At 45.4% G+C, this 115,343-nt stretch carries 103 protein-coding genes and 3 pseudogenes (1 of these 106 cut by a window edge); 48 read left to right on the forward strand and 58 right to left on the reverse strand.

Going from position 1 to position 115,343, the window contains the following annotated elements; translation table 11 throughout:
* Positions 1-716 precede the first annotated feature (716 nt).
* Entirely contained in the window at positions 717-983 is a 267-nt protein-coding gene (locus MADE_RS14510) for a hypothetical protein (protein ID WP_012519378.1), read from the forward strand.
* A gap of 60 nt (positions 984-1,043) precedes the next feature.
* Here the strand turns inward: MADE_RS14510 and MADE_RS20945 are convergent, their stop codons facing one another.
* A complete protein-coding gene (locus tag MADE_RS20945) occupies positions 1,044-1,253 on the reverse strand; it encodes a hypothetical protein (protein WP_012519379.1) in 210 nt (69 codons plus the stop codon).
* A gap of 1,323 nt (positions 1,254-2,576) precedes the next feature.
* Here MADE_RS20945 and MADE_RS20610 point away from each other — a divergent pair.
* From MADE_RS20610 to serA, 29 genes are all read left to right on the forward strand, one after another.
* Positions 2,577-2,744, forward strand: a complete 168-nt coding sequence (locus MADE_RS20610; RefSeq protein ID WP_012519384.1) for a hypothetical protein — start codon at positions 2,577-2,579, stop codon at positions 2,742-2,744.
* A 1,160-nt stretch (positions 2,745-3,904) separates the two neighbouring features.
* Complete coding sequence (locus MADE_RS14540; protein ID WP_012519389.1) at positions 3,905-4,135, forward strand: hypothetical protein; 231 nt, start codon at positions 3,905-3,907, stop codon at positions 4,133-4,135.
* Positions 4,136-4,286: 151 nt separating this feature from the next.
* Positions 4,287-4,469, forward strand: coding sequence for a hypothetical protein (locus MADE_RS14545; protein WP_012519390.1), 183 nt, complete (start codon positions 4,287-4,289; stop codon positions 4,467-4,469).
* Positions 4,451-4,645 carry a hypothetical protein gene (locus tag MADE_RS14550; protein WP_012519391.1) on the forward strand — a complete coding sequence of 65 codons (195 nt, stop codon included), beginning with the start codon at positions 4,451-4,453 and terminating at the stop codon, positions 4,643-4,645. The genes MADE_RS14545 and MADE_RS14550 overlap by 19 nt, the downstream gene beginning before the upstream one ends.
* A complete protein-coding gene (locus tag MADE_RS14555) occupies positions 4,645-4,866 on the forward strand; it encodes a hypothetical protein (RefSeq protein ID WP_012519392.1) in 222 nt (73 codons plus the stop codon). Before MADE_RS14550 ends, MADE_RS14555 begins: the two co-directional genes overlap by 1 nt.
* 13 nt (positions 4,867-4,879) lie before the next feature.
* On the forward strand, positions 4,880-5,092 hold the full coding sequence (locus tag MADE_RS14560; RefSeq protein WP_012519393.1) for a hypothetical protein: 213 nt from the start codon (positions 4,880-4,882) through the stop codon (positions 5,090-5,092).
* A gap of 153 nt (positions 5,093-5,245) precedes the next feature.
* A complete protein-coding gene (locus MADE_RS14565; protein WP_012519395.1) occupies positions 5,246-6,250 on the forward strand; it encodes a P-loop NTPase family protein in 1,005 nt (334 codons plus the stop codon).
* A gap of 72 nt (positions 6,251-6,322) precedes the next feature.
* Complete coding sequence (locus MADE_RS14570; RefSeq protein WP_012519396.1) at positions 6,323-7,489, forward strand: vWA domain-containing protein; 1,167 nt, start codon at positions 6,323-6,325, stop codon at positions 7,487-7,489.
* Positions 7,486-8,199 (forward strand): hypothetical protein, encoded by a 714-nt coding sequence (locus tag MADE_RS14575; RefSeq protein ID WP_023559842.1) that lies wholly within the window; start codon positions 7,486-7,488, stop codon positions 8,197-8,199. The genes MADE_RS14570 and MADE_RS14575 overlap by 4 nt, the downstream gene beginning before the upstream one ends.
* The gene (locus MADE_RS14580; protein ID WP_012519398.1) at positions 8,196-8,894 is read left to right on the forward strand and encodes an Nmad5 family putative nucleotide modification protein; all 699 of its coding nucleotides are present in this window, start codon (positions 8,196-8,198) and stop codon (positions 8,892-8,894) included. The genes MADE_RS14575 and MADE_RS14580 overlap by 4 nt, the downstream gene beginning before the upstream one ends.
* Positions 8,887-9,186 carry a hypothetical protein gene (locus MADE_RS14585; RefSeq protein WP_012519399.1) on the forward strand — a complete coding sequence of 100 codons (300 nt, stop codon included), beginning with the start codon at positions 8,887-8,889 and terminating at the stop codon, positions 9,184-9,186. Before MADE_RS14580 ends, MADE_RS14585 begins: the two co-directional genes overlap by 8 nt.
* A gap of 110 nt (positions 9,187-9,296) precedes the next feature.
* Positions 9,297-11,135, forward strand: coding sequence for a DNA polymerase (locus tag MADE_RS14590; RefSeq protein ID WP_470207100.1), 1,839 nt, complete (start codon positions 9,297-9,299; stop codon positions 11,133-11,135).
* A 59-nt stretch (positions 11,136-11,194) separates the two neighbouring features.
* On the forward strand, positions 11,195-11,389 hold the full coding sequence (locus tag MADE_RS14595) for a carbon storage regulator (protein ID WP_023559844.1): 195 nt from the start codon (positions 11,195-11,197) through the stop codon (positions 11,387-11,389).
* A 2-nt stretch (positions 11,390-11,391) separates the two neighbouring features.
* Positions 11,392-13,956, forward strand: a complete 2,565-nt coding sequence (locus MADE_RS14600) for a primase-helicase family protein (RefSeq protein ID WP_023559845.1) — start codon at positions 11,392-11,394, stop codon at positions 13,954-13,956.
* Complete coding sequence (locus MADE_RS14605; protein ID WP_023559846.1) at positions 13,949-14,695, forward strand: PD-(D/E)XK nuclease family protein; 747 nt, start codon at positions 13,949-13,951, stop codon at positions 14,693-14,695. The genes MADE_RS14600 and MADE_RS14605 overlap by 8 nt, the downstream gene beginning before the upstream one ends.
* Before the next feature lie 471 nt (positions 14,696-15,166).
* Positions 15,167-15,313: a hypothetical protein gene (locus MADE_RS20615; RefSeq protein ID WP_023559848.1), complete on the forward strand. Its 147-nt coding sequence runs from the start codon at positions 15,167-15,169 to the stop codon at positions 15,311-15,313.
* A 17-nt stretch (positions 15,314-15,330) separates the two neighbouring features.
* Positions 15,331-16,719, forward strand: a complete 1,389-nt coding sequence (locus tag MADE_RS14615) for a DEAD/DEAH box helicase (protein ID WP_023559849.1) — start codon at positions 15,331-15,333, stop codon at positions 16,717-16,719.
* A complete protein-coding gene (locus MADE_RS14620; RefSeq protein WP_023559850.1) occupies positions 16,716-16,982 on the forward strand; it encodes a hypothetical protein in 267 nt (88 codons plus the stop codon). The genes MADE_RS14615 and MADE_RS14620 overlap by 4 nt, the downstream gene beginning before the upstream one ends.
* A gap of 9 nt (positions 16,983-16,991) precedes the next feature.
* Positions 16,992-17,471, forward strand: a complete 480-nt coding sequence (locus MADE_RS14625; protein WP_023559851.1) for a hypothetical protein — start codon at positions 16,992-16,994, stop codon at positions 17,469-17,471.
* Between the two features lie 12 nt (positions 17,472-17,483).
* Positions 17,484-17,858, forward strand: coding sequence for a gp33 family protein (locus tag MADE_RS14630; protein ID WP_023559852.1), 375 nt, complete (start codon positions 17,484-17,486; stop codon positions 17,856-17,858).
* An 80-nt stretch (positions 17,859-17,938) separates the two neighbouring features.
* Positions 17,939-18,640 (forward strand): hypothetical protein, encoded by a 702-nt coding sequence (locus tag MADE_RS14635; RefSeq protein WP_023559853.1) that lies wholly within the window; start codon positions 17,939-17,941, stop codon positions 18,638-18,640.
* 87 nt (positions 18,641-18,727) lie between these two features.
* Positions 18,728-19,126 (forward strand): hypothetical protein, encoded by a 399-nt coding sequence (locus tag MADE_RS14640; RefSeq protein WP_023559854.1) that lies wholly within the window; start codon positions 18,728-18,730, stop codon positions 19,124-19,126.
* 220 nt (positions 19,127-19,346) lie between these two features.
* Positions 19,347-20,540, forward strand: coding sequence for a tyrosine-type recombinase/integrase (locus MADE_RS14650; protein ID WP_023559856.1), 1,194 nt, complete (start codon positions 19,347-19,349; stop codon positions 20,538-20,540).
* A 104-nt stretch (positions 20,541-20,644) separates the two neighbouring features.
* A complete protein-coding gene (locus MADE_RS14655) occupies positions 20,645-21,541 on the forward strand; it encodes a ribokinase (protein ID WP_012519404.1) in 897 nt (298 codons plus the stop codon).
* Positions 21,542-21,564: 23 nt separating this feature from the next.
* The gene (locus MADE_RS14660; RefSeq protein ID WP_012519405.1) at positions 21,565-22,506 is read left to right on the forward strand and encodes a nucleoside hydrolase; all 942 of its coding nucleotides are present in this window, start codon (positions 21,565-21,567) and stop codon (positions 22,504-22,506) included.
* A 61-nt stretch (positions 22,507-22,567) separates the two neighbouring features.
* Positions 22,568-24,196: a GAF domain-containing hybrid sensor histidine kinase/response regulator gene (locus MADE_RS14665; RefSeq protein WP_012519406.1), complete on the forward strand. Its 1,629-nt coding sequence runs from the start codon at positions 22,568-22,570 to the stop codon at positions 24,194-24,196.
* A gap of 33 nt (positions 24,197-24,229) precedes the next feature.
* Positions 24,230-24,919 carry a 5-formyltetrahydrofolate cyclo-ligase gene (locus MADE_RS14670; RefSeq protein ID WP_012519407.1) on the forward strand — a complete coding sequence of 230 codons (690 nt, stop codon included), beginning with the start codon at positions 24,230-24,232 and terminating at the stop codon, positions 24,917-24,919.
* An 86-nt stretch (positions 24,920-25,005) separates the two neighbouring features.
* Entirely contained in the window at positions 25,006-25,662 is a 657-nt protein-coding gene (gene rpiA, locus MADE_RS14675) for a ribose-5-phosphate isomerase RpiA (protein ID WP_012519408.1), read from the forward strand.
* Positions 25,663-25,907: 245 nt separating this feature from the next.
* Entirely contained in the window at positions 25,908-27,137 is a 1,230-nt protein-coding gene (gene serA, locus MADE_RS14680; RefSeq protein WP_012519409.1) for a phosphoglycerate dehydrogenase, read from the forward strand.
* 145 nt (positions 27,138-27,282) lie between these two features.
* Here the strand turns inward: serA and MADE_RS14685 are convergent, their stop codons facing one another.
* The 7 genes from MADE_RS14685 to MADE_RS14715 all read right to left on the reverse strand — a co-directional run bounded on the left by MADE_RS14685 (position 27,283) and on the right by MADE_RS14715 (position 35,824).
* Positions 27,283-28,029, reverse strand: coding sequence for a DUF481 domain-containing protein (locus MADE_RS14685; RefSeq protein ID WP_012519410.1), 747 nt, complete (start codon positions 28,027-28,029; stop codon positions 27,283-27,285).
* 214 nt (positions 28,030-28,243) lie between these two features.
* A complete protein-coding gene (locus MADE_RS14690; protein WP_023559858.1) occupies positions 28,244-29,047 on the reverse strand; it encodes a DUF481 domain-containing protein in 804 nt (267 codons plus the stop codon).
* 135 nt (positions 29,048-29,182) lie between these two features.
* The gene (locus tag MADE_RS14695) at positions 29,183-30,007 is read right to left on the reverse strand and encodes an HDOD domain-containing protein (protein WP_023559859.1); all 825 of its coding nucleotides are present in this window, start codon (positions 30,005-30,007) and stop codon (positions 29,183-29,185) included.
* Positions 30,008-30,027: 20 nt separating this feature from the next.
* Positions 30,028-30,324 (reverse strand): DUF1289 domain-containing protein, encoded by a 297-nt coding sequence (locus MADE_RS14700; protein WP_012519413.1) that lies wholly within the window; start codon positions 30,322-30,324, stop codon positions 30,028-30,030.
* A gap of 203 nt (positions 30,325-30,527) precedes the next feature.
* Positions 30,528-31,238, reverse strand: a complete 711-nt coding sequence (locus MADE_RS14705; protein ID WP_012519414.1) for an SIMPL domain-containing protein — start codon at positions 31,236-31,238, stop codon at positions 30,528-30,530.
* Between the two features lie 177 nt (positions 31,239-31,415).
* Positions 31,416-34,538 (reverse strand): efflux RND transporter permease subunit, encoded by a 3,123-nt coding sequence (locus MADE_RS14710; RefSeq protein ID WP_012519415.1) that lies wholly within the window; start codon positions 34,536-34,538, stop codon positions 31,416-31,418.
* Positions 34,538-35,824 carry an efflux RND transporter periplasmic adaptor subunit gene (locus MADE_RS14715; protein WP_012519416.1) on the reverse strand — a complete coding sequence of 429 codons (1,287 nt, stop codon included), beginning with the start codon at positions 35,822-35,824 and terminating at the stop codon, positions 34,538-34,540. The genes MADE_RS14710 and MADE_RS14715 overlap by 1 nt, the downstream gene beginning before the upstream one ends.
* A gap of 436 nt (positions 35,825-36,260) precedes the next feature.
* On the opposite strand from MADE_RS14715, the gene MADE_RS14720 reads away from it, so the two are divergent.
* Positions 36,261-37,331 (forward strand): LysR family transcriptional regulator, encoded by a 1,071-nt coding sequence (locus MADE_RS14720; protein ID WP_012519417.1) that lies wholly within the window; start codon positions 36,261-36,263, stop codon positions 37,329-37,331.
* A 237-nt stretch (positions 37,332-37,568) separates the two neighbouring features.
* Here the strand turns inward: MADE_RS14720 and MADE_RS14730 are convergent, their stop codons facing one another.
* The 7 genes from MADE_RS14730 to ampD all read right to left on the reverse strand — a co-directional run bounded on the left by MADE_RS14730 (position 37,569) and on the right by ampD (position 46,914).
* Positions 37,569-37,766 (reverse strand): hypothetical protein, encoded by a 198-nt coding sequence (locus tag MADE_RS14730; protein WP_012519419.1) that lies wholly within the window; start codon positions 37,764-37,766, stop codon positions 37,569-37,571.
* Positions 37,767-37,891: 125 nt separating this feature from the next.
* On the reverse strand, positions 37,892-39,313 hold the full coding sequence (lpdA, locus tag MADE_RS14735) for a dihydrolipoyl dehydrogenase (protein WP_012519420.1): 1,422 nt from the start codon (positions 39,311-39,313) through the stop codon (positions 37,892-37,894).
* A 132-nt stretch (positions 39,314-39,445) separates the two neighbouring features.
* On the reverse strand, positions 39,446-41,485 hold the full coding sequence (gene aceF / locus MADE_RS14740; RefSeq protein WP_012519421.1) for a pyruvate dehydrogenase complex dihydrolipoyllysine-residue acetyltransferase: 2,040 nt from the start codon (positions 41,483-41,485) through the stop codon (positions 39,446-39,448).
* A gap of 21 nt (positions 41,486-41,506) precedes the next feature.
* The gene (gene aceE / locus MADE_RS14745; RefSeq protein ID WP_012519422.1) at positions 41,507-44,182 is read right to left on the reverse strand and encodes a pyruvate dehydrogenase (acetyl-transferring), homodimeric type; all 2,676 of its coding nucleotides are present in this window, start codon (positions 44,180-44,182) and stop codon (positions 41,507-41,509) included.
* Positions 44,183-44,391: 209 nt separating this feature from the next.
* The gene (gene pdhR / locus MADE_RS14750; protein WP_012519423.1) at positions 44,392-45,138 is read right to left on the reverse strand and encodes a pyruvate dehydrogenase complex transcriptional repressor PdhR; all 747 of its coding nucleotides are present in this window, start codon (positions 45,136-45,138) and stop codon (positions 44,392-44,394) included.
* A gap of 339 nt (positions 45,139-45,477) precedes the next feature.
* Entirely contained in the window at positions 45,478-46,347 is an 870-nt protein-coding gene (gene ampE, locus MADE_RS14755; RefSeq protein WP_012519424.1) for a beta-lactamase regulator AmpE, read from the reverse strand.
* Positions 46,348-46,377: 30 nt separating this feature from the next.
* Entirely contained in the window at positions 46,378-46,914 is a 537-nt protein-coding gene (ampD, locus tag MADE_RS14760; protein ID WP_012519425.1) for a 1,6-anhydro-N-acetylmuramyl-L-alanine amidase AmpD, read from the reverse strand.
* Between the two features lie 175 nt (positions 46,915-47,089).
* Between ampD and MADE_RS14765 the strand changes: the two genes are divergently transcribed.
* The 9 genes from MADE_RS14765 (at position 47,090) to MADE_RS14805 (ending at position 54,736) form a co-directional block, all read left to right on the forward strand.
* A complete protein-coding gene (locus MADE_RS14765; RefSeq protein WP_012519426.1) occupies positions 47,090-47,608 on the forward strand; it encodes a retropepsin-like aspartic protease family protein in 519 nt (172 codons plus the stop codon).
* Between the two features lie 19 nt (positions 47,609-47,627).
* Entirely contained in the window at positions 47,628-48,482 is an 855-nt protein-coding gene (gene nadC / locus MADE_RS14770) for a carboxylating nicotinate-nucleotide diphosphorylase (RefSeq protein WP_012519427.1), read from the forward strand.
* 535 nt (positions 48,483-49,017) lie between these two features.
* A complete protein-coding gene (locus MADE_RS14775) occupies positions 49,018-49,443 on the forward strand; it encodes a pilin (protein WP_012519428.1) in 426 nt (141 codons plus the stop codon).
* 87 nt (positions 49,444-49,530) lie between these two features.
* Positions 49,531-50,739, forward strand: a complete 1,209-nt coding sequence (locus MADE_RS14780) for a type II secretion system F family protein (RefSeq protein ID WP_012519429.1) — start codon at positions 49,531-49,533, stop codon at positions 50,737-50,739.
* Positions 50,740-50,856: 117 nt separating this feature from the next.
* A complete protein-coding gene (locus MADE_RS14785; RefSeq protein WP_012519430.1) occupies positions 50,857-51,750 on the forward strand; it encodes a prepilin peptidase in 894 nt (297 codons plus the stop codon).
* 21 nt (positions 51,751-51,771) lie between these two features.
* Positions 51,772-52,386, forward strand: a complete 615-nt coding sequence (coaE, locus tag MADE_RS14790) for a dephospho-CoA kinase (RefSeq protein WP_041912943.1) — start codon at positions 51,772-51,774, stop codon at positions 52,384-52,386.
* A 213-nt stretch (positions 52,387-52,599) separates the two neighbouring features.
* Positions 52,600-53,352 carry a cell division protein ZapD gene (zapD, locus tag MADE_RS14795; protein WP_012519433.1) on the forward strand — a complete coding sequence of 251 codons (753 nt, stop codon included), beginning with the start codon at positions 52,600-52,602 and terminating at the stop codon, positions 53,350-53,352.
* Between the two features lie 90 nt (positions 53,353-53,442).
* Positions 53,443-53,670, forward strand: a complete 228-nt coding sequence (yacG, locus tag MADE_RS14800) for a DNA gyrase inhibitor YacG (RefSeq protein WP_012519434.1) — start codon at positions 53,443-53,445, stop codon at positions 53,668-53,670.
* A gap of 193 nt (positions 53,671-53,863) precedes the next feature.
* Positions 53,864-54,736, forward strand: a complete 873-nt coding sequence (locus MADE_RS14805) for an aspartoacylase (protein WP_012519435.1) — start codon at positions 53,864-53,866, stop codon at positions 54,734-54,736.
* A gap of 230 nt (positions 54,737-54,966) precedes the next feature.
* Here MADE_RS14805 and MADE_RS14810 read toward each other — a convergent pair whose 3' ends face one another.
* From MADE_RS14810 to MADE_RS14965, 32 genes are all read right to left on the reverse strand, one after another.
* A complete protein-coding gene (locus MADE_RS14810; protein ID WP_012519436.1) occupies positions 54,967-56,256 on the reverse strand; it encodes a methyl-accepting chemotaxis protein in 1,290 nt (429 codons plus the stop codon).
* Between the two features lie 9 nt (positions 56,257-56,265).
* A complete protein-coding gene (locus MADE_RS14815) occupies positions 56,266-56,634 on the reverse strand; it encodes a response regulator (RefSeq protein WP_012519437.1) in 369 nt (122 codons plus the stop codon).
* Positions 56,635-56,651: 17 nt separating this feature from the next.
* A complete protein-coding gene (locus tag MADE_RS14820; protein ID WP_232363064.1) occupies positions 56,652-57,431 on the reverse strand; it encodes a ParA family protein in 780 nt (259 codons plus the stop codon).
* Complete coding sequence (locus tag MADE_RS14825; protein ID WP_012519439.1) at positions 57,383-57,637, reverse strand: hypothetical protein; 255 nt, start codon at positions 57,635-57,637, stop codon at positions 57,383-57,385. The genes MADE_RS14820 and MADE_RS14825 overlap by 49 nt, the downstream gene beginning before the upstream one ends.
* Positions 57,628-60,369, reverse strand: a complete 2,742-nt coding sequence (locus tag MADE_RS14830; protein WP_012519440.1) for a chemotaxis protein CheA — start codon at positions 60,367-60,369, stop codon at positions 57,628-57,630. Before MADE_RS14830 ends, MADE_RS14825 begins: the two co-directional genes overlap by 10 nt.
* Positions 60,362-60,739, reverse strand: coding sequence for a response regulator (locus MADE_RS14835; RefSeq protein ID WP_012519441.1), 378 nt, complete (start codon positions 60,737-60,739; stop codon positions 60,362-60,364). The genes MADE_RS14830 and MADE_RS14835 overlap by 8 nt, the downstream gene beginning before the upstream one ends.
* 1 nt (position 60,740) lies before the next feature.
* Positions 60,741-61,595, reverse strand: a complete 855-nt coding sequence (locus tag MADE_RS14840; protein ID WP_012519442.1) for a CheR family methyltransferase — start codon at positions 61,593-61,595, stop codon at positions 60,741-60,743.
* A complete protein-coding gene (locus tag MADE_RS14845) occupies positions 61,588-62,229 on the reverse strand; it encodes a HEAT repeat domain-containing protein (RefSeq protein ID WP_012519443.1) in 642 nt (213 codons plus the stop codon). Before MADE_RS14845 ends, MADE_RS14840 begins: the two co-directional genes overlap by 8 nt.
* A gap of 14 nt (positions 62,230-62,243) precedes the next feature.
* Positions 62,244-63,281 (reverse strand): chemotaxis-specific protein-glutamate methyltransferase CheB, encoded by a 1,038-nt coding sequence (cheB, locus tag MADE_RS14850; protein ID WP_012519444.1) that lies wholly within the window; start codon positions 63,279-63,281, stop codon positions 62,244-62,246.
* Positions 63,282-63,300: 19 nt separating this feature from the next.
* A complete protein-coding gene (locus MADE_RS14855) occupies positions 63,301-64,848 on the reverse strand; it encodes a chemotaxis protein CheW (protein ID WP_012519445.1) in 1,548 nt (515 codons plus the stop codon).
* 36 nt (positions 64,849-64,884) lie between these two features.
* A complete protein-coding gene (locus MADE_RS14860) occupies positions 64,885-66,792 on the reverse strand; it encodes a methyl-accepting chemotaxis protein (protein ID WP_012519446.1) in 1,908 nt (635 codons plus the stop codon).
* Between the two features lie 431 nt (positions 66,793-67,223).
* Positions 67,224-67,607, reverse strand: a complete 384-nt coding sequence (mutT, locus tag MADE_RS14865; protein ID WP_012519447.1) for an 8-oxo-dGTP diphosphatase MutT — start codon at positions 67,605-67,607, stop codon at positions 67,224-67,226.
* Positions 67,607-70,315 carry a preprotein translocase subunit SecA gene (gene secA, locus MADE_RS14870; protein WP_012519448.1) on the reverse strand — a complete coding sequence of 903 codons (2,709 nt, stop codon included), beginning with the start codon at positions 70,313-70,315 and terminating at the stop codon, positions 67,607-67,609. The genes mutT and secA overlap by 1 nt, the downstream gene beginning before the upstream one ends.
* A gap of 181 nt (positions 70,316-70,496) precedes the next feature.
* On the reverse strand, positions 70,497-71,375 hold the full coding sequence (locus MADE_RS14875) for a M23 family metallopeptidase (protein WP_012519449.1): 879 nt from the start codon (positions 71,373-71,375) through the stop codon (positions 70,497-70,499).
* A gap of 178 nt (positions 71,376-71,553) precedes the next feature.
* Entirely contained in the window at positions 71,554-72,465 is a 912-nt protein-coding gene (gene lpxC / locus MADE_RS14880) for a UDP-3-O-acyl-N-acetylglucosamine deacetylase (RefSeq protein WP_015067820.1), read from the reverse strand.
* A gap of 212 nt (positions 72,466-72,677) precedes the next feature.
* Entirely contained in the window at positions 72,678-73,844 is a 1,167-nt protein-coding gene (gene ftsZ / locus MADE_RS14885; RefSeq protein WP_015067821.1) for a cell division protein FtsZ, read from the reverse strand.
* A 108-nt stretch (positions 73,845-73,952) separates the two neighbouring features.
* Entirely contained in the window at positions 73,953-75,182 is a 1,230-nt protein-coding gene (ftsA, locus tag MADE_RS14890; RefSeq protein WP_023559863.1) for a cell division protein FtsA, read from the reverse strand.
* 7 nt (positions 75,183-75,189) lie between these two features.
* Positions 75,190-75,960 (reverse strand): cell division protein FtsQ/DivIB, encoded by a 771-nt coding sequence (locus tag MADE_RS14895; protein WP_023559864.1) that lies wholly within the window; start codon positions 75,958-75,960, stop codon positions 75,190-75,192.
* Between the two features lie 2 nt (positions 75,961-75,962).
* Complete coding sequence (locus tag MADE_RS14900; protein ID WP_012519454.1) at positions 75,963-76,931, reverse strand: D-alanine--D-alanine ligase; 969 nt, start codon at positions 76,929-76,931, stop codon at positions 75,963-75,965.
* Between the two features lies 1 nt (position 76,932).
* On the reverse strand, positions 76,933-78,378 hold the full coding sequence (gene murC, locus MADE_RS14905; protein ID WP_012519455.1) for a UDP-N-acetylmuramate--L-alanine ligase: 1,446 nt from the start codon (positions 78,376-78,378) through the stop codon (positions 76,933-76,935).
* Positions 78,378-79,472, reverse strand: coding sequence for an undecaprenyldiphospho-muramoylpentapeptide beta-N-acetylglucosaminyltransferase (gene murG / locus MADE_RS14910; protein ID WP_012519456.1), 1,095 nt, complete (start codon positions 79,470-79,472; stop codon positions 78,378-78,380). The genes murC and murG overlap by 1 nt, the downstream gene beginning before the upstream one ends.
* Positions 79,465-80,877, reverse strand: coding sequence for a cell division protein FtsW (ftsW, locus tag MADE_RS14915; protein WP_012519457.1), 1,413 nt, complete (start codon positions 80,875-80,877; stop codon positions 79,465-79,467). The genes murG and ftsW overlap by 8 nt, the downstream gene beginning before the upstream one ends.
* Complete coding sequence (gene murD, locus MADE_RS14920) at positions 80,874-82,313, reverse strand: UDP-N-acetylmuramoyl-L-alanine--D-glutamate ligase (RefSeq protein ID WP_012519458.1); 1,440 nt, start codon at positions 82,311-82,313, stop codon at positions 80,874-80,876. Before murD ends, ftsW begins: the two co-directional genes overlap by 4 nt.
* Positions 82,314-82,334: 21 nt before the next feature.
* The gene (gene mraY / locus MADE_RS14925) at positions 82,335-83,417 is read right to left on the reverse strand and encodes a phospho-N-acetylmuramoyl-pentapeptide-transferase (protein ID WP_012519459.1); all 1,083 of its coding nucleotides are present in this window, start codon (positions 83,415-83,417) and stop codon (positions 82,335-82,337) included.
* Positions 83,411-84,820 carry a UDP-N-acetylmuramoyl-tripeptide--D-alanyl-D-alanine ligase gene (locus tag MADE_RS14930; protein ID WP_012519460.1) on the reverse strand — a complete coding sequence of 470 codons (1,410 nt, stop codon included), beginning with the start codon at positions 84,818-84,820 and terminating at the stop codon, positions 83,411-83,413. Before MADE_RS14930 ends, mraY begins: the two co-directional genes overlap by 7 nt.
* Positions 84,817-86,367, reverse strand: coding sequence for a UDP-N-acetylmuramoyl-L-alanyl-D-glutamate--2,6-diaminopimelate ligase (locus tag MADE_RS14935; RefSeq protein WP_023559865.1), 1,551 nt, complete (start codon positions 86,365-86,367; stop codon positions 84,817-84,819). Before MADE_RS14935 ends, MADE_RS14930 begins: the two co-directional genes overlap by 4 nt.
* Entirely contained in the window at positions 86,357-88,129 is a 1,773-nt protein-coding gene (locus tag MADE_RS14940) for a penicillin-binding transpeptidase domain-containing protein (protein ID WP_023559866.1), read from the reverse strand. Before MADE_RS14940 ends, MADE_RS14935 begins: the two co-directional genes overlap by 11 nt.
* Positions 88,126-88,461 (reverse strand): cell division protein FtsL, encoded by a 336-nt coding sequence (gene ftsL, locus MADE_RS14945; RefSeq protein WP_012519463.1) that lies wholly within the window; start codon positions 88,459-88,461, stop codon positions 88,126-88,128. Before ftsL ends, MADE_RS14940 begins: the two co-directional genes overlap by 4 nt.
* On the reverse strand, positions 88,458-89,399 hold the full coding sequence (gene rsmH, locus MADE_RS14950; protein ID WP_012519464.1) for a 16S rRNA (cytosine(1402)-N(4))-methyltransferase RsmH: 942 nt from the start codon (positions 89,397-89,399) through the stop codon (positions 88,458-88,460). The genes ftsL and rsmH overlap by 4 nt, the downstream gene beginning before the upstream one ends.
* Positions 89,396-89,854, reverse strand: coding sequence for a division/cell wall cluster transcriptional repressor MraZ (gene mraZ / locus MADE_RS14955; RefSeq protein ID WP_012519465.1), 459 nt, complete (start codon positions 89,852-89,854; stop codon positions 89,396-89,398). Before mraZ ends, rsmH begins: the two co-directional genes overlap by 4 nt.
* A 425-nt stretch (positions 89,855-90,279) precedes the next feature.
* Positions 90,280-91,104 (reverse strand): putative porin, encoded by an 825-nt coding sequence (locus MADE_RS14960; protein WP_012519466.1) that lies wholly within the window; start codon positions 91,102-91,104, stop codon positions 90,280-90,282.
* A 170-nt stretch (positions 91,105-91,274) separates the two neighbouring features.
* A complete protein-coding gene (locus tag MADE_RS14965) occupies positions 91,275-92,045 on the reverse strand; it encodes a SapC family protein (RefSeq protein ID WP_012519467.1) in 771 nt (256 codons plus the stop codon).
* Between the two features lie 382 nt (positions 92,046-92,427).
* Here MADE_RS14965 and MADE_RS14970 point away from each other — a divergent pair.
* Positions 92,428-93,642: pseudogene (locus tag MADE_RS14970) on the forward strand (dipeptidase).
* Positions 93,643-93,715: 73 nt separating this feature from the next.
* On the opposite strand, the pseudogene MADE_RS14975 reads toward MADE_RS14970, so the two are convergent.
* The 6 genes and pseudogenes from MADE_RS14975 to MADE_RS14995 all read right to left on the reverse strand — a co-directional run bounded on the left by MADE_RS14975 (position 93,716) and on the right by MADE_RS14995 (position 100,240).
* Positions 93,716-96,974, reverse strand: a pseudogene (locus MADE_RS14975) (efflux RND transporter permease subunit).
* Positions 96,967-97,110 carry a hypothetical protein gene (locus MADE_RS20715; protein ID WP_015067835.1) on the reverse strand — a complete coding sequence of 48 codons (144 nt, stop codon included), beginning with the start codon at positions 97,108-97,110 and terminating at the stop codon, positions 96,967-96,969. Before MADE_RS20715 ends, MADE_RS14975 begins: the two are co-directional and overlap by 8 nt.
* The gene (locus MADE_RS14980; protein WP_012519471.1) at positions 97,100-97,543 is read right to left on the reverse strand and encodes a TolC family protein; all 444 of its coding nucleotides are present in this window, start codon (positions 97,541-97,543) and stop codon (positions 97,100-97,102) included. The genes MADE_RS20715 and MADE_RS14980 overlap by 11 nt, the downstream gene beginning before the upstream one ends.
* Before the next feature lie 191 nt (positions 97,544-97,734).
* The gene (locus tag MADE_RS14985) at positions 97,735-98,193 is read right to left on the reverse strand and encodes a hypothetical protein (protein ID WP_012519472.1); all 459 of its coding nucleotides are present in this window, start codon (positions 98,191-98,193) and stop codon (positions 97,735-97,737) included.
* Between the two features lie 182 nt (positions 98,194-98,375).
* Positions 98,376-99,416: an alpha/beta hydrolase gene (locus MADE_RS14990; RefSeq protein ID WP_012519473.1), complete on the reverse strand. Its 1,041-nt coding sequence runs from the start codon at positions 99,414-99,416 to the stop codon at positions 98,376-98,378.
* A gap of 83 nt (positions 99,417-99,499) precedes the next feature.
* Complete coding sequence (locus tag MADE_RS14995) at positions 99,500-100,240, reverse strand: glutathione peroxidase (RefSeq protein ID WP_012519474.1); 741 nt, start codon at positions 100,238-100,240, stop codon at positions 99,500-99,502.
* A gap of 236 nt (positions 100,241-100,476) precedes the next feature.
* Between MADE_RS14995 and MADE_RS15000 the strand changes: the two genes are divergently transcribed.
* The 4 genes from MADE_RS15000 (at position 100,477) to MADE_RS15015 (ending at position 104,053) form a co-directional block, all read left to right on the forward strand.
* On the forward strand, positions 100,477-101,172 hold the full coding sequence (locus MADE_RS15000) for an AAA family ATPase (RefSeq protein WP_012519475.1): 696 nt from the start codon (positions 100,477-100,479) through the stop codon (positions 101,170-101,172).
* Positions 101,132-101,461, forward strand: a complete 330-nt coding sequence (locus MADE_RS15005) for a hypothetical protein (protein ID WP_012519476.1) — start codon at positions 101,132-101,134, stop codon at positions 101,459-101,461. Before MADE_RS15000 ends, MADE_RS15005 begins: the two co-directional genes overlap by 41 nt.
* A 123-nt stretch (positions 101,462-101,584) precedes the next feature.
* Positions 101,585-103,723 (forward strand): diguanylate cyclase, encoded by a 2,139-nt coding sequence (locus tag MADE_RS15010; protein WP_012519477.1) that lies wholly within the window; start codon positions 101,585-101,587, stop codon positions 103,721-103,723.
* Positions 103,724-103,735: 12 nt separating this feature from the next.
* Positions 103,736-104,053, forward strand: a complete 318-nt coding sequence (locus MADE_RS15015; RefSeq protein ID WP_012519478.1) for a GFA family protein — start codon at positions 103,736-103,738, stop codon at positions 104,051-104,053.
* Positions 104,054-104,120: 67 nt separating this feature from the next.
* Here MADE_RS15015 and prsR read toward each other — a convergent pair whose 3' ends face one another.
* The 3 genes from prsR to MADE_RS15030 form a co-directional block, all read right to left on the reverse strand.
* Positions 104,121-105,482, reverse strand: coding sequence for a PEP-CTERM-box response regulator transcription factor (prsR, locus tag MADE_RS15020; protein WP_012519479.1), 1,362 nt, complete (start codon positions 105,480-105,482; stop codon positions 104,121-104,123).
* 82 nt (positions 105,483-105,564) lie between these two features.
* Positions 105,565-107,592, reverse strand: a complete 2,028-nt coding sequence (gene prsK / locus MADE_RS15025; RefSeq protein WP_012519480.1) for an XrtA/PEP-CTERM system histidine kinase PrsK — start codon at positions 107,590-107,592, stop codon at positions 105,565-105,567.
* A gap of 114 nt (positions 107,593-107,706) precedes the next feature.
* Entirely contained in the window at positions 107,707-108,831 is a 1,125-nt protein-coding gene (locus MADE_RS15030) for a beta-ketoacyl-ACP synthase III (protein ID WP_012519481.1), read from the reverse strand.
* 646 nt (positions 108,832-109,477) lie between these two features.
* Between MADE_RS15030 and MADE_RS20345 the strand changes: the two are divergent.
* Positions 109,478-109,855 (forward strand): annotated as a pseudogene (locus MADE_RS20345) (TonB-dependent receptor); the annotation flags it as partial.
* Between the two features lie 118 nt (positions 109,856-109,973).
* On the opposite strand, the gene MADE_RS15040 reads toward MADE_RS20345, so the two are convergent.
* Positions 109,974-111,776: a choice-of-anchor I family protein gene (locus MADE_RS15040; RefSeq protein ID WP_012519484.1), complete on the reverse strand. Its 1,803-nt coding sequence runs from the start codon at positions 111,774-111,776 to the stop codon at positions 109,974-109,976.
* Between the two features lie 451 nt (positions 111,777-112,227).
* On the opposite strand from MADE_RS15040, the gene MADE_RS15045 reads away from it, so the two are divergent.
* Positions 112,228-113,025 carry a M48 family metallopeptidase gene (locus MADE_RS15045; RefSeq protein ID WP_012519485.1) on the forward strand — a complete coding sequence of 266 codons (798 nt, stop codon included), beginning with the start codon at positions 112,228-112,230 and terminating at the stop codon, positions 113,023-113,025.
* A 100-nt stretch (positions 113,026-113,125) separates the two neighbouring features.
* Here the strand turns inward: MADE_RS15045 and MADE_RS15050 are convergent, their stop codons facing one another.
* Positions 113,126-113,968 carry a mechanosensitive ion channel family protein gene (locus MADE_RS15050; RefSeq protein WP_012519486.1) on the reverse strand — a complete coding sequence of 281 codons (843 nt, stop codon included), beginning with the start codon at positions 113,966-113,968 and terminating at the stop codon, positions 113,126-113,128.
* Between the two features lie 783 nt (positions 113,969-114,751).
* Between MADE_RS15050 and MADE_RS15055 the strand changes: the two genes are divergently transcribed.
* A protein-coding gene (locus tag MADE_RS15055) for a 16S rRNA (uracil(1498)-N(3))-methyltransferase (protein WP_012519487.1) crosses the window boundary here: on the forward strand, positions 114,752-115,343 show its 5' portion. It continues 137 nt past the right edge of the window; the window shows 592 of its 729 coding nt (coding positions 1-592); the start codon lies at positions 114,752-114,754; its stop codon lies beyond the right edge, outside the window.

Genomic DNA, 115,343 nt, shown 5'->3' on the forward strand with positions numbered 1-115,343 from the left:
GAAAAAGGAGATATAAACCTCAATGTAGAACGTTTGATACACAAACTATGCATTAATTTATCCACCACGACGCCCGATAAAGATAACATGTTGAACATTGTTTATGACTCGCAAAATATCAATTCTTAAAAGAGGATCAAGCCGAGTAATAATAGAAGCCTCGTACGGAGACGACATCGCTTTAGAAATAGAGCGTCTCATATACTCGCTTTGTAAACGCTCAGCTTTAGGTGAACCGACCGAACTATACCCAGTAAGATTACATGCAAATACTTTATCTTTACCCGAAAACTGATGGCGTGGCATTGTTACCAGATACTCGGCTCTGCGACCCAGAACGAAGGGCCTTGGATACAGTAATCAAAAAAATGTTTAAAAACGCAGTAGTGATAGGAACACTATGGTACATAGTGTCAAAATAGTGAGAACCCGCCCTACCCGAGTTTCCAAAACACGGTTGGTACGAGTAGGCATAAGAGAAATATATGACTCTCCTATCAACCGTATAATAGAAAAACTAGGTCCTAAAATAGAAGACAGAGGGAGGCCACGAATATGGGTAAACTAACGTTATACAAGTACGATGACGATTTACTAATCTTTGAACTAGAAGTGGAAAGCGGACAAACAATCCCTGCGGAATGGTTAATCCATAAGATCGCCCCGCACACTGTTCTTATACCCACGATCCGCAATTCCCCAAGAGTGATACTAAAATGATCAAGCTTTTTAGTTATGAAGGTACTGTTGAGTTTGCCTCTGACGCAGGCGTAAACACAGACGAAACCCAACCCAACTACGCTTTTTTAATAGCGTTTTCTACTGACGAAGATATCTACGGCAACCACACCACGCGCCTAGATATCGAATACAAACGCACAAATGCTCTTATAACTAAGTTACATGGAAAACAACTTGAATGCGGAGAGTGCAGCACCAACCTCGGTGAAATCTGTAAAGTTAAGAAACGATCACAATGGTAAAAGTGACTAAAAACACGTGCAAGGTCCAAGTTAAAACAACCAAGAACCTAGGACCTATAGCTATGATTTTGTACCAAATAGCAGGGAAACGTAATTACCTTGTAGCCAACGGTGTTGTTTTTCACAATCGAAACGGCCGGTACTAATCGTTTTTTCTCGTTGGAACCAATTATAATCAAAGGTTATATTCAAGCCCATGAAACCTAAATTAATAATATTACTTTGTGAACGCCAAGTAGCATTTAAGGTAAGGGAAACCTTATCTAACATACACCCCGTAGAGTTTCTGGTACATAAATTGACGGGTAAAACAATATACGGCCGCCCTCAATACAATAGACACGGTACGATAGACATAAGCCATGAACGATAAAAACAAACTTGCTTTGTGTATGTTAAGTGGACGCGCATTACTCTTCAAAATCCGCGATGAATACAGTCCTGTTACAGATGTAGAAAATTTAATATATAGATTATGCACTGGACATTTACGCAGCCGACCTACAAAACAAAAACACGGGATGCTGGATATTAAATAACATGTTTAAGTTACATATTAAAAATTATACTTGGTACATAACCATTTACACTAATTCAGGACCCGACTCTTTATCAAAAGTCCCTGAATCAGAACTCATCGTTTTTAAAATAGCCCCCAAAGGTATGGTGTCAGTACCTACGTCAAAAAAAGTAATGAAAATATTTGACTCAAAAGAAAAATACGACATGTACGCCGAAGCAAGGAAATGAGAGACAAATTACAAATACTGCGTTGGATACAAAGCACGACTTACGTACTTAAACGCCCGTATGGTAGCAAAATGCCAGAAAACCTACGGAAAGTGCTCCTGAAACTGGACCGCACGTCACTTCTAAGCTACGACGGAGTAACCTATGCCGAATAACATTGAGATAGCCTACTCAAAATACGATTGTGTTTTTTTCGTTTGCCCCGCACCTTACGGTGCAGTTAATAAAGTCCTTGATAAACTTGTCGCATGCTGCGCCAAGGGTAACGTAGAAAACAACCGCTCGTGGCCAGAAATAGGGCTAATACTATAATGAACAACAGCATAGAGATAATCGCTTTTACACGTAGAGTAATAACTATCAGCGTAAATGAATACTGGCACCCAGTGAATCATGTTATTGGAAGATTACTGGAAAACACTAAAAAAGGCTCCACTGAAACTGCAACAGCTTGGCCCCAAATAAGAACAGACAAGGACAAATCGCATGTGTAAAAAAGAGACAGTGTTCAGAAACTACAACACCTGGTGGGCCTATATGCTAATGACCCAGAACCTAGGACAAAGTTTCTCCCGTCACATAATGACGGACCAAGGACCCAGAAAACAGGTCTTTGCAAAACTTCCTGACGGCGAGGTCGTAGGTCATTGGACCCCCGCAGAATCTATTGGGTACTGTTACTAATGCAGATAATAATAGATGCCACAGGCGGTACAATAGACATAGATGTAATAGACCAATCACTTTCTCTAGTAATCAATAAACTTGTCCCGCTAGGTACTACCCATTTTAAGTGGGACCGATGTTCATATTGTAACCGCATTCTAAAAAAGGCCGAGTAAAATGATTACATTAGAGTTACTCGATAGTCCTCAAAACCCTGTTGACATTAACTTTTTTGAAGCAAGCCAAAAAGAATGCCACATCGTATCGTCACTTTTATTGAAACTGTCTTCAGAACTTAGAAGAGAGCACCCCAATATATATTATGTGGAGTATTACCAAGAATGATAGAACTGTTCAGAGTCGGTAACAGGAACGGGAATAACCCCATAGACATAGCTTACGGGAATTCTGGTACTGGAATACGTAACCAAAAAGTAGCCGCTGTATTCAAGAAACTGTCTTCTAAATTATCTGTATATACAACCTTTGCGGTCTATCGACATGATAAAAATAATTAAATTCAACAATACAAAAAACCCAGTGGACATAAACTTTTATGGTGGCACAGCGGCCGACTCAACTGTTTTAATGGAAATACTAAGACAACTAAGTTATGAGATGTACGTTTCACACGAATTTGCGGAATATTACACAGAATGATTGAATTAATCCGACACTTTCATGAATCAAACCCAGTAGATATCAGCCACATGGATGGCGGATACTCAATATCAAATATACTTGCTAAGTTAACCCCAGGCATGTTTTGCCATAAGCATTACTCTGAGTACTTTTGCCATGAACGATGAAGTAATTGAAATCGTACGGTATAAAAGCATAACTAAAAACCCCGTAGATATATTTTTTGACGGTAAAAGAAACGAAGAGTTATCCGCTATATTCAAAAAGCTGTCTACCGACATGTATGCTTTTACGAACAACTCGATGGAGTACATAATATGGCCTCTCGAATGATCGAAATAATAAAAAACGAAGAGACGATTCGCCACAACCCTGTAGATATTTTTTTCGTTGGAGAGCAACACGAAAAGTTAAGAACTACCCTCAAAAAACTATCTCAGAATCTAGGTATATTCGGGAGCCACTTAATCGAGTACATAAGATGATTCGGGTAGTATATTTCCCCGAGAGAACAAATTCGAATGTGCTAGACATAGATCATTTCGATGAAGCCTCTATCACAGGACCTATAATCCAGAAACTAGGGCCTTCGAACTTAGAAATGTCTGGTACAGGTAATTATACGGAGTACTGGGATCATGAAAATCCTACTTCTCAGGATGGCTAACCGAAATCCCATAGACATCATTACAGATCCTTCTGTTCATGACGTCATAATATCCATAGCTTCAATCAATAAAACAAAATCTATAAGTAACATGAAAACCTATATTGAGTGTTACCTATAACTAAAAGTTATTTAACAAACTTTATAATCTCTGATTATATAAACAACCTTACCCCGTCATTCTAAGGAGACGACAATGTCAGCAATTGAAAAACGCGAAGTAGAAATCACAGAAGAAGAACGCAAGTTACTCAACGAACACGGTGCTACGTTAACCGACACCGAAGACGAGTGGCGCGCGCTCACCGCGATGATGCACAACATCACTTTTGAAGATTTGGGCAACATCATTCTTGCTAACCCAGCCGAAGGCGAACCCCTTGGCATTTTCTTTAAAGAAACAGACAAGGGCCTTACATTGGATTAATCCATGCCGTTGTTAAGCAAACTCGTACGGCATCTGTTGTTTACCTTAACTGCAGATGTCGTACGTAACCCCGAAAAGTATTCCTATCACGCTAAGCGCGCTTACAGCTCAGCAGTATGTAAAGCTCGAAATGCTAAGGAGAAGATCAGAAATGAAATGGAACGAATTAAAAAATCTCGCCAAAAACAAGCTAGACCAAGCGATACTAAAAGTAGCTCCTTGGGTGATAGCGAGTAGTGGCTTAGCCATAGGGATTTTTTGGCTTGCTCCTGTCTTCGCCATGCTATGCATAGGTTTTGGTATCGGAGTATGGGTATGCAACAAAAAACCATGACATTCCCCAACCACAACGAGTGGCTCGCGGCGGTAGCGTTCTTCGGTCTTTACTATGATAAAGACGAAACCAACGAATACCCTACAGACGTTGCTCGTAATCCCCATAACGGGGAATGTTTCGGTGTTTATGACACAGAAACGGACCACAACTATTTGTGGATAGGAGAGCACTAGTGCGCAGCAAACACACCGTGAAATACGATTCGTTAGATACATGGTTAGCTGCAGCAGAGATGTTCGGGTACAAGGTGGTAAAAATGTCTCGCGGTCGCGCTGCTTATCGTAAAGCAGTAACCAGAAATGGCCATCGTAGAGACGTTATGTGCGGCTCGTACTCAATAACGACTAACCCTTTCACCCAAAAAGTCACTGAAACTAATTGGCTAGAAGTATAATCAGGAGTTATATATGCCCCGTGATACTGAAAAAGAAACTCCTTGCGAAACGGAAGAGCAATTCCGTGGCGCTGTGGAAGTTATCCATTCTAAACCAGGCAAGGACATACATATCGTCGAAGACGGTGAGTTCTACCTGTTCGCGTTCGATCATGAGAGAAACAAGATCGGATTTTTCAATAAATCAACTAGTGCAGGATATGTAAAGGATGCCACGAGTAATTGACCTGTATGTAGGTTTCATCGTGCTTATCCCTTTACTTGCCGGGCTCAGTTTATTCAACCCGTTGTATTGGCTCTGGGTGCTTGTAGCTTATATGAAGTACCGCAAAGCCGTTAATTTAAACGCTTATTTAATTTCTCAATTAAGGAAACAAAAATGAAATCATCTGACATTGTAAACGCTATCGCTTTCCAGTTCACCGCTAACCGCATGCAGACATTCGCTATTGAAGGGCAGCCGGGTGTAGGTAAATCTGCGGTTGTTTACCAAGCTGCTAAACAACTAGGTGTACCGGTCATCGAATTCCGTCCATGTAACCACGGTATCGAAGACCTTGTTGGCTTACCAGATTTCATCGAACGCGATGGTAAGCGATTCTCGACATTTGCCAAACCAGACTGGCTACCACTCGCGGACCGTGACGGCCCAGAAGGTATTTTCTTCATCGATGAGTTCGCACAAGCGGCACCAGCGATGCAGAACTCCCTAAGTTCATTGATTCACGCTCCTCGTAAGCTACATGACTACGAAGTACCGAAAGGCTGGATGGTTGTTACTGCGTTTAACTCGGCCAAACACCGTGCGGCTACGCATAAAATGCCAACACACATCGCTGACCGACTGGCACCTAAAGTTGAAATGGACTTTGATTTAAACGACTGGGTGAAATGGGCTGAAGACGCAGGTATAAATACTTCGTTAATTGCTTTCGCTAAATGGCGTGAAAACATCCTGACAAGCTTCGATCCTAAGCTAGACATTAACTGTACACCTCGTTCGCTTGCTATGTGCGACCCGTACGTAGATGCGCCGGCTGAAATCCAACACGAGCTTATTAATGGCACAATCGGTGAAGGCAACGGCGCGGAGCTACTTGGCTTTTTGCGTATCTGGAAAAACCTACCAGATATGGCGTATTTGCTTAAACACCCTGACACCACACCGGTGCCTGACAAACCAGACGTACTGTTTGCATTAACCCAGGCGTTGTCTTATCGCTGCGACATCAACAACGCCGATCACTTAGCGAAGTTCGTAAAACGCATGCCAAGTGAATACCAAGTAACGTTCTTTAAAGAAACGTTTAAACGCACGAAAGAAGTGTCTCGCTCACAAGCGTTCCGCGACTTCCTTCAAGCTAACCAAGCACTAATTGTTTAGGTTATACACCGATTAAATATTGGCGTAATTAATCTTACGCCAATCGAAACAGAACAAAACTAGGAGACCAAAATGGACGCCCTTACTCGATTAACCCGTGCAAGAATCAAACTATCTTTGCACATGCCATTTTTTGGTAATTTACTGCTTAACTGCCAGCTACGTGAAGAACCACAAATCCCAACAATGGCGACCGACGGCCGTGACATTTTTTACAACGTAGAGTTCGTAGAAAACATGGAAATGAAAGGTCGTGATGATGAATACTTACAAGGTATTCTATGCCATGAAGTCATGCACAAAGTGTTCTTACATGTCGATCGTTTAAAAGGGCGTAACAAAGAACGTTTTAATGTTGCGGCTGACTATATAATCAATGATTTTATCAGCAAGGCAGGCGTGCCGTTGCCTCAAGGTGTACTGTTATCCGACGAGTACGATATGAATTGGAGTGCTGATGCTTGTTATGAAGATCTCGTACAAAAATTCGACCCTGATGCGCAGGACAATCCCGATCACTTATTAGAGGGTAACGATTTTAAACCCTCTGACGGTAAGCCTTCTCAAGGGCAAGCAACCAGCCCATCGGAAATGCGCCAACGCGAATTAGAAATGCAGCAACAGCTTACTGCAGCTCGCGATGCTCAAAAACGTGCAGGCGGTCACTGCCCTGACGTCATCGCCAAACTCGTTGACGACCTTATCCAACCGAAAGTCGACTGGCGTGCTAAATTACGCGATTTTGTACAGATGACAGGCAAAAGCGATGTGTCTTGGGCCCGCCCCTCACGTCGTGGGTTACCGCATGGCATGTACCTACCCATTATGCGCTCGGAAGAGTGCCCCCATTTGTGCATCATTTTTGACACCTCTGGGTCTATTTACTGTAACCAGGAGATGGTTACAGCATTTTTATCTGAAGTGAATGGCATTATCGAAGATTGCCCACCAGAAAAAATTACCATAATTCACACGGATACCGCAGTACGCCACGAAGAAGTACTCGAAAAAGGCGAGATGGTTGATAACAACTTTCACGGAGGCGGGGGCACGGACTTTCAAGCAGTTATGGAACATGTGACACAGCTAGAAGAGGCCCCAGCCGCTGTGATTTTCTTCACGGATTTATACGTGTCAGATCACGGACAAGATCCAAATTGCCCCGTCCATTGGATGGTGTATGACAATAAAACCCCAGAACAACCACCGTTTGGCGAGGTAACAGTAATAGAATTATGAACATGTTTACACAGCTATCACAGAAATTTGGTAACTGTAAGGATGCGTCCAAGGGTGCCCGCCTAACTGGCGGGATGCACACCCGCCCCGTGGGTTTCGACATGGGGGTTTATTACAACGGTGAACTTTTATTTGTTGTAGATCAAAACGACACGGTGACGTTTAAAGTCACCCTCGATCAAACCAACGAACATAAGTTCAGCCGTATCCGCAGCGCGTTCCGTAACTACGGAACTCTCTGCATGCACCACAACTTGGAAAAAAGCCAACGCGTTAAGCACTACACGTGCCCATATCGTTATAAAGGTGTACGCATTGCCGATGGGGTTCAAGTAACCCCTAAAGGCGAAGTGCTTGTAGCGGCCCAGGACCCAGAACGAATAATCAACGAGTCACAGCGTACGGAACTTAATCAGAATATCCGCAAAACAACCGATGATATATGGGCCTATATCCAACTGGCGTGGACCCACGATCACGGCCGCTATTGCCCATATATAGAACTAGAAAGTGACGTAAAAAACCTACCTTCTGGGTTTGAGGCCCTAGAACGACTCTTAGATGGGCACATAAATAATGACGACGTCGTTGCTGTTATGCGCCACTACTACGCTTTTAATGGCAAAGATTGTGTTAAGCAGGCCCTGAATAAATACAAACGTGAGTACATGGTCGCTTACGGTATTGAACAATTTAAGGAGATCAAATGACCTTATCTAAACAAAACAAAGTTACCATCATGGGACGTGTAGTAAAAGCACTGTTCGATCAGGCTTTCAAAGACGCCGAAATTAAACTCAACGACGCCGCAAAAGAAATGCGCGAAGCTTCACAAAAAGCATTCGAAAACATAAAGGCCTGTGCTCCGAATAGCTTAAAAGACTTTATGTCGGCTAAAAGAGCATACATATGGGATATTAAAGACTGCCCCGGTTCACCCAACACTGTCTATTATGCAGACTTTGAAGGGGTATCGGCCTACCATTTTTCGTTGAGCCTTGAAAATAATCTGATGAACGGTTTTTTAGTTAACCCAAACACAAACGAAATACTTTGTGACCGTGAATTTCTATCACGCTACAACACCGTGTATGAAGAAGCGAAAAACCTAGCAGCAGACCTGAAACAAACTGCAGAAAAGACAGAGTTGATATTATCATCAGTATCTACGCTTAACCAGTTGCTTGAAACCTGGCCTGCAGCTCGGACTTCTGTCCCTCGTGAAATGTTCGCTATAGAAGAAGCCCGTAAAGCGCGAGAAAAGGAACGCCGCGAGCAGGCAAAGCGCGAGCGCGTATTACGCGAGCAAAAGCGTAAGCTTGAACTCGAAGAAAAACTACAAGATATCTCAGATCTAGATACTCGTATCTTTGCGGCGTCGTTAGCGGGTGACTTAGATGGCTAATCTCGCACCTAAGTCCGTCACTATTACCCCTAACGGCAGCTATGTCGAAGTGGAAATGGACGGACATGACATATCGGAAATGATCGCTGAACTCGAAGATATGGGCTGGTCGGCTGCGGACGCTGCTGACCATTTCGATCACACTGATTTATTAGACTTCATTGACAGCCAACACATAGCTGACAATTTTGAAACTCATATCTGCGATAAAGACTGGATACTCAACCATGTGATGGATTACCTAGACCAAGACGATTTAGCCAACTTATTATTAGGCAACGAGGTAGCATGATCGACGTAACCTTAGACTGGGAGACGTATTTCGACTCCCAGTACAATATAAAAAAACTAGGTACTATGGCCTACGTCCGAGATCCTAGGTTCCAGATTCTAGGCGCTTCGATGAAGGTCGAACACGAAGATACCCGCTGGTATACGCCCAATGAAATAGATGTGCTTGTTGAAGAACTTAAAAGCCTAGAAGCATCCAACGGCGTACGCCTTATAGGCCAAAACACCAAGTTCGACGGACTAATTTTAGCTGAGAAGCACAATTTCATCCCCTCTTATTACTGCGACACCATGGCAATGGCCAAAGGACTATGGCCGCACCATAAATCAGACCTGGACTCGTTAACCAAACGACTGTTCCCTAACGACAAATCTAAGCACAAAGGAACTGAGCTCGAGTCATTTAAAGGTAAAACCTACGAAGACATCGAAGCCGATGGCACAGAACAAATATTGATCCAGTACGGTGTGCAAGATTCCGATATTACCTACGAGTCTTTCAAACAGATGGAACAGTGGTATCCCAAACCAGAAATGGACATAATAGATATGACAGTGCGCATGTTCTGTGACCCTGTCTTTGTACTTGATACATCTCTTATGGACCGCGTTGCCGTAGAAGCAACCAAAGAGAAAGAATCAGTCATACAAACGGCTATCGATTTCGTCAACTCAGATGAAATAAAAGCCAGACGATTGATGATAAATGGGGAACTACAAGCGATATCCCCTAAAACATTCTCTAGTAATAAAGAATTCCCGTTGTTGCTTGAATCACTTGGTATGGATATACCGATGAAAAAAAGCCCAACAACAGGGAAGCAAACCCCGGCGCTCGGTAAAAACGACGTACCGTATATAAANTTGAAGCGAGAAAACCATGAGTTCCTCCCTATCTTCGAAGCCCGTGAACGCGCAAAATCAAATCAGGCTGTTAGTCGCGCCAAAAAACTCGTGCAAGCCGTTAATGGCCGCCCTAATAACGATAATAAACTTGTTGTACCTCTGGTTTATTATGGGGCACATACCGGGCGTTACGGCGGTAACGAAGGACTAAACCTCCAAAACCTACAACGCGGTTCTGAACACCGTAAAGCACTGACAGCCCCCTTTGGCCAGCTGGTCTATGTCGCGGACTCATCGAACATTGAAGCACGTATCGTTGCTTGGTTCGCCCAGGAAACCGCACTGTTGAATCAATTTAAAAACGGAATAGACACTTATGCCACTCTTGCAACAGACATCTACGGATTCCCCGTCACAAAACAAACCCACCAACTTGAGCGTAACGTGGGGAAAGTGGCCCGTCTTGGACTTCAATACGGGATGGGTGCCCGTACGTTCCACAGGACAATGGAATCGGGCCCAATGGGGATACCTCCTATGCCATGGGCTTTCCCCGAAATTGAGAAAATTGTTAAAACGTATCGGCGCACTCACCCAATGATCAAAAAGTGCTGGGAAATTGGTAACCAAATCATCCAGAAAATGATACGCAAAGATACCTTGGAAACCTGGCGATGTCTTACAGTACGCCATCAGTGCCTAGAACTCCCAAATGGGATGTATTTGCAGTTCCCGAACTTACGGAACAAAGAAATACAAACAGCCCAAGGGCCGCAGTATGAAGTGGTTTATGACAGCTATGACTATAAGTCTAAAAAGCTCGTTGAAAAACGCTTATATGGCGGGAAACTTCTTGAAAATATCGCCCAAGCCTTAGCTGGACTGGCGATGAAAGAAATGATGTTGGACATACAAGAAGATCTACGCGCCTATAACGGCCGAGTGGCTCTTCAAGTCCATGACGAAATAATTGCAGTTGCAGACGGAAGTACCCCTGATGTCGTGATGCAGATTATGTATGACAACATGAATACCTCCCCTTCTTGGGCACCGGATTTACCCCTGGAGTCTGAGGGAGGATACGACACTTGTTATTCAAAATAACTTGTTATTGTTATAATCATTGATTATATTTACAAACCAATCATCAGAGGGAACAACCAATGTCACTAGCTCTTACAGCAAACCCCGCTACCAGTGATAAATTCTTTGTCACATTTGGTACCCAAACCTGCGAAATTACAGTAGTAAAAGATAAACACCACGGGCGCGTGCGTCTTCTTTTCGATGCCCCTAAAGACGTGATCGTAGACCGAGAAAAAATCCATCGTAAACGCCACGGACTGGACAAGGAGTAATCATGGCACAATTGACCTTTCTGGCAGCGTCCAGTAAGGCTAAACTGTGCAAAACGTACAATCAAAAGGGCAGCAAAGCATATCCGAACGTTGCCCATTTTGATTCTTACGCGGTACCTATCGCGCACAGTAAGACAGGCATTGGAGAGCTTGAAAAAGCCTTAAAGACCGCTGCACAAAATGGACATTGTTTGTTGAAAGGCGAAGCCAAGCAACAAATCAAGAAAAAACGACGTGTAGGACTTACTGATAAAAACGCCCTTACAGACCATATCGTTATCGATATAGATGGTCTAGCGTTACCCAACATAGATGTATCCCAAGAAAAACTTAATGCGCGCCGTATAAAAGAATTAGCGGAGCAAACACTAACAACGATTTTTCCCGCTTATATGCATAACATCAGTTATGTGTTTGGCGTGTCTTCAGGCTTCGGTCTAAAACCAACAATCAACATCCACTATCATTTTTTATTGGATGATCCTGTAGAGCCAGCAGCGCTGAAAGACTGGTTACGCAGCATGAACTTCGATAACGAACTAGTGCGAAGCCAACTTACATTAAACAAAACTAAAACCGCGTTAAAATGGACGATAGATCCAGCTACTGCAAATAACGCACAGTTAATTTATATCGCACCGCCGGAGTTCGTTGGAGTTAACTCTCCTATCGCGAATGACGACTGGCGAATACAGTCAGTTAAAAAGGTCGACCATACATTAGACCTAGCACCTAGGCTAACGAACCTAGATCCAGATATCGTAAAACAAGAAACCGATAAGCGCATCAATGAGATCTGCAAAGAACTAGGTGTTAAACCCCGTAAAACAAAATATTTTAATTTCAAAGATGGGCTAACAGGAGAAGACAGAGCTTGTGTTGCGAATCCTCCGAGGATGCGAATCCGATTTGAATATGAACGCGATGGATATGCTCACTTCAATATTAACGGGGGGGATTCCACCGCGTATTGGTGCTTCACTGATAATCCACGAGTCATGTACTCATTCAAAGGCGAAGACCCCTTTTCCTTCGAATCTGCTGACCCAGGCGCTTACAAAGATTTCTGCAACCAATTCGCAAAGAAAATGGAAGACAATGTCAAATACATGGTCGTGCACGATGTGGAACGTGACACTTACGCCAAAGTCTCGTATCGCCAGGGTGATGGAACGCTTCTCTCGCTTAACTACTCCAAAAAAGATAGCTGTAATGACTGGCTTTTGGCTAATGGCGAACCTGTTCCTGATGTTATTCCTCCATGGACTATAGAATACAATCCGCGCGCCTCTACTGGCGTCGATATGCGAAGCAGCATAATCAATACCTTCGTAGAAACGGATTACATGCGAGCAAACGCAGACATACCGGAGGAAATAACTGAGGGCTTAACCTACGGTTACGGTTCTAGGTTACATGCCGTATGTCCTGTGATATACCAAGTGTTGTATCACGTATTAGGGAACGAATTACCTACGTTTGAGCATTTTATCAACTGGCTAGCTTATGTTTTTCAAACAAAAACTAAAGCTAAAACCGCATGGGTTTTGCAGGGTACCCAAGGTACGGGTAAAGGGATTCTGTTTGAGCACATTCTTGCGCCGCTATTTAACCACCCACAATACGGAACACAACACCCTGCAGCATTAGAAAAATCCATGGAAAACTTCGATGATCAATTTAATTCATACATCGAGCACTGTTTGATCATGGTAGTCGATGAATTTCGCATGGGTAACTCGCGAAACACTAACGTTGAAAACTTTTTCAAAAACGCAATAACCCAAGAAATGCAGACGCTTAGATTAATGCGTTCTAACCCTATATCACGGCGCACTTATACGAACTTTATTTTCACTTCTAATGAAGCCGATTCAGTACGTATAGATTCCGAAGATAGACGTTACAACGTAGGCGAATTTCAGCGCGTTAAACTCAAAGACGTAATACCAGATTTATTCGAGCGAAACATAGGTAAAGAAATCCAAGCCGAACTTAATCTATTCGCAACGTTTTTGATTAGATTTCAATGGGTAGAGCGTCACGTTCGTAACCCAATACTTAATACTGCGAAGCTTAAACTACGCGAGCACAGTGCTGATGCTTATAACCTACTTATGCAAAAGTTCGTCGAAGGCGATCTATCTGCATACTGCGAGATTTTAGAGTCACTTCCTGCAACGGACTTAGAGCAACTGCGTTTCCAATCAGTAAGAAACACCCTTTTGACATGGATAGCCAAAGCCAACACCGGTCACGAATGCGGTGTTAAAAAGCAGCAGCTCCGCGAAGTGTTTGAGTATTTCGCTAACAAGTACCTACCCCGCAAAACATGGAACACCATGCTCCGTAAAATGGGTATAGAAGAGCAGCGTATCACCTGCGACGGCGTGCGCGATCGATTCTTGGTGACAAAATGGACGCTGGAAGAAACATACAAAGAACAGCTACTGCGCAATAACGCCACACAGATGGATGTCGAAAGACTCAAGAAAATCGACTTAGACATCTCAAAGTATTACGACATGGCTAACCCGCAAGACACCGATGAGGCTGCCGATGCATAAGATGAATCCCGATCAAGTCTTTGTCCCAGGACAAAGGTTAAAGACCCCAGAACCTAGTACCGGCGATGTACCGGTCTGGGCTTTTACGACTATCACCGACTTCGAAATGTGCCCTTACAAAGTGTACAAAGCAAAAGTCGAAAAAGTGAAAGTTGACAACAGCGATAACGCTGCACTGAACCGAGGCATTAAAGTCCATGACGACGCAGAAAAGTTCGTACGCGGCGAAATCGACATGCCTGCAGAGCTTAAAAAGTTCGAGAAAAAGTTCTTAGACCTACGTGAACTGTTTAGCGCAGGAATGGTAGAGCTAGAAGAAAACTGGGGTGTAAAACAAGACTGGTCGCCATGCAGTTGGCGCGACAAAGATCTCTGGGGCCGTATCAAGCTCGATGCTTTTGTAATGGAAACGCCCACCTCTGGGTGGTGTATCGACTACAAAACCGGCCGTAAATTCGGTAACGAGTTAAAACACGGTTTGCAGGGTATGTTTTACACCATCGCCGCGTTTGAACGTTACCCAGAACTTCAAACCGTACAAACCGATTTCTGGTATGTCGATAAAGGCGAAGAGTTAAACAAACTATACACCCGTGCAGAAGCAGAGGTGCTAAAAACACGTGTAGAAAAACGCGCTTTAGCACTGACCACCTGTACAAGCTGGCCCCCAAGACCGTCGCAACACAATTGTAAATGGTGCGACTACAAAAAAGAAAACCTATGTGAGTGGAGTGAATAATGAGCACCGGACCTTTCGACCCAAACAGCGGCTATGGTGTGTATACCCACCAGGATATGTCTAACAATCCATGGGTAAATGTAAACGACCCGACATGGATTAGAAACCGTTTAGCCGAAGNAAAAAAAGAACACGTATCAGTAGCGCACCAGCTAAGAAGGATACTTCAAGAGTCAATAGAAGCGCGTGACTACTACACACGCGAAATATTAGACGGAGTAGATACCCTTTTCCGCAGTGAGCNAACCGGGTTAAACNAAGAAGANGCCGCCAAACGACTCTTTNAAATCATCGCTCCGCACCTAGACCATGCAGCCNTTATNCCNAATTATTTACTGGGGAATACAGATGCAGATCTTAGTGACGGAGAGTAAAGAATGCTATTTAACGCCACGCGAGTTATTCAATAAATTCAGGACCGCTGACCCTTGGCTATTTGAAGATTAACACACACAAGGGCGCGTTATCTCCATGTTTCTAGCGTTAAATAACAGCGACGCCCTCATGGCAGAGCACCTAGATAAGTTTTGTAATGTCGACATGCTTGTAGCCTTTCTGGAAGACACCGGTCAATCATGGACATGTACTACTTATGAAGTCGATTTATATGAAAGTTAATAATCAGAGGTTATATCATGTTAGCACCGCTATTTAATAACCCACCGATGTTTAAACACCAGCAGGCATTCCATGATTTCTGGCTGGACAACCCACGGGTGCTTAATTTTTCTGATGCGGGCTCGGGAAAAACACGCGCGACATTAGAAACAATTAATACACGTAAGACCCAGGGCCTAGCACAAAGAACCTTGGTTCTGGGGCCGTTGTCTATCCTCCAACCTGCCTGGGGTAATGACATCGACAAATGGACACCGAATTTAACGTACTCAGTGGCGTATGCCAAAAACCGTGCACAGGCATTTGCAGAAGACACGGACATTGTGATCACAAACCACGATGCTGTTAAGTGGCTAGAGCAAAACCCCCAGGTGTTGGTTGGTTTCAACACGCTGGTAGTCGATGAGTCGACCGCGTTTAAGAACTATAAAACAGCGAAACGCACTAAGTCGATAATGAAACTGGCACAAGCGTTCAGGTACCGCGTAATTTTAACCGGTACCCCGAATCCTAAGTCGGTTGTCGACCTATGGTCGCAGGTACATATTGTAGACGATGGCGAACGACTAGGTAAAAATTTTTACCACTTCCAGAATCAAGTACAAACACCGTATCAGGTAACCCCCACGGTTAGACAATGGCGGGACAAACCTAACGCCGAAGAAGTCGTCACCGCGATGCTGTCAGATATTACGTTTAGGGTGAAACTCGAAGACTGTATTGATATGCCTGAAAACATCGTTACGGATATGTCGATTGATATCCCCAAAAAACTACGCAAGCAGTACGAGCAATTCCTCGAAGATTCGATCTTGGAACTAGAATCTGGGCGCGTCGACGCGATCAACGCTGGTGTACGTTTTAGAAAGCTACAACAAATGCTGACTGGCTGTGTATATGATTCAGCCGGTAACGTACATAAGGTCCACAACGAGCGCTATGAACTGGTTCGTGACTTAATTATGGAACGTAACCAATGCTTGGTGGCGTTTAACTTCAAGCATGAACGCACGGCGATGGTCGAGCTGTGTAAAAAAGAAGGGATTGTTTACGCTGTGATCGACGGAGAAACGAAAGATACACAAAGATCTGAAATTGTCGACCAATTCCAAGCCGGTAATATCAAAGTGATCTTCGCTCACCCGCAATCTGCAGGACATGGGCTCACGTTAACCGCAGCGACAACCACTATATGGGCTAGCCCTACTTACAATGCAGAGCACTATGAACAATTCAATCGCAGGTTCTATCGTGCAGGACAAACAAAGCGTACCGAAACTATCCGTATTGCTGCTGCAGATACGATCGAAACGTCTGTGTACGAAAAGCTCGAAGGTAAACGCGTTAAGCTACATAACACCCTCGATCTACTTAAAGAACTTGCTGAGTCTAGGGCAGCCGCATGATTGATTTAGAAAAACATTTACGTGATTTACAAAACGAATTTTTACTGCACCTGTATAGCACAAAAAAACGCAGGGCATTAATTAACTATTTCGCAGATGACTCTAATTCATTTTCAGAGTTACTCGAAATGTACGACAAGACGTGTGCCAAAGTAAGTTCGCAGGACGCTAAACGCACGCAAACTGCACACTGGCAAAGCACAACCTATGAAATTACCGATTCAACGTCTACCCAACCAACCATTAAAACCCAAAAGATATAAGGAGCCCTTATGGACTTTTTCGATTTACAACAAGAAGTACCTGCCTCAACTACTAAGTCTGAGGATATCGATAATGAAAGTGTCACTCAAGATGAGCGCGAAGCGATTTCTTCGCAATTTACTGAAGAACCTGTGGCCGAATCAGCCGTGGTAGAGACGGAAGCGGAAGTAGAAGCGGAGCCAGAAAAATCACCCGCTGATGTTGCTCTTGATGCCATGCGTGACCTGACCAAGGTTATCCGTTCTAAGGCCAAGGTCGTAGAACAAATAGCGGAGAAAAAGATCGAGTTAACCAAGCTTACCGATGAGTTACGCGGCATGCTAAATGGTGAGATCGATCAGACCGAAGAACGCGACGACTATACCGTTGCCGTGGAACGCAAAAAAGCCGAAACAGATTTAGAGCGTTTGCAAAAACGCGCAGATCCAAATGAGCTGCGTTCGCAAATCAACGCTACTATTGAGGCGTTAGAAAATTACCAGCCGTAAGCCGGAGTAATTATGTCGAAGTTAAAAGAACTCATAGGTCAAGCGCTCGAAGAGCGCCGAACCTATCGCGAGCTCGATAAGAAAGCCAAGCTTCACAAAGAAGTATTTGATGATTTGAAAATGCAGATCATCAAAATTTGTGAAGAACTCGGCATCGATGCGACCAGCATTGACGGGCTTGCAAATATCCGTGTCAGTGAGAAAACCCACGCGTCTGTAAAAGACTGGGATGCGCTCATTGCGTGGATGAAAGAAAACGATGCGTTTTATTTGTTTCAAAAGCGTATTGCTAGTTCTGCGTATAACGAATTGTTAGAGCAGGGCGAAGACATTCCCGGTATAGAGCCTTTCAAACAGGCAGATGTAACTATCCGCGAATTAAATTGACACTAAATATAATCATTGATTATATTTACTGTCCAGCACTAATGCTGTACTAACGAAGTAACCAAAGAACCGAGGACTATATGTCACTACCATCAACGATCCAAAACACCAGTACCCTGCCAGCTCACCTACAAACAGGTGTTGCACTGGGGAACGAAAACGTAACCCCTGACGACTTACAAATCCCACGTATTAAATTGATTCAGAAAATGAGCCCAGAAGTGGACTCGGATTCAAGTCGATTTATTGCTGGCGCAAAAGCAGGTGATTTGTTAAATTCCGTAACAGGCGAACCGGCTGAAGAACTATTAGTTATTAACTTGTTCTTCGAAACGGGCTTTACCGTCTTTAAGAAACGCGACCTAGGTGGCGGTTTCTTCGGTAACTTCGCATCGGAAGCAGAGGCTAAAGAGTCACTGACCGACGAAGGGGAAGACCCGGCTGATTTCGACATTGCGCAAACGGCAACTCACACTTTACTTATCTTAAATGATAAAGGTGAAGTAGAAATGCCAGCGTTAATGGACTTCGCATCATCTAAGCTCAAAGTATCACGTGCGTGGAACTCTGACTTACAACTACGCTGCGGAAAAGGAACTCCCCGCTACGGTGCAGTTTACCGTATATTCGGAAAACTCGATCGCAATCCTCGCGGTCAAACGTGGCATAACGTAGACTTCGAATTTCAAGGTTGGGCAGACGAGAACCTGTTTGCCGAAGCCAGCGAGAACTATACTCGTATGAAGTCTACTAAAGAGCCTGCGGAAAAGGCTGTGGCATAAAGACGGTGGTGCACATCACCCGTCGTCTCGATGTGCACTAACTCGTAGGTCTTGCCCACCTCTCCGTGAAACGGGCTTTAATACCCCATGATTGAATCCGACTTTACTCGTGCCGTGCATAAGAAAATCCCAGCTACGGTGCGTAAATGGAAAATCAATGATAACTTTTTCGGTGGCGTATCTGATGCGTTTTACCGAAGGTTAGATGGCGTAGGATCACCCACCTGGGTTGAATATAAATACATCAAAGCGTTGCCTAAACGCGAATCGACTTTGATCGTCCCAAAGCTTAGCGCTCAACAAAGAGTCTGGCTAGAAGAAGCCGAAGCAGCAGGCGAAAAAGCATTCGTAATTGTAGGATACAAATCAAAAGGCGTGGTGTACGCACTTGACGAGTTGGACGGTATTACCTGTGAGGAGTTTCAAAAACGCCTGCAGTCTTACCAGCAGCTCGCGGATGTCATAACAGCATCGGTGCAAATGTGATGGAGTTATCAGTAAACGAACTAGTTAAGTCATTAGTTAGACAAGAAATGTCTAACGCCCCTAAGTCAGCTACGCTACCAATTGGTGTATACTATCGCGACTATGATGTAACACCCGAAGCGGTGCGTCAGCGTTTAAGCAAAGGAGTTTGGCGTTTAGGTCACCATGTTTTGGACGTAAAANGCGCANGCCGTTTCGTAGACTTAGATGCAATAGACAAATGGGTAAGACAACAAGGAAGATCAACCTTCCACGCGGAGTAACTATCCGCGAGAATAAAAAATCCAAAACAATTTNGGTAGCATTTACTTATAAAGGGGTTCCTTGTCGGGAGCCCCTTTCAGGTTGGCCTACAGATAAGTCCAACATTACTGCTGCTGGAAACTTGCTGGGCGAAATAAAAAACAAAATAACTAACAACGTATTTCGCTACGCCGACTATTTCCCTAATTCTAAAAAACTTAAACTCTTCGGTCGCGGTGTTTCCAATGCTTCGATAGGCTTCTACCTCGAACGCGCAATAACCGAGGCGGAAAACAAAGGACTTAAGACCGGTAGCCTCAGAACCTACAAAAGTAGAGCGACCGTGCTTAAAAAGTACGTGGGTAACACCCCAATAACGCAATTTGATTCACGTAGCGCGCGAGAATTAGCTCAAGAATTAGCCATTTCTATGGGAAATTCGACCCTAAACAGTACATTCAAAGTACTCCGTGCAGCTTTTAGTGAAGCCGTTGTAGACGGGACTATCACTAATAACCCATTGTTAGGGTTTAAAATTTCCTCTGCTGTTAAGCGCAGAAAGAGCAAGCAGAAAGATAAAGTACAACCTTTCACGTTAACCGAGCTTAAAAAACTCGCTGCGTTCCAGGATCTACGTGAAAGAACCTATATCCAAGTATGGGCGAAAACAGGACTGCGGTCCGGTGAGCTGTGCGCGCTTCGATGGGAGCATGTCGACTTAGAACGAAAAACAATAAACATAGATGAAAACTACGTCACTTACGCTAAGGAACTTGGAACCCCTAAAACTGAGGCAAGCGAACGGACTATACAACTGGACGAAGAAACAGTGTCTTTGTTGCAGATCCTAGAACCTGGGAAACTCCCGTTCGTTTTCCATAATTCAAGAAGCAAACGTGAGCACTTTGATACCTACTCTTTACGTAGGCTATTAATAAAAATGTGTGATGAATGTGGCGTTTCTTATCGACACCCGTATAATCTCCGACACACTTATGCAACGATGCGAATTTCTCTTGGGCATAATTTGTGGGATATAGCCAAACAAATGGGTCATACCTCACCCAAAATGTTGTTTGAAACTTACGGTGATTACATCGAAGAATATGCAGAAAAAACGACAAATTCGCACCCTCAACACACTCGGATTTTTGAAAGTATAGAAAAGTAGCGTAAAATCAGAAGCTTATGAATAACCGCCCTGAACTTTTCGGTTCACGGGCGAAACATGGACAGCGGCATTCTGGGAAGCGCCCTCTTTCGACGGAAGAAGAAATGGCAATAATAAATTTTGGCTCTATCAATATCGACCACGTTTATCAGGTAGATCACTTTGTGCAACCTGGTGAAACGCTAGCCTCAACCCATTACCAAACGTTATTAGGTGGTAAGGGCGCAAACCAATCTATCGCTTTAGCGCAAGCTGGTGCCGACGTACGTCATGTTGGCAGCATTCACGAGAACGATGCATCATTCAAACAAGCCTTAATTAAAAAAGGCGTTGATTGCCGTGGTGTTAAATGTTCAGAAGTCCCTTCTGGGCACGCAATCATTCAAGTAACGCCCAGTGGTGAAAACGCCATCGTACTGTTTGGAGGCGCAAACCAAACGATTACCGCAAAAACGGTAATGCAGGCGCTAGATGACACACGCCCTTCTGATTGGGTACTTACTCAAAACGAAACAAGTAGCATTGAAGAAGTACTGCGCCAAGCGAAAGAAAACCAGCTAAAAGTGGCCTTCAACCCTGCCCCTATGAGTGAGTCTGTTAAGCAGCTCCCGTTAGATTGCGTTGATTTACTAATTGTAAACGAAACGGAAGCAGCGGCTATTACCGGCAAAGAAGAATTTGAAGAAATTGTGACAGTGTTCAAAGAACAATGGTCACATTGCGAAGTTATCATTACACTGGGTAAAGCGGGTGTAATGATGCTGCGTAAAGACGACGTTATAAAAGTTAACGCCTTTACGGTAGATGCAGTTGATACAACCGCAGCAGGCGACACCTTTATCGGTTACTTTTTGTCTGCCTACAGCAGCCACACCGATGCTAAGCAAGCACTCCGTAGAGGGTGTGCCGCGTCGGCAATTGCAGTAACCCGAGAGGGTGCAGCGCAAAGTATTCCATCACAAAAAGAAGTGGATCGTTTCTTAGCGAAACACGCCAACTAGCAAGACGCATTTGAGACAACTTGATGACACATAAAATCATATTAGATACAGACCCGGGTATTGATGATGCAATGGCGATATTTTTCGCTTTCCAATCTCCAGACATTGAAGTACTTGGCTTAACTACGGTTTACGGAAACGTACCGGTAACGATGGCCGCACAAAATGCGCTTACGCTTTGTGAAATTGCGGGTAAAGATATTCCTGTAACGAAAGGTGTTGGTATGCCTTGGGTTGGTCCTGAGTCAACGTACGCCCACTTTGTCCACGGTGAGCACGGCTTCGGTCACATTAAGCCTGAAGCCCCTAAAACTGAACTCGACCCGCGCAGCTCTGCGCAGTTCATTGTAGATATGGCGCGTAAATACCCTGGCGAGATAACCATTGTTGCTATCGGCCCGCTAGGCAACTTGGCCCTAGCCCTTCGCCTTGAACCAGACCTACCTAAATTGGTTAAAGGTGTTAGCATTATGGGAGGCGCAGCGTTTGTACCTGGTAATGTTACGCCAGTAGCTGAAGCAAACATTTGGAACGATGCGCACGCCGCTGAAATTGTGTTCGCGGCAGAGTGGGAGCTTACCATGTTTGGTTTGGACGTGACGAACTTCACGCCATTCTCTCCGGCTTTTGTTGAAAAACTAGAAGAAAAGAACAATACCCTTGGTGGTTTTGTGAAAGAAAGCGCACAGTTCTATATGGACTTCTACTCGCAAAACCGCGAAGACCGCGTGTGCTTTTTCCACGATGCATTCCCTATTGCTCACCTTCGTCACCCAGAGCTATTTGAACTGACCGAAGGTCACGTTCGCGTTGGTACTGGCACGCTAGACAGAGGCCAAACGGCGGTTGCCCCTATGGGTACTACACCTAGCCCGCTTTGGAATGAAGCAAATACGATTAAGGTAGCAACTAAAGTTGACCACAAAAAGCTGGAACAACTATTCGTAGACACCTACGCTCTATGATATGTTTAAGGGATTGTTAATATACAATCCCTTTTTAATTTCAGCGCAGGTTTTTTAGAATATGGAAGCGGCTCCTCTCCCAGATAATGAAGATGAACGTCTTGCTGAATTATTGAGCTACGATGTTCTCGACACCGAAGCTGAACAATTATTTGACGACCTAACCACACTAGCTTCCCAAATATGCGATACCCCTATTGCGCTTATTAGCCTTATCGACCCTGATAGACAGTGGTTTAAATCGCGAGTGGGATTAGACGCAGAAGAAACCTCTCGAGAAATTGCCTTTTGCTCTCACGCCATACTACAAGATGACGTGTTCGAGATACCCAACGCATCACTAGACCCTCGATTTCACGACAACCCGTTGGTTACCGGCGCTCCGGATATCCGCTTTTACGCCGGAGCACCGCTTGTCTCTCCTTCAGGCCATGCAATTGGTACGCTTTGCACCATTGATCGCAAGCCCCGTAAACTCACAGAGAGCCAAAAAACGTCGTTACAAACGCTGAGTAAATCAGTAGTGGCACACTTAGAGCTAAAGCGTAAAAACAGAGAACTAGAGCGCACCAGTCAGTTTAGATCCGACTTTTTGTCTTATGTGAGCCATGAGATAAGAACGCCACTAAACGCTATCAACACGTTCAGTCGGCTACTTGAAGGGGAAGCGCAAAAGCTTAAGTTACCCGAATCTTTTACTACTCCTTTGTCACATGTGACGCAAAGCGGTGAAAGACTATTAGAGATAGTAAATTCTGTTTTAGATATCAAACAAATTGAAGCAGGAAAAATGCGTGTCATGCCTCGCGCGGTAAGTACACACGACTTTTTTACCCACTTATTTTCACTTACCAAGATTCGCGCTGAAGATGGCGGCATTACATTTACGTCCACCATTGATAGCCGTGTTCCCGACACACTGTTTTTCGACGACACTAAGTTTGGGCAAGTTTCACTTAACCTATTATCTAATGCGATAAAATTCACCAACCCAGGTAAGTCGGTTAACGCCCAGGTAAAATACAAAAATGATAAGTTAATATTCAATGTTATCGATCAAGGCATTGGTATCAGTGAAGAAGATCAAAAACGGCTTTTCACTCCTTTCGAGAGAATGGAAAACGCCCATCAAATTAGCGGGACAGGCCTAGGATTAAATATATCAAAACGCCTTATTGAGTTAATGGACGGCACGATCAAAGTAAGCAGTAAGGTGAACGAAGGGACTCGCATTAGCGTAACCTTGCCCTCCGATGTCTTAACAGCAAATGAGTTTGCCAATGCACAGCCACAAAGCTTCGTTGCGCAAATAAATATAGATAAATCTGCTAGGGTTTTAGTTGTTGAGGACCATTACATTAACCAAGTTGTTATCCAAACATTGCTCGAGAAATTAGGGGTAGCTCACGCTATTGTCAGCACGGGCGAAGAAGGCGTGAAGTATGTAAACGCTAACCCTGTAGACCTTGTATTAATGGATTTAAACCTGCCAGGTATTCAGGGGGACGAGGCCACCGCTCAGATAAAAAGCATGAAACCCGAACTGCCAGTGATTGCGCTAACCGCGGATGCCATCACTAAGCCAGCGTCTTTATACGAAAAAGGACTTGATGATGTACTCACAAAGCCTGTCGACAGTAATGAGTTAGTACGAGTACTCAACCAATTTTTGGCGGTAAAAAGGAATTAGAATGATAATGTTAAGTGTGTGAGTAATCGACCCATGCCCGCATCAACAATTTCAGCTAGTCAGCGCGTTAAAAACAGTAATACGCTGCCCGAAGCGAAAGCCAACGCCCGTACAATATTGAGAAAACAACTTCGAGAAGCCCGCCGTGCGTTAAGCCCACAACAGCAGCGTGATGCCGCGCAAGGCGTAGTTAAACAACTCTGTTCGCTGAATTTTTTAATAGAGGCTAATACCATCGCGGGCTACCTAGTTAACGACGGAGAGGTTGATTTAAAAGACTATATCGAGATGCAATGGCAAGCCCCTCAAGCAAAACAGTTCGCGCTACCAGTGTTACACCCAATATGTAAAGGTCACCTGCTCTTTCTTTCCTATACTCAACATACAGCGTTAGTTAAAAACAAATACAATATTGAAGAGCCGGCCTTAGTTTGCCCTAGCGTTATTCCTACGTCGCAATGCGATGTTATCCTTATGCCCTTGGTTGGCTTTGATACTAACGGCAATCGCCTGGGTATGGGAGGCGGCTATTACGACCGCACCCTAGCCTTTACCCAGCGCAACGTTTATCCACAAAAAAATATAAGCAGCAACAAACCTAAGCTTGTTGGTATTGCACACGACATGCAAGAAGTCGAGGCGTTGCCTGTAGCCTCGTGGGATGTTCCCCTTGATGCTATTGTTACTCCCACACGCACGCTAGTTTTCAATACCGCTGAATAGTCGATATAACAAATTGTGACTATGAACTTGTGGGTTCATATAGGCATATAAGTTACACTGCCAACAAAATAAGTCGGAGAATGACCATGGATCAGAACGCAAAGAAACAAGCCGTAGCCAAAGCAGCTATCGACTACGTTGAATCAGACAGTATTGTCGGTGTGGGTACGGGTTCTACCGTGAATTTCTTTATTGAAGAGCTCGGTAAAATTAAACACAAAATTGAAGGGGCAGTATCAAGCTCAGAAGCATCAACAGCGCGTTTAAAAGCTTTGGGCATTGAAGTATTTGCGCTAAACGAAGTAAGCAACCTTTCTGTTTATATCGACGGTGCCGATGAAGTTACCGAACACAAGCATATGATTAAGGGGGGCGGTGCCGCACTTACTCGTGAAAAGATTGTTGCAGGCGCTGCCACTACGTTTGTTTGTATTGTAGATGAAACTAAACGGGTGCCAGTACTGGGCGCATTCCCCCTCCCTGTTGAAGTGATACCTATGGCCCGTTCTTTCGTAGCCCGTGAACTGGTTAAGCTTGGCGGCGACCCAGAGTACCGTCAGGGAGTGATCACCGACAATGGCAACGTTATCTTGGATGTTCATAACCTTGAGATACTTAATCCACGGGAACTAGAACAAAAGATAAATAATATTCCAGGCGTAGTGACTAACGGCATTTTCGCTCTGCGCGGTGCCGATATAGTGCTAAGTGCAACAGAAAACGGTGTTGAGACCTTTAAGTAAAAACGTAAAAACTACCAATGGCTTTCGCCGCCAGCGTTATCATTTTGTTAGTTAACGTAAACGATAAACTGAAGCGGCGAAAAGCTATACAAAAACTACTTTCAACTTAATGCGTTTTCTGTTAATTTCCGTTTAGACGTCTAGATGTCTTTATAGCATATCGACAGTGACCACTCCCTGGCATATTCAGACCTGCTGGGGTTATTCAAGCGAAATAAATTACATCAGTGAGAGATAGCGAGTTCATGAGCAAAGTTTCATTAGAGAAGGATAAAATCCGCATTTTATTGTTAGAAGGTGTTCACCAAAGCGCTTTGGAAACGCTAAAAAGCAATGGGTATAGCAACATTGAATTTCTTAAAACCTCTCTTCCTGAAGATGAGTTGATTGAAAAGATTAAAGACGCCCACTTTGTAGGTATTCGCTCGCGTACTCAAATTACAGAGAAAGTGGTTGATGCTGCACAGAAGCTTGTAGCAATCGGCTGTTTCTGTATTGGAACAAACCAAGTTGATTTAGAAGCGACCCAGCGTCGCGGCATTCCCGTGTTTAATGCGCCTTTTTCAAACACACGCTCGGTCGCTGAGTTAGTCCTTGGTCAAATTATCCTTCTTCTTCGTCAAGTGCCTAGCAAAAATGCCAAAGCGCACCGCGGCGAATGGGAAAAAACAGCTGTAGGCTCGTATGAAGCTCGCGGTAAAACACTCGGTATCATTGGCTATGGGCACATCGGTACCCAGCTGAGTATTCTTGCTGAACACCTTGGTATGCGTGTTCAGTTCTTTGATATTGAAGATAAGCTTGTGCTCGGTAACTCTACACAGGTGAAATCGTTAGAAAAGCTTCTAAATACCTCAGACGTTGTTTCGCTTCACGTACCTGAAACACCTCAAACTCAAGACATGATTGGCGAGAAAGAGCTGTCTCAAATGAAAAAAGGCAGCATTCTTATCAATGCTTCTCGCGGGACCGTGGTTGATATTGATGCACTGGCTAGCGCCCTTGAAAGCGGCCACCTTAACGGCGCTGCCATCGACGTATTCCCAGTTGAGCCTAAGTCTAACACTGAAGAGTTTACGTCTCCGCTTCGTGCGTTTGACAACGTTATTCTTACTCCGCATGTAGGGGGAAGTACGCAAGAAGCACAGGAAAATATTGGTATTGAAGTGGCTGGCAAACTTGCCAAATATAGCGACAATGGTTCAACCTTGTCTGCAGTAAACTTCCCTGAAGTATCGCTTCCTGAGCATACGAACCGTTCACGCCTGCTTCACGTGCACAAAAACCAGCCAGGTATTCTTACGCAAATTAACCAGGCGTTTGCAGAGAAAGGCATTAATATTGAAGCCCAGTACCTTCAAACTAACGCAGAAATTGGTTACGTGGTTGTAGATGTGAAAGAAGACCGCGGTTATGAAGCCCTTGCTGAACTTCAGCAAATTGACGGCACAATAAAAACCCGTATTTTACACTAATACCGCTTTATCGACGTTAAGCCCCCTTTTTTGAAAATTGGGGCTTAAATAAAAAAACGCTGCATATAATGCAGCGTTTTTTTTAGATTAACACACAGGCCTAATGCCTAACTTACCGCGGGGGTAGTTGCGTGTATATCTTAGCTTAGAAGAAATTGTAAACTAGGCTAACAGCGGTCTCTGTATCTAGCTTCTCAACATCGTCTTCAACATTGGTGTTGTGATCAAGTTTGAATGATAGACGCATTGATAGGTTACCGCTAATAGTTGCAGTAAGGGCCGATTCAGCACGAGACTTAGTGTTATCAGAACCGACTTCCGTACTCACGGTTTGGGTGAACTTAGCGGTATCAGAGATTTTCCAAGAATAGGCCGATGACGCACGAACAATCACGCTATCTAGGTTTTCCCCATCTTGCGTTTCAATGAACGAGTAACCAGGACCAATTGAGTATTCAAGCGTATGACGCTTATTCTCTAGCACCTTTTGGTTCCAACCTGCAGCCACAGTCGCTTGATAGTTAAAGTTACTGAAGCGGTCGTCTTCGTAAGATGCGAAGCCGAATAGACGGTTATCTGGATTAGCTAGTTTATAGTTACCCTGTGCTGAACCGAAGAACTTCTGCGCTGAAGTAAATTCAATGTCTTCGCCGTCATCACCTTCCACGGTCTCTTGCTTATAAAGACCTTTAAGAACGTAGTCGTTGCTCCACTTTTCAAGTTCCTGGTGCGCTTGAATACCTGCGCTGATTGACGTGGTTTCAGTATTACCTGATGTTGAAATGAAACCTAACTCACCTTCCATTGTAAAAGGTTTTACTTCATCGTCTTGCGCGAATACGGCAGGAGAAAGAGAAATGGCAACTAAAGATGCAAGCACTTGCTTTTTCATTGAACAATCCTATTGATTAACGGTCCATCAGTTGTACACGAGACCTTTGGTACTGCTAGGCGGTACAACGCGAGTTTTTGAAGAAATTGGTTTAACGGCGTCGCACTGGGCAACCACCACTAATATTGTGGTGCGCAGTGTACATTTTCAGCCTAGACAGTCAATGCGAACCCGTTAAAAAGGCCACATTATCCTATGAATTTACACTAATTGACTAAAAAAACTGGTACACCAAAGCAACTGATGTTTCTGTACTCAACGCTGCCACATCTTCTGGTGTATCTGTCTCGTGACTTAAAATAAATGACAGCTTCATAGCCAAAGAGCCGAAGACGTTAGCTGACAACGAGGTTTCAGAGCGAGATTTCGTATTTTCCTCGCCCGCTTCGGCACTGACAAACTGCCTTAGTTTTGCGCCTGAACTCCAGTGGTATTTATATTCTGCTGAAGCCCTTACAATAATGCCGTCATTCACAACACCGTTGTTGTCCTCTTCAGCTTCGATAAAGGTATACCCCGGCCCAACACTATAACGAAACTCACTGTCTTCGTTACGCCAAACTCGCTGAGACCAACCTGCGGCTAACGAGGCGCGATGCTCATAGCCAGTAAACTTGTCATCCTCATAATCGCCGTACATGAAAAGGCGGCGGCCAGGCGTGAGTAATTTATAATCGAATTGAGCGCTGGTGTAAAAGCGTTGTGCGCTAATATCCCGCTCGGTGGTAGCACTACCACTCTCTTTATAAAGCAGTTCCGCTAGATAAATACTGCTCCAGTTTTCAGTCTCGTGATCAGCGTTTACAGCAGCTTTAACGCTGGCCGCTGACGTATTCCCGGTATTAACCAGCACGCCAAGTTCGCCGTCTAGCGTGAAGCGGGGAATTTCATCGTCAGTGTCTGGGGTGAAATCTGCGTGATAAAGTGTCTCAATGAGATCTCTTGCGTGTGCTGAAGCACAAACGCTTAAGCATAGAGCACCTACGACAAGGCTTGGCCGGAAGATTTTTGTGAGCATAATCTGACTTACGTTTAGCTTTTATAATTTTTAGATTACGTCTTAGTACGACGCTAGTTAAACCAATCCTCTGGAAGAGCTCTGCAACGTTCTTGCTATATGTCGGTAAAGTAACGGAGTTGTCCTACTTAAAGCTCAGTGAATAAGCGCAACAATTTTCGCTGTTTCTTGCTCAGCGTATTCAATTGAATTACTTACCACTTCCATGTCGAGACTTACTTTATTGGCTATCTCTGGAGTAAAAAGTTCAATATTAGCGTAACTTTCTTTCTCAAGCTGGCTTAGGGTAATACGACTTGCCANCGCGAGAACACATATATCAACATCAGAAGAATATTTAGCTTCGTCGTTCATGAACGATACCGGATAGTACAACCCAATAGGTAAGTGCCAATTCTCGAATATGATACCGCTGCAATGGGCAAACGTAAAACCGAAATGCGCTAACTGGTTAACATGTGGCAGCACGTCTTTTCCCGCTTTTTGATAGCTCTGATATCGCTGAGGCTCTTTATTTGCAACCAGTAGCTCGCTGAGGTTTTGAAGGATACCCATGACGAAAAAGCGTTCGGCTCCCCGAACATTTAGCCGCATTGCAAGGCTTTTCGCTACCATGCCGCAATAGACAGAGGCGTACCAGTGCTTGTCTAGGTCGATAAGATCAGAAGTAAAGTGCTTGAAAGCGGTTGTGGCTGTCTCAGCGACAACTAGGTTATAAAGGGCTTCACCGCCAATCACATTAATCGCCTTGGCCACTGTCTCAATTTGGGATGGGAAGCGAAATAGCGAACTGTTCGCTAAACGTAAAACTTTAGCTGTAAGGGAGGGGTCGGCGCTGATAAGCTGCCCAATGTCTTCAGCACTAGAATGCGGATCGTCCAATGTTGAGCGTAAACGTACACACATGTCGGGCAACGTAAAAGATTTTGCGGCAAACGCAACGTACTTATCTAACGACATCTAATAAATCTCTGTCTCTTTTAATTTTTATCGTCTTCTGGCGGTTCGCCAAATAACGTAAACTGTTCGTTCAGTGCTGTATTTTCTTGTAATTCAGCCTTACGCTTTTTGGCCAGCACTGCTTTTTTGCGCCGTACACACGCGCTTATTATCTTGCGTTTGGTTGCGTCATCAACTTTCAGCCAATAAAGGCGTTCATCACGGCTTCGAAAACAACCTTTACAGTAACCTCGGGGGCCGGACTCACACACACCAATACACGGGCTTGGAATGTCGAAAAATTCCAACTGTTGCGAGTGCGGCTTTTGGTCCGTCATTTCAGGCTCTCTACCCCAGGTGAATGTGCTGTGCCCGTTACTTCTGAAATCGTACTACTTCAAATTAAAACGTATTCGAAGACATCTAGCCAGTAGACATTAGCAGTAAATCATATAAACAACACTAAACCGAAATGGCTAAATGCGCAGGCAAGAACACCAGCGCATTTCATGTAAATGCCCTAAAGATCATATCATGATTATCAATCTATAAGGGTGTATTGGATGGTAGACACCACGCGAACCTTTTTGATGTGAGGATGATGACTATCGCGACTTGAGATACTGAACTGCCCTTGGTTAGCACGCTTAATTTTACCTAAGGTACTTTTAGAGTCTTTCGCAAATTTTTCTGCGACTTCACGGGCATTTAACGTCGCCTCTTCTATCATAGTGGGTTTAACGTCATTTAATCGAGTAAATACGTAGTCTGGCTGCGCGCGATAGCTTTGCTCTGATAGCACAATGCCAGTCTTGATAAGCTCCCCAATTTGCTGCATCAGCTCGCGTACCTTTTCCACCTCATCAGAGAAAACAGTAACAGTTTGAATGGCGCTATAGCGAAATGGCGCCTTTTCACTGCTTCCATACTGTTGGGCTAGTTTATCATTTATTTCAGGTTTACCAATGGTGATGCTTTCTGCGGGAATCCCTTTATCTTCTAAAAAGCTAGCTACCTTTATGCTGTTTTTCTCGATATGCTCATAAAGCTGAGGTAAGTCGTTACCGGCATCGACGAACTGAATAGGCCAAATGACTTGGTCAGCGATGTACTCTCGCTCTGATAGCCCTTTCACCGTGACTACCCTGTCCCACGTTTGCATATTGTTCATGGCAGAAGATACCTGAACGCCTAGCAAAGACACCGCAATCACCATGCCCAGCGCTATTACTATTGCTGCACCTATTTTCATTCTAAACTCCGCTTTGTTTACTGTGCTTTCCACTCAACTTACAGGGTATAAGCGAATATAAGCTTTTTAGTTTCACAAAACGAGATAAAAGCTGATCAATGGTGGCAAAAAAAAGGCCACTCAAATGAGTGGCCTAAAGAGCCCCTTAAGAGGGCAACGCTTGGGTAGACGGGAGAGTTAACCTTTGCGCTTTAGCAAATAGTAAAATACAGGGGTAAGGATTAAGCCAAAGAAGGTTACGCCTATCATGCCTGAGAATACGGCAACCCCCATCGCCTGGCGCATTTCAGCACCAGCGCCGGTAGAAATAACCATAGGTAAAACCCCCATAATGAACGCAATTGATGTCATTAAGATTGGACGTAAACGCAAGCGGCTCGCTTCTTTAATGGCAGAAAGCGCATCCATACCACTGTCTTGAAGCTCTTTGGCAAACTCGACTATGAGTATGGCATTTTTAGTGGCAAGCCCTACCAATACAATTAAGCCAATTTGGGTGAAAATATTGTTGTCACCACCGTAAATCTGCACACCTATAAGCGCACTTAGCAGCGTCATTGGCACAATCAGTATGATTGCTAATGGCAAACGCAAGCTTTCATACTGCGCCGCTAACACCAAGAACACTAACAGTACCACCAGCGGGAAAACAAAGGCTGATGCATTACCGGCTAATATTTGCTGATAGGTTAACTCGGTCCATTCGTAGGTCATTCCCAGTGGCAAAGTTTCCGCTAAAATCTCTTCTATCGCCGCTTTTGCTTGGTCAGACGAATAACCAGGCGCTGGGGCACCGTTTATTTCAGCGGTGACATAGCCGTTGTAATGCATAACGCGGTCAGGCCCTGCGCTATGTTGAACGTCTAAGAAAGAACCCAGCGGGATCATCTCTCCTTGGCTGTTTCTAATCTTAAACTGAGTAATATCCCCAATCTCTTGGCGATATTGGGCATCGGCCTGCACATTGACTTGGTATGTTCTGCCAAACAGGTTGAAATCATTGACATACAGCGAGCCTAAATATGCTTGAAGGGTGGTAAATAAGGTATCAATGTTCACCCCCTGACTTACCGCTTTTTCGCGGTCCACATCTACATCTAGCTGGGGGACGGCAACGGTGAAGCTGGTGAATGAACCGGTTAGAGCAGGATGTGCCCATGCTTTGCCAATCACCTCTTGGGCAACACGCTCAAGCGCTTCAAAACCCAAATTCCCTCTGTCTTCTACCTGTAAACGGAAGCCACCAATGGTACCTAGCCCCATTACTGGCGGAGGTGGAAAGATAGCCACATACGCGCCTTTAATAGAAGCAAATTGCTGATTAAGTTTTGCGGCAATCGCGCCCGCCGACAGTTCGGGGGATTGACGTTCATCAAAAGGTTTAAGCGGGGTAAACAAAATACCTGAGCTTGGACTATTAGTGAAACCGTTAATGTTAAGCCCCGGGAAAGCCACTGCGTCAGATACACCAGGGTGCTCCATGGCAATGCGTGACATTTCGCGAATGACCTCTTCAGTTCTATCTAAGCTTGCCGCATTAGGTAACTGCGCAAATGCTACCAAATATTGCTTATCCTGGCCGGGAACGTAGCCGGTAGGCGTCGTTGCAAACTGGTTGTACGTAAGCGCAATAAGCCCCGCATATAACACCACCACAATACCACTCTTACGAATTAACCCACCCACAGCGCCGGTGTATTTTTTTGAGCCTCGCTCGAATACGCGGTTAAAAGGGGTAAACACGAAACGGCCAAACACTTTGTCCATACCGCGGGTTAGCCAGTCGTTAGCTTTACCGTGAGGCTTAAGCAATAGCGCAGACAGTGCAGGACTAAGAGTCAGCGAGTTAATCGCCGATATAACTGTAGATATAGTGATAGTAAGTGCAAACTGTTTATAGAACTGCCCGGTAAGACCACTCATAAAGGCTGTAGGAATGAAAACAGCGGCTAAGACTAGCGTTGTGGCTATAATGGGCCCAGTCACTTCTTTCATTGCCTGAACGGTTGCATCAAAGGGCGACTTACCTTCTGCAATGTTGCGCTCTACGTTTTCCACTACCACAATGGCATCATCTACCACGATACCAATTGCCAGCACCAAACCGAACAATGACAACGCATTAAGAGAGAACCCCATTAGCTGCATAAAAGCAAAGGTACCTACCAATGATATAGGCACGGCAACCAAGGGAATGATAGACGCACGCCATGTTTGAAGAAACAGCACAACTACCAATACAACAAGTAATACAGCTTCAAACAAGGTATCTACCACAGCCTCGATAGAGCCCCTTACAAATACCGTGGGGTCGTAGACAATGTCGTATTCCAAACCATTAGGAAACATTTGTGACAGTTCAGCCATGCGCGCTCGCACATCATCTGATATCTGGATAGCGTTAGAGCCGGGTGCCTGGAAAATAGGAATAGCGGCTGCCGGGTTATTATTTAACAGCGAACGCAAGGCGTAGTTATCTGCACCTAGTTCAATGCGTGCAATGTCTTTTAAGCGTGTAATTTCGCCGTTTTCGCCCGACTTAACGATAATATTTTCAAATTCGGCTTCATCTTTTAAACGGCCGCGCACATTGATAAGCAGCTGAAATTCGCTTGAGCCTGTTGGCTGTGCGCCTAAGCTACCTGCCGCCGCCTGCTGGTTTTGGTCTGCAATAGCAGCTGCTACATCGCCAGGGTTTAATTGGAGTGCAGCCAGTTTGTTAGGGTCTAGCCATACACGCATGCTGAATTCACCCGCACCGAACAGGCGCACTTGCCCTACGCCATTGATTCGCGCTAGCTCATCTTTAACAAACTGGTCGGCATAGTTAGACAGGTATAACATGTCGTAACGGTTATCAGGCGAGGTTAAATGCACCACCATGGTTAAATCTGGCGATGACTTTTCGGTAACAACCCCTAAACGCTGTACTTCCTGTGGCAAGCGCGGTGTCGCGCGGTTAACGCGGTTCTGTACCAGCGTTGTTGCATCATCTGGATCTGTCCCAATGGCGAAAGTGATGGTTAAGGTCATGCGGCCATCGCTGGTTGCCTGCGACGACATATACAGCATGTCTTCAACACCATTAATTTCTTGCTCTAATGGTGTGGCGACGGTTTCAGCAATAACCTCTGGGTTGGCACCCGGGTAATTTGCGGTGACAACCACGGTAGGCGGCACGACTTCTGGGTACTCGGTAATTGGTAGCTGCCACACAGCAATGGCACCACCTATAAAAATAAGTAGGGAAAGCACGCCCGCAAAAATCGGGCGGCTAATGAAAAACTGCGAAATGTTCATTACTTAAGACCTGCTGTTGCTGTACCTGTGGCAAATGAACCACCAGATAAAACATCCTCATACTGCGCCATGTTTTGGGTAACTTGTGATGCGTTATCAACGCGCTGCTGCCAGCTTGATAAGTTTGCCAAAGCATCTTCATCACCCATAGGCACTTCGTTAGCGGCAACTTGGGCACCAGGGCGAACGCGCTGTAAGCCATCAACCACAATGGTGTCGTTTACATTCAAGCCGCTTGTGATGATGCGCATGCTGCCCACTTTGTCGCCTAGCTTAACCGCACGGTATTCCACTTTACTTTCGTCGTTTACAACCAGTACAAACTTATTATTAAGATCTGTGCCAATAGCTTTTTCTTTAATAAGAATGCCCTGTTCATCGGTGTCACCTGCAAGTTTAAGGTGTGCAAATAGGCCAGGAATTAAACGGCCATCTTCGTTGTTAAATACTGCGCGAACGCGCAACGTACCCGTGCTGCCGTTTACTTGGTTATCAATGAAGTCTATTTGGCCCCAGTGCTGATAATCCGATTCATTCGCAAGGCGCATAGCTACAGGTTGATCGCTAACGGCAGTTGATGCTTTTTTATTGCCGTTTGAATTGTCACTCAAATAATTTAAGTAAGTCTGCTCATCAATATCGAAGTACGCGTATAGGCGATCGGTAGAAACAATACGAGTAAGTTCTGTTTGACCTGCAGTAACAAAGTTACCTTCCGTGATATTGGCGCGAGATATACGACCTGAAATAGGCGCTTCAACACGCGCAAAACCGCGATTTAGGCGCGCTACTTCAAGGGCAGCTTGTGTTTGATTTAAACTTGCTAATGCTTGATTCTTTTCTGCTAAACGGGCGTCTAGCACTTCTTCAGACACCGCTTGCGTTTTGCGAAGTTTGAACGCGCGATTATAGTTCTGCTCAGCAAGCTGAACGCGGCTTTTCGCTTCTTCAAGCTGCGCGGTTAAACGGTCAACTTCCGCTTTAAACGTACGGTTATCAATTAGAAATAAAGTTTGGCCTTGCTCGACGTACTCACCTTCGTCAAATGCAACAAAGTCGATATAGCCCGATACACGTGGGCGCAATGCAACGATATGAGGGGACTCTAAGCGGCCGGTAAAATTATCCCACTCGGTTAAACGCTGGGTGATAACCGTAGCCACATCAACAGGCACACCAGCATGTGCGCCAGCGCTCATGGATTGACCTGGATCCTGCTCGTCACCGCATGCAGCGACTAGCGCAGTTAGGCTTACTATTGCCAATAAACGGGTAAAAGTTTTCATTGCAAGATTCTCTAAAAAATTAAACTAAAGTTTGATGCCGCGCATTATGCACACCCCAAAACAATAAAAATAATTATCTTTTCATATGCAACACATCACACGATGTTATATATTGATGCGAATTGAAAAAACGCCTCAAAAGCGTTAATGAAGTGATAAAAAGTGGAAAACTTAGCGTTACAACAAGGTTTCAGGGGCGTAAACTTGAGATGGTATATGTTCGGTTATTTATTAACGTTAGTATTGCGCTAGCTATTAATTTAAATAAAAAAGCGACTAAATATCAGAGCCTTAAATAATAACGAGTGGAATTAAAGGTACTTATCACAAGTATTTTCATGCTGTTTGAAAGCAATGACATAGTACGAGACTTGCTCACAAGCGTTATACTACGTTTAGTTTATATATAATGAGTAAACGATATTTGGAGACGACGATGCGTCCACATGATTTAAATTTATTAATGATTTTTGATGCCATTATGACTGAAGGGGCAATTACCCGTGCAGCAGATAGGCTATCAATGACGCAGCCCGCCGTTTCCAATGCGCTTTCGCGTATGCGCACTGCATGGAACGATGAACTATTCGTGAAAGACGGGCGCGGTATTCAGCCTACCTCTTTTGCTAAAAACTTGTGGAGCCAAATTCAAGGGCCATTGGGCGAGCTTGAGGTTGCAGTAAACCCTACCGACTTTAACCCAGCATCAGCTAAACGTACCTTTCGTATTGCCGCCACCGACAATATTGTCTCTATGGTATGGGGACCGCTGCGTAAGGTTATAGAGAATGAAGCGCCGGGTATCAATATCCACGCTATCCCGAACTATGATATGGAGACGGACAAGATCCTAAAGGACGCCGAAGCCGAACTCACCTTTTCAAAATACCAAGAGCCAGGCTCGGTTATTCGCGCTGAGCACGTGCTTGACCCAAGCTGGGTGGTAGTCATGCGCCCCGACCATCCATTAGCTAAGTCTCAGCTTAGTTTGGAAGACTTTGTAGCGGCCGACCATCTACTGGTTTCAGTAACCGGCGATGTAAGCGGGCCAACTGATCAAGTATTAGCAAATTTAGGCCTTAGGCGCCGTGTTGCTATGTCGGTGAATCAGTTCCACAACGCCACTCCGTTATTAAAAGAGAGTAATCTTATTTGTGTAGCGCCATCGCTTGTAATGGAAAAAGAGATATTTTCTGGCGAGCTGGCCGTGTTTGAAACGCCTATTGAAATCGTCAGTTCGCCGCTGTCAGTGATGTGGCATAAACGTCAAGACCAAGACGCCGGCTTACAGTGGCTTCGCGGTTTAGTGGTAAAGTTTATTCGAGAGCGGGTTCAACGCCACGAAATGTTGCTTTCTCAATGCTGTCGCAAGGCGTACTGCGCTGACACGGTGAAGCGTTTTATGGATGAGAGAAACATGGACTGTGAAGGGTTTACGCCAGCACATTTGAGCACGCCGAGTAATGATGAAGAAGCAAAAGTGATAACTGGGAAGGAAACGGCCTAATCTGTTTCTAAAAAGTAGTTTAGTGTGGCTAGCCAGCTAAGGGCTTCGCTTTCACAATCGCAAAAATAACAGGCAATACTTGCGGCTTTATAAACTCGCTCAAATTGACTTTTCACGAGCGCTGGAATGTCTGCATGGGTAGTAACAAAGGCACATGCTTGCATTCCATATTGCTTTCTCATCCGTACCGAATCTATTAACGCGTGCTCGGCGTCAGGGGTTAATATGCCTACGCCTTTAACAGATATTAAAAAACCCCAGGGCTGCCCACCTAAAGGCAAAGCGAGCTTTTTTTACATCTTCGTGATAAAGTTGGAATAACGCTTTTGTTACTACGCCTTTACCGTCTAGGCGAATAATGTTCCCCTGTAGTTCGATGCTGTATTCACCGTGTTTTGACTGTACTTTAATTGGATCTGTGATTTTTTCCGACATCTACCACCGCTTACTATTTACTAGCGTCCTAAATTTTCGTTTGAAATTAGCACGTGAATTAAAAGCATAGTACAAAAAAGCCCGCTTAGAAGCGGGCTTTCAAAGTATTTTTAAAAGAAGCTATGTTACTTCTTTTTCTTCGCTTTAGGGTTTGGCAGGTCAGTAATGCTTCCTTCGAAGATTTCAGACGCAAGACCAATAGACTCGTTAAGCGTTGGGTGAGCGTGGATAGTCAATGCTACATCTTCAGCATCAGCACCCATTTCAATAGCTAGGCCAATTTCGCCAAGCATTTCGCCCGCATTTGTACCAACCATTGCGCCACCGATAACACGGCCCGTTTCTTTTTCGAAGATCATCTTGGTCATACCGTTAGTTGCATCAGATGCAATGGCACGACCTGAAGCAGCCCATGGGAACGTTGCTGTTTCGTAGCTTACGCCCTGCTCTTTCGCTTCTTTTTCAGTTAGACCAACCCAAGCAACTTCTGGCTCAGTGTACGCTACTGAAGGAATAGCACGTGGGTCGAAGTAGTGCTTCTGTCCAGCAATTACTTCTGCAGCAACGTGACCTTCGTGAACCGCTTTGTGCGCAAGCATAGGCTGACCTACAAGGTCACCAATTGCAAAGATGTGGTCAACGTTAGTACGCATTTGCTTATCAACATTGATAAAGCCACGGTCGTCAACGTTTACGCCAGCTGCATCTGCGCCAACTAGCTTGCCGTTTGGCTTACGGCCAACAGCAACAAGTACTTTGTCGTAGCGTACTGGCTCTGCAGGCGCTTTCTTGCCTTCAAACGTTACATATAGACCATCATCTTTAGCTTCAACCGCAGTAACTTTGGTCTCAAGCATGATGTTAAATTTGTCTTTGTAGTCTTTCATGAATACTTTCATGATGTCTTTGTCAGCAGCTGGAATTAGCTGATCTAAGAATTCAACTACATCGATTTTTGAGCCAAGTGCTTCGTATACTGTACCCATTTCTAGACCGATGATACCACCGCCTAGTACTAGCATCTTCTCTGGAATGTCTTTCATTTCCAGCGCGCCAGTTGAGTCGATTACGCGGTCATCTTCTGGGATAAACGGTAGGCTTACAGGCTCAGAACCCGCAGCGATAATCGCTTTCTCGAAAGTAATAGTAGTAACGTCGTCACCATTTTTTACTTCTAGGGTATTTGCGCCAGTGAACTTGCCGTAGCCTTGTACATGCTTGGTTTTACGCATTTTAGACATACCGCCAAGACCGTTTGTTAGTTGGCTAACAACACTGTCTTTATATTCGCGGATTTTATCTAAATCGATGGTAGGCTCGCCAAACGTGACACCGTGGTTTGCAAGGTGCTTCGCTTCTTTCATCACTTTTGCAACGTGAAGAAGGGCTTTTGAAGGAATACAACCAACGTTAAGACAAACACCACCAAGCGTGTCGCGTGAGTCTACGATAACTGTTTCAATACCTAAGTCAGCCGCACGGAATGCTGCTGAATAACCGCCAGGGCCGCCGCCCAGTACCACCAATTGCGTTTTAATTTCGCTCATTGTGAACCTCAATCCTGTTCTTGTAGGGTCATGCTATTACTTTTACGTAATAGCATAACCTAAATGCCACCAAATGGGCTTATAAAATCGTCGAAAATGTTACTGATATTGTAAACTTTTTCGACATTTTACTTAAAGTATGATTCTGCGTAAGTCAGTTAGGTTTGCAGCAACCTCAGTAGAGAATCTTGCACCTACCGCACCATCGATTACTCGGTGGTCGTAAGACAAGCTTAGCGGCACCATTAAGCGCGGCTCGAACTCTTTACCATTCCACTTAGGCTTCATCTCAGACTTAGACACACCTAATATGGCGACTTCTGGTGCATTTACAATAGGCGTAAACGCCGTACCGCCAATACCACCTAGGCTAGAGATAGTAAACGTACCACCCTGCATGTCAGCCGCTTTAAGCTTACCTTCACGGGCTTTCTTCGATGTTTCGATAAGCTCGCGAGAAAGTTCTTCAATGCCTTTCTTATTCACGTCGCGAATAACAGGAACTACAAGGCCGCCCGGTGTTTCCACCGCAATACCAATGTTAATGAACTTCTTGATAATTAAGCTTTCGCCGTCGTCAGACAGTGATGAGTTAAATACTTCGTATTTCTCAAGGGCTTTCGCTACCGCTTTCATTACGAATACTAGCGGCGTAATCTTAAGACCAGACTTAATCTTCGCGTGGTAAGCGTTTTGCTCTTTACGGAAATCTTCTACGTCTGTGATATCGGCTTCATCAAACTGCGTAACGTGCGGAATCGTCGCCCAGTTACGGTGTAAGAACGGGCCAGAAATCTTCTGAATGCGCGAAAGCTTTTGCTCTTCAATTTCACCAAACTTGCTGTGATCAACAGGTTTAACTGGCACAATTTGAAGTACGTTGTCGCCTACTGGTGCGCTGCCAGAAGCGGCTGCTGTGCGAGGTTTCGCCAGCTCAGCTTTCACGTAAGCTTGAACGTCTTCTTTCAAGATACGGTTTTTAGGGCCAGAGCCGCTAACTTGAGTCAGGTCTACACCAAACTCGCGAGCAATACGGCGAACCGAAGGTGAAGCATGTGCTTTACCTGTATTCTTAGCTTCTGGCGCTGGCGGCACAGGAGAACGGCCTTGAGAGGCTTCTTGCTGTGACGCTTGTTTAGGTGCTTCTTGCTTAGGCGCTTCAGCAGGCTTTTCTGCTTTAGGTGCTGATGGTGCCTGTTCAGATGAGCCACCGCTATTTTCTAGCTTAACAACTAATGTGCCTTGCTTAACTTTATCGCCTGTTTTGATAAAGACTTCTTTAATGGTACCTGCGTGCGTTGAAGGTACATCCATGGTGGCTTTATCAGTTTCTAGCGTAATCAGGCCGTCTTCTTTTTCAACGGTATCGCCTACCGATACAAGCACGTCGATAACGTCAACTTCACCGTCTTCACCAATGTCTGGTACAGCAACTTCGATAGTTTCGCTACTTGCAGACGCCGCAGGAGCTGACTCTTGCTTTTCGCTTTCCTGCGCAGCCGGTGCAGATGCTTCAGAAGAAGCATCGCTAGAAGCCGATTCACTTGAAGACGAGCTTGAACCCGCTATTTCAAGCTTAATAACAACTGTGCCTTCTTTCACTTTATCGCCAGTACTGATGAATACTTCTTTCACTGTACCTGCATGTGTTGAAGGAACGTCCATCGTTGCTTTATCGGTTTCCAGGGTAATAAGACCATCTTCTTTTTCGATGGTGTCGCCCGCTGAAACCAATACATCGATAACGTCAACTTCGTCGTCAGAGCCAATATCCGGTACTGCGACTTCAATCACTTCACTGCCGCCAGACGCAGCTGGTGCTGCCTCTGACTTGCTTTCTTCTTTCGGTGCTTCATCTTGCTTAGGCGCTTCTTCTTGTGAAGCGTTGTCTGAAGATGATTCTTCAGCGGTGCTCTCATCAGAACTGTCGCCACCTGCAGCCTTCATTTCACCAATCACATCGCCTTCTTTGATTTTATCGCCTACTGATACAGACAGACTTACAATTTCACCTTCAAACGGTGCTGGGATGTCCATTGACGCCTTGTCACTTTCAACAGTAACAACGCCTTCATCGGCTTCGATGTTGTCGCCTACGGCAACACATAGCTCGATAACTTCAACTTCGTCACCGCCTACGTCGGGTACGATAATCTTTTGAATATCTGACATATGTAAAATACCTTATCTGGCTTACGCGTAAAGTGGGTTAAGTTTTTCAGCGTTAATATCAAAACGCTTAATGGCTTCTGCTACCACTTTCTTCTCAACGTCGCCGCGCTGAGCCAATTCGTAAAGTGATGCAACCACAATGTATGACGCATTAACTTCAAAGTGAGTACGCAAGTTTTCACGGCTATCACTTCGACCGAAACCGTCTGTACCTAGGCAGCGGTATTCAGTTTCAATGAACGCGCGTACTTGGTCTGAGTAGTTCTTCACATAGTCAGTGGCAGAAATCGCAGGGCCTGCGTCTTTCGTAATTACCTGACCAATGTAAGGTACTTTTTGCTCAGCTTCAGGGTTTAGCATGTTCCAGCGTGCTACGTCTTGACCTTCACGGGCTAGCTCGTTGAACGAGGTCACAGAGTAAACGTCAGAAGATACGCTGTAGTCTTCACACAGAATCTGTGCCGCTTTACGTACTTCGTTTAAGATAGTACCTGAGCCCATTAGCTGTACGTTAAGCTTAGACTTGTCGTTTTCAACGCGCTCAAGCTTGTAAATACCTTTAATGATTTGCTCAGCAACATCATCACCTTCTGGCATTGCAGGGTGCTGATAGTTCTCGTTCATTAGTGTTAGGTAATAGAAGATGTTTTCGTTGTTACCGTACATGCGACGCAGACCGTCTTGAACAATAACCGCTACTTCATAACCGTACGTTGGATCGTAAGTAATACAGTTAGGAATTAGGTTCGCCTGAACGTGTGAATGACCGTCTTGGTGCTGTAGACCTTCGCCGTTAAGCGTAGTTCTACCTGCTGTTGCACCTAGTAGGAAACCACGTGCTTGGCTATCACCCGCTGCCCATGCAAGATCACCAACACGTTGGAAACCAAACATTGAGTAGTAAATGTAGAACGGAATAGTGGTAGCGTTACACGTTGAGTACGACGTACCTGACGCTACCCACGATGCCATTGCACCTAGCTCGTTGATACCTTCTTGAAGTACCTGACCTTTCTTATCTTCACGATAGTAAGCGACTTGGTCGGCATCTTGAGGTACGTATTTCTGACCTTCGTTGGCATAAATACCTACCTGACGGAATAAGCCTTCCATACCGAATGTACGGGCTTCATCAGGAATGATTGGTACTACACGCTTACCAATTTTCTTATCTTTCAACAATGCGTTAAGTACACGTACAAACGTCATGGTTGATGATACTTGACGGTCGCCAGAACCTTTTAAAATAGCATCGAATGCGCTTAGTTCTGGAACTTCTAATTGCTCTTCGGCCTGTTCGCGACGAGAAGGCAGGTAACCACCTAGCGCTTCACGACGTGCGCGAAGGTATTTCATTTCTTCGCTGTCTTCGTCAAACTTGAAGTATGGTAGTTCTTCAATTTTCTCATCAGCTACTGGAATGTTGAAACGGTCGCGGAACTGCTTGATTGATTCAACGTCCATTTTCTTCACGTTGTGCGCTACGTTTTGCGCTTCACCTGAAGAACCTAGACCGAAACCTTTAACCGTTTTAGCAAGGATTACTGTTGGACGACCTTTGGTATCGATGGCTTTTTGGTAAGCTGCAAATACTTTAACTGGGTCGTGACCACCACGGTTCAAGCGCCAGATGTCATCATCAGACATATTTGCTACAAGCGCCGCTGTTTCAGGGTACTTGTTGAAGAAGTTCTCACGAGTGTACTTACCGCCTTTGGCTTTACAGTTCTGGTATTCACCGTCTACCGTTTCACCCATAAGCTGAATCAGCTTGCCCGATTTATCGCGAGCTAGTAGTTCATCCCAGTAACTACCCCAGATTACTTTCACTACTTCCCAGCCTGCGCCGCGGAACGTACCTTCAAGTTCTTGGATAATTTTGCCGTTACCACGTACCGGGCCGTCTAGGCGCTGTAGGTTACAGTTGATAACAAATGTTAGGTTGTCTAGGCCTTCACGAGAAGCAAGACCAATTGCACCTAAGCTCTCTGGCTCATCACACTCACCATCACCCATGTAGCAGTATACGCGCTGACCTGAACAGTCTTTAATACCACGGTTAGTTAGGTACTTAAGGAAGCGTGCTGTATAGATAGCTTGAAGTGGACCAAGACCCATAGATACGGTTGGGAACTGCCAGTAGTCTTTCATCAAGTGAGGGTGTGGGTAAGATGATAGACCATCGCCAGCACACTCTTGACGGAAGTTATTTAACTGCTCTTCAGTTAAATTGCCTTCCATGTAAGAACGGGCATAAATACCAGGAGAAATATGGCCCTGTGCAAAAATAAAGTCGCCGCCTTGATTTTCGTTAGGCGCTTTAAAGAAGTGGTTAAAGCCTACATCGTAAAGCATAGCCGATGATGCGAAGCTACCAATATGGCCACCAAGCTCTAGGTCTTTTTTCGATGCACGCAATACAATCATTAGTGCGTTCCAACGAATAGCGGCACGGATGCGCGCTTCGATGGTCAAGTCGCCAGGCATGTTTGGCTCTTGCGCTGCAGGGATAGTATTGATGTAGGCAGTAGTAGCGTCATACGGTAAATGCGCTCCGCTGCGACGTGCTTTATCAATAAGTTTTTCGAGTAAATAGTGGGCGCGTTCTACGCCTTCCTCTTCTAAAACCGACTCAAGCGCATCAATCCACTCTTTAGTTTCTTGAGGATCTACATCTTGGTGCATCATATCAGACATGGTGCCATCCTATTTTTTGCTTATATAGAAAATCCTCCCTTAGCATTGCCTCTATCTTAAAGGCGCTAAAAGAAGGAAAACTAAATTACGTTGTACTCACAGTGACCCAATCTGGCTCACCTGCTTTTGCAGTGGCACAGGAAAAACCTGACCGGCCTCTGCGAATGAATAGTTACCTATGCCTTGCTTAGCTAGCCTTAGCCAAGTAACTAAATCTCTAATCGACGCAATGCGCGTTGAACCCGTGTATCGCGTTGATTAATGGTTAATAGCGTTTTTTCAATAAACGCTAAATGCGTATTACATGCTTGGCGCGCTGCTTCCGGGTCGCGAGAAGCAATCGCCTCTACAATTTCGCGACGCTGTTTCGCAATGTCTTCCACCGCTTCAGGGTGCGCTGCCAACATGTCAAAATTTCGTTCAATATTGTCTACCAGCATGCTTTGCATGGTGCTCATTACGTGTAACAGCACCATGTTGTGCGATGCTCTTGCCATAATGATGTAGAACTTTCCTAGCGCCTCAGCTTGGGCACGCTTGCTTTCGTGCGCTTTAGGCGTAGGTACATCGTTAAGTGCTTGCTTTAACGCCTCATAATCTTCAGGTTGCCCACGAAGTGCTGCGTAATACGCTGCCATTCCCTCAAGGGCATGACGAAATTCAAGCAAGTCGAATTGGGTTTCAGGGCGTTGGCTGACAAGGTCCATGAGAGGATCTTTCATGGCTGAATTCAGGTTGCGATTTACGAACGTACCGCCACCTTGCTTGCGCTCGACCAGACCGCGTGCCTGCAGGTTACCAATAGCTTCTCGCAGTGAAGGACGGGAAACGTCAAATTCTAACGCGAGCTCTCTTTCTGGCGGTAACTTTTGACCGGCCAATAGCGTACCGTCGAGTATCATTGACTCGAGTTGTTCGGTAATCACATCAGAGAGTTTTTTTCGCTGCTGACGCATGCGCGCTTCGTATCCTTTAAATTAAATCAGTACTGATATAACGGTGGTGAATGTAAAAAATAATCGGAGATAATTTAATCACAGACACAATTGGTAATACCATTTTACCTATCTAGTTTAAGGCAGATCGAATTCGAGGTAAATACTTCCAAGCATAGCAAAGCCACAGAGATTTGCTTTGTGTTAAGCTTTATTATTGAATTTGTTAAGAAAAGTAAAAAGACGACAACTGGTCTGATGAGGCAAAAAGAGCCCGTGATGCGATGCAAAGCATTTGATCTACTTACAGTTAATAAATAGACCAAACGCTCACGAAGTCGTAAATGTTAAAAATATTGATTATGCGAGGCTGCCTACCAGCGTTAATGCAGAGGTGATAACAAGTAGAAAAATAACATTACGTTTTGCTAACTTTACAAGTACTCGCGGCTCAATCGCTGCATTTTCAGCCTGCATTTGGTACTCTTCAGGGGTTAAAACCTCAGCTTTGGCAGAAATATGGGTAAGCACATCATACGCAGGTACATCAAATTGAAGCGCATGACTGAGCCACTCTGGCAAGGCGCGGGAAAAATGTCCCATCATCAACATACCAAATGCCGTCACACGAACCGGAATATAGTCGAGCGCAAACATTAATCTTCCCGCCGCTCCTTTTAAAGGGTGATTAGCCCCGCATAAGGCTTCCGTAGTGCTTCTACTTATGCTGTAAAAAAGTGCCCCTGGTGCACCAAACGCGATAAACCACAACATCACTGCAGCATAATGCTGATAGTTAAGCCATGTAAGGTGCTGGCCAAAGCTTTTTCCTTCTGCACTTGCACTGCCGTCGCTGTCAGATTGACTTGCACAGTGTCCTAGCTGATCGGTATACATGCTGCAGGCTTGCAGATCACCTCGCTGTGCAGCGTTAAGGAAGTTCTTATAAATTTCTCTAAGCACTGGGCAACCTATGCAGATAAACAGCACAATGCTTTGCTCAATAAAGGTAAGAAAAGCGCCTAGCAGCCAATATTCAATAGCCCCTAGCAATAACGCGGGCACTAAAAGGTAAAAGTAAAGTGCCGCCGAAGAGGCTTTCTCACCTAACCACCCTTTTTTCTGCAGAAAATCGCGATATTGGGACGCATACTTTTCAATATGCCAGCTTGGTGTTTTGGATATCAGCCGCTCTAAGCTGAGAACCAACAGTAAACTCATTAGCATCATAGGCGTGTGTTTCCTTTTTAGTTAAACCACTTACGCTTGCGATATTCGCATTCTATAACGTGCCCAATCGAAGGCTTCACCCGGGTCGGTTTTACGCCCCGGTGCAATGTCATTATGTCCTACGATACGCCCTAAAGTGATCCGAGGATAGCGCTTTGTAATAAAATCAGTTAGTTCACCTAAGGCGTGATACTGCGCATCGGTAAATGGCAAGGTGTCTGTACCTTCTAGCTCAATACCAATGGAAAAGTCGTTGCAACGGCTTTTCCCTTGAAACGACGACAGCCCGGCATGCCATGCTCGCTGGTCGAACGGAACAAACTGCTCAACCTCCCCCGTTCTGTATATAACGCAGTGCGCAGACACCCGCAGCCCCGCTATTTCTTTATAGAAAGGGTGCTCGTCTGGGTTGAGCGTTCCGGTAAACAATTCCCGAATGCCAGGCGTACCAAACTGTGATGGCGGCAATGAAATATTGTGTATAACTAAAAGGCTGACGTCGGTGTTGTCAGGCCGAGGGTCTGCATGAGGGCTTTCGGTGAAGATTGCTTGATTATAAAGCACCATAGTGTTTGATTCGATATTTGATTTTTAGCGTAACCGCCTACATTGTATAGTGTTATAAGTGTGGCACTGCAATACTTTAAAAATCAAGCAGCTCGCGCATACTGTCTGTTTGATAAAGCATTGAGGAAACTAAACGCTTAGTTCGCCACCACTTTGAATTAAAAAAGGTTTATGCATGAATGAACAACAAGACCCGACGGCATCAACGGGCAAATGGATGGTTGCACTGGCATGGATCTGTGGTTTCGGCCTTTTAGTGTTCGTTTTCTCAGACTTATTAGAGAAACAGGTTAACCCAAATAGCGAACCTAGGTCTGAACGCATTGGCTCTCAAACCGAAGTGCGCTTAAAGCAGAATCGTCAGGGGCACTATGTAACCACAGGTTATATAAACGGCGAAGAAGTGGTGTTCTTAGTGGATACAGGCGCAACCGATGTTGCAGTACCTGCTCACTTAGCCAATCGCCTTCAGCTGAAAGCCGGCCGCGAAGGTTTAGCCAGTACCGCCAATGGCGTAGTAAGAGTCGCCGAATCTACCATAAATACCTTGCGCATTGGAGACATTGTGGTGCGCAATGTTAAAGCAAACCTAAACCCCGGTATGCAGGATGACCATATACTGCTTGGAATGAGTGTTCTTCGCCAATTAGAGTTTACTCAGCGCGGAGATTGGTTAATATTGCGTACCCTTTAAATAGACCATAGCGATGAAGATGACATCACCAGATATGCAAGCGATACGAGAACAGGTCTCTAACGCGCTTATTGAAGACCTTGGCGGCGAGTTAGATGCCGCGCACGACATAACCGCAAACCTGATAGACGAAAGCGTAAATGCTAAGGCTTCGATAATTACTCGCGAACCATGCGTTGTGTGCGGTATCGCTTGGGCAACACAAGCCTTCGCGCTTATTGATGAATCGGTATCACTAACTTGGCATGTAAAAGATGGCGACAGTGTTGCCGCTGACACCTTGCTTGTTAGCTTGGAAGGCTCTGCCAGAGCGATTCTCACCGCCGAACGCACCGCGCTTAATTTTTTGCAAACACTGTCAGCTACCGCCACAGTCACTGCGTTTTATGTCAAATATTTAGAAGGGTCTACCACTAAAATTCTCGATACGCGCAAAACCCTACCCGGGCTTCGCTATGCGCAGAAATACGCCGTACGCTGCGGCGGTGGACAAAATCACCGTGTTGGCCTATTCGACGCCTTCCTTATCAAAGAAAACCATATCTTTTCATGTGGCAATATTGAAAAGGCGATAAGCCGAGCGAAATCTATGATGCCGGGCAAGCCGGTGGAAGTAGAAGTTGAAAACGTAGCTGAGCTTGAACAAGCCCTGTCTGCAGGAGCCGATATTGTTATGTTAGATAATTTTACTAACGAACAGATCCAAGAGGCAGTAGCGCTTAATAAAGGCCAATGTAAACTGGAAGTATCAGGGAACATTACTGATGAACGACTGGCGTCGCTTGCCAAACTGGGCGTAGATTACATTTCATCTGGCGCGTTAACGAAACACGTTCAGGCTATAGATTTGTCACTACGTATCAATTTGTCTTAGCAAAGCAAGTGATATAACGCAAAACGAAAGAGCACAATTATATTGATATAACGCGAAAGACGATGGTGTTTTCGTAGCACTAAAATGTGTTAACTAATACGAAAACACCCATTTATCCATCGCTAATCGCCGTTTATTTTTTGTGTTTTGTATTTCTTATTTTGTTAGGAATTTAGCGTAAATACTGTTTGTTTAAGCCAATGAATATGAACGTGTAGCGGTATAAACCGAAATACGATAAGTTACTTATATCTTCCGTCATTTCTCTTCGATGTTCTCTGTGTATAGCTAGATATACGTAGATAAGTCATTAACTTTTATACGAAAGTACAAGTGATAAGGCCTGCACAGGCATAACGAACCATGTCATACTGCAAAAGCTAGACATACGTATATTTGCCTATACTTGTCAGCGACTAATAAAATTCTATACTGAGTATCAAGTACCAGGGGCGTTGAAATGGACGACTCGGGTATAAACGTCAATTTGAATTACATTTAAACTTAGCGTGTATACGCGTCCCGGAGAAAAACCATGATGAACATGAACACTAAAAACCAAAAAGGTTTTACCCTAATCGAACTAATGATAGTTGTTGCAATTATCGGTATTCTTGCAGCAATCGCATTGCCTGCTTATCAGACTTACACTGCTCGAGCGACATATAGCGAAGTAATCTCGGCATCAAGTGCAGCTAAAACCGCTGTTGAAGTATGTGCTCAGACGGGCGTACCTGCTGATTGTACTGACATCGCGGTAAACGCAGGTTGGACTAACGCATCAACGGTTAATACCATAGAGATAGGGGGAGATGCTGCTAACGGCTATACAATTACAGTAACTCCAAATGAAGAAAGCGGTATTGTAGCAGCAGACACTCTAATTCTAACCGGTACTATCAATAATGGTGCGGTTACATGGGCAACAACAGGTGGTTGTGTAGATAAAGGCCTTTGCTAATCTAAACGAGTTGAACAAAAACCCGACTAACGTCGGGTTTTTGTTTTTATTTCCCCTCGGTTGAAAGAAGATATTTGAGATAGTTAAATGGCAAAAGCAACGGCAACGTTTACTTGGCAAGGAAAAGACAGGAATGGTCAATCTCGCAAAGGTGAAATTTCGGCCACCTCGCTTTCTGAAGCCAAAAACCTTTTGCGTCGCCAAGGGATTTCTGCGAATAAGGTAAAAAAACTAGCTCAACCACTTTTTGGCAGAACTCAAAAAATAAAACCTGCCGATATATCTGTCATATCACGACAAATTGCCACCATGCTAGCCGCAGGTGTTACGCTGATTCAATCTCTAGAAATGATAGCACAAGGCCATGCAAACCCTGCAGTGCGAAAACTGCTTGGCGAAATTACGGATGAAGTCAAATCCGGTAATCCACTTTCTTCTGCGCTTCGAAAACACCCGCTTTATTTTGACGATTTATACTGTGATTTGGTTTACACGGGCGAACAGTCAGGTGCCCTTGAAACCATTTACGATCGTATTGCCACCTATAAAGAAAAAGCCGAAGCACTAAAATCAAAGATCAAAAAAGCGATGTTTTACCCTATCGCGGTTTTGGTCGTTGCTTTTATTGTTACGACTATTCTTCTTGTTTTCGTTGTGCCTCAGTTTGAAGAAATCTTTAGCAGCTTTGGCGCTGAACTCCCTGCGTTTACCCAGTTCGTACTGGCTATATCGCGGTTTGTACAGGATTACGGTATTTTTATCGCCATGGGCGTGGCAGCCGCAGGCTTTATGTTTGTGCGCGCGCACAGGCGCAGTCAAAAGCTTCGCGATACGGTAGACCGGAATATTTTAAAAATTCCTGTTATCGGCGAGATACTTAAAAAAGCCAGTATCGCACGCTTTACCCGAACCCTTGCCACCACCTTTGCGGCAGGTGTACCGCTAATAGGCGCGTTAGAGTCAGCTGCAGGGGCCTCGGGAAATGCAGTATACCGCGACGCTATTTTATATATTCGCAAAGAAGTGGCCGGTGGTATGCCTATGCATGTAGCCATGCGCGCTACCCAAGTATTTCCAGACATGGTGACGCAAATGATAGCCATAGGTGAAGAGTCTGGCTCTGTCGATGAGATGCTAAGTAAAATTGCCACCATTTACGAAGCAGAAGTTGATGACATGGTAGACGGCTTAACCAGCTTGCTTGAGCCTATGATCATGGCCGTACTTGGCGTGGTTATTGGCGGCTTGATTGTGGCCATGTACCTGCCTATATTCCAGATGGGTAACGTGGTATAACTTACCAAAGCATTTTTACAGATTTAAAAGCAGCGCTTAGAAACGGGTCTATAAAGTAGCGCTTTAGGACACAACCGTTTCAGTTAAACACCAATAAAACTAAAAGAATTGCACTTCATGGACGCTATAATAACCCTTAGCCAGCTATACCCCGCTATATTCTATACCCTTATCTTCTTAGTGAGCTTAATGGTTGGCAGCTTTTTAAATGTAGTGATCTACCGCTTACCCATTATGATGGAGCGCAGCTGGCAGCAGGAATACCAAAGCTATTTTACCGACGGTGATACCAGTTTAGATACACCTAACGCTCCATCGCAAGACGATACCTTTAACCTGGTAAAACCAGACAGCACCTGCCCCAGCTGCGGCCACAAAATTCGCGCATGGGAAAACATTCCTGTTATTAGTTACCTATTTCTAAAGGGCAAATGTGCTAAGTGCAAGGTAGCTATTTCAGTACGCTATCCGCTGGTTGAGCTTTTCACTGCAATCGCCTGCACCTTCGCAGCCTATCAATTTGGTGCAACGCCTCAAGCGCTTTGGGCCGTGGTTTTTACCTACGTACTCGTGGCTTTGCTATTTATCGATTTAGATAAAATGTTGTTGCCAGACCAGCTCACGCTCCCTTTGCTTTGGCTTGGGCTGCTGTTAAGTACTCAAAACATTTTTGTTGGTACGACCGACGCCATTATTGGCGCGACGGCAGGCTATTTAAGCTTGTGGTCAGTATATTGGTTATTTAAGCTTGTTACGGGCAAGGAAGGCATGGGCTATGGCGATTTTAAATTGCTTGCCGCCTTAGGTGCGTTCACAGGCTGGCAAGGGCTCCCCGTTATCATCTTACTTTCATCACTGGTGGGCGCCATTGCAGGTATTGCTATTATGGTTGTGCAAAATAAGGGGAAATCCTTAGCCATCCCCTTTGGCCCTTACCTTGCTGTAGCAGGGTGGCTTACGCTGCTTTTTAAAGCTGAAATTATCACTACTTACCTTGATTACGTGCTTTAAACCGATAAGGCTAGAATGATTATGGCAACATCCCGACCTCCATTTGTAGTAGGGTTAACTGGCGGCATTGGTAGTGGAAAAACTGCTGCCACCGACCTTTTTAAACAACGCGGTATAGATATTGTTGACGCAGACGAGGTCGCTCGGGATGTGGTAGCGCTTGGGTCTGAAGGCTTAAGTAAGATTACAGAGCGCTTTAGCCCCACTATTTTACTTGAAGATGGCAGCCTCAACCGTGCGGCGCTTCGGGAAAAAGTGTTTGCAAACAGCGAAGAGAAAAACTGGCTAAATGGATTACTTCACCCCCTTATTCGCACGCGTATGCAACAGCTTATTGGCGAATCATCCTCGCCCTACTGCATTTTATCAGTACCGCTTTTAGTGGAAAACAAGCTTACGGAAATGTGTAACTATGTCGTAGTGGTAGATTGCCCTGAAACCATGCAGCTTGAACGCGCGCTAAAGCGAGACGGTAGTTCAGCAGAGACCATAAAAAGTATTATGGCGTCTCAAGCCAGCCGAGAAGAACGAATAAAAGCGGCAGATAAAGTTTTGGATAACAGTACAANCTTATCCGCCCTTGAAGACCAAGTCTCAAAACTTCACGAAATGCTGTTGAAACGTTATGCCAAATAAATGTGCGTTTAACGGTATATCTAGCGAATACGCAAGCTTCCCCCATTGTAAGCACACTTTTTGAAACTTTTTTGAACAAATAGCGTCAAACAGAAGATTTGTCGAACAAGTGTACTTGGCTTAAACGCTTTGATGCTTTAGGCTTATTGCCGTTCGCTGTTTTATTGCATTTCTGGTGCAATTTCTCCAAATCAACGTGTTTTAAGGGGTTTCATGGGTAACGCTGTTTTCGAATTTCCGCTAAAGGAAAAAGTACGTAACTATCTACGTGTTGAGCAGCTGCTTGGACAACTAAAAATTACGGCTAAATCTGAGCATACTCACCTGCAGCTTGTTTTCTTTGAGCAACTTTTCGAACTTTTAGATTTAATTGAAAGGCTAGATTTACGCTCTGATTTAACGAAAGATCTTGAAGCCCACGAAAAGAATCTCGTCTATTGGTCGAAACACCCTAAAATTGACAGCGCAGCGTTAGAGCAAGCCCTTAAAACCGTACTGACATTAAGGCAAAAACTGAAGACCGATCGCCGATTTGGCAGTATGTTAAAAGACGACAAACTGCTTGGTGCTATTCGTCAACGGTTTGCGATTCCAGGCGGTGCATGCAGTTTCGACTTGCCTAATTTGCACTTCTGGCTACAGCAACCTCTTGAGCAGCGACACGCTGATATACATCAATGGCTCGATACCTTAGGTCTGCTTGATGATGCTATTGCCGTCAGCCTTTCTTTTATTCGTGAACGTGGTCAGTTTGTCGATGCCGTTGCAGATAATGGCTTTTATCAAGGTGCAGCCGAAGATAAAAATGAACTCATTCGCGTGAAGTGTAGTGTAGACGATGGCTACTACCCTACCCTTAGTGGAAATAAATACCGGTATGCACTGCGCTTCATGCTGTTTTCTCCAGAAGAAGGCCAAAGCGGCGCAGTAGAAAGCAATATTCAGTTTCGCCTCGCTGCCTGTTAAACTATCACCAATTCCTTTTCCCTTTGTTATCGCAACAGTATTCATAATTGAGTATTCAGCTTTGCGTGACGTATTTCACTGGAGCGTATTATGGAAGTGAAGTGTCCTATTTGTGCTAAACAGGTCGTGTGGAGCCCTGAAAGTGAGTTTCGCCCTTTTTGCAGTAAGAAATGCCAGCTTATCGATTTAGGTGAGTGGGCGGCTGAAGATAGAAAGATTGCCGGTAAACCAGCAGAAGATGCCACCCCAAAGCATATTGATGTTGAAGAAATAGAAGCCATGCTAGCCGAGCAGTCTGACGACTTTTTTAAGCACTAAGTTTTTCAAATAGGTGAACAGACGAACTTTAGGTAAAGTCCCGAGGCATGGTTTTAAGTGTGTTGTACCGCGGGGTAGTATCAAGCTATTGTCTGGTAATGCGAGATACACTTTTCAATGATTGCATGGCTAGTTCACTTTAACGGGTTGCCCTGTGGCTTCCCCATCATCAATTTTTTTAAAAGGAACATGAATGTTTAATTCTATCGCGCTTGTTGGTGGTACACATGGAAATGAAACCAGTGGTATTCAACTGATTCGAAACTGGCAACAGTTCGGCCTTCCTGCTCGATTCGACGAACTAAACGTTTCTTTATCTATTGCCAACGAAGCAGCGCTGGCTGCTAATGTTCGTTTTGTTGAAGAAGACCTAAATAGGCAGTTCACCTTAGCGGGACTTGCGAATGAGAGTCGCGCCAAAGAAGCAGTACTGGCTAAGTCATTAAACCAACAACTCGGCCCTAAGGGGAATTCAAAGACTGACTTTGTGATTGACATTCACAACACCACCAGCGAAATGGGCGCAACGTTAATCATTCTGGAAGTTGACGAATTCCATACCCAGTTAGCGCGTTATGTGAAGCATCACATGCCCGAAGCCAATATTCTGGTGGAAGACGAAAAGCCTTATCTTGACCATGGTTACTTGTGTACCACGGGCAAAAAAGGCGTGATGATAGAAGTGGGCGGCCAGCCACAGGGGATGTTACGAGAAGATGTGTACCTTCTAACGCAAACCATGGCCGAGGTCATTTTAGACTTCTGCATGGCTTATAACAACGGCAGTATATCAACTGACAACTTGCCACAATGCGAAGCATTTCGCTTAGGTGAAAACGTCGGGTTTCCGCTGGATGAAAATGGTCAGCGTACTGCAATGATTCACCACGCCCTTCAAGATAGTGATTTCAAGCCGTTAATGCCGGGTATGCCTGTGTTTAGAACGTTTGACGGGAAAGATATTACTTGGAACAGTGATAAAGAAACTTACCCTCACTTCATTAACGAAGCCGCTTACTTCAAGCTAGACGTGGCGTTTGCTACGGCCCAGCGTATTATTCTGTAAGGATAAGGCTTTGGTTTCGTTCTCCCCTAAGAAACTTGTCACATTGTTTAAATGCGTCTTCAAAAAAAATTGAGCTTAGACTCATTAAGTATTAGGTTTTGAAATTGCCAGTCAGTGGAGCTGACTGGCAATTTGACAGTAGTGAAATCCCTTACCTACGTACCCGTATTAACTTTCACGGCTTCTAATCATTGTTACTGTCAGCCCCGAGCTATTTTTTAGAACTCTTATTAAAACAGTTCTATCTTAGGCTCTCTTGCCTCTTCAAACTCATTCTTTTCTTCTGGCGAAGATTCATTAATATCAAAGTGGATTTTACGCTGGTCTTCCATCACATATTTTTCAAACATTTCTTTGGTGCTTAAATTAAACGACTCATCAAAATGCTCGCGGTTGTTAATGTAAGAAGAAAACTGTCCAAACAGACTAACAATGGCATCTTGCTCTAGCTTCACATGTTCGGTACGCTGGCGAATAATATCTTGGAATTGAATTTTTGCGATTGCCCCACTTACTTTAAATGCAACCTCTGTTGCACTTTGTGAGAAGCACGCCAGCATCTTGGGGTTAAGATCTTCTAGTGCACGATAGTGTGCAGTTATATTTTCCAGCGACTCAGAAAACCCTGTTAGTAATTCGCACGTGTCATTTGCTCGTGTTGAGTTCAGCATTTTTTCGCCCTGCATATGCGCTGCATCGAGGGCAGATTTAATACCCGTTTCAATTTTTTCTGCTGCATCTGAGGACTGAGACGATAGAATGCGCACTTGTTCAGCTACCACGGCAAACCCGCGCCCATATTCGCCAGCACGCGCCGCTTCAATTGCAGCATTAAGGGCTAATAAATTGGTTTGCGAAGCAATATTTTTTACCAGCTCTGTTAGTTCTTTAAGGTTCTCTACCTCGCGCATAACGCCTTGAATTGCCTCGGTATCGGCAATTTGCTGTTCCCGTTGCGTGCGTATCATTTCTTTAATGTTAGACAAGCGCTGTGCGGCCAACTCAAACTCATCGGCGCTTTTCTCTTTACAGCTAAGGGCATCTTTCTGGCCTAGTTCAACGTTGTCTATACTATCTTGAATACTGCTTTCAATTTCATACAGCGCTTTCATTAGCTCCATTGAAGCGTCTTCAGTTATTGCACTTATGCCGTCCATCTGGCCTTTCAATATGGCCACGTAATCATTAACCTGAGTATGGGTTTCGCTTAATTGTGAGGAGGTTTCCTGCAGATAACTCTCTTGGCTTTTTAGCTTATTCGTAAACACTTGGTTTTGTCTGCGTACATACCATGGCATAAAACTGGCCATTCCTAAGATAGTCATTAAGACACCAGCTTGAACGCCCATTAACTCAAGAGGAATGTTCAAAGACCCAACAATTCCAACTAATGCCACGCTCAATAGCCCGCCCCAAAGTAAAAGCGAATCCTGCATGCTACCTGTCTTTTCCTTAAGCACTTTTATTTTCTCAGCGAGCACTGTTTCGTAATACTGCTTTGCTTTTTCAAGTACTTTCATGTCTCTACCTTATGCAGCTGGTACCAACTGCTTTACTACACCTAACAATTGCTCTGGCTCGACGGGTTTGACAAGCCAGCCTGTAGCACCAGCAGCTTTCGCTTCTTCTCGACGACTTTGCTGCGACTCCGTGGTTAACATCAACATGGGGGTAAATCTAAATTTAGATTGCTGCTTTAGTGTTTTTATTAGCTCTATACCGTTCATACCCGGCATGTTTAGATCTGTTATTATCAATTTGGGGGATATGGACTCAAGTGCCGCCATCGCTGCCTCCGCACTTTCTGATTTTGTCACTGTATACCCTGCCCGTTTAAGCAGCATTTCCATACTCATTAGCATTGTTGCTGAATCATCTACTAAGTGTATTGCGCTCATTGCATTACCTCTGTTTTTTAGCCGATTAGTTGTTTACATAATTCAGTATAGTCGTGCGCGCCACGACTGTTAGGCGCATAAGCAAAAACCGGTTTGTTTTGTGCAAATGCCTCGGCTAATTTGATGCTCTTTCTTATAGGTACTAGCACTTTGCTGCGCCCGTAGCGCTCGTACCATTCACTCAGTTGCTGGCGATGAAGCTTTAGGTTTTGCTCAACCATAACGGGCAATATAGTCAGCGTAGTGGCTCTAAATTTTTGTTGCGCCATGGCGTTTCTGCAGGCTGTTAATAGTTTTTGTACGCCATCAGTGGCAAGTGGCAAAGGTGTAGCTGGGATCACAATATCAGTCGCGGCTGATAGCGCGGCCATCAATTGCGGACTTAATGTTGGCGGTGTATCGATAAGTACAACGTCAAAATGCCTTGTAACGCAATCTGAATCACACCAGTTTCGTAGGGTATCTAGCGTAACGTTATCGTTGGTATTAGCCTTGTTCGTATCCACATCCGTAGCGTATATGTTTTCTGAACATTTCAAAATTGACGTAAAGAAATGGCTAATCGGTAACTCAGTCACCTCGTTTTGAGGCGCGCACCCTAGCGCTTTTAAACCGTGCATTACGTGACCTTGATTATCGAGATCTATCACCATTACTCGCTTGCCCGCCTGTGCAAACCCATAGGCAAGATTTACGACCGTCGTCGTTTTTGCAGTACCGCCCTTGCGATTAGCTACCGTGATCACTTTCATTCGCACCACACGTTGCTCTTGTTGTTCATCATTTGAGTTAACCAAAATAGCTTCTCGGACTCAGGCCATACACTTACCTTCGGTTTTTTCCCAAGTAGCACTTGAAACACGGCAGTATGTGCGCTCGCCAAAGCCTTCAGGTTAACTTGCCGAGAGTTTTCTTCGTTTAACCAAGTAAACAGGCTTTCCGCTTCTTCAATTTCGCAGTGTCCGGTCATCACCGCCACTTTCTTCTTAAACGCTATAGGCATTTGGCTAACACCTCTTGTACATTGATGATTAATAACACTCGCCCATCGCCAAGCAATGCGGTTCCTGAAAAGTGTGCATACCCTGCAAGAACACCTTCGAGTGGCTTTTGAATGACATCGATACCTTCATGAAATTTGTCAATGACGAGTCCAAACTCTCCTTGGGGTGTAGAAACCACAAGGATTGACTGCTCCTCTTTATCTTGGGCCTCATCAAAACCCAGCGCCTCACGCAAATTACACACCGGAATAAGCTTCTCTCGAATCACCAAAACATGTTCGTTGCGAATGCGCTGAATGTCAGAGGTAGGCACTTTCACAGTTTCAACCACCGCATCCATTCCTACACCAAACATTTGGTCGTTTACTTCAAACATCATTACGCGATTAACCGACATAGTTTGAGGTAATAACAACTTAAAGGTCGTACCCACACCTACTTCGCTGTGCATTTCGATAGTCCCGCCTGCTTGGCTTACCATGGTTTTTACCGCATCCATGCCGACACCGCGTCCAGATAAATCTGAGACTTGTTCTGAGGTAGAAAAACCGGCAGCGAATATGAGCTGCAAGGCTTCATTATCGTCTAGGCTCTCTAGTTGGGCTTCGCTAATGACCCCTTTTTGAAAGGCGAGTAGTTTAATTTTATGCGGGTCTATCCCTTTACCATCATCGCGAATTTCAATAATTACGCTGTCATCAAGGGGCGTAGCAATAAGGTCAATACGCCCCATTTCTGATTTGCCCGCTTCAATCCGCTCCGAAGGTGACTCAATACCGTGATCGATGCTGTTTCTCAACAAATGGATGAGCGGCTCTGACAGGGATTCGATTAAGTTTTTATCGAACTCTGTGTCTTCACCCTGCATACAAAGCTCAATTTTTTTATCGAGCTTCCTCGCTAAGTCCCTCACTAAGCGAGGATAGCGTTGGAAAACATGAGAAACAGGTACCATGCGTATCTGCAATACCGCGCTTTGCAGCGACTCAGTTAAGCGATTAACAATAGAAAAATGCGCTTTAATCTGCTTACTGAGCTTTCTGCTTCCTCCTTCCTCCTCGGCTTGTTTGGCCAGATAAGGCAATGAGTTTTTCGCCACCGTGAGTTCGCCAACAATATCCATTAAGTAGTCAATTTTAGCTTGGTCGACTTTTAGCATCTTAACCGCTTGACGCTCGGCTTTAGCCGGTTGCGGGCTGTCACCTTGACTGTTTACTGCGTTACTTTCTGGGGAATCAACTGTGCTTTCTGAGGGATCAGCTTTGCTTTCTGATGTATTTGCCGCCTGCGTAGCCTCTGCTGACGCTGCTTCTGTACTTTGTTGCTTCTGTGTTTCTTCAGCTTGCTCATTGATTGTTTCGTCATCTAGCGCATTACAAATGGCAACCGCCACGGCGTCTTCGTCACTAAAGGTTTCGCCTAAGATATTTCCTACCAGCCCTGCGATAGAGGGGAACATAAACTCTGACTTATAGTTGTCTGAATTCAAAAGAGTAAGTTGCTGAGTAAGAATTGCCTTTTCATGGAGAGCTAGAATTTTTTCGGTGCGTGCTGAAATATCTGATGGCTTGGCGTTAAATTCAAAAGGAGCGTCTTCATCTGCGTTGCCCAAGATGCTGGCACTTGACGTATCTGCTGTACTGGCAACCGCGTCATTGCTCTGGCTTTGGCTTATGCTTTCGTTGGCGCTTTCTGCTGTTTCCGCGTTACTGCCTGACTCTGCCTCACGAAGAAAATCCAGCTCACTTGCGGTTGATAAAAATTGCAATGTCGCGCGCTTGGCATCATCACAGTCAGCGTCACTAAAATCCTGAGAGGCAAGCAACAGCCCTGCACTTGCATTAATTTGTTCAAGATTATTATCTGCTAACGCACCGGTTAATGTTTCATCAGGGATTTTGGCAATATTTTCTGCGATTTTGCTAGCGCAACTGGCGCACAACGCCTGAGTTGAGAAAAAAGTAGCCTTATATTGCCCTTCGTAGTAGGCCATGTGCTGTTTAATCGCATTTTCTTCTGCACAACCTAGCGCGTTAATACTGGTCGCGCAGTTATAAATGTCTGCGTCATGGTCTAGTTCAGGCATGGCAATATTGAAAGCCTTAAGGCCAGGTAAAGCTAGCGCAACATTAATAGGGTCTTCGCCGCGAAAGAAACAGCCTTCATCAGGTGTGTATTGAATAAGATAGCAATGCGGCCCGTCAGTCTGACACAACAGCTTAAGGTCTGCGTTTTCGCTAAAGTCAGCCAAAAGCTCTCTTTGAGTGTCAGTGAGACTTTGATTAACTGATGACGATTCGTTACTTAATACCGCTTTATGTTCGTAACTAGTGCTTTCTGATGCATCGGGATCGATAAAATGCCTTAGCTGTGCACCTAGGCTAACCGATATAGGTTGCCATTGCTCAAGGTCTTGGGAACCCACCTCTAGTTCGTCGAACCATATGGAAATTTGATCTAAAGCCTCAAGCAATAAATCGCCAATACCCTCACTAAAAGCCACCTCGTTCGCTCTTATACTATCGAGCAAGTCCTCTGCCGCATGGGCTAACCGAGTTAAGGGTTTAATATCAAATAAATCGGACGACCCTTTGATGGTGTGTAAGTCCCGGAAGATTTTATCTACGCGTTCTGACGCAGGCCCCGAAGATTGAATTTCTAGTAATTCTTGGCTCGCCGACTCTAGGTTTTCTCGCGACTCTCCGATGAATACATCAAGTAACTCACTCATTGGCGCTCTCTCCAATCACTGCACTTACCACCGACTTCAGCATGTCTGCCTCAACAGGCTTGGTCATATAGTAATTTGCGCCGCATTGGTAAGCGCGCTCGGCATCTTGATTTGCTGATTCAGTGCTGATCATAATAATGGGTACCGCGCGAAGCGCCTCGTTACGGCGGATTTCTTTGCACAGTCGATATCCGTCCATTTTGGGCATATTCACGTCAACCAAAAACAAATCGACTTGTGTTCCAATGGCTTTTTCAAGTGCTTCTACACCGTTTTCAGCTTCTTCGATTATTCGGTCGCGGGAAGACACCAGCATTTTATGAAACATCCTCACTGTAGAGGCATCATCAACAATCATTACTGTTTTCATGTTATGCCCCTCCTGCAAGCGGCTTTTGATAGGCAATTACATCGCCAAACTTGCGTACTTTAAACATGGATGAAATGCGACTCATCGACTCACTGTGACCTAAAAAGATATAACCACCAGGCTTCATCGCGTCATAAAGTACATGCGCCGCCTTTTTGCGAGATTCGTCGTCGAAATAAATAAGCAGGTTGCGACAAAAAATAAGGTCAAAGTGACGGAACTGTTTCATATTGCTACCAGACAATATATTGGCGAGAGTAAATGACACTGATTCCCGAATATCTTCGCTTAGCTGATATTGCCCGTTTGTTTCTTTGAAGTATTTTTTTACCAGCGGAAGCGGAATGTTTTGCACGGAGCGCTTCGAATACAGCCCTTTTTTCGCTGATGCCAAAACGTTACTGTCGATATCGGAAGAAATCAGTTCCACATCTCTGTGAGCTAAACCTTTCCAGTACTCAATAAGATAGATCGCTATTGAATACGGCTCTTCACCCGTGCTTGACGGTACTGACCAAATTCTTAAATCTTCTCCAGGCGGTCGATAGCTGTCTAGCTCATCCATAATTTCTCTTGTCATGGCTTCGAACTGATATTCCTCTCGGAAGAAGTAGGTTTCATTTACCGTCATCGAATTTACGAGATTTTGAAACTCTTCGCCGGATGCCTGGAACCTCATGTATGTGAAGTAGCTTTTAAAATTCGGATGCCCCGTGGCTTTCATGCGTTCGTGGAGACGTTTATCCACAAAATAGCGCTTCGAATCTTCGAAGTGGATCCCGGTTTTGCGATAAAACATAGAGCGAAACCGTTCGAAATCGGCAGCATCTATTTTTTCTAATGCTGCATTACTCATCGACGCCCCTTACCTGACTTCTTATCAAAGAAATGACAAATTGAATGTAGCTATGATTCGGAAAGCGACTTTCTACGGTCTGCAAAATGTCGAGGGTTGATGCATCGGCAATCTCAGCAAGTTTATCCAGCGCTGTACCCACAACATTTTCATTGTCATCGTTTAGAGCAAACTGGTGCAGCCAATTTACCGCTTCAATGTGCGCTACGGCGCCAATGATATCTACACAAAAAATACGTGTATCTGGATCTTTATCCTGCATTAGAAGGTTAACATTCGCCGCAAAGACACCTGGGTTTTGTTGCATTAACTCTATGGCACCGTTTCGAAGCTGCACATGTTCGCTTTTAAGCATAGTGAGTACTTGTGACGCGTGACTCTCTGACATATCGTGCTCGAGTGCACTGAATAGCGCTTCAATAACCGTGGGGTCTTCTTCAAAAGGTAACCGTTTAAGAAACGCGTCGTGAGCTCCTTTTTGACCACTCAAATCCCTAACCGCCCATCGACGAACGTCACGGTCAGTTGAGTCAAGGTCGCTAACAAGTTGCTGAGTGGTTCGCGGATATTGGCGTTTTTCTTCAAACTCATCGCAGCTGCTTGCAATAGGATCCGCTTTCTTTTTTAACCCCATTATGACTTCTCCTGTTAACGGCAAAGCGCATTCAGTTTCGATGCTACCTTGGGACTGTCTAGGACGAAACTGGCACAACCAGCTTCAATAAGCTCTTTAGGCATACCAAACACCACCGAGGTGGCTTCGCTCTCTGCGATAGTTGTTGCTCCCTCTTTAAAAGCTTTACTCATGGCGGCAACACCGTCGCATCCCATTCCCGTCAGCTGAACGCATAACATGGACAGCGGCTTGTAACAGGTGAGCGCACTATCAACCATACGATCTATGCTGGGGTGCCATAAAAAACTTGGGCTCGACGGCACGGGCCGTGCAAAAACGTCCTTTCCTACTTTCGAAAAAGCAAGGTCCGCATCACCTTTCGCTAAATAAACCGTGCCTGGTTTCATTGGCATCTTGCTGTCGACTTCAACGACACTCAGTGGGCTTAATCCATCCAACCGCTTTGCCAATGCATTAGTGAAAGATGCCGGCATATGCTGAGAAATAACAACGGGAGCAGGAAAAGAAGAGCTTAGGTTTGCCACCAGATGCTCTAGCTTCTTAGGCCCACCGGTTGAAACCCCGACTAACACCACTTCAAAGGGTACATTTTTGTTACTCCGAACCACTTTTTGTTTAACGACAGGCGGTGTTTTGGTGGTGGGACGTTGGGGCTTACCTGTTTTCGTGAGTGCGTGAATTTTGTTGATAAGTGGGATTTCTAAATCTGAAATGTCCCTTGAAACAGTGCCGCCAGTTTTTAGAACAAAGTCACTAGCACCGAGCGCCAGTGCCTCTAACGTAATAGTCGCGCCTTTTTGTGTTAATGAAGACACCATAATGATGGGGCAGGTATAAAGCTTTTTCAGCATAGCTAAGCATGTCATACCGTCCATTACCGGCATGTTAATATCTAATGTTATGCAGTCTGGTTCGAACTCTACGGCTTTGGTTAAGGCTTCTTCACCATTGCGCGCTACCCGAACGATAAAGCCCTCTTTCTCGAAGAGCTCCGTAAATAACTTTCGCATTAACGCTGAATCATCAACAATAAGCACTTTAACTGACATAGATAGCCTCAAACGTTAGCTAACATTGCTCTTGGGCCGCTGCTACGGCATTGTCGTTGAGCAACACATTGGGTTCGATGATTTGGATGATGCGCTTTTCGTCGTTCAGCTTTATCAAACGGTTTAAAAATTCAGACTGCATCTCTGATAGCGATGGGGCCTCTTCGATAGTTTGCCTGACCACCGTTTTTACCTCCGCTACACCGTCCACGATAAAACCTGTGCGCTGTTTATCTTTTGTGAGGACAACGATTCGTTGACGCTCTGAAGTCTCACTACACGGCATCCCCAAACGGCTGCGCAGATCAATAACAGGCAGTACCGTTCCGCGAAGATTGACGATGCCTTTGAGATAATCTGGCGTGCTCGGCACGCTTTCTAGCTTTTCGGGCACCCTCGTAATCTCTTGTGTATCGTCAATACTTACGCCAAATTCCTGACCATTAATCCAGAAAATCACGTATTGCTCGCAATCATCTTCATCAAACGCAACTTCGTTACTTTCGCTCATTTGCGACTCCTGCTTAATATCATCATCGATACTCGTAAGCGCACTCATGAGCGCGCGCCCATAGATATTAGGAAGGTTAATAATGGAGACCAGACGCTTTCCACCATCGCTGCGGTACACAGCTTCTAGAAGTCCAGATTCCGCACCGTCGTTACAGACTGATGGCACGCTTTCTAGCTCAGTTTCGGAAATGGATACGACGTTACTGACCTTAGCAACAATAAAGCCCACACTGCCAAACTCAGTGTTTTGGGTGACCACAATGCGAGATGTTTCATTAATTTGTGTGGGCATCATGCCAATGGCATTTGATAAGTCGACTATAGGAATAATGCGGCCGCGCAGATTAACCAAACCGAGGACAGCCGGGGCACTTTCTGGTAGTTGTGATATCTCTGCGGGAACTCTCACAATCTCTTGCACATCTTGAAGATGGAAAGCAAATTCTTGGTCTTCTAGCGAAAAACAGACTAGCTGCTGTAAGCTGTCATCAGCGTCTATACACTCACTTTCATCGGTATCTATGCGCTGCATACCGGATAATTGCATTGCGCTTCCGCCTTGCTTGGTCACCGCTTGCGCTTTTGCCAATGCTAATACATCTAAAATTTGCTCTACCGGCTCTTCGCTTTGTTTAATAATGCCAAGCATATAGTCATAAGCGATAGAATCGGTCATTGATGCTTTATCGATAACAGCGCCTTCAGCCACACTGTAAACGCGAAGCACTCGGTCAACTAAAAAGCCTATACTTCCAAGGTCAGTTTCCACCACAACAACACGAGTAGCATCACTAACTTCTGCATGGCGACCAAGCAAAATAGCGCTTAAGTCATAAACTGGAAGCACATTTCCCCGTAGGTTTGCTAACCCCATCATTTGCGGTGGGCCGAGAGGCACTGAAACCATAGTCGGTACACGAATAATTTCACCCACCGATAACATGGGAAAGGTAAAGCGTTCTTGTTCGACTAAGAAAGATACGAACTGTTGCTCACCATCTGAAACCTGCTCCAGGTTAGCGTCAGTTTCATTGAATGTAGTGTCGTTACTCATGAGGCAAGCTCCCCCTGTAAAGTCTTTTGCGATGAACTAGCCGTTTTGCATTTCGTCAGCTACCGAAGCAATTTCTTCAATAGACTTGGCTAACATTTCCATACCTTTACTTTGCTGCTCAGCTGCGCTAAGCGCTTGCTGACAATTGCTGCTCGCTTGTTCGTTGGCCGTTGCAATTTGTTCTAAACCGCGCTGGGCCTGAGTCACTCCTGCAGCAATTTCTTCACCACGCTCTTTCATTGCCTTGTTGTAATCCACCACTTCGCCTATGTCTGTTGAGATTTGTTCAACATCTCTTGTAGTCTGTTTGGCTTTCATTACCTCTCTCGAAGCGCTTTCAGCAACATTAGTTAGGTCGGTCTTTACACTTACTGTCTGATCTTGAATCGCTTTGATTAGGTCTTTTATTTGCTCTACATTTTCTGCTGCTTCATCAGCTAGGCTTTGTATATCCGCGGACACCACCGCAAAACCTTTACCGTACTCACCTGCGCGTGCAGCCTCTACCGCACCATTAACGGCCAGCATGCTGGTTTTAACCGAAACCGTTGTGATCGTATCTATCACTTTATCTATTTGGCGTGTCATAACTTCCATCTCACTGATGGCGCTGACGTTTTCTTTACTGGTTTCCAAGGCCAAATTTATACCGCTAACCATTTCTTCAATCAGTGAACGGTTCTCTTGAAGTAACTTGGTAATTGCTCCACCTTTTTCGAGTGCTGAGTCACTTTGCGTTGATGCTCTTTCAACGCCATCTCTTAGCAGATCAATATTACCTACAGCCTGATCGACAGAGCTCGCCGCCTGTTGGGCACCGTTATTAACCTGGGTAAGTGCTGTCATTATTTCACTTGATGAGCGATTAATTTCTTCTAAACTCGCCGACAGCTCCTCTGCAGAAGATGCCACCTCTTCTGCGCTCTTATTTATGTCGGTACTGTTTTTAAGCTCTTCAGTAATGATTTCTAGCGACTGAGATGCCTGCTCAGCCTGTGACAAAGCGACACTCTGCTCAGAAACATTTGACGATACTTCTTGTGCCGCAGTGGATTGTTCATCGGCAGCACAAGAGATAGTTTCTGAACCAGCTTGAATTTCGCGAGCCGCAGCGTCCATTGACTTCACCTGTGCCTGCAATTCTTCTGCGCCGTCAGCAATGCTTTGCATATCCGCTTTGATAGTGGTGAGCTGTTCGGTAACGGCTTCCCCTTTATTCACTTCTTCAAGCGCTGCTTCCGAAGAAGATTTAACAGCATCTGAAACGCGATTTGACTGCTCTTGAATTTGTTCTATCTGCTTTGCAATATCCGCCGCACTTTTATCTGACACTTCGGCAAGTGCACGGACAGTATCAGCGACCACCGCAAATCCTTTTCCGTGTTTACCTGCGCGGCCTGCCTCTATTGCGGCATTGAGGGCTAGCAAGTTGGTTTGATCTGCAATTCGGGTAACTTGCTTAACAGCTTCACCGATGTTTGAGGCTTGCTGCTCAAGTTTCCCCATCATTATGACCGAACGCGACTGGTGCTCAGACGCAGTTTTAACGCTGGACATCATGGCGCTTAAATCACCAACTACCCGTTCAAGGTAGGTTTGAAGCTCGTTGGTTTTACCCATTGTAGCGCCAGCTAGTTCAAGCTGTGCTACTAAACCACCGGAAATCTGCGTCACTGCCGCCAAGCTTTCTTGGCTCGCACTGCTAGACTCTTCCGCTCCTGCGGCAATTTCGTTAACAGCAGTGGACAGTTGATCTGTAGCGCTTGAGGCCTGATTAATACCGCTAGCGAGCTCGGCTGTTGCTGATGCTACGCGCTCTGCAGCTTGTTGCTGCCTTGCTAGGGTTCTTGCTTTGCGGCGCTCCTCTTCCGCTTCCTTTCTCATTTTAGCGTCTACGCGGACGGTAGGGGTTACAGCTTGTTCAGTGGACTTTTTGAGCGCCATAATTAACCTCGATATTTAAATGGCCATTAATTGACTGCGTTAAGTATCGTTAAAAAAAAGCGCCATTTGAGTATAAAACCAAATACCTTTGTATGATTATTATTACGATAAGTCCCTTTTCCGTGCTCTTCAAAACAATATGACGCAAATGTCACAAAAGACACAATCTCGTATATTTATATAAAAACAAAAGCTTATATATGTAGTGAAGCTGAAGACGACAAGACCGATTTTGTCAAAGTACAAAAGTCTAATAGGGTTAACTTTAGGGTGAAGTTTTTTGGAGATAAACTACTTAGAAATGATTAACTTATACCTAAGTATAGGAAAAAAGCGGCTATTAGCCGCTTTGATATTATAACGATGCTTCGCTTCTGCTGTGAGCTGATACAAATTATGTTAGCTGTATCACTGTATAAGTGGACCAGGTATCAGCTTTGCAATGCGTTGATTATAGGAACGTTCGCTTCTGGGAAGTCTGCTGCGTTAAGCGCCTGCACATTGACCCACCGCGACTTTTGGCCTTCTTTGCCATGGGGCTCACCGGTAAAGTCATAAACGCGATGAACGTCTAGCTTAACTTGCTTGTCGCCGTAATCATGAGTTATCACAATCACAGGCTCGCTGTGGTTCACGCTAATACCCACTTCTTCAGCAAGTTCTCGCTTTAATGCCTGAAGCACGGTTTCGCTTGCTTCCACTTTACCGCCGGGAAACTCCCATTTCCCGCCCTGATGGACATTGTCTGGGCGAAGGGTAATGAAGATTTCATCGCCGCGGGCAATAACGCCCACAGCAACGTGTACTACTTTCATTACTTAAGCTTACCGTGGCACTGCTTGTACTTTTTGCCTGAACCACAAGGGCATGGGTCGTTACGGCCTACTTTGGCTCCCTCGCGAACCTGTGTACGCACCTGATCGCTCGCTTCCTCTGGCGCTGCGGTGGCGTCTTCATGCTCAAAGTTCTTTGGTACATCGTCAGCTTGGCGACGTTGTTCTTCTACTTTTTGCACGTCTTCTTCTGCTTGCACTTTTACGCGGGCAAGGATAGTAATAACCTCGACCTTAAGCGCTTCTAGCATTTCAGAGAACAGCGCAAACGACTCACGCTTGTATTCTTGCTTAGGGTTTTTCTGCGCGTAGCCACGTAAGTGAATACCTTGACGAAGGTGATCCATAGCCGCTAAATGCTCTTTCCAGTGGCTGTCTAGGTTTTGTAGCATTACTGCTTTTTCAAACTGGCGTAGCACCTGCTCGCCCACAACCGCTTCTTTCTGTTTATACGCATCGACGACTTCATTTAAAATGCGCTCGCGAAGCTTCTCTTCATACAGCTTGTCGTCATTTTCAAGCCATGTCTTAATAGGCAGGTCTACCGCGAAGTCGGCGCGCATACGCTCTTCTAAGCCGCTTACGTCCCACATCTCTTCTAGTGATTGTGGCGGAATGTATTCGTCCACGACGCTTGAAACAACATCTTCGCGGATTACAGCGATAGTTTCACTAATGTCGCCTTCATCTAGCAACTCGTTGCGCTGCTCGTAAATAACCTTACGCTGATCGTTAGCCACATCATCGTACTCAAGCAGTTGCTTACGAATATCGAAGTTACGACCTTCTACTTTGCGCTGGGCATTTTCAATAGCGCGGGTCACCCACGGATGCTCAATCGCTTCACCGCGTTCCATACCTAAACGCTTCATCATGTTGCCCATTTTCTCAGAGGCAAAGATGCGCATTAGGGCATCGTCTAGTGATAGGTAGAAACGGCTTGATCCAGGGTCACCCTGACGGCCTGAACGGCCACGTAGCTGGTTATCAATACGGCGTGACTCGTGACGCTCGGTTCCAATTATATGAAGACCGCCTGCCGCTAGTACCGCATCGTGGCTTTCTTTCCACGCCGCTTTTACTTTTTCAATTTGTGATTCGGTCGGATTCTCGATTTTCTCAAGCTCGGCCTGCCAGTTACCACCAAGTACGATATCCGTACCACGGCCAGCCATGTTAGTTGCAATGGTGACAGCGCCAGGCTTACCTGCTTGAGCAACAATATCAGCTTCGTGTTCGTGGAACTTGGCGTTTAGTACCTTATGAGGAATTTTCGATTTCTTAAGAATGCGAGAAATAAGCTCAGAGTTTTCGATAGACACGGTGCCCACAAGGGTTGGCTGTCCGCGCTTAACACACGCTTTAATATCTTCAACAATAGCCTCGTACTTCTCTTCCGCCGTTAGGTAGATAAGATCTGGCATATCTTTACGCTGCATAGGGCGGTTAGTTGGGATCACTACCGTTTCTAGGCCGTAAATATGGTTGAATTCAAACGCTTCGGTATCAGCTGTACCTGTCATACCCGCAAGTTTGTTGTACAGGCGGAAGTAGTTCTGGAAAGTAATAGAGGCTAGCGTCTGGTTTTCGTTTTGAATACGAACGCCTTCTTTTGCCTCTACCGCTTGGTGTAAACCTTCAGACCAACGACGTCCTTCCATGGTACGACCCGTGTGCTCGTCAACAATAACGATTTGGTCTTCTTTAACGATGTAATCTACGTCTTTCGAGAACAACTTGTGCGCGCGAAGTGCAGCATTGATATGGTGAAGCAATGAAATATTACCAGCAGCGAACAGCGACTCACCTTCAGGCAATAAGCTTTCTTCGTGAAGTATCTCTTCAACGTGTAACTGACCGCGCTCGGTAAGATGAATTTGTTTTGCTTTAAGGTCGATAGTGTAATCACCGTCGCCTTCTTGGCCTTCTTCATCTTCTTTTTCTTGCTGAACAAGCTTAGGAATAATGGTGTTGATGCGGCGATAAAGCTCTGAACTATCCTCGGCCTGACCTGAAATAATAAGCGGCGTACGGGCTTCGTCAATAAGAATGGAGTCAACTTCATCCACTACTGCATAGTTAAGGGGGCGCTGTACGCGGTCTTGAGGGCTAAATGCCATGTTGTCACGCAGGTAATCAAAACCAAACTCGTTGTTGGTTCCATAAGTCACATCAGCTTGGTAAGCGTCACGCTTTTGCTCAGGTGACATACCCGGTATGTTGCAGCCTACACGCATACCAAGGAAGGTAAATAACTGATTACTCCACTCAGCGTCACGACGGGCAAGGTAGTCGTTCACGGTAACAACGTGGACACCTTTGCCTGACAATGCATTTAAATACGTAGGTAACGTCGCGGTAAGGGTTTTACCTTCACCCGTACGCATTTCTGAGATTTTGCCTTCGTGCAAAACTTGACCACCAAGCATTTGCACGTCGAAATGACGCATGCCGTATACACGCTTACTGGCTTCTCGCACTGTAGCGAACGCTTCTACAAGAATATTGTCTAGCGCTTCGCCTTTTTCTATACGGGCTTTAAATTCGTCGGTCTTTGCCTTTAGCGCCTCATCAGAAAGCTTTTCAAATTCTGCTTCCAGTGCATTAATGGCATCTACGTTTTTGCGTAATTTTTTTAATAGTCGGTCGTTTCTACTACCGAATACTTTTCGAAGGATGCTTGAAAACATTAGCTTTTATATTCCACTACTTGTCGAGGCGCCGCACAACGTGCACAGCTAAATTAAACCTATAAAACACAGCCCTAATTAAGGGGTGTTTAGCGATGTTCTAAAAAAATGTTTCGTCGTCATTAGTGCTTTATTAATAAAACGCACCTACTACGCGAATTTACCTGGCTGCTGCCTCTATCTACTTTTTATAGACAAAAGGCAGAGGATCGACTTGTTTTCCGTTTCTTATTACTTCGTAGTGAACATGCACGCCGGTTGAGCGCCCAGTGTTGCCCATTTTAGCGATAGCTTCACCTTTAGTGACCACATCACCGATTGAAACAGTAAGGGAGTCGTTATGCCCATATCGGGTAACAAAACCATCACCGTGATCAATTTCGACTAGCTGGCCATAACCGTAGCGTTCGCCTGCCCAGGTCACTATACCTGCTGCTGTGGCGACTACGTTCTCCCCTGCTTTACCGGCGAAGTCTAAACCCTTATGCATGGCTGATTTGCCGGTAAACGGGTCGGCCCGCATACCGTAATAAGAAGACAACCATCCTGACTCAATGGGACGACCAGATAATTGGCTCTGTTCGTTTATATGGTGACCCCTAACCAAACTTTCAAGCATAGATAACTGTTGAGACTTCAAATCGAGAGATTGCTCTAGTTTAGCTATTTCGTTAAGGATGGGATCTTCTTGAAGGTTATCCGGTATCGATACCGGCACGAAAGCGTCCAGGTCAGCCGCTGACATACCTAATTCTGTTGCTATTTGCTTACCTTTCTCATCTAGCAATGTAACTTGTGCTGAAAGTTCAGCAACGTGAGAAAGTAAGGCTTTTATCTTTACGGAGGTTTGTTGCTTTAGCGCCTCAACATCTTTTTGTTGTTCGTTGACTTCTGTTTGGGCTAAACGCACACGAGCAATATCTTCGGATACCGATTCGGTAGAACGGCTCGACACTAACATAAAAATTGACGATAACACGGTAGCACTAACAAGCGTACGGACACGAATGCTGTGTCTGTAACGTTTATTTTTACCAGCCAATGTAATAGTTAGTTTCATACCACGGAGATTATTGCTGTTTCACGCCTGTGTTATGACTTTACGTTAAGGCGAGTGCCTTACCTTGCCACTTTTTACACATGGGTGAAATTTATATTAATTATTCGGCTACTGTATCATTAATTTCAGTAATTGCCATACGAAAAAAAGCCGCCCGTAAGGCGGCTTTTTAAAAATCTTACGCTAACACGGGTTGAGCATAACGTATTGGTGCTGATTCCTGCGAGTCGTAAGTCACGAACTCCCAGCACTCTTTTTGCGCTAACACTGCATTAAGCAGTTTGTTATTCAGGCCGTGGCCCGTTTTATATGCACGCAATTCACCAATCAAGCTGTGTCCGCCAAGATATAAATCACCAATGGCGTCCAATATCTTGTGCTTCAAGAATTCATCATCGTAACGCAACCCTTCAGGGTTAAGCACGCGGAATTCGTCTAGCGCCACTGCGTTTTCCATGCTACCACCTAACGCTAGGTTGTTAGCATTCATATACTCTAAATCGCTCATAAAACCGAAGGTACGCGCGCGACTTACTTCGTTCACATAAGAACATGAATCGAAGTCCATGACCATGTGTTGACGAGTTTGACTGATCACCGGGTGGTCGAAGTCAATTTGGAAATCAACGCGGAAGCCATCGTAAGGTACCAATTCGGCCCACTTGTCGCCATCTTCTACGCGAACAGGCTTTTTAATACGAATAAATTGCTTAGGCGCGTTTAGCTCTTCAATACCTGCAGATTGAAGTAAAAATACGAACGGGCTAGCACTTCCGTCCATAATTGGCAGCTCGTTACTGTCTACTTCAACAATAATATTGTCGATACCTAAACCCGCTAACGCAGACGCTAAGTGCTCTACCGTTTGGATAGTTACACCGTCTTCATTATTTAAACACGTACACAGCATGGTATTACCTACCGCGTTCGCACGCGAAGGTATGTCAACATGTGGTTCAAGGTCAACACGCCTAAACACGATACCCGTGTTTGCTGGCGCAGGTCGGAGAGTCATTGTGACCTTTTCCCCTTTATGAAGCCCAATTCCGGTCTCTTGTACCGATTGCTTGATTGTACGTTGTCTAATCATCTGCTTAAGCTTTTACCTATTAAAAAAGCGGGCGCGAATTATAGTGAGTTCTTACTCACATGTCAAAAAATACCCGATCTGACGGATTTCACTCAGTCAAATTACGTATTTTTTTAACCTATTCACGCGAATTCTTCACGTTGTGTTTTTACACCTTATAAGGTGAGACAACACAAACGTAAAATAATTCCCTTCGTTTTCAGGCAGCTAAATTAGTCTGCCTGCTTGCGCAGAAACGCAGGAATATCCAAGTACTCCAAATCGTTGTCTGGCTGAGCACTATCATCTGCTTTAAGTGCCTGGTTACCTTCTGTACCGCCTACAGCCGAACGCGGTTCACTTGTTTGTGTGTTACCGTATTCTTTAGCAGGCTGCGTTAGCCGAGAACCTTCAGAGCTTACTAGCGAAATGTCAGGCTTGCGCTCTGCGCCAATACCCGTTGCAACAACGGTAACGCGAAGCTCTTCTGTCATTTCCATATCGATAACCGTACCTACTACCACAGTCGCGTTTTCTGATGCGAAAGCTTTAACGGCGTTACCTACCGTTTCAAACTCATCGATAGCGAAATCTGGGCCGGCTGTGATATTCACAAGAATACCGCGCGCGCCTGACAGGTCGATATCTTCAAGCAGTGGGCTGGCAATTGCTGACTCAGCTGCTTCTTCGGCACGATCTGGGCCGCTCGCTGCGCCGCTACCCATCATGGCTTTACCCATTTCAGACATAACAGTACGTACGTCTGCAAAGTCAACGTTGATAAGACCAGGGCGAGTAATTAGCTCGGCAATACCTTGAACCGCACCGCGTAGCACGTCATTCGCCGCGCTAAAGGCTTGAAGTAGTGGCGTGCCTGGACCCATTACTTTTAATAGCTTTTCGTTAGGAATAGTAATTAACGAGTCTACGTTGTTAGCAAGCTCTACAATGCCTTGCTCTGCAAACGAGGTACGCTTTTTACCTTCGAACGGGAATGGTTTAGTAACAACCGCCACCGTAAGAATACCCATTTCACGGGCAATCTTTGCCACTTCTGGCGCTGCACCCGTTCCTGTACCACCACCCATGCCGGCGGTGATGAAAACCATGTCTGCGCCGTCTAGTGCCTGGCGGATGGTTTCTCTGTCTTCTTGTGCGGCTTCGCGACCAATGTTCGGATCGGCACCTGCACCTAGTCCTTTGGTTACGCTTGAACCAATTTGAAGCGTAACGTCTGCGCTTGAGCTACGAAGCACCTGCGCATCGGTGTTAACTGCAATAAATTCTACGCCTTCAATGCTTTGAGACACCATGTGCTCAACTGCATTACCACCGCCGCCACCGACACCGATGACTTTGATTACGGCTTCTTCGCCGTGACTATCCATTAATTCGAACATACTTACTCTCCGGTTGTACGTCTTTTAAACACTACGCCAGGTCATTCCCTTAGGCTAATTGCATCCTGCTAGCCTTAATGCCGTAGCTATAGCGCCCCCAAAATAAAATTAAAATTCACCTTTAAACCAGCTTTGCACTCGATGAAACAAGCTTTCACCGGTCTTCTGCGTACTGGACTTCTTATTCTCAGATTGTACTTTGCCATATTGCAGCAGTCCTACGACTGTCGCAAATNCTGCGTCATCAACGTATTCAGATAAACCTTTTACGTTAATGGGCTTGCCCACGCGCACGGGCATCTGGAAAAGTTCTTCGGCAAATTCCACAGCACCTTCCATCTTAGCGGTACCGCCTGTAAGTACAAGGCCTGCTGCGATTTGCTCTTCCAGACCGCTGGCGCGAATTTCGTCATGCACCAGCTCAAAAAGTTCTTGGTAGCGAGGCTCAATTACCTCAGCTAACGTATGACGAGACATTACTCTAGCCGGGCGTCCACCCACACTAGGTACTTCAATACTGTCTTCCATACTCACCATATCTTTCAATGCACAGGCATAATTAACCTTAATTTCTTCTGCATTGCTGATAGGCGTTCTAAATATTTTTGCGATGTCGCTGGTAATTTGATTACCCGCAACCGGTATAACTGCAGTGTGTCTGATAGCGCCGTCAGTATAGATAACCATATCCATAGTACCGCCGCCAATATCAACTACACAAACGCCTAGCTCACGCTCGTCGTCAGTTAATACCGCATAGCTTGACGCCAACGCTGAGAAAATCAGCTGATCGGCGTTCAGCTCACAGCGCTCTACACATTTCACCATGTTTTTCGCCATATCATCGGCACAGGTAATAATGTGAGCGTCTGCTTCCATTCGTACTCCTGACATGCCAATCGGGTTTTTAATTCCTTCCTGCACATCAATAGTAAACTCTTGAGGTAGCACATGAAGCAGACGACGTTCAGCAGCAATAGGCACGCTGCGCGCCGCATGAATAACATTGTCTACGTCTTCTTGTGTTACTTCTTGGTTGTTAATCGGTACCATGCCATTTTCGTTCTGGCATTTCACATGGCGGCCCGAGATAGACATGAACACTGAAGACACACGGCAATCTGCCATTAACTCCATCTCGTTTACCGCACGCTGTACCGATTTAACCACCAAGTTCAAATCGTTAACGCCGCCCTTATCCATCCCTTTCGATGCATGGGTGCCCACGCCAACAATACTGATTTGATCATCTTCTAGTAATTCACCCACCACAGCCTTTACCTGGCTGGTGCCGATATCTAGTCCTACAATCAAATTGCGTTCAGCAGGTTTTGACATGGTTTCCTTAACTCTCTTCATCTGTGGTGCTGTCGTCTTTCCATCCAACGGCGACACCCGTGTCATAGCGAANGTCGACGTATTTCACCGCCTTCTCTTGTTGCGCCAAAAGAGGATACACATCAATAAAGCGTTGTAGCCTATCGATAAACTCCTGACGCCCTAAATTCAACTTAATGCCGTTTTTTAACTGCACTTGCCATGCAAATCGCTCACTTAACGACAACTCATCTAATGTCATGTTTGTCGTCGATATCAGCGCGTGCATAGCGTTGTAACCCTCAANGGCCGTTTTTTCACTGCCACCAGGCCCGTAAAGGCGCGGTAAATCAAGCTTTATGCCTTCGTCGTTGAACGTATCTCCGTAGGGGTTCAACAACAAGTCTTCGTTCCACTGTGCTACAGGCTGTTGCTCGACCAAATAAATCTTTAGCGTGTTTGGCCACTTTTTTCTTACCGATGCACGATACACCCAAGGTTGGGCTTCAACCAACTCAAACACTTCGTTGACATCGAGCGCAAAAAAGCTTTCCGGCTGCGCTTTGCGTATTAACCGCTCTAGTTTAGTAATATCGATGTGCTGATAATCACCAGAAAAATCGATAACCTGTACCGGCATTTGCTGTTCGTCCTGCAAATACTGGTTCGTTTTAAGCCCGCCAAATACTAACCCTGCTATAACGAAAAGTAAGAAAGCGACACCGCCCCATACTGCCGTTTTGCTTTTGCCGCCCTTTTCAGTAGCGCGCTTGTCTTGACTAGTATTCGTATTAGCCACGCCTACGCCTTATTTGCAACATCATCAAAGCTGGTCGAAAGAATACTCAACACCAACTCGTCAAACGTTAAGCCTGCAACTTTGGCCGCTTTAGGCACCAAACTTTTTTCTGTCATGCCAGGCACTGTATTTGCCTCTAGCAAATAAAACTGCCTTTGATTGTCCTGCATAACATCAATTCTGCCCCAACCGCTGCCTGAAATAGCATCAAACGCACGAGAAGCTAACTTTGCAAGCTGTGCTTCTTGCTCTTCAGACAAACCGCTTGGGCAATAGTATTCTGTTGTATTATCCTGATATTTCGCAGCATAATCATAGAATGTATGTGGAGTAGACATGCGAATAGACGGCAACGCCTGCCCCTGTATCACAGAAACAGTGAATTCGGGGCCGTCTATATACTGCTCTAACAGGACTTGATTATCGTATTTAAAAGCGTCCTGAATGGCAGTTTCGAGTTGTTTAGCGCTTGTCACTCTTGCCATGCCAATACTCGACCCTTCTCTGGCCGGTTTTACCATGACTTCATTCCCCAATTTATCCATTATAGCGCTGCACTTACCAGCTTCAAAGTGCCTTTTATCAGCAATTTCATATTTTGCAGTGGGTAAACCTAAACTTTGCCACACTTGCTTAGTATGAATTTTATCCATTGCCAGCGCAGAGCCTAAAACTCGGCTTCCCGTGTAGGGTATTTTTAAAAACTGAAGAGCCCCCTGCATAGCGCCATCTTCACCGCCACGACCGTGAAGCATAATGAGGGCTCTATCAACATCTAGCGACAGCAAATCGTTAAGTGGGCGCTCTGCGGGGTCAAAGGCAAATGCATTTACCCCTTGTCTTAACAGTGCGTTTAGCACCGCATTCCCCGAATTTAGCGATACTTCACGCTCGGCCGAGTCACCACCTAAAAGTACAGCTACTTTCCCATACTTTTCAGGTGAGTGTGTACTTACTGAAGGTTTAAACATCTTATTTTCCTTCCTTTGTAAGTGTATTCGGCTCTAACTCGTGACGAGCCAACAACTTAGCTATTTGCCCAATATTTCCTGCACCTTGGGTCATCACGATATCGCCGTCCTGCATAATGTTCGCTAGAATTCCCGGCAGAGCATCTTTATCACCCACGTAAACAGGCTCAATCTGACCACGCTGGCGAATAGAGCGGCATAGCGATTTGCTATCCGCTCCCTCAATAGGCTGCTCGCTTGCAGCATAAACATCAAGCAATAACAGCGCATCAACACTTGATAAAACTTCCACGAAGTCCTCATAGAGATCTCGGGTACGCGTGAAGCGGTGAGGCTGGTACACCATAACAAGGCGCTTATCTGGCCAGTTGGCTCGCGCTGCGGCTATTGTGGCTCTGACTTCTGTAGGGTGGTGTCCGTAGTCATCTACCAAACAAACTTCACCTTTACTGGTATTAAACGTACCTAATTGCTCGAATCGACGGCCAATACCGCCAAAACCTGCCAACGCTCGAATAATCGCCTCATCGTTGACCCCTTCATCTGTGGCCACAGCGATTGCTGCAAGGGCGTTAAGCACGTTGTGATTCCCGGTAAGGTTCAGCGTAATCTTAAGGGGGTCGTGGTCGGGACGAATAACCGTAAAGTTTGCTTTGCCAAACGACAGGCTGATATTTTCAGCGCGATAGTCGTTATGAGACTCAAACCCGTAAGTGATGATGCTACGGCCTATGCGAGGGCGAATCTCTTGAATATTAGCATCGTCACCGCACACTATAGCCTGCCCGTAAAATGGCAAGTTAGACAGGAAATCAACAAAGGTGTCTTTTACCTTTGAGAAATCACCGCCGTAGGTGTCCATATGATCAGCTTCGATATTAGTTACCACAGATACCATGGGCTGAAGGTGCAGGAACGACGCATCGCTTTCATCAGCCTCAGCAATTAGGTAGCGGCTTTTGCCTAAGCGTGCATTGGTGCCCGCGCTATTTAACAAACCACCGATAACAAACGTTGGGTCGTACTCTGCTTCCGCGAAGATAGTGGAAATCAAACTGGTTGTTGTGGTTTTACCGTGGGTGCCCGCTATGGCAATACCGTGACGGAATCGCATGAGTTCGGCGAGCATTTCTGCTCGGCGAATGATAGGAATGCGCTGTTCGCGCGCTACTATAATTTCCGGGTTCTGTTCATTGATAGCGCTAGACACAACAATGACGTCCATGCCCTCTACGTTTTCTGCACGATGACCAATTTTTACATCAGCGCCTAATTCGCTTAAGCGTTTTGTCATAGGCCCTTCTTGAATATCTGAGCCTGAAATTGCATAACCTTCATTTAGCAGTACTTCTGCAATACCGCCCATACCGGCACCGCCGATGCCGATAAAAAATATATTTTTCACCCTGCGCATTTGCGGGCTTTCAAATGGGGTTTTAAAAACCATTAGTCCCCTTCTCCTACCACGCTTTTAACGTGGCTTACTACATTTTCCGTGGCATGAATGCTTGCACATGTTTTTGCTAGCGCACCCATTTTTAAGCAGTCTTCGGGGTGTTCTAACCATCGACGCACTGCCTGCCCTAAGTTCTGTTTCAATACAGATTGTGCAATCATTAGCGCTGCATTTTGCTTCACTAACGACTGCGCGTTTTTTGTTTGATGATCATCTACTGCAAATGGCAGGGGGACAAAAATCGCGGCGCGGCCAGACGCAGCCACTTCACTAACGGTAAGCGCGCCGGCTCTACATACAATAAAATCAGCCCATTCGTAAGCGGCTGCCATGTTGTCGATGAAGTCGCTTAGCTCCACGTTAGCCATGTCAGCCCCTACGCTCTCGTAGGCTTTTACAACTCCGTCGCTGTTTCCTTTTCCGCACTGGTGCTTTATAGATAGACCATTTAGTACGCCGCAGGTTTCCGGCACGGTTTCATTTAAAATTTGTGCCCCTAAACTTCCACCGACCACGAGCATATTAAGGGATGTAGCCCCTGCGTATGACTCTCGCTTTTTGGGTTTAACCTGCCAGATGTCATCGCGAACGGGGTTACCCACAGTATGCACGTTATCCGCGGCGCCTGAAAATTGTTCTTTAGCATCATCAAAGCCAAGAAGCACGCGACTTGCGAGTTTGCTCAGCAGCTTATTGGTCATACCTGCCGCAGCATTTTGCTCGTGAACAATGACAGGGATCCCTAAACTCTTGGCCGCAACGCCGCCCGGCCCACTGGCATAGCCGCCAAACCCAACAACAATATCAGGCTGTAGCCGCTTTATGATTCGACGCGCTGAAAACAAGCTTTTAACCAATGCCACTGCACCTTGGATACGCGCTGAAATGCCCTTGCCTCGCAGCCCCTTCACAGGGATAAAGTGAATGGGAATATCGTGTTTAGGCACCACTTGCGCTTCCATTCGCTCGGCGGTGCCTAGCCAATGAATATCCCAGCCTTCCGCTCGAAGCGCATTGGCGACGGCAAGACCTGGGAAAACATGGCCGCCTGTACCCCCAGCCATAATTAAGCAACGCTTAGCCATTGTCAGCCTCCTGTGCTACGCGAGCGAGTATGGCTTTTATGCCGGCTTTGCCTTCATCTTCTGCCGATGAAGCTTTTGTGGCTGGCTTAGCTTCTACCGTTGACGAGGCAAAGTTATCGTCATCATCAACCGTTTTATCTTTGCCATTGTTGTCTGCGTCTTTCGCTACGCCGGCAGCTATAGGCTTTTTCCTGCGTGGCTTTTGCTTAGCATCTCTTGCATCGCCGCGCCCTATTGCCTGCACACCATCAACCCGTAACTCAAAGTCAATGCGAAGTAATATTGCTACCGCTATCGACATGATAATAAGCGAAGAGCCACCATAGCTTACCAAGGGTAACGTCAATCCTTTGGTAGGCAAAATGCCTGCGCTTGCGCCAATGTTTACTGCCGTTTGAAAGCTAAACCAAATGCCGATGCTATATGCGAGGTAGCCATCGAATGCGCGGCCTTTTTCAAGCGCCTGATTTCCAATACGCAATGCTCTAAGTACCATCCACAAAATAAGCCCCAGTACCGCTACTACGCCCACGAAACCTAACTCTTCAGCTAAAATCGCCATGACAAAATCGGTGTGTGCTTCTGGTAAAAATTCGAGTTTTTGTAAGCTATTGCCAAGCCCCTGTCCGAACCAATTACCTCGGCCATAAGCCATCAATGACTGAGTAAGCTGGTAGCCTGCGCCGAAAGGGTCGGCCCAAGGGTCGAGAAATGATGTCACCCGCTTTAATCGATATTCCTCGAACACGATAAGGGCGACCACTGCCAAAATCCCTACGAATACCAGTGCGAAAAACTGCCACAGCCTTGCACCAGCTAAAAACAACAAGCCAATAGTCGTGGCAAACATAACAACCACCGTTCCCAAATCAGGCTGAAGTAATAGCAGCATCGCTAATACGAAGAACACCACCAGCGGCTTTAAAAAGCCTTTTAGGTTTTCCGTTACCTCTTCATAACGGCGCACTAAGTAACCAGCAAGATAAGCAAAGAAAAAGAGCTTGGCTGGCTCAGCGGCTTGAATAGTAATAGGCCCGATTGCTAGCCAGCGGGTACTGCCGTTAACTGTCCTTCCCACAACAAGTACGGCAAGGAGTAGCACTATTGCAGCTAGCAATAAATAAGGGTTGGTCATGCGCCAAAATTGCATCGGTAAATTAAGCACAATCATGGCGGCGATAATGGCCCCCACAATGTAAATACCGTGGCGAATTGCAAAGTAGAAAGGGTTATCGTGTAGTCTGTCAGCCACAGGCATCGACGCAGACGTAACAATAATTACGCCTATGCTCATCAGTGCGAGCGCGATAAGAATAAGCGTAACATCATAGGGGTGTTTCGCCGCTGCTTGACCATCGTGTTTGGCGGCAAACAACGCACTTAACTTAGTAGAGGCTGTGATCATGATAGGGCCTCCTGCTTTATATCAAGTAAGTCATGCACGGTTTGCTTAAACATTTCGCCACGATGCATGTAGTTTTTAAACATATCTATACTTGCACAGGCTGGCGATAGTAATACGGCATCACCTGGCGCTGCTAATCGTAAAGCCCCTTTCACCGCTTCTTTCATGGTCGCGACTTGGGTTGTATGTGCAAAGCTTTGCGCAAACAGGTGGGCGTCTTTGCCTAAGGCAAAAACATGTGACACGTATTGCGTAAGATAAGGGGCTAGGCTACTTATGTCTGCGCCTTTGGCGTCTCCACCCGCAATAAGTAAAAGTTTACCCGCAATTGTGGGGCTTATCCCTTCTAAAGCAGCAATGGTTGCACCGATGTTTGTTGCCTTAGAATCGTCGATATAGCGCACGCTATTCACCCGCGCAACTTCCACACAGCGATGCGGCGCAGACTTAAAGCTATGTAAATGCTTAACCGCTTGGTCTGGTGAAACCCCGAGCTTACAGCAAATGCCCAGCGCGGCCATGATATTCAATACATTGTGCATGCCCGCTAAGTGAATATCGCTAAGCGCAATAATTGGCTTGCCGTTAAATGCGATATGTTTGCTGTCCAACATTGTGACTATTGAAAAGCCGCTATCAGAGGCACCAAGACCGTATTCTATCGCGCTTCGCAAAAGCCCATTTTGATTTGCTTTTTGCGCATTAGCCTGACCTTCGACATTCAAGGCGTCGTCTGGCGCGACAAACTCGCCATCGCGCCACACTACCGCTGACTTGGCGTTAGCGAAAATACGATGTTTTGCATCAACATAATGCTCAAGGGTGCCGTGGCGGTCTAAGTGATCATCGGAAATATTAAGCACAGTGGCAGCCTCTAGAACTAGGCTTGAGGTTGTTTCAAGTTGAAAGCTCGATAGTTCCATCACCACTACATCTGCGTCGCTTTCAAGGGCTTCAAGTACAGGTCGCCCAACGTTGCCTGCCTCAATGCTCTTTACGCCGCATGCGTTAAGTAGGTGGTTTACCAACAACGTGACCGTGGTTTTACCGTTAGACCCCGTTATACCGACAACGCGTTTCGCTGGTGTGTCGCTCTTAAATGATGTATTCAAACGAGCAAACAGCTCAACGTCACCAATCACTTCAACGCCGCACTGTTTCGCTAATTCCACCTGCTCGATATCTAGCGCCAAACCCGGGCTTAACACCAAGGTATCAACGCCGTCAAAGTAATCGGCGCTAAGAGCGCGACAAGTTACCTTTTCAGCCAGGAATGCTTGCATGCTTGTATCAAGGTTTTCAGGTGCACTAAAGGTAGGCCGCGTATCGAACGCTTTCACGGTTGCCTTGTGTTGCAACAAGAAGCGCACGCAAGCCTGACCTGTAACACCTAGGCCACCGACTACATAACTATGCTCACGTACGTTATACGACATTAATGTGTGTCTCTTTAGCGCTTATCTAAGTTTGAGGGTCGCAAGACCAACCAATACCAAAATGATAGAAATGATCCAAAAGCGCACGATAACGCGCGGTTCTGGCCAGCCCTTTAATTCATAGTGGTGATGAATAGGTGCCATACGGAAAATGCGCTGGCCACGCAATTTGTAAGAGCCCACCTGAAGAATGACCGACAAGGTTTCCATTACAAAAACACCGCCCATGATGATTAACACCAGCTCTTGGCGCACTAATACGGCGAGCACCCCTAAGGTACCGCCTAGCGCTAATGAACCAACATCACCCATAAAGACTTGTGCCGGGTATGTGTTAAACCATAAAAAACCTAAGCCTGCTCCAACCATGGCGGTGCACACAATCACCAGTTCACTGGTAAGCGGAATATGTGGAATGTTGAGGTATTCAGCAAAGTTGGCATTACCTGTTACATAGGCAAAAATAGCAAACGCACCTGCCACCAAGATGGTAGGGACAATCGCTAAGCCGTCTAATCCATCGGTAAGGTTTACCGCATTACTGGTCCCCACAATGGCAAAGTAAGTGATAATGATGAAGAAGATCCCTAACTGCGGGAACACTTCCTTGAAAAAGGGCACCAATAGCGAGGTTTCAGCGCTCATGGTTGCGCTGCTATACAGATAAAAGGCCACGCCTAACGCCACCACCGATTGCCAGAAATACTTCCAGCGGGCGATGAGCCCTTTAGAGTCTTTGCGAATGACTTTTCTGTAGTCGTCAACAAATCCGATAATACCGTAGGCCACCACTACAGTAAGGGTAACCAAAACGTATCGGTTAGTTAGGTCGGCCCACAGCAGACCACTTACTACGATTGCTGCAAGGATCAACAACCCACCCATAGTAGGCGTGCCAGATTTTGACAAATGACTTTGAGGGCCATCGTCACGTACCGTTTGCCCTATTTGCATGCGCTGCAAATAACGAATCATCTTAGGGCCAATAAGAATGGCAATAAGCAACGCGGTCAGCGTACTTAAAATTGCGCGAAGGGTAAGGTATGAAAATACGTTAAACCCTGAATCAAATTGTGTCAGCCAGTCGGCTAGCCAAATTAACATGCTATTCGCTCCCGACGGCTATCGTGCTTTCCCAGCGCAGAGGCCTCGACCGCCTCTACCACGCGTTCCATTTTGGAACTGCGTGAACCCTTAACTAAAATTGAAATATCGCGCTGCTGCACTAACAAATCACTCTCCATTGCGGCCAACAAACTTTCAACATCGCTGAAATGACCGCCATTTTCATTAAACACAGCACTGGCTGATTGACTCAAAACACCCATGGTATACAGGTAGTTAATTCCTTTTTGTTTGGCGTACTCCCCCACCTGCTCGTGGTAAAAACGCGCCTTTTCCCCTAACTCTTTCATATCGCCTAGCACAAGAACGCGGATGCCTGAAAAACTACTTAACGTATCAATTGCTGCATTAACTGACGCTACATTGGCGTTGTAAGTATCATCTAATAGCCGAACTTGGTCGGTAAGCTGTTTTACATTTAAACGCCCGCTGACTTGCTGCATGGCAATCAATCCGTCGCGCACGTTTTCAAGGTTTGCGCCTACTTGAAGCGTTAATGCTGCAGCCACTAGGGCATTACCAACGTTGTGAACGCCAGGAATAGTAAGCTGAATAGCGATTTCGCCTTGCGGGCATACTAGGTGGAATGACGCACAGCCATCTAGACCAATGGTGATATCTTCGGCTTGAAAATCTGCGTCGTTTTTCTGCTGCGGGGAAAATGTTAGCGTTTTAGTTTGTTTAAGTTTGCCTTGCCAAAATTCTGCAAACTGGCTGTCGACATTGACAATAGCGACACCGTCTTTTTCTAACCCTTTAAAAATTTCACTTTTGGCGCGCGCTACGCCAAGCAAGCTACCAAAGCCTTCTAAGTGCGATGCTGCGGCGTTCACAATGGTTGCAACATCCGGCTTCACTAGATTTGTGGTGTAAGCTATTTCGCCTAAGTGATTGGCGCCTAATTCCATCACGGCATATTCATGGTGTGGCTCTAGGCGAAGAAGAGTAAGCGGTACACCAATATCGTTATTAAAGTTACCGTTAGTAGCAAGCACATTGCCTCTGCGCGCTAAAATAGCAGCGCACATCTCTTTTACTGTGGTTTTACCGCTACTGCCGGTAATGGCAATCGTCTTTGGGGCTATATGTTGTTTAACCGCAGCGCCTAATAACCCCAAGGCCTCTTTGGTATCTTCAACTGATATCACGGGTAACGAAGTCGTTACGTTTTCGCTGGCAATAACTGCGCTTGCACCTGCATTTTCGGCTGCTTCAATAAAGTCGTGGCCGTTAAAATTCGGCCCTTTCAGCGCCAAATACACGGCGCCACTTTCAATGGTGCGCGTGTCAGTACTGACGGCCAACACTTGCGTGTCAGCATTACCATTTACTAATTTTCCGTTAACCTTGCCGGCTATCCATGACAGCGTTGTTGTTATCATTTGCTGTACTCCTGTTGCAGCCGCGCCACAACCGCACGTTCGTTATAGTTAGTCTTTTTGTCACCGATAATTTGGTAATCTTCATGGCCTTTTCCGGCCACAATGATGATGTCGCTTTTATCAGCATGCGCTAGGCAATGACGAATAGCTTGCTCTCTGTCAGGAATTGACACCGCAAGGCTACTGTCTTTTAAACCGGTAATAATGTCCTGCGCGATAGATTCAGGGTCTTCGCTACGGCTGTTATCAGTGGTGATAACAATGGCATCAGCGCCAGCTTCAGCAGCCTGCCCCATTAATGGGCGCTTTCCTGTGTCTCTATCACCGCCACAACCAAATACACACCACACTTTTCCAGCGGTATGAAACTTGGCGCTTAGCAGCACCTTTTCCAGTGCGTCAGGGGTGTGGGCGTAGTCCACCACCAAATTGGCAGCACCGGGTACTGGAAACACTTCCATTCGCCCTGGCACAGGGGTGATCGCATTAACCGCTTTTACCACCGCGTCAAAACGCTCACCTTCTGCCAGAAGTGTTCCTATTGCGCTTAGCACATTACTAATATTGAATTTACCGAAAAGCGGTAGGGAAATGGCGGCACTTCCCCACGAGCTCACCAGTTCAAAGCTACATCCACCGGAATGATAAGAAGCATTTGTGGCGAAACAATGGCGACTTTGAGGATTGTTGTGGGCGCGAAATAACGCACCATCAGCACTTTCATCAATACCCGTCCAAATGCGGGTAATAGCATTGTCAGCAACATTGTCCCATTTATTACTTTCATCATCGTTAGCGTTTAACACCACCGCTTTTAACCCAGGCTGACAAAGCAGTAAGCGCTTAGCCTTACCGTATTCCTCCATCGTGCCGTGATAATCGAGATGATCCCGTGTAAGGTTGGTGAAAACAGCTATATCGGTTTTAACCGTACCAAGTCGCCCCTGAACCAACGCGTGAGAACTGGCCTCAAAGGCGGCATGGCGCACTTCGCTTTGCACAAAGTCTGCCAACAAGTACTGCATACGTATGGCATCTGGCGTGGTATTGGCCGCAGGCGTGTTCGACCATTGCGTCGCATCGCCTTCAAACACACTGCTACCTAGGGTACCTATGCTTGCACTACGCGTACCTAACGCGTCTTTAAGTTGCGTAAGCAATTGAACTGTAGAGGTTTTTCCGTTAGTTCCAGTAACCGCTACCGTTGTCATCTTTTGTGCGGGATAGTCATAAAAGGCTGCAGCTAATGCAGAGAGCATTTGGGGTAGCTCATAAAGAGAAATGATAACGCTGTGGTCGCGCATTTCCATTTGGCCATGAGCTTCACTGTCGTCAGTTTGCGCCAGAATTACACGGGCCCCTAAACTTATTGCCTGAGGGATAAAATCACGGCCGTCGCGCTCATGCCCTTTAATGGCTAAAAAAGCTAACCGCGTGTTCACTTCGCGGCTATCTAAAGTAAGGCCTTCAATACGTATATCCGGTGCGTCTACACCAAACTTCGCCAGCAATGCTTTGGTACTTTGAATAAAGGCACTAACTACCACTTTGACCTCCTTTCAATAAGCGGCTCGAGGTAACGTGCTTATCGTCAGGTGTGACATTTAACATGTGTAATGCGCCGCCCATGATTGACGAAAACACAGGTGCAGCAGTGTCACCCGCATGATACAAGTCGCCACCCGGTTCATTGATAAGCACTATAGTAACTAATCGAGGGTTTGAAACCGGTGCGATCCCCGCAAAAATATTGACGTACTCTTCACCGTATCCCCCGGCCACGGCTTTACGGCTAGTTCCGGTTTTGCCGGCAACACGATAACCGGGTACCGCTGCTTTTGTCGCAGTCCCGCCACGCTGGGTAACGCTTTCCATCATTTGAACAATGGCGTTTGCATTTTCTTCACTAATAACGCGTTCAGACTGGGCCTGCCAAGACGGTTGTTCCGGCGACTTAATAATATTAAGTGGCGTTTTTATACCGCCGTTCGCGAGGGTTGCATAAAGACGGCCTAACTGTGCGGTAGTTACTGAAATGCCGTAGCCAAATGAAAGTGTGGCTAATTCAAATTCAGACCAACGGCTGCGCTCGTGAAAGATACCGCTGCTCTCGCCTGCCATGTTAAGCCCGGTATCACTCATCAGCCCCATGTTGTAATAAGTATCAAGCAAGAAGTGCTTTGGTACCGACAACGCTAGCTTTGACGTTCCCATATTCGAGGAGTGTTGAATAATTTCTTCTAGCGTTAGCTCGCCATAGTTGCGTGAGTCTTTTACTAGACTGCCGCCTAACCGCATCCAGCCTGGATTAGTATCAACTGAATCCTCAGGTTCTACTTCACCAAACTCAAGCGCGGTTAATACCGCAAGCGGCTTAAGCGATGAACCGGGTTCAAAAGCGTCGGTAATTACGCGATTACGCATGCGATGGGGGCTGATATTACTTCTGTCGTTCGGATTAAATGACGGCGCGTTGACCATGGCCAATACATCGCCGCTTTTAACGTCAATGACAATGGCAGAAGCCGAGCTTGATTGGTAATAAATCATGGCTTCTTTAATTTCTTTGTAGGCTAACGCCTGAATACGCTGGTCGATAGTAAGCTGCAAATCGCCCGCTTTTTCGCCGGAAGTGGTTTCTAGAATTTCTACCTGGCGTCCTTTGGCATCACGACGAATTTTGCGAGAGCCCGGCGTACCCGTTAACCACTCGTCGTACATGCGCTCTAAGCCTTCAACGCCCGTATCATCAACATCAGTAACACCAATAAGCTGGGCTGAAACCTCGCCTGTTGGGTAATAACGGCGGCTTTCACGACGAAGGTAAATACCAGGGATATCTAGCTTATCAACGTACTCTGCCATTGCTGGAGACACCTGACGCTGTAAATACACAAAGCGGCGTTTTGGATTTGCCACTTTTTCTTTAAGTTCATTAACGTCTTGGCGCAATACATCGGCTAACGCTTCCCACCGGCGCTCTTCCTCAAACCCATTATTCTCGTGAATAATTTTCGGGTCGGCATAAATAGCACGAACCGGCACACTCACCGCCAGTTCAACACCGTTTCTATCGGTAATAAGCCCGCGATAGGTCGGCATGTCGCGGGTTCTTAGCGTGCGGTTGTCGCCTTGCTGAATAAGCTCATCTGGCTCGATAACTTGAATATAAGCTGCGCGGGCGGCAAGCACGCCAAAAACGAACATAATAACCACAAGCACAACCACAAAGCGCCAGTGCACTAGGCTTGGCGTTACATTTTGCTTTGCGCCGGTTTTCTTGCGCTGGCGTGGGCTTGATGAATTCATTTCAATTTCACCACTACTTCATCGTCGGCGGTGGGGCGGTACATTTCTAACTGTTTTTCAACAAGGTTTTCAATGCGGTTATGTTCGGTTAACGCCCGCTGCTCTAACACTAGATTGCGCCACTCAACGTCCAACTCGTCCTTCTCTTGCATTAAGTCTTCAAGGGCTATGACCTGCTGGCGATTGTGGTGACTACTAAGCGTTACGGCCATGGCACTTGTGATAACCATTAAATACAACAAAACCCGCAACTTGTTGCGGGTTAAATCTGAAACAATAATGAGCAATAATTTGAAATTAGTGCTGCCTTTGTCTGGCGTGACTTTGGTCATAACTTTTCTGCCACACGCAATACCGAACTGCGGGAGCGAACATTATTCGCAATCTCCTGTTCAGATGGTTTTATTGCTTTACCCAGGGCTTTTAACACTTTATCGGCGTCAATTTCTGCCTGTGTTATCGGTAGGTTGTGGGGTACGACTTTCCCTTTGCTTTGATCCTTTATAAAACGTTTTACTAAGCGGTCTTCAAGCGAGTGAAATGAGATAACCGCAAGACGCCCTTCTTTCGCCAATACCTGTGTGGCCGCTTTTAGCCCAACGCGCAATTGCTCTAGCTCAGCATTGATATAAATGCGGATCCCCTGGAATGCGCGGGTTGCAGGGTGTTTGAATTTGTCTTTTACAGGTACAGCTTCATCGATGATTTTGGCAAGCTGTGCGGTACGCGTAATAGGTGTATCTTTACGTGTGTTAACAATAGCGTGAGCAATGCGCTTGCCGAATTTTTCTTCGCCAAACTCTTTAATGACCTGTGTAATGTCTTGCTCTTCTGCGCTAGCCAGCCAATCAGCAGCACTTTGACCGCGAGACGTGTCCATGCGCATGTCGAGCGGGCCGTCGCGCAGGAAGCTAAAGCCCCGTTCAGCATCGTCAAGTTGAGGTGACGATACGCCTAAGTCCATAAGCACACCGTCAATCTTGCCGGTTAATCCTAGCGCCTCGATTTCTTCTGCCATATCCCCAAACGGTGAGTGGATAATGCTAAAGCGCTTATCATCGGCAAAGCGTTCAGCGGCCTTGATAGCCTGTGGGTCACGGTCAAAGGCAATGAGTCGCCCCTTCTCGCCTAACGCGTCTAAAATATGCGCCGAATGCCCGCCACGGCCAAACGTAGCATCAATATAAATGCCGTTTGGTTTAATCGCCAATGCTTCAATGCACTCGTCAAGAAGTACGGAAATGTGTTTAAATTCATTAGGCTGCGTCATAGCGAGAAGTCCTGTAATCGTTCGGTAAGTTCAAATTCGCCTTTGCGTTCGGTGTCTATATCAGCTTCAACTTGTTGTGCCCAAATATCGGCATCCCAAATTTCGAATTTGTTTAACTGACCAACTAACATGACTTCTTTTGAGAGTTTTGCGAAACTTCGCAGTGGAGTAGGAACAAGAATACGCCCGCTTTTATCCATCTCACCTTCTGAAGCATAACCTAGTAGCAATCGCTGCAAGCGACGCTCGGCTGGGATCATGCTTGAAAGTTTAGAAAGTTTAAGCTCAATCTCTTCCCATTCGGGAAGTGGGTAAAGTAGCAAACAACTTTGTTGTGTATCGACTGTGCAAACTAGTTGTCCCTGACAATCATCCAGCAGCGACTGACGATACTTCGTCGGTATAGCCAGTCTGCCTTTTGTATCCAGATTGATTGCGTTAGCGCCGCGGAACATTCCCCTAGCCTTTTATTATTTGCTCTTGTTTTTCTTGTTTTTTGAGTACTAATCTGCAAAGTGATGATGATTTGATCCACAATTCGCCACATTTACCCACTGAGATACAGTTTAGGTATCAATGATCCCCACTGTCAAGTAGAAAAAAGGCGTGAAAGCCGCATAAACACTGGGTTTAAACTGGTTGGATATACAGTGTTTTTAGGAAGTGTATGATTAGACGTGCAAAAAAGATTAAAAAATATTCAGGTGGGTAAAATTAAACTTAAAATTTATCGATGAACGGCTGTTTTTACTTGTATTGAACGTGCTTGCTAACTCAAAAGCGACGTATAGGAATAAATGCAAAAAAATGAACTACCAACCGAAGCTGATAGTTCATTGTTAATTATTGCTAGCTATCAATAGTTGATGGCTGAACTACTTTAAAAACGGTAAGAAGCTGTAAGTGACGCTACATCGCTCTCGGTATCGCTATCAATATCGGTTTCATAGCTGGCCGATAAAGAGAATTGCTCATTTACCCAGTAATCTAAAGCCACCCCTGCTGTTTTTAAGTTGTCGAAACCGTCTGGCGCATTGGTATAGCTATAGCTGCCTTGAACACTTAAACCTGGACTAAAGAAGTAACGTGCACTTCCAGATAATACATCAACATCATCGGCAGTGTATTGGGCGGTGAAGTCCCAACCGGTCCCCCCGTTACCTACTGTGGTATAGCGTGTGAACACTAGAGGTGAAGTTTCATTCTCGCTTTCGCTGTAACTTTCTCCACCGGCATTAAAGTCGTAAGTGGCACGCTGATAGATAACACCTGCGCCTATTTGCCATTGGCGTGACAAGTTAAACCCTACTTTTAAATCGATATTGGTGTAATCCCCATCACCAAAGTCGTCGTCGAGTTTACTGTGCGCACCTTCAATAGCTAGCATCCACGTATCGTCGAAATAAAAAGTTGTACCTAAATTAAACACGTCGATACCGTCTAAATTAGCGTACCCACCAGACAGACTTGATACGCGCTGTAGATAAGGGTTAATAAGGTAAGCGCCGCTGTTGCCACTCACCTCGTCAAGGTAGCGCACATATCTAGCACCGTAGAGGTTGTCATCTAACCCTTCAAAATCGACAGCGGTAACCTGTACTTCGTTTTGCGTAGCTGCATGTGCTGCTGAAACTGTAAATACCGAAGCTGTAATAAGTGATAGTGCAGTTAGCGTTGTTGAGAGTTTATTAGATTTGATGTTCATGTCTTTTGTCCTTAAAAAATGTGTTGGGAACTGTAATAACCAGCCCGCATAAGATAAGACATTCAAACTTAACGATTTCTGAACGAAACATGACGAAGTCTGAACGAGTGCAAAAAACATAAAAAAACCCGCTGTTAAGCAGGTTTTTAAACTTCAGAATTGAGAAGCAATTAAGCGTTTGGCGCCGCCTCAGGTGTAGCTTCTTCTGCTTTAACCGCTGAAAGCTGCATGTTGCGAATTGGATTATCTGTATCGTTAGAAAGCTCAACAAGACGGTTTAGCTGACCAACTGACATCATTACCGCATAGATTGCACCTAGGAAGCCTTGTTTATGTAGCTCAAGTACTTGCTCTTCAGGTAGCTCAAGAAGTTTCTTCTCGTTGATGCTCATCATGCCTGTAACATTGCGCTGCTTACCGTCTTGGTAAGTAAGGCGAATTTGAATTGGATCAAGTAGGTCTAGCTCAACAACTTTCGCTACAAAACGCTGTGTTAGCATTTCGCTGTTTGCAAGGTCTGCTAGGAATTTTTGACGGTTGTCTAGGAATTCACTTGCTTCGCCAGCTTCTGTAAATAGCGCTTGGCCTTCATCAGAAATAAGATCAGAGTTTTCGTCGATGTAAACACCAAGCTTGTCGCCGTCAGGACGTACGTCGAACGGGTAGCGAAGGATGTTCATTGGAACGTGAGGACCTTTCCAGCTGTCGCCAGTTAGGAAAAGGTTTTGACCCTGTTCCATACCAAGCATAGTAACTACGTGGTGGCGCTTAGCATTCGTGTCTTCAATGAAAACAAGCGGCATAGTTGCTGCTAGTTGTGCGAACTCACGGATTGTTGCTGCTGCAAGGTGTGTATTTTTAGCAAAGCTGAAAGAAGTGTTTACCGCAACCTTTAGGTCTTTATGCTTTTCTTTATCTAGCGGTACAAAGTTAATAGCCATATTTATTTCTCATACTTGTTAGCTGTGGCCCCGGCTTAATTATGTGAGAAGAGCGGGTGCCACTAAAAAATTACGTCGGCCGCGCTGATGTATATTATCCATCGATAGTTGGCGGAGCGCTTGGGAGTATCCCGTATTCGCGCAATGAAGTCACGCAGTCTTCACCATAACAAGTTTTAAATTTTTATTGCAATGTAAACTTTAAGTGAATGAGCCCAAGCGCTCTAAAAATGAGCAATTCCGACGAATTTGAAGAATTACGCGAGCAATGAAGGGGAAACGAAAGCCTATTGTCGCGGTATGAATTATCCTTTAGTCTCTAGTTGCTATTCATTTTAGGGGCTGATGGCCTAAGTGATTAAAAACAAAATAAGGACTTTCTATGAAGGGGCGCTTCCCACTTTCATCTTGCGCATTAGTTATCTCTGCGCTTTTTGCTTCACACACCGCACTGGCAGAAACACCGACCTACTCTGCCTCTGAACGAGCGGTAAATATCGCGAAGGAAACCATTATCGTAGATGGTCATATTGACGTACCTTACCGCGTTAAAGAAAAATGGGTGGATGTAACCAACGCAACTGAAGACGGCGATTTTGACTACCCGCGTGCCGTTGCGGGCGGTTTAAACGCCCCTTTTATGAGCATTTACGTACCGGCAAGCTTAGATAATTCACCAGAGTCTACACAGCTCGCTCATGAACTTATCGACTCAGTAGAAGCGATTGTTGCGCGAGCGCCTGATAAATTTGCCATTGCCAAAAGTCCTTCTGACGTAAAAGCGCAGTTTGAAAAAGGCCTCATTTCGTTGCCAATGGGCATGGAGAACGGCTCACCTATTCAAGGTGATTTAGCAAACTTAAATGCCTTTTACGAGCGCGGCATACGCTACATTACTCTTGCTCACAGCCAGGCTAATCACATTTCAGATTCCTCTTATGACCTGCGTAGAAAGTGGAAAGGACTGAGCCCATTTGGCAAAGCGCTAGTAGGAGAAATGAATAACATCGGCATTATGTTAGATATTTCTCATGTGTCTGACGATGCCTTTTACCAAGTCATTGAGCTAACAAAAGCGCCGGTTATTGCGTCGCATTCATCGCTTCGCCGTTTTACCCCGGGTTTCGAGCGCAATATGAACGACGACATGATTAAAAAGCTAGGTGAGAATGGCGGCGTTATCATGATTAACTTTGGCTCTAGTTTTGTATCAAAATAGGCCGGTGAATGGCGAAGAGGCCTATCAGCTGCCCGTAAAGCGTTGATTGAAAAAGAAGGGGAAGATAGCCCTAAACTTGAGAACTTTGAAAAAGCCTACCGTAAGGAAGTACCTTATCCTTACTCCACGTTAGATGAAGTGCTTGACCACATTGACCATGTTGTAAAGCTAATAGGTGTTGAGCACGTGGGCATTGGGTCTGACTACGACGGCGTGGGCGACTCGCTGCCAATTGGGCTTAAAGACGTGGCGAGCTTTCCAAACTTAGTTCAAGGGTTGCTGGATAGAGGCTACAGCCGTACTGATATTGAAAAAATATTAAGCGGAAACCTTCTGCGCGTATGGCAGCAGGTGGAAGACTATGCGGCAGCGCACTAACACCTTTTCAGCCCCCTGCTATAAATAGCAATTTAACCAAAGGGAAGCCATAAGCGCTTCCCTTTGCATTTATTTAGCGCTTTCTACCGCGGGTTATGCTTAAGTAAAACACGCATGGTAATACCAAAAGCGTTAACACCAACGCACTTGCCATACCGCCCACCATTGGCGCTGCAATGCGGTGCATTACTTCACTACCGGTGCCCGATGCGTAAACAACCGGTAACAAACCCGCAATAATAGACAAAGACGTCATCATGACAGGACGAAGTCTTGCCGACGCAGCGTGTACGATTGCACTTCTGACCACGCAGTCTCTATGCGCTAGGGATGCATCGATTGCTCTATCATTATCGCGACCAGTTTCAGTGTCGCCGTTAGCGTCATTTCGACTATTCGACATAATGCCTTCCTGATGCTTAGCGAGGGCATCTTCAACATATTGTTTTAAATAGACCAACATAATTACCCCAATCTCTACCGCAACGCCTGCTAGCGCAATAAATCCAACGCCCACGGCTACCGACAGATTAAAATCAAGGAAGTACAGCAGCCAGACGCTACCCACAAGGGCTAGAGGGAGGGTTGCTAATATGAGTGCCACGTCGCGCAAACGTTTAAAGGCTAAGTATAATAGCAAGCAAATAATGGCTAGCGTTGCTGGAATAACCAGCGATAACTTGGCTTTCGCCCGTTCTAAATAAGCAAACTGGCCCGCCCAGGAAATGGAGTAGCCCGGCGGCAATTTAAGGTGTTTCTGCAAATGCGCTTTAGCCTGCTCAACATACCCCCCTAAATCTATACCTGTGGCTGAGTCAGAAGCAATATCAATATAAACCCACCCGTTTAGACGCGCATTCTCGCTTTTAATTGCGGCAGGGCCATCTGCTATTCGAACCTTGGCAATATCCCCTAACGTAATATGAGCGCCACTCGGTGTTACAAAGGGCATTGACGACAAGGATTCAGGTGTATCGCGATAGTGCTGCAAAAATCGCATGCTAACGGGAAAGCGCTCGCGCCCTTCTACAGACTGAGTTACCACTTTTGTACCTACAGCGCTGGCCAGAATACTGTGGACATCATCAATACTAAGACCATAGCGCGCCGCTAATTGGCGGTCGATATCAATATTAACGTAGCGACCGCCCACCACCCGCTCTGCGTATACCGAAGCGGTGTTAGGTACGTCCTTTAGCTGCATTTCAATATCTTTACCTATGGCTTCAATTCCCGCCAAATCAGGCCCGGCGATTTTAATCCCCACCGGGGTTTTAATTCCTGTCGCCAACATATCGATTCGGGTTTTGATAGGCATGACCCATGCATTAGTGAGCCCGGGGAACTGTACCAGTGCATTAAGCGCTTCTTTAAGTTTCTCTGTTGTCATGCCGTCTCTCCATTCAGCTTTCGGCTTTAACTGAATAAAGGTCTCAATCATAGTGAGTGGCGCTGGGTCAGTAGCGGTATCCGCTCGCCCTACCTTTCCAAATACGCTTTCCACTTCGGGTAACGTTGCTATAAGCTTGTCTGTTTGCTGTAAAACTTCTCTGGCTTTACCCACCGAAATTCCCGGATACGTGGTGGGCATGTACATCAGGTCACCTTCATCTAATTCAGGCATAAATTCACTACCTAAATGACTTAGTGGCCAATACATTGAAACCAGCAGGCATATAGCGCCCGCAACAGTAGCTAGCGGATAATGAAGCAGGCGCATTAACACCGGCTTATAGAGGTTGCTTAACGTACGATTGACCGGATTTTCCGCTTCTGAACGTATCTTACCCCGGACAAAGTAACCCGCCAGTACGGGCACTAGCGTTACTGCTAGCGCTGCCGCCGCTGCCATGGCATAAGTCTTGGTGAATGCAAGGGGGGCAAATAGTCGCCCTTCTTGTGCTTCTAACGCAAAGACAGGAATAAACGACACCGTAATAATAAGCAGCGAAAAGAACAGCGCAGGCCCAACTTCTGATGTTGACTTTATGACTAACTCCCACCGTTTCGCTGCGCTAAGCGGCATTGGCTTTAGCGACTTTTGTTTACTTGAAATTGCGTGTTGATGAATATGTTTATGCAGGTTTTCAACGACTACGATGGCCCCATCCACCATAGCGCCTATCGCAATAGCAATTCCCCCCAGCGACATAATGTTGGCGTTAAGCCCCTGTAGTTTCATTACGATAAACGCGGCGAGTATGCCAATAGGTAAGCTTATTAGCGCTACAACAGACGAGCGCAAATGGAATAAAAAGAGGGCACAAACCGCGCCAACTACCAGCAGCTCCTCCATTAGCTTATTCGAGAGCGTTTCTACCGATTTATCGATAAGCGTGGAGCGGTCGTACACAGGGACAATATTAACGCCCTCTGGCAAGCCTGCCTTTAATGCCTCGAGCTTCGTTTTTATGGCGTCGATAGTGGCTTTCGCGTTTTCGCCATAACGCATAACGATAATACCGCCCACAGTTTCGCCCTGACCATTAAGTTCCGCCACACCCCTTCGCATTAAAGGGCTTTCGACGACGTGGGCAACATCGTTAATGGTTATACTCACACCATCTTTGATAACCCCAGTAGGCAGCCGTTTAATATCGTTTATGCTTTGAATATAACTTTGCGCAGTAACCATGTATTCCGCTTCGGCCATTTCAACGACCGACGCGCCCGTCGCGCGATTGCCTCGCGCTAGCGCAAGTTCAATCATAGAAGGCATAATGTTATAAGCGCGCAATTTTTCCGGGTCGACAATAACCTGGTATTGCTTCACCATGCCGCCCACCGAGGCAACTTCTGACACACCTTGTACAGACTGCAGTTCAAACTTTAAGAACCAGTCTTGCAGTGCTCTTAACTCCCCGGCATCCAGTGCGTTAGGCTGACTAGTGTCATTTTCTAAGGCATAGATATACACCCAACCTACGCCCGTCGCATCAGGCCCTAGCTGCGGCGTTACACCCGGCGGAAGTTGAGATGACGCTTGGCTTAAGTACTCTAAAACGCGACTTCTCGCCCAGTACATGTCCGTATCGTCATCGAAAATGACGTAAACGTAAGCATCACCAAAAAAAAGAATAACCACGAACTGTCTGAGCGCCGGGTACGGACATGAGCGCAGACGTAAGCGGAAATGTCACTTGATCTTCCACTACCTGTGGCGACTGCCCCGGGTAGCTTACCTTAACAATAACTTGAACATCTGACAGATCAGGTATGGCATCGACCGGGGTGTTTTTTACTGCCCACACTCCAGCAATGCTCAGCACAATCGCGCTTAGCAGCACCATAATGCGGTTATTTACCGACCAGCGAATGACTGACTCAATCATGGTGCATGTGCTCTTTGTGATTCATTGCCTTGGTGTCGCTATTGCCCTCGCGTTGTGGGCCACTTTCACTGTTATGGCCGCTTGTTGCGTCATGCTCACCGTGACGCATTTCATGGGGTATGGTTTCACTTGGCATAGCTGCCGACTTTGCTCGCCATCACCTGATATTTTTTTTGGCTATAGTGGTTTTCATCACCGCGGGGCAGCTGTTGTTTAAACCCTACTTTAATTTGACTCATGGGCTCTTGGTCAATTGCAAACCCATCTGTAGGTAAGTTTTGCATCGATACAGACATTTGCGGGTTAGACCAATAAGACGCTGCATCTGCGTCTGCTTTAAACCCTTGCTCACGATAGGCATTCCCTTTTAGCAAGGGGTCGTGTTGAATGGCCAACTGAACCGCTTGCTCTAAACTAAAGGTATCGGCCGTGGCTATCTTAGAAAACCCTATCGAACACAGACACACTAATAGCGACAAAAGCAGCGTATATTGAGCGTACAGGCCCCGTAGTTGAGAACATGTGCCAAAAACCAGATGGACTTTTGGGGTTACCAATAAATTACTCATGTGAATATTACTTTTCAGGTGCAATGCGCGTTGTGAAAGCCAACTTTTAAGCGTTATAAATATAAGCTTTTTTAATAACGAAGGGCCAAGACACTAAAAGCGCATTACATAGACAAACAGTGTTTGCGAAGGCCTTTCACCCATGTCACTTCACTAGTGTTTCGGGCAAGGGTCGCAAACGCGAGATAGATCTATGCTGCGAAAAGGGTTTTAGGTGGGCGAAACTGCCCAAAATGAAGGGTTGTGTATTGCTGCGAAACAAACGACAAGGCAGCCGTTCTGTTGACCGTTACTTCAGCTTCCATGAGCGGCTGTAACAGTGCTGTAGCGCTAAAGTTGTAACAGTGATCAGTGGGGCACTGACACTCGTCATTACAACAAGACATATCAGCATTTTGTGCCATGGTTGCTTCTTCCAACGAGGCATCCAATTTCTGCTCCTTTGCTATTTCGCGCATTAGCATCCCCTGATGCTGACAATGCGGTGCATCGGCCTCGTGTTGAGAAAGGTCCGAAGGTACAGGCTTCATTGCCATTTCTGACATTGAAAAGTTTTGATTATGCAAATGAGATGACGTTTCAAAAGATACAGCATTCCCTGACGACACAAGGGACATCATTAAAAAGAGCATAAAAGCGGCCAAACTCACGCGTTTTTTGACCTTGTTGCCTAGGTTTTATGGGCATAAAACTGTGCTGTACCTTTTTAGGTTTACCTGCTTTCAGTAATACCACTTTACAAGAGGGTGGCTATAGTTGCTATTTGCAGCTTAAATAATAGCGCGTTAAAAGGCCCCGGTAAACTCTGTGCGCAGGGCCCGTTCGTCTTATTTTAAAACTGATTCAAGTAATCGGTTAGCATAAAGCGCATAGTAGAAAACAATGGGTTTGCTTTAGGCACCGCGCATTCTTCTTGCTGGTTAACCATGTTAGCATTGAAATTCATGTCGTTCAGTAAAGTGGAATTAACGACTAAGTCAGCATGGCACAGTGAATAAGACTCATCAATAACGAAAAACGTATTCGGCCCTTTGCTAGCATCCATCAACCCTTCAACACCCGCAATAGGCGTAGTGACATCGGCTTGAGAATGGGCTGCAAATAAGGGCACCTCAATATTGTTACCTTCTTCTATCTTTTCGCGAATTGTATTAATTAAATCCATTAGCTCTAGCCCGGCGAACCCTGCTACGTTAGGATATTTGTAAGGGTTTGGCCCATGTGTCACGTAGCTTCCGTCTATCATTTTAGCTAATAGCTTAATACCCCAAATACGCGACATGCCTTCAGCGTTATCGGATAGTGCAAGAGCCCCTGAAAACAACATTAAGCCGTCTATGTTATCGGCCCCGTCCAAATAGTGTTCTACTGCAAGCGCGCCACCCGTAGAGAACCCTCCTACAATGAGTGTGTCACCCATGCTGTCAGCTAATGTTATGATTTCATCAACATGACTCTGCCAACGTTCAGCCAAATCCCAGTCAGACATGTCGTCATCCGCGTCACGCTTGCCGTGGCCGGGTAGTAACGGCACCACAACGGTAAAACCTTGTTCGAATAAGATATTTGCTATTTCACGCATGAAAAAGGGAGAGTCGCTTAGCCCGTGAATTAACACAGCGACCTTGTCACTTGCGCTGTTGGTAAGCATAAAAGGCCCGTTGCCTTCATTGCGCAACACATTGCTACACACAGAAAAACGGTTAAGCGCGGTTTCCCTACAAGGCTGGGTTTGCCCCCACTCTTTCTCGTAAAAAGCTTTAAACTGCGCCTGCGACTCTTTTATTTCATTATTTTGGGCCAGCGCATTATTGGCACTAGCTAGCGCAATACAACACGCAAGCATTTTTACAAAAGACTTCAACGACACCATTTTTCTCCGCTATGGAATTTCAATAAAAAACGGGAGCATATTAACATGCTCCCGTTTTTGTGACGATTAAAACACAAGTTGGGTTAGCTAAAGTAAGCCTCTAGGTCGTCAGAGCCACCAATATGCTTCCCACCAATAAATACCTGAGGCACGGTTTCACGGCCACTAATAGCCGTTAGGCTTGTGAGTGACGCACCTTTACCCAGCACAATTTCTTCGTACTCATAGCCTTTTTCGTCTAGCAAGGCTTTGGCTTTTGCGCAGAACGGGCAACTGGGTTTAGTTAAAATTGAAACCGGTGGATTGTTTTGCTCTTCTGGGGCGATATAAGCCAACATAGTATCGGCATCCGACACTTCAAAGGGGTCGCCAGCAACGTCTGGTTCGATAAACATTTTGTCTACCACACCGTCTTTCACCAGCATAGAATAACGCCAGCTTCGTTTTCCAAAGCCTAAATCGGCCTTATCCACCAGCATTCCCATACCGTCAGTAAACTCGCCATTACCATCGGGGATAACCGTAATGTTATCAGCCTCTTGATCAGCAGCCCACGCATTCATTACAAACGTATCGTTTACCGACATACACACGATGTCATCAATACCGTGTTTGGCAAACTTTTTCGCCAGCGCGTTGTAGCGAGGTAAATGCGTAGAAGAACAGGTTGGCGTAAACGCGCCAGGAAGTGAGAACACTACAACATTTTTGCCAGAAAATAGCGCTTCTGTCGTTTTCGTTACCCACGCATCGCCTTCTCGACACTGAAATGAAACACTCGGGATTTTTTGGCCTTCTTTTGAAGTAAAGCGACTCTCTGACATAACAACCTCTCGTTAGAAATAGTAATTGTAAACTTTCTATAGGCTTAGAAGCCTAGAATGAGTTAGAGCACAAATCAATAGGTATCGCCCTACATTCGTTAATATCGATTTTGATGCTGAAGTTAACGCCTACCCTGCCTATGCTTTGATTCGAAGGTAAGTACGTTTGCAAGCGTAATTACGGACTATTGGTAGCGCAAATTTTTAATGTAAAGCGACATTCGAGGGTTATCACCATGATTATTCTAGTTGGTGGAGAAAAAGGCGGCAGCGGTAAAAGTTGCTTGGCACAAAACATTGCCGTATATCTTCGCACCGAAAAAGGTGCCAAGGTATTAATGGTGGACTGCGATCCTCAACGGACCACCTCAGACTGGATTCAGGAACGCAAAGCCAACCCTCGCCTTGCAGAAATTAACTGTGTCCAACTTTATGGAAAAATTCGCAACGAATTACTAAGTCTGCGTCAGCACTATGATTACGTAGTCATCGACTGTGGTGGGCAAGATAACTTGGCCCTGCGCTCGTCGATGGCTGTTGCTGACCATATCCTCATCCCCTTAAGGCCGAAAAGACGGGACTTGAAAACGGTACCGCACATGGAAGACATTTTATCTACCTGTAAAATGGTAAACCCTAAAATGAACGCGGCGTTTGTGATCACCCAGTGCCCCTCTTTACCAAGTCTAGCTAGCCGCATTTTGGAGGCAAAAGAAGTCTGCCGCTCATTTGGCATTCCGGTATTAAACGCGGTAACGTTTAGCCGCAACATGTACGACGATTCTGAAGAATCGGGACAGTCGGTGATAGAGAGCGAACCTGAAGGCAAAGCAGCAACCGAAATCAGAACATTATTTGAAGAGCTATTGGCTGGCAAAATGGAGGATGCTTATGAGTTTGCTCAACCTAAAAAAGTCGAAGCCATTAGCTAAGCCCAACCTTCGTACGGTTGAAGACTTTATCGATGACGCCTTACTTTACGCACAGGGTAAAGTGGATTTCGCTAGCAAGCAGTCAACGGAAGAAAACAGTAAAGCCACGGCAGCAAATTGTGTTGTGCCGCTTAAAAAGCCAGACAAAGTACAAGGTATGCGTCACGCTACCTTTACTTTGACACCACAATGTATTGATATGCTTGCCGAGTTAGCCGCTAGGACAGGAAAAGCAAAGTCTGCATTGATTCGGGAGTGGATTAACGAACAGCACCAAAAATTAGACTAAAGTATAGATACATGTACGTATTTTTTTCGTTTTATCCTCCATTATTATAGTATTGCTACGGAAACAGCCTGCTGGAATATTCTGCAACAGCAAACTTAGTCACTGTATAGGAGATAGAGCCAAATGGGCCGTGAAGGATTTAGCACATTGCGCGTGCTCATGTGTGCCCTACTCGTTGCTGTGCACTTTGCTCATGTTAACCCGGTAAAAGCGTTAACGATTTTTGATAAGGAGTTCGCCGACGTTGAATCGCTGTTACACGCAAAACAATATGCCAACGCAGACACCAAGGCACTTCTCCTTCTAGAGCAAGCCCTTCAGCAGCAGCACATGCCTGCAGATATGTTCTCAAGCCTAGGTGAACTGCTTCAAAATGCTTCGCGCTTTGAAGTATCCAAAGCGATATTCAACGCAGCATTAGAGCGATACACCACAGAAGGTGAGCTGGAAAAGATGGCGTCAACGCTGTTGCAGCTTGCGACTTCGGAACGACACCTTTCAAACTACGACACCGCCCTTACCTATGTACGTCGCGCTATGTCTATCGCGCACATTGAGCGCAACGACCTACTAAAAGCCAAACTGAATTTAGAGCTTGGCATTATCCGCCAGCAACAAAACCAGATTGAAGTCGCCCTTGAACCTTTAAAGCAAGCACTCGATTTCTTCAGAGAAAATCGCATGTCCAATGAAATGAGTCTTTCGCTACTGCGCATTGGTGATATCTACAGCCTTCTTAACCAAACCTCTCTTGCGCATACCTATTACCAGGATGCTTTCGACAGTATCGAAGGGTCTACTGACCCGCGTCTTCTTGGCACTATTAAAACCCGTATCGGCGCCCTTTTACTTAAAACTGGCGCCAGTGCGCAAGCAACAGTTGCCATCAAAGAGGGGCTTGAGCTTCTACAGGTGACAAACGATGTGGGCGCTATCGCTGAAGCGAAAATGCTGATGGGCCGCGCCCTAGTAGAAAACGGTGAGACGGCTAAAGGACGCGAGCTGTTAATGGAAGCCATGCGCTTTGCAAGCTCTTCAGGGCAAGCCAAACTCATGATTGATGGTCGCTTGGCGCTGGCTCAGGCTTACATGAAAGAACAGGATTTTGAGCGTGCGTTAGCAGAAGCCAGGTCTGGGACTATCGACGCAAGGAAAAGCCGGGATTTACGCGGCCAGCTCAGCTTTTTATCGTTGCAACTTAGTGCTTTCGTATCCTTAGGCGAGTTTAAAAAAGCCCTAGATATTCAATCTGTAATCCAGCAGTTACGTGAAGTCTTACTCGATTCTGAAAATAAGTCGGCTATCGAAGGGCTTCAGGCTGAAATAGAGCTTATCAGGCAATCGCGTACGCTAGAAAAGCTAGAGGAGTCAAAACAGCTAGCACTTGCCCAAGCAGAAAGGGAGAAGTTGCAAACCACACTTGTCTGGAGCGTGTCGCTAGCGGTAATGCTGTTGACCTTTTTAGTGTGGAGTAGATACAAGCAGCGACGACAAACCATCATTTTACGCCGCGAAGTTCGTCAACAAACCCTTGATCTTCACAAAAAGAATGAGGAGCTCCAAGCCGCCTACAAAACCCTTGAAGAAGTTAGCTTGCGAGACCCATTAACCGGTTTGTACAACAGACACTGCCTCGAGTCTCAGCTACCTGGAGAAATTAGGCGCAGTCAATTTTCTGCACGCCAAAGCCCTACTACCGATAAGGCAAAGCAAGATTTACTTTGCCTCCTTATAGACATTGATCATTTTAAACGTGTTAACGACGATTATGGCCATATTGCTGGTGATAAAGTTCTGTCGTCTTTTGCTCAGGTTTTAAAAAATGTGTTTAGACAAACCGATCTCATTATCCGTTGGGGCGGAGAAGAGTTTTTAGTGGTATGCAGACAGTCTAATCGAGAAGAGCTTCCCGAACTCGCCGAGCGTTGCCGGGAAATGGTGGCAAGTACGCCGTTTGATATCGGCTTAGACAAGCCCATAAAAATTACCTGCAGCATAGGGTTCTCGCTACTTTCTCCTGATAAGAAAGACAACTCCGATGTGGCATGGGAACGCACGTTCGCCGTTATTGACTACGCGCTGTATGCATCAAAACTCTCAGGAAGAAACGGTTGGGTAGGTGTTATTGAGACCCTTGATACAGACTTTAAGAACCGCACGCCAATAGATGAAAAATTTAATTTTACTGGCTCCAGAATTGCGACATCATTTAACAACATCGCAAGCATTCAGTGGCCTGATACCCTCGATAATAAGCAGTAGAGGTCTAGCATTATGTATAGAGGAAGTTGTAATTGCCAAGCTATTCAATATGAAGTTGACCACATTGATGAACGTGATGCCGACAATGAAACCTTGTCTCTTGCAGATACACGTACGTTTCGTGTAACGGTTTCAAAAGAGCAACTACTGATAGATTGCGCACCGTCAGCGTTAGCCACTTTACACGAAGCAAATGGTGAAACCCACCACGTCTGTAACCTGTGTGGCAGCGTCATTTATGTTGAGCGTAGCCCGCATAGTGTGGTGGTTGAAGTTACTTACAGCGGCCATGACATTTTATCTGAACCTCACTGCCAATTTGTTATCTAGCGACAAGGCTAGATGTTTGTTTTTAGTACCGGTGGAAGCTCCTCTCACCGGTACTACAAGCGGCTTGTTAGTCGCTGCTTTTAATGTCTTCCATGTGGTATTTGTCGATCAGCGAATAAAGTGTTGGCCGGGTTACACCAAGTAATTCGGCGGTTTTCGACATGTTTTTTTCCGCTTTTTGATAGGCTTTGCGAATAGCGCGACTTTCGGCAATCTCTCTAACTTCACGCAGATTAAGAGTTTCAGGCTCATTTTGAGCATCAACCGGCATTAAGCCTAAGTCGTCAGGCTGAATAACGGTTCCTTCAGCCATAATTACCGCTGATTTTAATTTGTTTTGCATCTCGCGAATATTGCCAGGCCATTTGTGTCCCAGCATAGCGTTCACTGCAGACTCAGAGAAGCTCTTTGCCTTTGCTTTAAACTCTTCTCTGTAAATATTGAGAAAGGTCCGAGCTAAGAGAATAATATCTTGGTCACGTTCACGAAGCGGTGGGATCAGGATCGGCATTTCCCCTACCCGATAATATAAATCTTCCCTGAAGGTTTCCTCTGCCACCATTTTTTGTAAATCCCGGTGAGTAGCACAGATTACCCGAATATCCACGGGTATTTCGTTACGCCCCCCAACCCGTTCTATAACCCGCTCTTGTAAAAAGCGAAGCATTTTAGCCTGAAGGCCAATGGGCATATCCCCAATTTCGTCTAAAAACAGGGTGCCGCCCTGCGCTGTTTCTATTTTACCGAGCGTGGTTTTATTAGCCCCCGTAAAGGCGCCTTTTTCATAACCAAACAGTTCACTTTCCAAAAGGTTTTCAGGGATAGATGCACAGTTAATAGCTACAAATGGCTTGTCTCTTCTTGGGCTATGTTCATGAATACTGCGCGCGAATACCTCTTTACCTGTGCCACTTTCGCCAAGTAAAAGGGTGCTAATGTCAGTGTTAGCAATTTTCTCTGCGCGACGTACGACTTTCTGAATGGCTTCGCTGTTACCGACTATGCGAGACATTCCCGAGCGGGTGCGAGCAAGAATACTATTTTCATGCTCTAACGTAGCTAGATTAAGCGCGCGGTGAACTAACAGCTTTATAGTGTCAGAATCTATGGGCTTTTGGTAAAAGTCATAGGCACCAAAATCTATCGCTTTAAGCGCATGCTGTTTGTCGTTATTGCCCGTTACAACAATAACTTTGGTACGCGGCGCTAATGAAATGATGTCGTGAAGAATTCTCAACCCTTCAGACGCGTTTGCCGGGTCTGGTGGCAACCCCAAATCCAGGGTGACAACTTTAGGTTCAAAACGACGTAGCTGGGCTATGGCAGACGTATGATCATCAGCAAAAACAACATTGTAATCGGTAAGGCTCCATTTAAGCTGCTTTTGAATACCTAAATCATCGTCTACTACCAAAATGGTATCGGTCATTTCATCATCCTATTATTATACTTCATCCATTAAGGGCACGGGGACTGACCCGTGTCTACTACGGCCTTGTCACTGATAATCTCTATCCTATCGGAAAATACAGCGTAAAACAGCTACCGCGACCAGGTTCACTTTGCACAGTCAGTTTACCACCAATTGATTCTATGTAGGTTTTCGCGTCATAGGCGCCAATTCCCATGCCAGCATTGCCTTTGGTGGTATCAAACGGTTTAAACAAACGCGTTTCAATAAACTCGTTATCCATGCCTATTCCGTTGTCTTCTATCATGACGAGCTGCGTATTATCATCGGAATTACTTGTAATAACCACATCAACTTCACCGTCATCTGCGGTAGCCTGCTGAGCGTTACTGATAAGGTGATAAAGCACGTTTGCTACCTTTTCCCTATCCACCATCACAGCGCGCTCTCTGACAATATGTACAGAAGGAGTTGGGCTTAACCCCATACAGCGGTTTTCTACAACATCATTGGCAATATCGGAAAGTAAAAACTCTGAATTCACGCCCTCTTCTACCGCTTTTTTATCTGTCAGCTGTTTGAGCATTTTCTCCATTCTCGCCTTGGTGTGCTCCAAGGTTTCGAACGTATCGTCGATAAATTCTGGGTTGTGTTTGTGTTGTTGAGCATTGGCTAAAATTAAATCAACCTGGGCCAGCACGTTCTTTAAGTCGTGCAAGACGAATGCAGACATACGGTTGAATGCAGCGAATTGAGCGTTCTCGGCTACCACCTGTGCAGCCTCGTGGTGCTGCATATACGTACCCACCTGCTCCGATACCGCCGTTAAGTAGTCTTTAACTTCCCAATTTAGACTAATCTTTTCTTTATCTCCCGATGCAAGTACGGCGAAGCCCCATAACCCACCGTCTTTCAAAAAAGGGACAAAAAGTTGATAGCCCCATTTTTTTAACGCCTCGCGGTCTAGATTGAGCCCCTCATAGTCAAAGGGCTTTACAAGATAAGCGTCTGTGTCAATTATCCAACCATTCTTGTCGCTGTAGTGGGCTAGTACATCAAGTGTCGTGTGAATATTGCCATTATTTGCAACAGGTGACGCTTCAGCCACACATTCGTAACCGTTTTGAGTCACTTTAAACAGCAACCCCGACTCGTATTGAATGGCATTCAGTACGCCAGTTAGACCCGCGTAATACACCTGTGGCGACGTATCTCCAGCGCGAGTAAGCCACTGAGTCAGCTTCACCCATTCAACGCGGTAATCAAATTGGTTGGCGAAAAAATGTTTGGTAATAAATATTTTAATTTTTGTTCGAAAGGCATTCGACAAAAACACCGTTGCCAATAGGGCAAAAGACATCACCACCAGTATAATTTGAACCGTCGCGCCCCAGTTCCCCCCTAAATAGTTAATCGCGTATCCCACCACCGCCATCACAAACAAGTAGCCGCCTGCCACTAATAAAAGTGAGCTGTGTAGAACAACGTCTCGGGAGATAAATATATCGATTCCCCAATGGTGGATACGTCTGATAGAAATCACCAATAGCGGCATCAATAAAAAATAGATATAACCTCGCGCAGCGATATAGCCAATTTCTACCTGATTAACCATAGTTGCATTGGCGTAGGTAACAAACTCGAATAAGTTGGTAGCGCCAAGATAAATAATGAGAGGCTTAAACGCCCACTTCTCTCTGCCAGCTTGCCGGTAGACCACTTCTAGCAGCACCAGTACTTCTAAGGAAAGTACAATAAGTACTAGAAAGCTCCAGGCCGGATTTACCGCTAACAAGTAAGGAGTAAGAAGCGCAAAAAGAGCCGGCGCTACAATAATTAACGTAACCGGGCGTTTTAATACATCGGAAAAGCGATTAAAGCTACTTTGCAAACAGCCCGCTAAAAACAATAGCCACACTAGCTGTTTAAGCACATCTGCACTTAACAACCAACTAAGCGAGATGGGCCCGAAAAGAGAGGTTATCAGGCTGGTGGACCACAGCGTTGTAGCGGCCGTGGCCAGCACCAAAAGATGCTTGGCCACGCCAGGCTTTCGTACCGTAAATAACAATAATAAAAGGGCTAAGTGCGCCAGACTATTTAACCCATAGCCTATATCTGAAATCATCCTTTTATCTCACCCTTATTATCATTGTTATGAGAACTACAACAGCAGCCGCGCGCACCGTCTCTGTATTCATTGCACCCGATAACGCGCAGAACTTCCCTTTACGCTAGTTGATTACCTTTTACGGATAACCAACGATCCAATTGAGTAGCCAGCGCCGAACGAACAAAGCACACCCACATCGCCGCTAACCAAATCTTCGTGATTTAAGCCAAAAGCAATAACAGAACCTGCAGACGCGGTATTGGCAAACTCATCTAACACGATAGGTGCTTCAGTACGGTCTGCGTCTCGACCTAGCAACCTTTTGCAGATTAAGGTGTTCATATTAATATTCGCTTGGTGTAGCCACCAGCGTTTCACACCCTCAGGGGTAAGATCATGACTTGCCAAATGCGCTTCTATATGTGCTGCAGCCATAGGGCATACTTCTTTAAACACCTTTCGCCCAGCTTGATGGAACAGCTTGTCAGGTCCGTAGGGGTCAACATCTTCTGCGCGGGTCATGTAACCAAAATTTGACCGGATGTTGTTGGAAAACTTGGTCAGCGCTTTGGTGCTTAGCACATCGTAAACGTGCTCGCTTTTAGCGGTTTCAGCTAGCTCCAATACGGTAGCCGTTGCGACGTCGCCAAAAATGAAGTGGCTGTCGCGATCTGTATAATTGATTTGTGGGGAAACTAGCTCAGGGTTGATAACCAATACCCGCGACGCATTTTTCGCACAAAGCATCTCGTAGGCCCGGTGCATACCGAAGGTGGCCGCTGAACAGGCTACCAACATATCAAAGCCAAAACCTTCAATGTTTAACGCCTCTTGAACCTCAATGGCAATAGCAGGATAAGCGCGTTGCGTGTAAGCACACGATACAATTACCGCGTCTATATCCGCTGCTTCTAGATTAGCCGATGCTAATGCTAGCTTAGCGGCTTCAACGGCAATTTCAGCTTGATGCGAAAGCTCATCATCGCCACGGGGGGAGATTTTCGGCTTCATTCGCTTAATATCAAGCGCACCCTCTTTTTGATAAATGTAGCGGCTTTTGATACCTGATGCCTTTTCAATAAACTCGGCACTTGAGTAAGGCATCGCGGCGATTTCACCTGCGTCTATCTGGGCTTTATTGTCTTCGTTAAACGCATCAACGTAAGCGTTATAACTATCTACTAATTCTTCGTTCGTAACACTGTCTTTAGGGTGCCATACACCAACACCGCTAATCACAACTTGCTGAGACATAAGCATTCTCTACTATTAGTTAATACCACACGTGTATTGAGCATTGCGTTACTGTGTGTCCTGAACGCACTACTACTCGCGCAATTTACCGCTCTCTTACCTCCACAGGGGTAGCGACGGCGTTTTATGACCTATAGCTTACCTCAATCCTCTTTCAGTGTAACCATAGCTAACGTACCCAAACCCACTTTCAGCGGCATATCAGTACCTCAACAAAATTGACCTGACCAATAAAACACCAAAATGGGATTATTCAGTTTAAAATCTGTTTCCGTCAATTCTCCCCCCGCACTCTATTTCAAAATCAGTTCAAAATTCGCTACGCTAAAAACCTAAGAACATGAAAGTTAATACTTATTTAGATTGGCACACAATAAATAGGCAGAAAATACATTATCTTCCACCTCCCTTCCTCAACAAAATATTTACAAAAAAATGACCTCCCCCCTGTTATTGGTTGACAAATTGGCAAGATAGAAATAGGGTTAAATTACAAAATTGGTAATAACAACAGTCATGAACTTATAGCAGCTTGCAAGTAAACGACTAGCTGATACCAATGGTGACAAGGTTGTATCGAACCTTTAGAAATTTAAAGAAGAGGAAAAGATAATGTCTAAACCAGCTATTGGTTTCATCGGGCTTGGCCTTATGGGCAATGGCGAACTACAATACAGAAATGTAGGGCAAGTTTATTCGTGGTAACTTTGGCGTACGCGTTGTAAATACTGAGGTTACGTCTATTGGTTTTAGAAGCGCTTTTGAAGTTATTGAAGGTGAGCTTGGTACGTTAACGCTAGTTGAAGACGATTCGATTGTAGAGCGTATTGAAGGCGGTGGCAGCTACACTGAAGTCCTACCAAGCGCAAACTTTGTTATGGATTACAGTGATGACATTTTATTGCGTGCGGGTATTTATCGCGGTATGTCACGCGCAGACCCGTCAGACTTGGGTTACAGCCGCACATTCCAAACTGATGACGAGGTTGCCCCTACCACTATCTCAGACTTAATTGTAGGCGTTACCGCTAAGTACTAATAAAACGTACAAACAATGCCTCGGCAATGCTGAGGCGTTTGTGAAAAGCCAATAAAAAACCCGCTTCATGAAGCGGGTTTTCTTATCTCGTTTAAGCGACAAGTTATAGTTGGTTGATTTGCCAAACGGTTACTGTACCGCTTACTTCATTACCTACCACTAACAGCGGCACACCACTAGGGCTGTCTTCTGCGCTGACAAATACCAGGCTCTCAGGAGCAAGGTCGCCAATCACGTCATCAGCAGTTAGGCCTTCTGTAAGGTCACGATTAATCACATACTCTGCAAACTGAACGTCGTAGGGGTTGGTGACGTCATAGACGAAAATACCGCCCATGCGCTCTGTACCGATGAACGCATAAGTGCGATCGCCAATTTGGCCCACGGTGAGTGCTTCTGGCTCTGGTCCTTTATTCTCAGAGCGAGAATCGCCTTCGTTTTCATCATCACCGTTATTAAACTGCGCACCATGCACAGAAGCCGTAATACGCTCGAAGTCATCACCTGAATCATAAACAACTAAACCGTTTTGATCCCAAATGGTAAATGAACGGGCACCGTATGCGTACGCGGCGTCATACTCGCCATTGCCATCCGCATCACCCATGGCTGAAGTAACGCGTAAATTATCTGCTTCGCCAGTAGCTTGAAGCATAGCTAACTCAGAATTTGCAGCAGCCGTCAGGTCTTCTACTTTGACTTCGTCGGTGTAAGCTAAACAACCATCATCTTCATCGAAGTCTACGCCACCCGCTGCCGTGCAGGCTGCTTCGTCTGCCGCGTCAAAGAAATACTCTCGTGCGTCACCTTCATTAGCCGTCACAATAAACGTAGCATCTTTCCACGTGAAGTTAGCGATGGTATCCGGTTGATATACACCGTAAAGCCCAGTGTATTGACCAAAACTAACCGAACCGTCTTCTTGTATGTCGATATTAAGGCCGGCCCACGTCTTCGTGCCCAACCCTACAACATCTATCGTTAGCTCTTCTAAATCTAAAATAGCAAGGCCGTTGTTTTCCTGAAGGCTGATATAAGCCACATCGTTGGTTGCTGTAATGTACTCAGGCTCAAGGTCTTTAGCGACAGATGAGGTAATAGCAGTGCCATTGATTGTGCGCCCTGCTGGGTTAGGGAACATCATGCCCTGAGCCATCAAGTCGGCTTCGCTGCCGTTTAGCGCACTAAAGCCCACGGTAGTGCCAGTTTCTTCAGGCTCACCGCTTGCAAGAATATTAATAACAGAAACTGAACCTTCAGGGTCGACGGTGTAATCGTCAGATGGCTCACCTTCGTTTGCAACCAATACCTTTCCGCCGTCTGGCGTGAAGGTAACCATATCAGGTAATGCACCAACTTCTACCGAATCTAGGAAGGCAGGTGCTGAACTGTCTAGCCCGTTGTAAAACAGTACAAAACCATTATCTGTTTTAACAGCGGCGGGTACCGCCACCGCCATAAGGTCACCGCTTATGGCAATACTGGTAAGGCTACCAAGCGCTACACCATTGATATCTGCTGGCAGTGCAATAGTGGTAGGCGTAAGCGAAGTGGTGTTAATTGGGTCTGCCATAGTGGCTGAACTCACACCAGACGCGTCGATGATAGCTATGGTATTGGTTTCACCATTGGTTGCATAAATCGTGCTGGTTTCAGCATGGTACTGAACAATTTCAGCAGCCGTTTGATTACCTAAAAATGCGCGACCAACAATGTCCATAGCAATACCGATTGATGCATCGGTACCATCGCTACCGTCTGTACCGGGTTCACCCTGCTCACCTTGTGGCCCTTGTGCACCGGTCTCCCCTTGCGCTCCATCGTCGCCGTCAAGGCCACATCCCGTAAGTGCCGCTGAAACTAAAAATGCGAGTAATCCATATTTAAACTTATTACGCACTGCCATTTGATTTCCTTTTTATTTGTATTTTTGTCGTACGTTACGAGGTTTCAGAAATCTCAGAGTTTTCCATTTCTTCCTGAGAAAAGTATTAGGGAAAACGGTGATTTCACGAACTAGTACACCAGAAAATTTATGTAACTTCTATGTATAAATTAGAATCAGTTTATGACACAAATATTAAATAGGCAAAGGTGGGTAACTTTTCTATAACACAGACAAGTATTTAAGCCATACTCGCCTAATTGTAACCACACATTTCAAATAATCGTGTTAGCGCTCTACTGTCTAAAATTTAAAGGAAAAAAGTAAGACGTCTACCGCAAAGGTATAGTTTTATTTATAAGCACTATCTGATACTAATATCGCCATATAAACGTACCACCTAAACAACATAGCGTTTTTTTGCAGGGTTTACTGCGTGTACTATTAAGTTTGGCTATTAAAAGGATTAACCATGAAATTGAAATTCACAGCCTCGGCAGTGATGGCAGCAGCGCTCACGTTAACAGCTTGCGCAACCTCACCGACGGGAAGAAACCAAGTACTACTTTATTCTGAAAGCCAATTGGCGCAAATGGGCGATCAAGCTTTCACAGGTATGAAAGAAGAGTTAAAAATTTCAAATAAGGCCGTGCAAAACTCTTACGTAGAATGCGTTGCAAACGCGATTACCGCGCAAGTTCCGGCGAGTGTTTTTAACGGGCAATGGGAAGTCGTTGTTTTTGATGATGAACAAGTGAACGCGTTCGCACTGCCTGGCGGTAAAATTGGCGTGTACACCGGGTTGTTGAAAGTCGCTGAGAATCAGCATCAACTTGCCGCGGTTATTGGTCACGAAGTAGGCCACGTTATCGCTGAGCACGGTAACGAACGTATGTCTCAATCTACCCTAATAAACGTGGGCAGCCAAGCTGTTGGCCAAGTGCTTGCGGCGAACGAAGTCCCCCAATCTGGCCCGATAATGGCGGCGATAGGCTTAGGTGTTCAAGTTGGTGTTCAACTTCCTTTTAGCAGGACTCATGAATCGGAAGCAGACGTTATCGGTTTACAACTCATGGCAAAATCGGGGTTTGACCCAAGACAATCTGTTAACTTGTGGCAGAATATGGATGCAGCGAGTAGCGGCGACCGCCCTATGGAACTCTTATCCACTCACCCCGCGCCACAAACCCGTATAGATAACTTGCAAGCAAATATGCCTGACGCGTACGCCGATTATCAAGCAACGGCGTATAGACCAAACTGCCGATAGGTTGAATACACTTACGCGATATTGACTCTTCAATTCGCTTTTTACACGCAAAAAAAACGCTGCAAATTAGCAGCGTTTTTTTCGTGATAGAAACAAGCGATTATTCGCTGTCTTCTTTGTGAAGGTGCACATCCATTTGTGGGAATGGAATTGAAATACCTTCTTTGTCGAAGCGCAGCTTAACTTGTTCTGTAAAGTCGAACTTCACAGCCCAGAAGTCTGCAGCATTTACCCAAGGACGTACGACAAAGTTAACGCTACTATCGGCCAATTCAGAAACCGCTACGGTTGGCGCAGGCTCAGCAAGAATTCGATCGTCCGCTGCAATCATTTCTTGCAGCACTTGCTTAGCTTTTAGCAAGTCAGCGTCGTAACCAATGCCTACAACCATATCTACACGGCGAGTATCTTTAGCCGAGTAGTTAGTGATGTTACCGCTGTAGACATTCCCATTTGGAACGATAATTTCTTTGTTGTCTGGCGTATTCATTGTGGTTGTGAAAATGCCAATCTTTTTGATTGAACCAGCAGTACCTGCAGCTTCAACGAAGTCGCCCGCTTTAAACGGCTTAAATACCAGTAGCATTACGCCAGCGGCGAAGTTCTTCAAAGAATCCTGCAACGATAGACCAATCGCTAAACCAGCAGCACCGAGAATAGCAACCAACGATGTGGTATCTACACCTAGCTGATCAAGTGATGCCACAATAACAAAGAGCATCAAGATAGCGCTTAGAATAGCTTCTAGGAAATCTACTAGCATGTCGTCATATTTAGACTTTGACATCACACGTCTAAATATAGAAAGAAGGAATCCAACTACAATCCTACCTATTACATAAATCGCAATCGCCATCGCAATGTTAATACCCCACGGGATAGCGTAATCGTTTATGTACCTTTCAACATCGCTTGCAGAAAAAAGCGAAAGTTTCTCTTCCATAATATGGTCCTTGTCATGGTTAGTTGTTAAATGCGCAATTACGTTAGCAGCAATTCGTATGAACACCAATACAATATAGGCCCAAACAGCTTAAATTTGCTCTAAAGTCTAAGCTTCATAGCCCTTTGAAAGTGTTAGTATTATCCGAAAGTAGTGATGTAAACCTCCGTTCGCGCACTCTCCTTAGACTAAAGTTTGAGTATACTTTTGAATAATTGTCACACCTTTGTCACGCAGTCAAAGCAAACTTGTCTATGAAGCCTAAATGCGCTTTTTACTTTTCAGATTGCTGGAAGTTACCGAGTTTTAAGATAATTTTTTTGATGATTTTTTAGCCGTAAAGCTTTAGACTAAAGTCTCATTCAACGCGTCGATCTATTCCCTTTTTCTACTGGCGACGATCGACGGTATGAACGAGCTTTAGCAAACTATGTCAATTAAAGGATTAACGCATGTTGCTTCTCATAACACTCTTTTCAGTTGTTTTGTGTTTATTTTTGTACTCACTGCGCACTGATAAAGGAAAACATACCAAGTATGCAAGAGCGGACTACCGCCCAGCACCAAAGTCGAAGCCATCAACCTCAGTGTTGAAATCAACTTCGGACAACTCTTCGCCTTATGCGGCTTAGAGCAACCACACGAGTCAAGTGATTCTAAAATAGGCAGCGTGCTGCCGTTTATGTAAATTCTGAAGTAATTATTTACATGATGTCGTCGGTAGCATTGCAACCTGTATTTACACACGTATTATACGCAGTAAAAGCAAACACCTAATTTACTATGCGTATACCTAGAGTTTATTACCCCAATCCTATTCCGTTAGAGCAAGAATTCGAGTTAACCGAAGATGCAGGGCATCACATTGCTACCGTACTGCGCATAAAGCCCAATCGTCCCATTGTACTTTTTAACGGCGACGGCAATGAATACAGCGCACAAGTTATCAGTGTTCAAAGAAAGAAAGTAATCGTAGAAGCCGATGCTTGCCTTTCCCTAGCTAAAGAATCTCCTCTTCACCTACATCTCGGCCAAGGTGTATCTAAAGGCGACAGGATGGATACGGTTCTTCAGAAAAGCGTTGAGCTTGGTGTGTCAGAGATAACACCAGTGATTACCGAACGCTGCACCGTGAAGCTCGATGAGTCTCGCTGGGAAAAGAAAATCCAGCAATGGCAGAAGATTGTTATCGGAGCTTGTGAGCAAAGTGGGCGTAATATTATCCCTAAGCTAAACGCGCCGGTGAGCCTAAACACTTGGCTATCATCTTCAACCAATACCACACGACTGGTGCTTGCACCAGGCGCTGAACAGCCGCTAGCAAGACAGCCATACAACGCACAGGGGTTTCGTTTATTAATTGGTCCAGAAGGCG

It is taken from the genome of Alteromonas mediterranea DE, assembly GCF_000020585.3.
Lineage (GTDB): Bacteria > Pseudomonadota > Gammaproteobacteria > Enterobacterales > Alteromonadaceae > Alteromonas > Alteromonas mediterranea.

What these genes read in the sequence shown, in the direction of transcription:
- MADE_RS14830 (WP_012519440.1), bottom strand. Translation starts at nt 60,369, where the DNA reads ATGAGTGAGTTACTTGATGTATTCATCGGAGAGTCGCGAGAAAACCTA.
- MADE_RS14855 (WP_012519445.1), bottom strand. Translation starts at nt 64,848, where the DNA reads ATGAGTAACGACACTACATTCAATGAAACTGACGCTAACCTGGAGCAG.
- MADE_RS14570 (WP_012519396.1), top strand. Translation starts at nt 6,323, where the DNA reads ATGGACGCCCTTACTCGATTAACCCGTGCAAGAATCAAACTATCTTTG.
- murG (WP_012519456.1), bottom strand. Translation starts at nt 79,472, where the DNA reads ATGGCTAAGCGTTGCTTAATTATGGCTGGGGGTACAGGCGGCCATGTT.
- MADE_RS14730 (WP_012519419.1), bottom strand. Translation starts at nt 37,766, where the DNA reads ATGTCGGAAAAAATCACAGATCCAATTAAAGTACAGTCAAAACACGGT.
- MADE_RS14995 (WP_012519474.1), bottom strand. Translation starts at nt 100,240, where the DNA reads ATGTCAGAGAGTCGCTTTACTTCAAAAGAAGGCCAAAAAATCCCGAGT.
- MADE_RS14690 (WP_023559858.1), bottom strand. Translation starts at nt 29,047, where the DNA reads ATGCTCACAAAAATCTTCCGGCCAAGCCTTGTCGTAGGTGCTCTATGC.
- MADE_RS15010 (WP_012519477.1), top strand. Translation starts at nt 101,585, where the DNA reads ATGGGCCGTGAAGGATTTAGCACATTGCGCGTGCTCATGTGTGCCCTA.
- MADE_RS14560 (WP_012519393.1), top strand. Translation starts at nt 4,880, where the DNA reads ATGCCCCGTGATACTGAAAAAGAAACTCCTTGCGAAACGGAAGAGCAA.
- MADE_RS20610 (WP_012519384.1), top strand. Translation starts at nt 2,577, where the DNA reads ATGATTACATTAGAGTTACTCGATAGTCCTCAAAACCCTGTTGACATT.
- MADE_RS14655 (WP_012519404.1), top strand. Translation starts at nt 20,645, where the DNA reads ATGGCAATAATAAATTTTGGCTCTATCAATATCGACCACGTTTATCAG.
- nadC (WP_012519427.1), top strand. Translation starts at nt 47,628, where the DNA reads ATGACATCACCAGATATGCAAGCGATACGAGAACAGGTCTCTAACGCG.
- yacG (WP_012519434.1), top strand. Translation starts at nt 53,443, where the DNA reads ATGGAAGTGAAGTGTCCTATTTGTGCTAAACAGGTCGTGTGGAGCCCT.
- MADE_RS14960 (WP_012519466.1), bottom strand. Translation starts at nt 91,104, where the DNA reads ATGAACATCAAATCTAATAAACTCTCAACAACGCTAACTGCACTATCA.
- prsR (WP_012519479.1), bottom strand. Translation starts at nt 105,482, where the DNA reads ATGACCGATACCATTTTGGTAGTAGACGATGATTTAGGTATTCAAAAG.
- rsmH (WP_012519464.1), bottom strand. Translation starts at nt 89,399, where the DNA reads ATGACGCAGCCTAATGAATTTAAACACATTTCCGTACTTCTTGACGAG.
- MADE_RS14550 (WP_012519391.1), top strand. Translation starts at nt 4,451, where the DNA reads ATGCAACAAAAAACCATGACATTCCCCAACCACAACGAGTGGCTCGCG.
- zapD (WP_012519433.1), top strand. Translation starts at nt 52,600, where the DNA reads ATGGGTAACGCTGTTTTCGAATTTCCGCTAAAGGAAAAAGTACGTAAC.
- MADE_RS14605 (WP_023559846.1), top strand. Translation starts at nt 13,949, where the DNA reads ATGCATAAGATGAATCCCGATCAAGTCTTTGTCCCAGGACAAAGGTTA.
- MADE_RS14565 (WP_012519395.1), top strand. Translation starts at nt 5,246, where the DNA reads ATGAAATCATCTGACATTGTAAACGCTATCGCTTTCCAGTTCACCGCT.
- MADE_RS14805 (WP_012519435.1), top strand. Translation starts at nt 53,864, where the DNA reads ATGTTTAATTCTATCGCGCTTGTTGGTGGTACACATGGAAATGAAACC.
- rpiA (WP_012519408.1), top strand. Translation starts at nt 25,006, where the DNA reads ATGGATCAGAACGCAAAGAAACAAGCCGTAGCCAAAGCAGCTATCGAC.
- MADE_RS14575 (WP_023559842.1), top strand. Translation starts at nt 7,486, where the DNA reads ATGAACATGTTTACACAGCTATCACAGAAATTTGGTAACTGTAAGGAT.
- cheB (WP_012519444.1), bottom strand. Translation starts at nt 63,281, where the DNA reads ATGTCAGTTAAAGTGCTTATTGTTGATGATTCAGCGTTAATGCGAAAG.
- MADE_RS14900 (WP_012519454.1), bottom strand. Translation starts at nt 76,931, where the DNA reads ATGTTTAAACCTTCAGTAAGTACACACTCACCTGAAAAGTATGGGAAA.
- MADE_RS14665 (WP_012519406.1), top strand. Translation starts at nt 22,568, where the DNA reads ATGGAAGCGGCTCCTCTCCCAGATAATGAAGATGAACGTCTTGCTGAA.
- MADE_RS14765 (WP_012519426.1), top strand. Translation starts at nt 47,090, where the DNA reads ATGAATGAACAACAAGACCCGACGGCATCAACGGGCAAATGGATGGTT.
- mraY (WP_012519459.1), bottom strand. Translation starts at nt 83,417, where the DNA reads ATGTTAATTTGGCTAGCCGACTGGCTGACACAATTTGATTCAGGGTTT.
- MADE_RS14840 (WP_012519442.1), bottom strand. Translation starts at nt 61,595, where the DNA reads ATGAGTAATGCAGCATTAGAAAAAATAGATGCTGCCGATTTCGAACGG.
- secA (WP_012519448.1), bottom strand. Translation starts at nt 70,315, where the DNA reads ATGTTTTCAAGCATCCTTCGAAAAGTATTCGGTAGTAGAAACGACCGA.
- MADE_RS14835 (WP_012519441.1), bottom strand. Translation starts at nt 60,739, where the DNA reads ATGAAAACAGTAATGATTGTTGATGATGCCTCTACAGTGAGGATGTTT.
- MADE_RS14775 (WP_012519428.1), top strand. Translation starts at nt 49,018, where the DNA reads ATGATGAACATGAACACTAAAAACCAAAAAGGTTTTACCCTAATCGAA.
- MADE_RS14965 (WP_012519467.1), bottom strand. Translation starts at nt 92,045, where the DNA reads ATGGCTATTAACTTTGTACCGCTAGATAAAGAAAAGCATAAAGACCTA.
- MADE_RS14540 (WP_012519389.1), top strand. Translation starts at nt 3,905, where the DNA reads ATGTCAGCAATTGAAAAACGCGAAGTAGAAATCACAGAAGAAGAACGC.
- prsK (WP_012519480.1), bottom strand. Translation starts at nt 107,592, where the DNA reads ATGATTTCAGATATAGGCTATGGGTTAAATAGTCTGGCGCACTTAGCC.
- MADE_RS14580 (WP_012519398.1), top strand. Translation starts at nt 8,196, where the DNA reads ATGACCTTATCTAAACAAAACAAAGTTACCATCATGGGACGTGTAGTA.
- MADE_RS15015 (WP_012519478.1), top strand. Translation starts at nt 103,736, where the DNA reads ATGTATAGAGGAAGTTGTAATTGCCAAGCTATTCAATATGAAGTTGAC.
- aceE (WP_012519422.1), bottom strand. Translation starts at nt 44,182, where the DNA reads ATGTCTGATATGATGCACCAAGATGTAGATCCTCAAGAAACTAAAGAG.
- MADE_RS14620 (WP_023559850.1), top strand. Translation starts at nt 16,716, where the DNA reads ATGATTGATTTAGAAAAACATTTACGTGATTTACAAAACGAATTTTTA.
- murD (WP_012519458.1), bottom strand. Translation starts at nt 82,313, where the DNA reads ATGTCGTATAACGTACGTGAGCATAGTTATGTAGTCGGTGGCCTAGGT.
- mutT (WP_012519447.1), bottom strand. Translation starts at nt 67,607, where the DNA reads ATGAAAGTAGTACACGTTGCTGTGGGCGTTATTGCCCGCGGCGATGAA.
- MADE_RS14990 (WP_012519473.1), bottom strand. Translation starts at nt 99,416, where the DNA reads ATGGTGTCGTTGAAGTCTTTTGTAAAAATGCTTGCGTGTTGTATTGCG.
- MADE_RS14630 (WP_023559852.1), top strand. Translation starts at nt 17,484, where the DNA reads ATGTCGAAGTTAAAAGAACTCATAGGTCAAGCGCTCGAAGAGCGCCGA.
- MADE_RS20715 (WP_015067835.1), bottom strand. Translation starts at nt 97,110, where the DNA reads ATGCCAAGTGAAACCATACCCCATGAAATGCGTCACGGTGAGCATGAC.
- ftsW (WP_012519457.1), bottom strand. Translation starts at nt 80,877, where the DNA reads ATGATCACAGCCTCTACTAAGTTAAGTGCGTTGTTTGCCGCCAAACAC.
- MADE_RS14685 (WP_012519410.1), bottom strand. Translation starts at nt 28,029, where the DNA reads ATGAAAAAGCAAGTGCTTGCATCTTTAGTTGCCATTTCTCTTTCTCCT.
- MADE_RS14585 (WP_012519399.1), top strand. Translation starts at nt 8,887, where the DNA reads ATGGCTAATCTCGCACCTAAGTCCGTCACTATTACCCCTAACGGCAGC.
- aceF (WP_012519421.1), bottom strand. Translation starts at nt 41,485, where the DNA reads ATGTCAGATATTCAAAAGATTATCGTACCCGACGTAGGCGGTGACGAA.
- MADE_RS14980 (WP_012519471.1), bottom strand. Translation starts at nt 97,543, where the DNA reads ATGAGTAATTTATTGGTAACCCCAAAAGTCCATCTGGTTTTTGGCACA.
- MADE_RS14940 (WP_023559866.1), bottom strand. Translation starts at nt 88,129, where the DNA reads ATGAATTCATCAAGCCCACGCCAGCGCAAGAAAACCGGCGCAAAGCAA.
- MADE_RS15050 (WP_012519486.1), bottom strand. Translation starts at nt 113,968, where the DNA reads ATGGAAGAGAAACTTTCGCTTTTTTCTGCAAGCGATGTTGAAAGGTAC.
- ampE (WP_012519424.1), bottom strand. Translation starts at nt 46,347, where the DNA reads ATGATGCTAATGAGTTTACTGTTGGTTCTCAGCTTAGAGCGGCTGATA.
- MADE_RS15045 (WP_012519485.1), top strand. Translation starts at nt 112,228, where the DNA reads ATGAAATTGAAATTCACAGCCTCGGCAGTGATGGCAGCAGCGCTCACG.
- MADE_RS14780 (WP_012519429.1), top strand. Translation starts at nt 49,531, where the DNA reads ATGGCAAAAGCAACGGCAACGTTTACTTGGCAAGGAAAAGACAGGAAT.
- murC (WP_012519455.1), bottom strand. Translation starts at nt 78,378, where the DNA reads ATGGTTTTTAAAACCCCATTTGAAAGCCCGCAAATGCGCAGGGTGAAA.
- MADE_RS14825 (WP_012519439.1), bottom strand. Translation starts at nt 57,637, where the DNA reads ATGCCTATAGCGTTTAAGAAGAAAGTGGCGGTGATGACCGGACACTGC.
- MADE_RS14635 (WP_023559853.1), top strand. Translation starts at nt 17,939, where the DNA reads ATGTCACTACCATCAACGATCCAAAACACCAGTACCCTGCCAGCTCAC.
- ftsZ (WP_015067821.1), bottom strand. Translation starts at nt 73,844, where the DNA reads ATGTTCGAATTAATGGATAGTCACGGCGAAGAAGCCGTAATCAAAGTC.
- serA (WP_012519409.1), top strand. Translation starts at nt 25,908, where the DNA reads ATGAGCAAAGTTTCATTAGAGAAGGATAAAATCCGCATTTTATTGTTA.
- MADE_RS15000 (WP_012519475.1), top strand. Translation starts at nt 100,477, where the DNA reads ATGATTATTCTAGTTGGTGGAGAAAAAGGCGGCAGCGGTAAAAGTTGC.
- MADE_RS14710 (WP_012519415.1), bottom strand. Translation starts at nt 34,538, where the DNA reads ATGAACATTTCGCAGTTTTTCATTAGCCGCCCGATTTTTGCGGGCGTG.
- MADE_RS14845 (WP_012519443.1), bottom strand. Translation starts at nt 62,229, where the DNA reads ATGGGGTTAAAAAAGAAAGCGGATCCTATTGCAAGCAGCTGCGATGAG.
- lpxC (WP_015067820.1), bottom strand. Translation starts at nt 72,465, where the DNA reads ATGATTAGACAACGTACAATCAAGCAATCGGTACAAGAGACCGGAATT.
- MADE_RS14875 (WP_012519449.1), bottom strand. Translation starts at nt 71,375, where the DNA reads ATGAAACTAACTATTACATTGGCTGGTAAAAATAAACGTTACAGACAC.
- lpdA (WP_012519420.1), bottom strand. Translation starts at nt 39,313, where the DNA reads ATGAGCGAAATTAAAACGCAATTGGTGGTACTGGGCGGCGGCCCTGGC.
- MADE_RS14810 (WP_012519436.1), bottom strand. Translation starts at nt 56,256, where the DNA reads ATGAAAGTACTTGAAAAAGCAAAGCAGTATTACGAAACAGTGCTCGCT.
- MADE_RS14625 (WP_023559851.1), top strand. Translation starts at nt 16,992, where the DNA reads ATGGACTTTTTCGATTTACAACAAGAAGTACCTGCCTCAACTACTAAG.
- MADE_RS14670 (WP_012519407.1), top strand. Translation starts at nt 24,230, where the DNA reads ATGCCCGCATCAACAATTTCAGCTAGTCAGCGCGTTAAAAACAGTAAT.
- MADE_RS14720 (WP_012519417.1), top strand. Translation starts at nt 36,261, where the DNA reads ATGCGTCCACATGATTTAAATTTATTAATGATTTTTGATGCCATTATG.
- MADE_RS14785 (WP_012519430.1), top strand. Translation starts at nt 50,857, where the DNA reads ATGGACGCTATAATAACCCTTAGCCAGCTATACCCCGCTATATTCTAT.
- MADE_RS14860 (WP_012519446.1), bottom strand. Translation starts at nt 66,792, where the DNA reads ATGGCGCTCAAAAAGTCCACTGAACAAGCTGTAACCCCTACCGTCCGC.
- MADE_RS14545 (WP_012519390.1), top strand. Translation starts at nt 4,287, where the DNA reads ATGAAATGGAACGAATTAAAAAATCTCGCCAAAAACAAGCTAGACCAA.
- MADE_RS14615 (WP_023559849.1), top strand. Translation starts at nt 15,331, where the DNA reads ATGTTAGCACCGCTATTTAATAACCCACCGATGTTTAAACACCAGCAG.
- MADE_RS14510 (WP_012519378.1), top strand. Translation starts at nt 717, where the DNA reads ATGATCAAGCTTTTTAGTTATGAAGGTACTGTTGAGTTTGCCTCTGAC.
- ampD (WP_012519425.1), bottom strand. Translation starts at nt 46,914, where the DNA reads ATGGTGCTTTATAATCAAGCAATCTTCACCGAAAGCCCTCATGCAGAC.
- pdhR (WP_012519423.1), bottom strand. Translation starts at nt 45,138, where the DNA reads ATGCGTCAGCAGCGAAAAAAACTCTCTGATGTGATTACCGAACAACTC.
- MADE_RS20945 (WP_012519379.1), bottom strand. Translation starts at nt 1,253, where the DNA reads ATGTTAGATAAGGTTTCCCTTACCTTAAATGCTACTTGGCGTTCACAA.
- ftsL (WP_012519463.1), bottom strand. Translation starts at nt 88,461, where the DNA reads ATGACCAAAGTCACGCCAGACAAAGGCAGCACTAATTTCAAATTATTG.
- MADE_RS20615 (WP_023559848.1), top strand. Translation starts at nt 15,167, where the DNA reads ATGTTTCTAGCGTTAAATAACAGCGACGCCCTCATGGCAGAGCACCTA.
- MADE_RS15030 (WP_012519481.1), bottom strand. Translation starts at nt 108,831, where the DNA reads ATGTCTCAGCAAGTTGTGATTAGCGGTGTTGGTGTATGGCACCCTAAA.
- MADE_RS14600 (WP_023559845.1), top strand. Translation starts at nt 11,392, where the DNA reads ATGGCACAATTGACCTTTCTGGCAGCGTCCAGTAAGGCTAAACTGTGC.
- MADE_RS14715 (WP_012519416.1), bottom strand. Translation starts at nt 35,824, where the DNA reads ATGAAAACTTTTACCCGTTTATTGGCAATAGTAAGCCTAACTGCGCTA.
- MADE_RS14815 (WP_012519437.1), bottom strand. Translation starts at nt 56,634, where the DNA reads ATGAGCGCAATACACTTAGTAGATGATTCAGCAACAATGCTAATGAGT.
- MADE_RS14660 (WP_012519405.1), top strand. Translation starts at nt 21,565, where the DNA reads ATGACACATAAAATCATATTAGATACAGACCCGGGTATTGATGATGCA.
- MADE_RS14705 (WP_012519414.1), bottom strand. Translation starts at nt 31,238, where the DNA reads ATGAAAATAGGTGCAGCAATAGTAATAGCGCTGGGCATGGTGATTGCG.
- mraZ (WP_012519465.1), bottom strand. Translation starts at nt 89,854, where the DNA reads ATGTTCCGCGGCGCTAACGCAATCAATCTGGATACAAAAGGCAGACTG.
- MADE_RS14595 (WP_023559844.1), top strand. Translation starts at nt 11,195, where the DNA reads ATGTCACTAGCTCTTACAGCAAACCCCGCTACCAGTGATAAATTCTTT.
- MADE_RS14930 (WP_012519460.1), bottom strand. Translation starts at nt 84,820, where the DNA reads ATGATAACAACAACGCTGTCATGGATAGCCGGCAAGGTTAACGGAAAA.
- MADE_RS14640 (WP_023559854.1), top strand. Translation starts at nt 18,728, where the DNA reads ATGATTGAATCCGACTTTACTCGTGCCGTGCATAAGAAAATCCCAGCT.
- MADE_RS14700 (WP_012519413.1), bottom strand. Translation starts at nt 30,324, where the DNA reads ATGACGGACCAAAAGCCGCACTCGCAACAGTTGGAATTTTTCGACATT.
- MADE_RS15040 (WP_012519484.1), bottom strand. Translation starts at nt 111,776, where the DNA reads ATGGCAGTGCGTAATAAGTTTAAATATGGATTACTCGCATTTTTAGTT.
- MADE_RS15005 (WP_012519476.1), top strand. Translation starts at nt 101,132, where the DNA reads ATGAGTTTGCTCAACCTAAAAAAGTCGAAGCCATTAGCTAAGCCCAAC.